This window comes from Bacteroides sp. 51, from assembly GCF_010500965.1.
Classification (GTDB): Bacteria; Bacteroidota; Bacteroidia; order Bacteroidales; family Bacteroidaceae; genus Bacteroides.
The window spans coordinates 1-115,343 of sequence record NZ_QVMI01000019.1 but is presented as its reverse complement, the minus strand read 5'-3'; the positions used below and the strand labels follow the sequence as shown (position 1 = coordinate 115,343).

The window sequence follows — 115,343 nt, the reverse complement described above, 5'->3', positions numbered from 1 at the left end:
CATAATACTTCCGGGCGAATACCATGTGGACCATCGGTCATCCAGTTTTCAGGGATACCCAACCGGGGAACTCCGGGAGAGCTAAACTTGGATTGTGCATGTAGGATAGCTACTTTTTCTTCTACCGTCATTCTTGATAGTGCGTCTTCCACACGTTCGTCGATCGGTTTGTTTTCGTCCAGGTAAACCGGAATCTTGTTTTGGGCATTCAGTGTAAGTGAGCCCGCAATAAGCAGCATGAAAACTGCTTTCATTGTTTTTTGCATAATTGACTGTATTTTTCTTGGTTTTGAGTTTTTCTGATTGGTTATACGTTATTTCAACCATCCACCCCCTTGCCCCCGCCAGCGGGGGATAGGCTGCGCTACACAGCGTCTCCGCAAGGTATCCCCCGCTGGCGGGGGCAGGGGGTGGACGTTGAAGTCAGTATAGAATTAATTCATTTCCATCCCTGTTTTGAAATTAATCGCTAACACAAAACTAAATAATAATAATACACGCTCGAATTCTGCCATGAAAAAGTAGTGGATCTTAGATAATGTGCTCTGAGAACCAGTAGGTTAAACTGGTAATTAGGGGTAAAAAAGTAGTGAAACCGGAAAGATATTAATGCGGTTTTAGTGGAATTGCACCTATTTTCATCACCATTTTTTCGAATTCATCTCTCGAAACAACAGCTTTGTTTCTTCCTTTGGTGCGGTAATTATAAATGGTGCTTAATGAATAACGCAGGAAAGCGGCGATCTTTACGCTGTCTGTAATACCTAGGCGAATAAGAGCAAAAATGCGCAATTCCGTATTCAGTAACTCGCCGGGTTTCAATACGATTTGTTCCTCTTTGATCAGTAAGGCATTGAACTCTTCAACAAAAGTAGGGTAGAGGTTCAGGAAAATATTATCGAAGGTGCGGTATAGTTCTTCAAGTTCATTTTCAATCACCGTGGTGGAGCGTAGCATTTTAAATAACTCATCCAATTGCTTGCCGACAGCTTTTTTATGAAGCGCTTTTCTGTAATCCTCCAGTTTGGTGATATAAGTGGAACAAAGGTCGAAGAAATGGGCAATATATTCTTCTTTAATATGATTAGACTCAGAAAGCTGCGCATTTTTGTCCTGCAACTGATCGTTGGTCAGAGACATATCTTTGTTCAATGCCACCAGTTTATTATTCGTCTCGGAAAGTTCTTCCCTGATACGGGATACTTTCTTCATCTGCTTATAGACGTAGATTACTGCAAGAATAAGGAAGACGGAAAGGATGCTGATCAGCGTCAGATAGATTTGTAGCTGGCTCTTGCGTTTGGCTTCCTTGTCCAGATAGGCCATATTGATGATGGAATAGAATTCGGACATCTGTATGGTGCGGAATTGGACATTGCAGAATACAGCATCTTCAATGGCCGACTGCGAATATTTATAAGCCCGGTTAATATCTCCTTCTTCGTAGAAAATGGAAGCAAGCGACTGGATGGAAGCATTGTCCTTAATGGCATTCTTGATATCCATAATGGAAGATAACGTAAAGTATCGTTTTTCCTCTTCTCTGTTGCCTTTTCTACGGTATACATTGCCCAACAGATAAGTGACCATAGCAAAATTCGGATCATTATTGGCATCTATGCTATGTAGTAGGTTCTGTAAATTCTTTTCGGCTTCGTCCAACTCCCTGGCGTATATTTTTCTTTCGGCAAGATTTATCTGGTATTTTATGGAAAAAGGATCTAATACGGACAATAAAGAATCCCGGTAGAGGGTAATTTGTTTTGAATATAGTTTCCAATTACTCTCCGATGCGTAATGCTCGAAGAACTCCTTGTATGCTTCATAATAACATGGGCGTAATTCGGGACTCAGGTTTTGGCTGCTCATGCTTTTAAGTATGGCTTCCGATTCCCTGAACAGACCGGATGATGAATAAAGCATAGGCAGTTGTAGAAGTGTGGCGTCTATAAGTTCCTTTTGTCCCAGTTCTTTTGCTATTTCCAGGTTCTTTTTGACGTAATATATGGCCGAGTCCGATTTAAATTTGAGGTATTCTTTATATAGATTTTTATTGAATTGGTATTCCTGGATGGGCGAGAGATCGCTTGTGAGCATTCTTTTAATACTTGCAATCCGGATTTCTTTTTGTTGCACATACTCTTGCTTATGTGCGATGACATCGTCCAGCCCCGACAAGGTTTCATTTAAGAGATTATCGGCGGAAACCGGAAGCAGGAAAATTAGAAAAAGAAGTATGAACAAGCAGTTTTTCATATTATAGATGCTAAGCGATGGTTGCTTTTCTACGCAAACTTACATAAAAAGAATGATTTATAAATGAGTCGGATAAAAATAATTAATGAACACAGAGTCACAGAGACACAGAGTTTTTATTCTTTCTCTGTGTCTCTGCGACTCTGTGTTCATCCTATTTATAGAGGAAATATAATATAAAACCAGGTAAGCGCAACGCGTTGCTAATACTGCTTGTAAAACTTTAAATTTTTGCATGCAAAAAACGCGTTTTTTACATGCAATATATTAAAGAAAAGCAAACCCCTTTCAGAAGTAATATGGCAAGGGTTATTTCATATCCATTGGCCGGATATATGACCAATGTGTATGAATGATCTTCCACTCTTTGTTTGGTTGTAGTTTATAAACTTCGGTACAGTTCCATTGATACAATTTCTCTCCTGAGTAGGAATAAAGGTTGAAAGTGAGTACGGCTATATTTTCTGTCAATTGCACAACCGGATCAACCATTTCATATTTGTCAGCAGAGACTTGTCCCTTGATGCCGTCATAAAGTTCTTTTATGGCATTGAAACCGTCTACGCGTTTCTTCAGGTAAGGGTCGAAATACGTATAATCCTGGGCGTAGATTTGAAGGAAACCATCCGGATTCCCTTTGTTCCACTCTTCCAGGGCTGCTTTTTCCATACCGATGATTTTATTGGCAAGCGCATCATTCGGAGTGTTTTTGTTTTGTCCGAACATAGACGAGATAGCCAGAAGTAAGGCTGAGGAGAATAAAAATACCTTTTTCATATACTATTTATATTATGGATTATTGATGTGGCAAATGTATTGTCAATTCTTCAATAACCGATTATATAAATAAAGACGAAAATGTCACTTTTCATGGTTTTGGCTGTCCCGGTATTGAGTAGGAGTCGATCCGGTGTGTTTATGAAAAGAGCGGATAAAATAAGAAGGAGTATTATAATGCAGTTTATCTGCGATTTCTGTAATGGAGAGTGTTGTATAGCTTAGTAACCTTTTGGCTTCCTGCATTACTTTATTCTGGATATATATTTTGGCACTGACTCCCAGTATGTTTTGGGTAATTTCATTCAGATAATTAGCCGTTATACATAGTTTATCTGCATAATATTTCGTGTTTCTTTGGGATATGAATTCTGCATTGACCAGTTGTGTGAATGCATGCGCATGCCGGTTTACAGCTTTATTTTTACTTGCTGGCTGAGGTTCGGATACGGTATCAGCCCGATTGAGAAGCATCAGGACTTCGTAAAGCATAGCTCTGAGGATATGATGGTCTTTTTTTGAGTAGTTGTTTATTTCCGTTTTGATCTCCCGGAATAGTTGATGAATACGTACGCTTAGTTCGGGCGTTGCGTGAAGTACAAAGGAACTTCTTTCAGGATCAAGATAGGGGAGGCGTTGTAGAAAATGCGGGTCATTAAAAAAAGAAAGTAGAAATTCTTCCTCAAAGATAAGGGCGTACCCGTTCAATGTTCGGTCCTCATTCCAACCGCGTACTTCACCGGGAATGGAGCATACGATATTGTTGGGATGCACCGGGTATGAATAATCGTTGATAATGAACTCTCCATTCCCCTCGGTTATCAAGGTGATATCGTAGTAGGTGAGTCTGTGTATCGGATTCCTTCGAATATATTTTTCAATCGAACGAAGTTCGACGACGTCTATAAGTAGTTCGTCGCCGTACTTCGTTTTATGAAAATTGTACTGAGGAATTGCCTTCATTTATTTTCTCTTACCAATTGTCTGAACCAGCACCGGCTGCATGTTTTCGGGTAATTTCAATGCTTCTTTTACATCTTTTGCTTCAAACCAGCCTCTTACCACCGTGGCCAGGTTTTCTGACGCACAGAATAAATAAATGTTCTGGGAAATGAAACCGGCATTAGTTGCTCCCGCACCCTGTTTGGTCTTATCTTCAACAATGGCGATATTTACCGGAGCTGTGCCAACGAAGTCTTGCTTGCCCATTTGTTTACGGAAATCACCTTTTGCTTTTTGTACCAGTTTGTTGGCTTTGGCATCGTACAAATAAGCTCCTGATTTTAGTACAACGTACAAACTCAGTTCTTGCTTGTCATTGGCAGAAGGAGCCGTACGTTTGTCTGCGCGGTTATATCCCCATGCGGCCCACAACAGGTTCGACAAGGTTTGATTGTCAAGGTCGGCTGTACTGAACTCGCGCGAAGAAGAACGTTTGTTTAATGCTTCCATAAGTGGCATACCACCTGTCTTAACCGGTTTAGGAAGCGCAATGTCCTGTGCTGAAATACCTAAAGTCATAAATAGTCCTACAATTAAAAATAGTTTTCTCATACGTTGATTTTTAATGATGATGAATATAACAATACGATTTTAAGTTTGAATATTGATCTTTGAAATATTACATTTGCGTAAATATAATGAATAATTGAATAACTGTTTTTATTTTATCACAAATTATGAAAGACCAAAGAAGATTATTACATAAATGTATGCACGCCGAAATCCCGGTGTTTGTGTTGTGTGGAAGTGATTCCTGTGCTGTGGAATCTCTAAAAGAATATTATAGAATAGCAAAAGAAAAAGGATGTACATCCGAATTCCTGGATGATTTACAGCTGCTGATTAACGATTTTGAGCTTTTTCAGAAAGAAGAACCGGAAAAAGTAGCGTTACCTGACTAATAAAAAGCGTTTTTATGACTATATTCGCAGTCAAGTTATCAAATTGGTACCTTTAATACAATCTTTCGATCATTTTAACTGCTGAAACATGTATCACTACAGAGACTACAGAAAAAAGAAAAAGAAAAAGACCGGGAAAATAATTGCTGCTATTTTTATTTTATTGCTGACATTGGTAATTGTAGTTGTAATTAGAACATTAACTTATCCTTTTGTAAAGTTTGAAACACAAGAAACGACAGAGACTATTGATTATAGCACATCAGATGAAGCCGTTCAGCGTTTAGCAAAAGCCATTCGTATTCCTACAATAAGCGAAGATGTAACTAAAATATCCGATAATCCTTTTGATCAGTTTAAAGCCTACCTGCCGTCAGCCTATCCGGAAGTGTATAAAACTATGGATACATTAAGTATAAACAAGTATGGCCTTCTTTTCCGTTGGAAAGGAAAAGATACTTCCCGCAACCCTATATTATTCCTTGCTCACTATGATGTTGTTCCTGTTGCCGGATATGAAGGTGGTGAAGAACACCTGAGCGCGTGGGATTATCCTCCATTTTCGGGAGAAGTTGCCGAGGGACGTATTTATGGGCGTGGCACTCTTGATGTGAAGAGTATGTTATTGGCCCAGTTGGAGGCTGCGACTACCTTGTTGATTGATAGCTTCCAGCCCGAACAAGACATCTGGTTTGCTTATGGTTTCGATGAAGAAGTCGGTGGCGCTGAAGGAGCTGTTAAGATGGCAGAGTATTTTAAGGAGAAGAACATTACCTTCGATGCGGTTTATGATGAAGGCAGCATGGTTGTTGCTCCGGGTATTGCTGGAATAAATCGTCCGCTGGCTTTGGTTGGCGTTGCCGAAAAGGGATTTTGTACCCTGAATATTACTGTAAAAGGAATGGGTGGACACTCTTCAATGCCTCCTCGTAAAAGTTCATTGGTTCTGGCTGCCGAGATTATTGAAAAACTTAATAACAAGCAATTGCCGGCGGAGATTATCCCTCCTGTGGCCTCTTTCTTAAATCATATAGGTGGGAGCATGGACTTCATTTCGCGCATGACTATTGCCAATCAGTGGTTGCTTGAAAAACCTTTGTTGAGAGCATTGGAGAAAAATCCTGCAACCAATGCATTAGTACGTACCACAACGGCTGTGACGATGGCAAAAGGGAGCGATGCGCCCAATGTGCTTTCTTCTTCTGCCGGGATCACTGTAAACTTCCGTATATTGACCGGTCAATCAGTTGAAATGGTTGTGAATCACGTAAAGGATATTTGTGCTGATTATGATGTAGATATTCAAGTGGGAACAGCCCGCGAACCTTCTAATCTGTCGTCTGAAGATACACGGGCTTTCAGGGCTATCAAGAATTCTATTACCAAACTTTATCCGGAGGCTTCTGTGGCTTCATACATAACATTGACTGCTACTGATGCTCAGAAATACGAAACAGTCAGTGAAAATGTATATCGCCTGATGCCTGTATATATTAATGAATATGAGCAGCGTACCATTCATAACGATAATGAATATATCTCTTTGGAGAATTATGGTAAGATGATCGCTTACTATAAGGATATAATGCAGGCGTTTGAGATGGTGGAATAAAATGTTATTTTAAAAGAACTCCCACCACCCCGCCCTACGGGCACCCCTCCTCGAGAAGGAGGGGAGTCGCATGCGCAGCGCGGCTTGCCGCACTTGGCAGCGGTACCTTGCCGCTAAAACGAATATTGTACAAGCAGGCTGGCTCGGTTGGCTTTATTGGTTTCGCTGTTAAAGTCGGTTCTCCATCCTCTCAGGTATTCTGCTCCTAGTTGTAGGGTTGGCGAGACTTTCCAGAATGTGTTTATGGCCAGGTATTGTCCATAGCGATATGTATCGCTTCCTGTTACAGGATAATTATTTTCGGTATGTACTCTTGCCTGACTGTAGGTTCCGGATGCAAATACGTTCGGTGTGAAGTTATATTGTAGCCCTGCATACCAACCCATCATAGGTAGTATCTGCATTTTTCCTGCTTCTTCCTGATCTGGTACCAGGTCGATGTTCAGTCCACCCAAGTCATTGAAGAAGTGTCCTATACCTTTCCCGTAAGTAATTTGCCCCAGGATTTTTAGTTTTTGAGTCGGATTAAAAGTAGTACTTCCCTGTACACCCCATCCGGTTTCCGTATATGCTTTCTTGTTGATATTGCTACTATACGTCATTGTACGTAAGATTCCTGCCAGTCGGAAATGGCAGCTACCTCCCCAGTTGTATTGTACATATGCCGGAAAGTCTGGTGCGCGTTGCGTATTGATTGCAAAATTTTCTGTTTCGGTAGCATTTACTTCCGGTACCTCAATTCCTACACCAAAGCTAAAGTTCTTGAAACTGCGTGCATATCGGAGTTGGGTTGTCCGGTACAATACCTGTCCGGCTGGTCCTTCAAAATCAACTGTTGCCGGTGCTGCCGCTGCATCAGTAAATGTACCATAGTCATATCCCGCTGTAAATCCAAGTATTGAAACATATGCATGATGCATTTTCAATGAGTTTCCGCTTCCGCGAAAATATCCGTTCACATACACAAGAATGTCACCAAACCTCTTTGTTTTTCCTACCAGCTTAACGTATATACTCGATCCGGTAGCGTCCAGTTGGAATTGATTTTTATTATAGTTTCCTTCTCCCGGACGAGATATCTTAGAGGGGTAGAAGTCTTTGTTGTCTACAATTCCTCCAAAGTCATAATTAAGTTCAGTCCTTACCGTAGCGCCAATGCCCAGACTAAATGTACCTTTACTGTCAGTTAATACAAAACGTGGCGCTTTAGGGTCATGAAACCGCACTTGTCGGGTAATATCGGTAACCTGAACAATCTTGTTTTCATTTTCATCATACACCATAAAGAAAATGCGATTATCATCATCCTTTGATGAATTTGTATCTTGTGAGGCCACTCGGGGAATCCATAGAAATGCTATCCCCACCATGAATGCTAATTTGAATATTCTTCTCATATTGATTGACTTTTATGATAATATTCAAAATAACAAACCATGTAATCGAAATGTTTAACAAGATGAAATAGCTATTAATTAATTTATATAATACGGCTTGTGTTTTTTAAGTTAATATAGTTAATTTGTTAATCGATGCTATAAAAGATTGTATTAGGTTATAGAATTTGCATGGAAATATTCTCTATATTATATTTGCATAGTGTTTTTCATAGTATTAGATTTAAGGTTAACAAAAGATTGGCTGCTTGTGATAAGTGGCCTTTTCTTTAAAAAAAGATTGTTTTCTATATTTAAAGTTGTTTATTTGATTGTTTAATTGATTTAGTTTGTTAATTTCTAATGAGTTCTCTAACATGAAAGTCACGTAATAAGCCTTTATTAAAAAGGTGTATTACGTGACTTTTACTTTTTGTAATATCGGCATGGAACCAACGGTCAGCGCTAGCTAAACCTGACCGCTCCGCCTCGGGACTTAGGCTATTGTGATATTTTTGTCGAGGTATACGTCTTGAATGGTGTTTAGTAATTCAACACCCTCGTTCATCGGTTTCTGGAATGCTTTGCGTCCGCTGATCAATCCCATACCTCCGGCCCTTTTGTTTACTATGGCGGTGATTACTGCATCTCGCAGATCAGATTCTCCTGTAGATTCACCTCCGGAATTGATTAATCCTACCCGTCCCATATAACTATTGGCAACCTGATAACGGCACAGGTCGATCGGGTGGGCGGAACTTAATTCGGTGTACATCCTCTTATCGATCTTGCCAAAGTGCAGAGCCTCGAACCCACCGTTTAATGTAGGTAGCTTTTGTTTCACGATATCCGCTTTGATTGTTGCCCCCAGGTGGTTAGCTTGTCCGGTAAGGTCGGCAGCAGTATGATAATCGGCTTCGCCGGTCTTGAAAGCATTGTTGCGCAGATAACACCATAAAATGGTTACCATGCCCAATTCATGCGCATATTCAAATGCCTTGGCTATCTCTACAATTTGTCGACGGCTTTCTTCTGATCCGAAATAAATCGTAGCTCCTACGGCAACAGCTCCCATATCATACGCTTCTTTGATCGTGCCAAATAATATCTGGTCATAACTGTTTGGGTAGGTTAATAGCTCGTTGTGGTTAATCTTCACAATAAATGGTATGCGGTGGGCATACTTACGGGCTACGGAACCGAGAACCCCATATGTAGAAGCCACAGCATTACATCCGCCTTCGATTGCTAGTTTTACAATATTCTCCGGGTCGAAATATAAAGGGTTAGGTGCAAAAGATGCCCCTGCGGTATGCTCTATGCCCTGGTCTACAGGAAGAATAGAAACATATCCGGTATTTGCCAGGCGTCCATGCGCCAGAATGGTTTGCAGATTTTGCAGAACGCGATTATTACGATCGCTTGAGATCCATATATCTTCTACCGTATTCGATGAAGGTATATGCAGTAATGATTTGTCGATAGTCTTGCTGGTGTGGTTAAGATAGAATTCTTGTTTATCACCCAACAGATCATAAATTTTACCTGAACTCATATTGAATTTATTTTAGAGGGTTATTGATTTATTAATCTTACTGATAAAACAAGCTGATAATGAGATTTGTTTTTGTATTTGTGCTAAGAAAGCTTATTTTTGTGGGTAATAAATTTTATATAAAACCAATATGGAAGAAATCAAAGTAATCGCATTTGATGCTGATGATACGCTATGGGCAAATGAATCTCATTTTCAGGATATAGAAGCGGAGTATTGCCGGTTATTGGCCGATTACCTTCCGCCTGCGGATATATCGGCGGCATTATTCCAGACTGAAATGCAGAATCTGGCTATTTATGGCTTTGGAATAAAGAGTTTTACTCTTTCCATGATTGAGACGGCTTTGATTATTTCTCAAAATGAAATTGATTCGCAGCGTATCGGACAAATTATTGGTTTCGGAAAGAGGTTGTTGAATATGCCTGTTGAACTTCTACCGGATGTGAAAAATGTACTGAACACACTAGATGGAAAATATAAACTGGTTGTGGCAACTAAGGGCGATTTGCTGGATCAGGAAAGAAAATTGAAAAACTCCGGATTACAAAAATACTTCGAGCATGTAGAAATCATGAGCGATAAGCAGAACTCTGATTATGCCCGGTTAATCAAACAGCTAGGATGCGAGCCGGAGGAGTTTATGATGATCGGAAATTCTATCAAATCGGATGTTCTTCCTGTGCTTGAGTTGGGAGGAATGGCAGCGCATATCCCATTTCACGTTACCTGGGCGCATGAAACGGTTGAAGAGCCTATTACGCATCCAAGATTCGTTAAACTGAATAAATTAACCGATATACTCAGCTTCTTAAGCATTGATCCCGAACTCTTATTCGATTAGGCGGCAACGTGCCGTAGCGTTAAGGACGGACACAAGGCCCGCCCCTACATCATGCGGATAGCTAAATGCAAAATCGGAAAAGGCTTGCCGGTGCCATCCAGTTCATCTCTGGATATCAATTCAAATCCCATGTGATAGTAGAATCCCACGGCCTGTTCATTCTGTTCGTTTACATCGACAAAGCGTACTCCGAGGTTTTGGATAGCATGGTTAACCAATGATTTACCGATTCCCAGACCACGCGAAGCAGGATCTATAAATAGCATTTCCAGATGCGAACCATTTACTCCCATAAAAGCAGATATATTTCCGTTCTTATTTTTTGTACATATCAGGTTTACGTGCTGCAAGTATTCATTTCTGATCAGTGGTTTAAAAAAGACTATATCTTCTTCGGATAAGAATGTGTGGGTTGCTCTTACAGACGCTTCCCAAACTGCTATTATTTCGTCAAAGTCTTTTTCCTGGGGGTAATAGTATAGCTCTTCCATATATATTATGTATAAACTTCGTGGTGGCATGTTGTCGCAATTGACTCTTCCATTGGGATAAATGTAAATCCTATGGTTTTACGGATTTTCTCCGAGGAATATGTTTCTTGTTTTAACGCAGAAGATACGATTTCGGGAGTAAGTAAAGGAGTTTTTCCTAACATCCGGGAGAAAGCCCTGTCTAATTTTGCAGCCAGAGTCAATCCTCGTTTTCCGATAGAGATATATGGGCCTCTCTTATTCATTGCGTGGGCAATCCATGTAAATAATTGCTGGTTGGTTAGATTTTCGCTAACCAGGATAAAACGTTGATTGTAGATTTTCTGCTGCACAAGTTCAATAATGGCCCGGCATACATCACGTACATCCACATATCCGCTTTTCTGGCATGTATAGAAAGGCATTCCATTCTTAACCTGACTGAAAAGCTGTAAACTGCCTTTTGAGAAATCACCGGGGCCAAGGATAATACCGGGATTTACAATAACTACAGGAATACCTTTGGCGGATAGCTTCCATACTTCTTGCTCGGCGGCATATTTGCTGTTCGAGTAAATGGATGAAGTATTGTCTGGGTTCCAGGGAGTTTCTTCTGTAATCATTTCCCCATTTTGAGATTGTCCTAATGCACCTATGGAGCTGACAAATGCAAAACAGGAAATATGTTGTTTAAGGGATGCCTGGATCAGATTGCGGGTGCCTTCGATATTGGTTTGCTTTAGTGTCTCGGGTGAGGAACCTCCGAAAGATACAATAGCAGCGCAGTGATATACGGTGGTTATTCCTTGCAATGCTGCCTCTAATGATTGTTCATCCATTAGGTCGCCATATACCCATTCAATCTGCGACATCACTTGGCTAAAGTCCACTTGGTAGTATGAGCATATAAGTTTTAGCTCATCAAAAGAGCTGTTATTCCGCTTTAATGCACGTACCGGTTCATTCTGCTTTAACAGATGAATCAATAAATGTCCGCCTACTAGTCCGCTACCTCCGGTTACTAAAACCATTTTAATGTGTTGTATTACTGTTTTCTTTTAAATATCTTTCAAAGATATCTATTTTACGTCATTGTATGGCTTCGATCTGTTTTTTTTGTTAATCATGAACTATTATTTTATAGTGATTGTTACTTCTTTAAAGAATTATTAATTAATATAGATAGATATGGGACTTATTTTACAAATCATTATTTCAAGCATAGCGGTTTATTTTACTGCTTGGCTTCTTCCGGGAATTTCAGTGAAGAGTTTTGGCTCTGCTATTTTGGTGGCTATTGTACTTGGTGTTCTGAATGCGGTTCTTAAACCTATTCTTCAATTCCTGTCATTTCCGATCACCGTTCTTACTTTAGGTTTGTTTCTTTTGGTCATTAACACCATTATTATTCTGGTAGCGGGGGCCATTGTCGGCAATTTCCATGTCGAGAACTTCTGGTGGGCTTTACTTTTTAGTATCATCATGAGTATTGTGGTCAGCATCCTCGAAACTCTGATCTAGCAAGCAGCGAGGCGCTGCTCCCAGGTTTCTATGCAGGCGGTGAGCCACCGCACGCAGGTTTCTATGCAGGCGGTATATTAATTCCCACGAAACTTGGGTGCGGTACCTTACTGTATCTTGTATATGTCCTTAGAATTAGCGACTTTTGTGGTCAAAAATAGGATCTATGGACATATTGACACATATATTGTCGGGATTTGCAGTGGGTACGGCTTTGGCCGGCCGTTCTACAGGTACCTGGCGAACAAAAACATCTATTATACTTTTCTCCGGACTTGGGGGTGCTTTGCCCGATATTGACGCTATTAGCATGTGGTCTAAGTTTGATATGACTTTTGGCCGTTTGTTTGGGCTGAGCCATTCCGGAAAAGTAATTTACTCGGCTAAGTTCTGGTACTCTCATCATGGTTTCATGCATTCATTGATGGCGGCGCTTATATTCACTCTTGTTTTAGGTTGCCTGTTTTGGTTGTTCTCAAAACGGGAGAGGAATTCTTCTCTGATTGGTGTGTTCTGTAAATACAAATTGTTGCTGATCGGATTTGTTTCAGGATTCGTTATACATCTCTTACAGGATATGATTACTCCTGCAAGTTCATGGGGTGGGGTACGGCTTTTCTTTCCGCATGAGATTTATATCGGAGGTACCGGTGATATTTGGTGGTGGAACAATTACAATCTTTTTCTTGTTGTAGTTGGCGTAATACTCGTAAATATTTGCCTGTTGCTTATTTTTAGAAAAGATAAAGTCCGGGTCCGTAAGTTTACAGCTAGTGTCTTTCTTATTGGTTGTCTTTGTTTTGCTTGGCAGATTATGCGTATTGGTTATAATTTCAATGGAAAGAATTATACTGATTGTGAATTGAAGTCGAAAGAAATACAAAGAGAGATTCTGGGCGAGAAGATATATCGCAAGATGGAGAAATTGGACAATTTCCTTATAATATATTTCTGATGCGGCAGAGTACCGCTGCCAGGTTTTCTTAGTTATGAATAATGAAATAAAGAATATATGAATTCTAAATTGAACCTTGCCTCCCTATATTTGGGTGCCTTGTTTATGGTGTTATTGTCATTTTCTTCCTGTCTTTCCGATGATTCGGATGGTGATGTGGAAAATTATGTTGAAGTAGGAGATGTTATTCCCAGCTTTATAATTACTGAAGCTGATGGAGAACAGTTTGATTCATCAACATTACGGGGAAAAAAGACAGCTTTGCTGTTTTTTCATACAGGTTGCTCGGATTGTGCTCGCGAGTTGCCTATAGTTGAAAAAGCATGGAATGAATTGAAAAACGAATCGGATGTTGTGTTTGTTGCTATCGCCAGAGGGCAGACTGCTGATGAAACGGATGCTTATTGGAAAGAGCATCAATTAACGCTGCCTAAATATCACGATCGTGAGCGTGAAGTGTTTGAGCTTTTTGCCAATAGTTACGTCCCCCGGCTATATTTGATAGACCGGGAGGGGGTGGTTCGATGGATGGGGATTGAGGCTTTTAATCTGACCTCTTCTGAATTGGCCGGGAAAATCAGGATGCTTGATAAGGATGTTTAAACCAGAAGCGGGAACCTACTCCAAGTTCCGATTCAACCCCAATTGTGCCACCTAGCTGTTCAATAATACTTTTACAGATAGATAGTCCAAGACCTGTTCCTTGTGCAAAAGTATTTAGTTTGACGAAGCGCTCAAATACCTGGTCTACTTTTTCCGGATTGATACCGATACCAGTGTCTTGCACATAAACTTCAAGCATATTGTCTTTATCCAGATGGTACCCGATTGTAACCTGACCAGTGGTGGTAAACTTCAATGCATTGTTTACGAAGTTCGTAATTACTTGCGTTAAGCGCTTTTTATCTGTCTGGATAATATATGGAGGAGAGTCATGATCGAATACCACCGGAACAGCTTTTTCTTTCACATCATAAATGCGCTCGATCTCAGAGCACAGTTTTCTAGCATCAATATCTTCAATTTCGAAATCCAGAATACCTGATTCGATCTTAGATAAATCCAGGATGTCGGAGATGAGGTGTAACAGTAGTTTATTGTTCTCTTGTACAATTACATTATATTCTCTGCGTTCTTCTGCATCGTCTACTTCGGCCATTAAGTCCGAGAAACCTACGATTGCGTTCAGTGGTGTGCGGATTTCGTGACTCATGTTTGCGAGGAAAGCAGATTTCAAGCGGTCTAAGTTTTCGGCTTTTTCTTTGGCTACTTTCAGTTGCTCTTCTATATGTTTCTGGTTGGTGATATCAACACTTGTAATAACATGTGCCATTTGGCCGTCGGTCCAACTAAAAGCTGCGCTGAATACACGGAACCAGGATTTGTCGAATGGGCGTTCATAGTCCCATGAGTATACTTTGGTTGGCAACCCGTTTTCATCAATCAGATGTTTCTTCGGGCAAAACTCACATTCTCCGGTTTTATCTGTATAGAGGGCTTGCCAGCATTTTTTGTTTTCGAAGTGTTTTTTACCTCCATATGGGGCGGCCATTGATTCGTTGGCGTATAACATATCGTGCGAATCGAAAGAGTTTACATAGATATCGACTCCCATGTTGTTCATAATGCTCTCCAGGGTCTTGGCAGCACGTTTTCCTCTTTCCTGATATTCTCTGGCGGCGATTTCTTTTGTGATAAGTCCGGCTGTCAGGTATATGGCTTCTACTTCCTTGAGGTTCAGCGACGAGTTGTCTGGGTTATCGGCAAACCCGATAAATCCGATTATTTTTCCTTCCGTATCTTTGAAGTCCCTGATAAACAAGGAATCGGAATTGTAGAATTGTAGAATATCACGTGTTTCTTTATCAATATCTTCACCCAGTCCTGCACAAAAATAGTTGTTGTTTTCCAGATGCAATGACTGATATTTAGTCATCTGTTTGATTTCAAACTTTTCGCGGTGTACGTGCGCTCCCTCGCCTACAGTTTCCTGTAGGTGATAAAAACGAAAACCATCGGTTTGGTAAACGAAACCACGTTTATAGTTGAAGAATTTACAAATGCTAGCTAAAGACTCCAGTACTTTCTGATTAATTGGCTTGTCGCTATTTATTTGTTTAATGAAATCAAGTACAAATGAGTCTAAATTCCCTGTTTTCTCAATAATGTCCATATAAATAATGCAATTTATTGAATGCTAACCCAATAGGCCCCTCTAAATAAATATCGTTATTGTTGCTTTTCGACGCTAATATACGAACTTTGTGTCACAAATTGACTTTTCCGGTCGAAATATTCTGTTATTGATAACTATTTTAACTCAAATCGTGCAATATATTGGTTGAATGGTACAATTTCTGGGGGATAATAATAATACTTTGGCATAAAAAACACACTGTATTTACCAATCTTTCCACATCGCTTCATGAATTTTGCCCTATCTTTGGCTTGTGATTGAAATTTGAGAATTTATATACGTACTATTAAAACATTGTCAATGAAAAAGATTTTGTATTTCGTTTTGTTCATTTGTTTCCTTGCATCCTGTCAGCAGCCCACTGCTCCGAAGGTGGTTTATTCGCAGGAGATGGTAGAGTCGGTTGCCTTAAAAACGTTTTTGAGTAATAAACGGGAACAGCATTTGGCAACGGCACATTGGGATTATGTGCCTGGTTTGGTTGCATTTAGCGTTTTAAAGGCTTGGCAGCAATATCCGGAACGTGCTGAGTATTATGATGTAGTGAAGGCATATGCTGATTTTTGCCTCAATGGTCAGGATACGGTAAAGGTAGGAGAGAGTAATATTGATGACCTGGCTGCCGGGAAGATATTTTTTACGCTCTACGAAACGGAGATGAAAAAAGGAAATGAAGAGGATGCCGCGCGTTATAAGGCTTGTGCTACTTTCCTTAGAAATAAGTTGAAATATCATCATAAACGTATTGATAGTTCAAAACCGGGTGCCGGTGGTTTCTTTCATAAAGCTATATATCCTAATCAGATGTGGTTGGACGGATTGTATATGGGACCGTCTATGTATGCCGAGTGGCAGGCTATGTTTGGCAAGGAATTGGGCGAAGAAGACAACATGCAGTCGTGGACGGATATTGCAATGCAGTTCACTACTATCCATCAGCATACGTATGATAAGAATAAGAAATTGAATTATCATGGTTGGTCGGCCGATCCTGCTGATCCCAATTCATTCTGGGCACGTCAGGAGGGAGAGTATAAAGGTTGCTCTCCTGAGTTCTGGGGGCGCGGCATGGGATGGTATTTTGCAGCTGTGGTTGATGTTCTAGGGTTGATGCCTGATACTCATCCTGATTACACGAAACTGGTATCTATTGCCAATGATGTGGCCGAAGGTTTGGCGTTATATCAGGATCAGGAGAATGGTTCATGGTATCAGCTGTTGCAATATGATAGTCGGGTGAAAAGCGATAATATCGGCGATACGGTTGAAGGTGAGACTTATAATGTTTGCGATAAACCTAATTATATAGAAGCGTCGGCATCGGGTATGTTTACTTATGCTTACCTGAAGGGTATGCGTCTGGGCGTGTTGGACAAGGCTAAATACATGGATGTGGCAAAGAAGGCGTATCAGGGGTTATTGGATAATTTTATCCGTAAGGAGGAAAATGGTGATCTGAGGATTGTTCAATCTTGCGCTTCTGCCGGATTAGGACCTGCCAAAGATCATTCACGAACCGGAACAATCAACTACTACCTCTGCGGGAAAGATGTTACCGTCACCCAGAATGAAGGTAAAGCCATCGGGCCGTTTATTATGGCAAGCCTGGAATTTGAACAGCTGAAATAAACTGTCTTCTTTATAGAGAAAACTAATCAAAAGAAATTTTGTACTTTTGCGGGCAATTTGCAATACGTAAAAGTGCAAAATTTCTTTTTTTATATAAACAGTAGATTTATGACCCCTGAAGTTAGACAAAAACTGATAGATCGTGTACAGATGAATCCGTATGTGAAGCACTTACAGATCACCTTTACTAAAGTAGAAGATGGAGTAGTAGAAGCCCGTATGCCTTTGTTCGATGAACAGCGTCAATATAGCGGGGTGATTCATGGTGGTGTACTTGCGGCGCTGGCCGATACCATTGCCGGTTTTGCCACATATACAGTGACTCCCCCCGAAAAGGATGTGTTGACTGCCGAACTGAAAACTTCTTTCCTGCGTGCCACGTGGGGGAAAGAGTTAATTGCCAAAGGGTATGTCATTAAGCCGGGACGCAATGTGCATTTCAGCGAGTGCGAAATTTATTGCGATGATAAACTCGTTTGTAAAGCATCGGGTACATTCAGTGTGGTACATAAACAAATCTAGTCTGTAGGTATCACAAGGCCCGGTTAACTTTTAAAATTTATGAAAATGCAGGGCTAAATTAATGCCATTTGCGCCCCATTTCTTAATCAATGTTATTATATATTGTATTGAGTTATAATATTTTGATATATTCCGAAAACCCTATACATTTGCAATGTGTTTTTCATAGTATTAGATTTAAGGTTAACAAAGATTGGTTGCTCGTGATGAGTGACCATTTTTTTTTGTAGCAACTCGTCGTGGCAGATATCCCTCTCATAACTTCTTCTTAATTAAATATCCAAATCATAATTATAGAAAACCTTTTCAGGTCAGCTTGCTTAAGCTTAACGCATGGCTTAGCTGCACACTAAGCGTTGCGAGTTTTCACTTGTTTTGTATACTATATGAAGAATAGCGCTGTTTTTCCGGAAGAACAGCGCTATTCTTCCGGAAAAACAGCGCTATTCTTCTTCCTTTGTAAAGCTTGCGTGTAAATAACCAAAAGCTTGCCTGCAAAGTTTTCACCCTTAGCGTGCAAAGAGCACACCGTTCTTCTATCTTAATTCCTTCGAACTTTATACCAGTTTATTTGTTTATAAAGCAAATGACGGAATCCGGTAGTCATTCTAAATCCGGAATAATTCAAAAAAGGTATAAGCAAATGAAAAAGGTATTTTTTGTGTTGACAATGATGACTGGAGTATTTGTGTTTACTTCATGTAACCAAAAAGCAAAAGAAGCTGTAGTAGAAGAAGTTACTGTAGTAACAGCAAACCAAGAAGCTGGAATCGTAAAGAACTCTGTTACAGATAAAAGCGGAACTACAATGTATTTGACATTCAATAACCCCAGAGGCTTGGTCGATATTGTTCTTAAAGGTGATACCATTACTTTGATGCAAGACACCACTGCTTCTGGTATTAAATTTACCAATGCCGAATATGTTTATGAAGAATGGCAGGGCAAAGTTACACTGAAAAAAGACGGTAGTATAGTTTTTGAGAAATAATAAAAAGAAAAAACCGTGGCAGTCCGTCACGGTTTTTTCTTTTGTATCTATACTGAAAGTTAATTTAAAACCTTCTCCAGAAAAGCCTGCAACACCAGTGCATGGTTTTCTACAGCATTTCTTGCCCCATAGAGAAGTGTTACTCTACTCTCATTCCTGATTTTGTCGATAAACTGCTTAACAGAAGGAGAAATTTCCAGCTCATGAGTATACTTCTCTTCAAAGCCATGCCAGTTGCTGTCGGGGTCCTCATGAAACCATTTCCGCAAAGGAATGGACGGCGCAATATCTTTTGCCCAAAGATCATATTTAACTTCATTTTTAGACATTCCCCTTGGCCATATCTTATCAATGAATACCCGATATCCATCGGTTGGCGCAGGTTTATCGTAGATGCGTTTTATATTTACTGTAACCATAATGCAATTTTAATAATATAAATAATCCGGAATTATGTAATAAACAAGCAAGCAACTCATATTGTTTCCATATATGTGAAAGAATATCTTCTTAAAAAAAGTTTTCACAAAACCCTGAAACACACTTCTGGAGCATTTTACTCGGGGTATGCGCCTTTCAAACACTAAAAACAATTAAAAAGTGAAACTTTGTTCACTTTTAGTTGGAGAGTCCGGGTGAAATAATTTACTTTGCATTGTGAAGTATAATAAGGAAGACATATTAAAGGTTGCCTTTAACGAATTTATGGTCAACGGCTACGCCAGTCCAATCATTAGCAGCTTGCAGGAAAAGCTGGGAATGTCGAGAGGGGCTTTGTACCGTCACTATAAAAATAAAGAGGAACTTTTCAGAAAAGTGGTCGACACGTATTTCTTCCATACACTGGAACGGGTAACAGAGAATATCAATCCGAACATGAAAGTGCCCGAGTTGGTACGCTCTTTGCATAAGCGGCAACGGTTAATTGCGAAACTGATCACCACCAAAGGAGGATCACAGTTTACCTTCCTGAATTTCACTAACCTCATAATCCAGGCTGCACGGTATTACCCGGGATTCGACATTCGTTTCAAGAAAAGCCAGATCAATGTGGAAATGCATTGGAGGGTAGCGCTACGTAACAGTAAGGAAGCAGGTGAAATTCGTGAAGATGTAGATATCAGTTTGATGAGCCGTCTCTTTACAAAGATCTATTTCATGGATACCCGCGAAGACTTTCCGATAAGACCCAACGGTAAGCCTAGCGCCCATACCGACGGGCAAGACCAGTTTATACTTTATCTATATGAAATGATGAAAAGATAGGCAAACTTTTTTTTAAACTAAAAGTGAACGGGTGTTCACATAAAAACAATAACTATGTTTATCAATGCTATCGGGCAGTATGTGCCAAAAGACATGATTCCGAACAGCTATTTTACAGATCTGAACGGACTTACAGATGAGTGGATATTCCAACGTACTGGAATCAAATCGCGTGTTCGTGCTTCTTCAAAAGAAACCATAGAATATATGTGTAAGAAAGCGGTGGAAAAGGCAAGACCAAAGCTACCGTATGATATAAGCGAAGTGGGGTTAATCATTTTTGCATCATACACACCATCAGATACGGTAGGCACCGTAGGGCATCAGATACAGCGTGAATACAATATTCCCTCGGCCAAGGTATTTTACATTTCTTCCGCTTGCTCTTCGGGCATCAATGCAATGGAAGCCATCAAATCGTATTTCGATTCCGGATTAGCTTCAAAAGCACTCCTGATTTGTGCCGACCGGAACTCTTCCTATTCGGATGATACGGATTCTATCGCCGGACATTTGTGGGGAGACGCAGCCGTAGCATATTTCTTCTCGAAAGACTCTTACTCTCCCGAAGAAACAGAGATTCTTGCAATCAACACACAAGGGCTTGGACACATTGGGCTGGGACCGGAAGCCGTAAAACTGAATCTTCCGAAAGGCGGGCTTCAAATGCCATTCGGAAAAGACGTGTTTACGTATGCATGCACCTATATTGCAGAAAATACACAGAAGATTCTGAAAGATAATGGATATGACATTCAGGACTTATCTTATTTTATCGGCCATCAGGCCAATATGCGTATCTTGAAGAATGTAGCGCAACGATTGGGATTGCCCGAAAAGAAATCTCTATCCAACATCGAAAGAATGGGGAATACCGGATCGGCAAGTGCACTATTGGTCTTTGCTATGAACTACGACCGTTATGAAGACTCCGACCTGGTATGTATGTCGGTCTTTGGTGGAGGATATTCTGCAGGCGCATGCTTAATGAAAACCGGGCAACGGCAGCGGCAGCGAGGCGCTGCACCCAAGTTTAACTAAAACTTTGGAGGGTGCGTCAGGAGTTAATGATGCACCTTCTAAAATATGATTTCTGCCGAGATCATTGGAGTGAAAGAAGTTGCTTTCGTATAGATATTGGTCAGGTTATTGTTCTCGTTTAGCTGATACCGGTCTTTTACGTTATGGTTATCAAAGAGGTTTAGAAGCGAGCCGCTTATTTGTAGCTTACATTTCTTAAGCTGAAGCCGGTAGGTTAATGCCAGATCGAGCCGTTGGTATGAATCGCTATCTCCATTAATATCATCATAATCATCGTCATCATCATCATTATTGGGATGATCATACATATACCGACCACTTGATAAGTAAGCAAACCCTGTACCGAATATATAGGTACACGTAAGATGGAAGTTCTTGTATGAAGCCATACCACCTAGCTTTATCTCCTGTCCGAACTCATCATAAGGATTTTTAATACCTACAAAAGAATAAGAGCCGAACAGGGTTTGATTACGAAACTCCTTTTTAGCATACAAATCGCCTCCCCATATTTTGTTATTAGAGCGGAAGGGGAGATTCTCCCTGATATACAACCCGTTATGAATTGATTTGTAGTACCCTTCCAGACTGAACAAATACCCGTTTTTACTATAAGCCACACCAGCAATGAGATGCCTTGCTTGCAGATAAGTGCTGTCGGCAAGGCTCCATGCCATTTGATAACTTCCCGGACTGTACTGATAAGGTATCCGGGTGATGAATTGATGATACATGCCCCAGGAGGCAGTAGTCGTCAACTCTTCCGTTATGGCATAGCGGGCAGAAATGCGTGGCTGTATAAATGAACTGCCTCGCGGAAGAAAATCAGCTCTGATCCCTGCATCAATAGAAAGCTTGTCGAACATCAGGTGATCGTTGAAAAACAGTGTAGGAACGTGCAACTCTTTATGCTTGCGATTCAAATGGTTGGTATATTCCTTCCATTCAATTCCAAACTTAAGTTTCTGGAAATGACCGGCATTCTGGTTGTGCTGTAGCTTGACTCCAATTTCCTGAATGCGATTGTCCGTATACACAGCTAGTAGTGTATTGTCATCATTACTCTCTTGCCCATTAACATTGTCAATTTGGGAAACCATACGCGAGTAAGAAGCATGGAGAGTTGTAGAAGAACCATTTTTCCAATACTTCTCATATCCAAGTCCGGCCCCGTATTGCCTGTTCTTTTCTTTGGCCGTAATGTGATACTCCTCATTCTTAACGGTATTGGTAACACTCGATTTGAACCGGTCATCGGCAGCATACAGACTGGCGTAATAATAATCCTTTTGAGAAGCATTTCCTGCAAGTTTCAGGTTCATATCACGGAAAGAATACCAAGGTTCAATAGAAACATTCGAAGGAAGAGGCGAATCATGTTCGTTATCCGGGTTATTTATTTGAGTTACCTCCCTGCTACTGTACATATTGTAGAATGTTTGCCGGTAGGCAGCCGAAAGCACTGCCCGCGAGAAGACCGGAGCAGATATAAATGCATTCGCCGTATAATTGCTGACATTTGCTTTTAATACAGGTTTGGTATGGTCGCCGTCATTACCCGTCAGTTCGGCTATAGCTCCGATGCGGTTTCCTAACGAAGCATCATAACCTCCCTTTAACAGACGGATGTCTTTGACCAGATAGGGATTCACGGAACTAATGTGCTCATTGAAATTCTTCATCCCGAAGAGCGTAAAACCATCAAACTTAATCTGACTTTCTCCGGCGTTACTGCCCCATACAATAATATCTCCCGAAGATTCGCCAGATGCACGAACACCCGGCATCATGCGTAATAACGTAAATACGGAGTTCTCAACCCCGCCGGGCATGTATTGCGCCACCTGATGATTTATACGTACCTCACCCGACTGTTGTCCCGACTGCATAAGCATAGCAGCAGGAGAGGGGTGTACAACAACCTCTTCCAAAGAAACGGCAACAGGAACCAATGCAAGCATGTGCGAACCTACTGTGAGAATTGTATCCAGATCCTCATAACCCATATAGCGTATTTTCACAGCTATAGGTCCTTTCTTATTTCTTGTGATTGTAAACCGTCCCGATTGGTTACATGAAATAAGACCTCTGCTCGTATTCACATAAGCGTATGGCAGGCGCTCATTGTTGGATGCATCTAGAATGGTTCCGCTTATGATATAATTAATTTTAGGAGGAACCGGTAACATCGGGGGAGTTTCGGCCAGTTGTTTTTTTACCGGTAGGATAATGAATACGTTTCCTATTTGCTCTATCGTAAAAGGTTTATCCTGCAATAGGTATGTGAGCGCCTCGTGAGGGGTGGCGAATAATTTGTTTACGGTTACATTGTAGGCAGATAGAGCTTTGTCGTCATATGAAACCTCAATATTAAGTGAACTTAATACAGTATTCAACGGTTTGTCCGAAACAACTAACCGTAGCTCTTGCGAGAAAGCTACGGTACAGTGTATAATTAAGAAAATGATAATTACAACTCTATTCAACTCTCTTTACTTTAAACTCTATTCCAAATGGCTTCCCGATAATTTTAAGAACTTCTTCGGGTGATTTGTTCTTAGAGAAATTCCCGGTGTAAAGATAGTCTAATTTAGATGTTGTTACAACTTCTATATTATATTGTCTTTCAATTTCTTCCACAACTTCGTCTAAAGGAGCCGCAAGGAATACGAAATGGTTGCGTGTCCATTCAATCGCATTTGAACTATTGTTGGTATTCCCTGCCGAAAGAACGTTGTTTTGATATTGTGCTTGCATATTGGGAGTAAGTACAACGGTTTGATGATCTCTTTTAACTTGTACTTTTCCGGTTAAGCAAGTCACGTTCAGATAGTTCTCTTTTCGTGCATATACATTAAAACTGGTCCCTAGTACGGTGACTGTACTCTTACCTGCGTTGACCTGAAATGTACTTCCGGGGGTAACTTCAAAATAGCCCTCGCCGTTTAGTTTGATTTCTCTTGAAATCTTCCACCAATAAGGTTTATAGCTTAAGCGGCTTTCGGCATTCAGCTTAACGGTCGAACCATCGGGCAGGACATATGATATATGTTCTCCCCGGGAAGTAACAACTTCTTTTTTATAGAAATAGGCTGTTGAAGGCAGCAGTATTGCAATGGCTATAAAGGCTGCAACAGCATATAACCACTTTTGTTTACGATGATAAGGAACAGGTTTGGAAACCACAGTTGAGGGAGAGTGTTCATCAAGTCCGGCAAACTGTTCTTCCCATATTTCTTCTTTGGTTTTAGACCAATCAGGTTTTATTTTCAATCTTCTTGTGTCCATATACTCCTCGTATTATGATAATTTTTCTTTTAAAAGCTTTAATGCGGCAGATATTCTTTTCTCCACAGTTTTAACGCTGATATCCAGCCTTTCGGCTATTTCGTAGTATTTAAGTTCATCATTACGACTCATTAAAAAGGTTTCGCGTAATCCTTCCGACATATCCGACAGAGCGGATGCATATCTCTTTTTCAGTTCAGAAAATTGCATATCATCCTGGGGCGATAAACTCTCTTCTTCCGTATACACATCTTTTTCAAAATTAAGTTGGACTGTTTGTTTGCGGTAATGAGAAATGATCATATCATTTGCCATTTTATATAATAATGGTTTAATCCTGAAGGCGTCTAGTTGATCCCGTTTTTCCCATATACGCATAAATACATCTTGTGCAATATCCGATGCCGCTTCCTCATCCGAACACCTATAATATATATAGTTTCGTAACGGATCGAAGTAATCGTCGAATATGTGTTTGAATGATTGTTTATCCACAATTTTCCTGTAATCTTTTAATATATACCGCAATAGAGTAGATTTACCCTACCTGTGATACATTGTTTTTTTCTTTTTATCATCGCATGTTGTAGGGGCAAACAAATTTAAGTTTTTTTTGTTGAATTCCGGTAGGGTATTACCCATCTCATGCGGTAATCATTAATAAACAGAATTTCTAACATATTAATTTGTGTACAAATGAATAAAACCGGAGCGTATGAGTTTTGTGTGATTGTGCCTATTTATAACGAAGAGGACAACATGCACAGGCTTGAAAAAGAGCTTTCAACATATATCCATTCCGCATCAGTAAAAACATGTATACTTTTTGTTGACGATGGTTCGAAGGATCAGAGTAAACTACGTATGCAGGAAATCTGCGACCGGAACGATGGCTTCTTTTATATCAGTTTCACCCGTAATAACGGATTAAGCGCTGCTATAAAAGCAGGAATAGATATGGCTCAGTCTGCCTACGTTGGATATATTGATGCTGATTTACAAACAACTCCGGCCGATTTTGAGTTATTATTACCCCATCGAAAAGATTATGAATTGGTAATGGGAATACGTACAGGTCGTAAAGACAGCTTGGGTAAGAAGCTCTCTTCAAAAATAGCCAATAACTTTCGCCGGATGATGACCCACGATGGAGTAGAAGATACCGGATGCCCGCTGAAAGTAATAAACGCCACGTATGCCAAACGCATACCCATGTTTACCGGGATGCATCGTTTTCTGCCCGCCCTGATTCAGTTGCAACATGGTAAAGTAAAACAGATACCAGTCAGGCATTTTGAACGTGTAGCCGGACAATCCAAGTTCCATTTATGGAATAGATTGATCAGTCCGTTTATGGATTGCTTTGCTTATCGTTGGATGAAGAAACGGTATATTAATTACGCAATAGCTGTAGATAACCTCTAATTAATTCGTATATGTATAATAGGGAGAGAATACTGGATAAGCCTTATATTCATTATGTCGTGATAGTTGTTGTTTGCTGTTTTGCCTTCTTTATAAACAACCAGGTTATACCGGCCGATTTAATGGAGTCGCGCAACCTGGCAACAGCGCAAGAGATGGTACGTACCGGAAACTACCTGATTCCAACCATGAATGGGGAGTTAAGATTGGAGAAACCGCCTTTGCCAACATGGATTGCTGCCGGCATTGAACATATTGCACCAGGGAGTCTTATCGTGCAGCGTTATGCATCGGGCATAATGGCAACCCTTATGGTTGTTTTCTTATATCTTCTGGTTGTAGAGATGACCAGAAATAAAAAAGCGGCATTGTTCTCCGGTCTTGCATTGGCTACTTGTTTCAATGTTATTCTGATGGGGCGAACGGCAACATGGGATATCTATTGCCATAGTTTTATGCTTATGGCTATTTATTATCTGGTGTTGGCTTTAAAGAAAGAAGGAGCACAATGGAAGAACTTTCTGGCAGCGGGGATATTTATGGGACTTTCTTTTTTGAGCAAAGGTCCGGTGTCATTTTATGCTTTACTGCTTTCTTTTATTATAGCTTACGGATTTACTTTCAGACCATCTTTAAAGAAAAAAGTTGCCCCGTTGATCACTATGATCCTGTTGTGCCTGGTCATTTCTTTTTGGTGGAATGTTTATTTACTCCTGTCTCATCCGGAGATGATGTTGTATGTGGCCCATAAAGAATCGTCTTCATGGATTAATTATAATGTCCGTCCCTGGTATTACTATTGGAAGTTTGCTGCCGAAGCAGGAATCTGGGCCTTGTTCTTGATTACTGCCATAGTGAGCCGGCAACGAAGCACTACATTCAAAAACTCCTGGCGGGGTAGTGGCGATATGTATGTTTTTGCCCTGACTTGGTTTCTGTCTTCATTGGTTTTACTTTCCGTTATTCCCGAAAAGAAAACAAGGTATTTATTGCCGATACTGATACCGGGTGCCATACTTATAGGCTTGTACTTTTATCATAGCCTCAGCAATCTGAATAAGCGCATAGATAAAGTTATATTTAAGATCAATGCTACGTTGGTTGCAATTATTTTATTGGCCATTCCTGTAGTTTTATATGTAATGTTCTATCGTAAAGGGGAGATGGGATTGATGTTGTTGATCTTATCTGCCGTGTTGAGTTGGGCATTATGTATCTATATCCTCAGGTCTACTTATGCAAAAGCAATCAGGGTGGAAAGTGTATTCTGGGGCATTGTTTTAAGTATGATGATGATTGAGGCTGTATGCCTGGACCCGATTGGAGATATATTTATCAATGCCGATAGAAACAGTATCAGATTGTTGCGCGAAAATGATAAGGTGCGGGGATTGCCATTCTTCTATAACCAGGATGAAAAGTTGCGTATGGAATTGGTGTATGAGGTTAACCAGACATTGAAACCTATGGATGTAACGAATGACTCACTGATATCTGCCAATAGTCCATTTGTATTTGTCAGTGGAAAACCTGCGGAACAACTTTTTGCAGGTAAGAATGTTGTAATAGAAAATATCGGAGAGTTTGATAATAACTGGCGGAAAACCGGAAGTAAAAGATACAATTGGGATTTGGTTCGCAATGTTGTTATTGTGAAAAAGAATCAGCCTTCAACTGTAAATGACAGATAAGTATGGAAGATAATGTATGGTATTTTGCGTTGGGCTTTTTGGCACAAGGGCTGTTCTCGGCACGGATGCTGGTCCAATGGATTCTGTCGGAGCGGGCTAAAAAAGTCGTTTCGCCCACAATATACTGGCAATTAAGTTTGCTGGCCTCTATTTTGCTTTCTGTTTATGGTTGGCTGCGGGGCGATTTCGTGATTATATTCGGGCAGATGTTTTCTTATTACATTTATATCTGGAATTTAAATAGTAAGAACCATTGGAAGGATATATATCCGGTTCTGCGCTACATTATCGTTTTTATTCCGGTCATAGCATTGGGCTATGTGTTGTTTGATGCTGATGTAAGTAGCAATAGGTTATTTAATCATATTCCATTAGAGTTATTGTTGTTCGGATCATTAGGACAGATCATTTTTACTTGCCGTTTTATTTACCAATGGTGGTATTCCAGATCAAGAGGAGAGTCGGTCTTACCTTTTAATTTTTGGCTGTTAAGCATTATAGGATCATTAATAACCATTGCGTATGGTGCATTCAGACAAGATCCGGTTTTAATTATTGGCCAAAGCGTAGGGTTTATCACTTACTCAAGAAATATCTGGCTCATAATGAGGGAGCAACATGGGAAATCAATAGAAAAACAAACAAGATAATTAAAAGCAGACAAGATGAAATTATTAATAACCGGAGCTGCCGGATTTATAGGATACCATATAGTCAGGGACCTGATTCAACGGGAAGGCATGCAGATTATAGGGCTTGACAACATAAATAATTATTATGATGTAAATCTTAAGTATGATCGTTTGGCAGAGTGTGGTATCAACAGAAATAGTATAATAGATAAAGCCTCGTGTAAGAGTGCAATTTTTCCTAATTATACTTTCTATAAGGCAGATATCGCTGATTCTGAAACGCTGAACCGGATTTTCGGGAAAGAGAAAATAGATGTAGTTATCCATATGGCTGCACAGGCGGGAGTACGCTATTCGATAGAGAATCCTCATGCCTATGTGTTGTCTAACCTGGTTGGATTTGCGAATGTGTTGGAATGTTGCAGGCATCATAAGATCAAGCATTTGGTATATGCCTCCAGTTCTTCGATATACGGACAGAATAATGAGGAACCTTTCCGGGAGAGTGATAATGTAGATTATCCGGTAAGTTTTTATGCGGCTACCAAAAAGAGCAACGAGTTGATGGCACATACGTATAGCCATTTATATCAATTGCCTACAACGGGTGTTCGTTTATTTACCGTTTATGGTCCTTGGGGTAGGCCCGATATGGCTCCTATGTTGTTTGCCGATTCGATAAAAAAAGGGAAAGGTATTCATGTTTTTAATCATGGGAATATGCTGCGTGACTTTACTTATGTAGAGGATATTGTAAAGGGTATTGTTCTGTTATTGGAGCGTATGCCGGACGCGAAAACGGAACATCCATTTTATCAGATTTATAATATCGGCAATTCAGCCCCTGTGAAATTGATGGATTTTATTCAGACGATGGAAGGGGCTATGGGGAAAAAAGCGATATTGGAGATGTTGCCTATGCAGCCTGGCGATGTGACAACAACCTATGCCGATACGACGAAGCTGATGCATGATACAGGATACAAACCAGCTACAAAATTAACAGAGGGTATAGCGAAGTTTGTAGAGTGGTATAATAGTTATTTTAACAGGCCGACTCAATTCTTTGTCTTTTTCGATGAACAAACAGCCATTTAGAATGTTGTTTTATTATAAAACAACCTTTGTGGAGTAAATGTGTGGCTTATGAAAAAGATTATGTGGATGATGTTCCTTATAGGTGTATTGTTGAGTTGTTCCAACTCCAAACAGGGTCATAGTAAGAAAACTGTGGATGAACAAGAGCAGGTAATTGATGCTCATAATGCCAGGAATTCATTAGATTATCAGGGTACATATACCGGAATTATACCGGGAGATGATGGTAAAACTATGAATATCAGTATTGCATTGACCGAGTCTGAGTATGTTCTACGTATTACTCCTCTGAAAGAAAATGAAGAGACAACCATAAAAGAAGGGAAATATACGTGGGATAAGAGTGGTAGCGTTATCACTCTTATTGGTGTAAAAGGTATTCCTTCAAAGTATTTTGTTGCTGAGAACCAACTCAGGCAACTGGATAAGGATGGTAAGCAATATGTTGGTGAGAATGCTGCCAATTATATTCTTCGTATGCACTGGAATTGAGTTTTAAACGGCGTGTGATTATTAAAATAATCTTGCTTATTCTTTTTATTATCATTGAATTGGGGTATTTTTGTTAGAAAGGCTATGTAATACTCTAATATATGGAAATCAATCAATTTATTCAAAATTATAGGGATGCTTTCGGTGAAGCGGCCGATCTTCCTATTGCTTTATGGTATTCCGATACTCCTGTTGCCCAGACAAATAAAATAGGTGGATGTTTCTTTAAGGGAATGGAAGAGGTGCGTAACGGTGCGCCCATCAGCTTGAATGCTGATGTTATAGGCTGTGGTGGTGGTAAATTCTATACCGGATTTACGGAAATGCCCGAGCGGATACCCAATTTCGTTTCGTTAAAAGAGAAGTATAAGCAAACTCCCGAAATGGTGCTTGATTTTATTGAAGGTATGGGTGTACCTCTTGCCGAGAAAGCTTACCTCAATTTTATTCGTCTGGATAAACTGGATAGTTTTGAGCAGGTTGAGGCTATTCTGTTTCTGGCAACTCCTGATATTCTTTCGGGACTTACCACCTGGGCTTTCTTCGATAGCAACAAGGAAGATACGGTAGTCTCTACTTTCGGGTCGGGGTGCAGTGCTGTAGTAACCCAGCCTATATTGGAGAACAGGCGAGGAGGCAAACGCACATTTCTGGGATTCTTCGATCCTTCTGTCCGGCCTTATTTCCAAGCCAATATATTGAGTTACACGATTCCGATGTCGCGGTTCAAAGAAATGTATTACACCATGAAAGATAGCTGCTTGTTCGATACCCATGCGTGGGGTAAGATAAAGGAGCGGATCGGTTTTTAATGTTGAATGGTTACAGAAAGGGGAGGACTACGTCTTTTCCTTAGAATAATCTGTAAATATGTTCAACATAAAAACTGAAAAAATGAAGTATGCAATTTCTTATTTATTTTTGTTTATAATCTTGGTGTCTTCGTGTGGAACGGGCAAGAAGAATAGTACCGTAACCGAACCGGAGGAAGAGAGATACAAACTGGCCGTATGCGATTGGATGATACTGAAACGCCAGAAAATAGGGGCTTTCGAACTGGCTCATGCAATTGGTGCCGATGGTCTTGAACTGGATATGGGCAGTCTGGGAAAGCGCGACTCTTTCGATAATAAGTTGCGTGAACCACATTTCCAGCAACTATTTAAAGAAAAATCAAAAGAATTTGATGTTGAAATCTCTTCGATAGCCATGTCGGGTTTCTATGCCCAATCGATTGTTGACAGAAGCAATTATCTGGATTTAATCCAGGATTGTTTGCAGACCATGAAGGTTATGGGAGTAAAGGTTGCTTTCTTGCCGCTGGGAGTTGAAGGTGACCTGGTGAAGAACCCGGAAAAACGCCCGGAGATGGTTCGTCGACTTAAAACGATTGGCGATCTGGCGGCTGAGGATAATCTTACGATAGGCATTGAAACATCATTGGATGCTAAAGGGGATATTGAGTTGCTAAATGAGATAAACTCGCCCGGAATAAAGATCTATTTTAAGTTCCAGAATCCTTTAGAGGCGGGTCGTGATGTTTATAAAGAACTACGAATTCTGGGTAAGGAACGGATATGCCAGATTCATTGTACAGATACCGACGGAGTAACATTACCTCATAATGAACGCCTGGATATGTATAAAATAAAAGAAGTACTGGACGATATGGACTGGCGTGGTTGGCTGGTTGTGGAACGCTCGCGCGATGCGAATGATATTCGCAACGTAAAAGGGAATTTTAGTGCGAATATTACTTATTTGAAACAGGTGTTTCAGTCGGGTCTTTGATCCCTCTATTTTCTACTCGTTTTGTTTCGCTGTAAAACATTAAATTTTTGCATGCAATAAACGCCTTTTTTGCATGCAAAAATTTAATGTTTATCATACCCCTCTCAGGAGCGCCCTTACCTATATATATATAATAAAAAAGACTATCTTCACAGCGAAGATAGTCTTTTTCTTTTAGTTTTGATTACGAATCAATTATTCCGGCAGACAATAGTAATAGTCACCATTCTGAATTGAAGTATCGGTTGCGTTACCGTTTGCATTTGCATACATCCATCCGGCATTCTGTTTCAACCAATCATTTCCTTTGGCAGGGTCATAGAAGTCATAGTGCAATGGATAGACATAATACCAGCCGCGGAACGAGAACAGATAATCGCGGTCGGCATTACCCGAACCAGAGTCCATTCCGTATTTGAAGCCCATTGTTCCACCAACCGGATCTTCGGTAACCATGCCCACGCTGGCATAGAATGCATCTAGTTTGTCGAAAGCCGCGTTACGATCAGCATCACTCATATTACGGGTAATGGCAGGAACATCTTTTCTGGCCTGATTGCCTTCCAATGGGTCAGCCTCTTCTGCCTGAGCAGTATTTAACTGATATCCCCAAACCTCACCCGTATGCTTGTAACCATTCAATGGGAAAGAATACCCCAGTTTGGTCACTACATTATCTGTTTTGGTATAATTCGGTCTGCCATCATTACCATCGTAAATTCTCCAGCCCTGTCCCCATGCCAGGTTAGGATCATATAATCCATCACCATTAGCTCCGGCAATACCCGGGTCGAATCCGGCTCCGCCATCAAACAGCAACCAACGGCGTAAATCCCAGGGACGTTTACCTTCGTAGGCAAATTCGATACGACGTTCATGTAAACACGCTTCGATAGCAGCATACTTATTAGCAAACGCAGCACCCAGTCCGTAATTGTCGGCAGAAGGTATACCTACTCTTGCGCGAATCTTTTTCAGGTAGTTCATACAGTTACTTACATCACCTTTGGCAGCATAAGCTTCGGCAATATTCAACAGGATTTCCGCATAGCGATATTCCATAATGTCGGTACCTGCATAAGTTTCCGATCCTTTGGCTACATTCGGATTACTCATTTTCCAAACAATCGCTTTACTTTTCTTCATTGCACCACCATCGCCGGTTGTACCGTCGGTGTAGCGATATTGTGAACCATATTTGTAAGCATACAGCCAAATGCGGGTGTTTGCACTACCTGTAGTCCACTCGCATCCCGAGAATGCCAGACTGCGATAGAAACGTGGGTCACGATTACGATAGAACTTCTCGGGGTCGTATCCGTTAACCGGAGTTCCATTCAGGTCTACTGCCCGTTTACCGTTAGCCAACGGGAAAGCATCAATCATCTGCTTTGGAGCCGGGATACCGGCACCGCTTCCGTCTATCACCTGCGGACGAATCAAAGCTTCCCATGAGTTGGAATACTTGGAATCGAAGTTACTGTTTCCATTTTTAGGGATAAGTATAATTGCTTCAGGATTGAATGCTCCGGCAGCATACGTATAGAAAGCCTGGTCCCAGGTATTGATATCATTTACGCTTGTGCCATATCCGGCAGCGTTTGCAGCAGTTTCGGCGGCTAAACCGGCATCGAGCGCTGCTTGCCAACGGGTACTACCGGTGTTGTCCCAGCTTGCATTGAAAATCGGACTGGCAGCATATAGGCGTACACGGCTGATCATGGCTTTGGCGGCCACAGAAGTGAAACGTCCCATATCATTGCTTCCCCATTTGTCGGGCAGTAAAGTAGCTGCCTGTTCGAAGTCGGTACAAATCTTGTCGATGCAATAAGCTATGTCCTGACGGTCAGATTTATCTGTCAGTTCGGGCAGGTCATCCATACCGGTGCTATACCAGGGCACACCACCTAATAAACGAATGGCATCAAAATACAGCCATGCACGCAGGAATATGGCCTGACCTTTGAGCTTATCCCAGAATAAAGGATCTTCTTGTGGATAATCAGGACCATACTGATCAATCTGGGCAATGTAATTATTGATCATATATACGTGTGGATATAACGTATAGCGACCTACGTTATTATAGTTAGTTCCACCGGTGCGTGGGTCGTTCCAGTATACAGGATTTCCCATGTGGTTACCTGCTTTTACCTGTTTTGAGTATTGGCCCGAGTAATAGCCCTGTTTTCCTGTAGAACCAGGATTACCGAATCCGTATTCATCGGAGAAATAACTGAACTGACCACCCATGTTGGGGTTTTGAGCTTGTCTCATTAAAACATCCGCACCACAAAGCGGAGAGTTATATCTTCCGATAAGGTCGGCATACACCCTGGCAAATGCTGCATTTGCCTGATTGGGATCACTAAAGATATCGGCAGGTGCAAATACACTGTAGTCTCGTTTATCCTGCAAGAACTGATCGCTACAGGATGTGTGAGTAACCATAACGGCTACCCCTGCTAATAATATTGTAGCTATTTTATTTTTCATTTTCATTTAATTTATATCGTTTGTGATATATCTGAACTTAGAAAGTCAGGTTTACACCCAATGTCCATGTCCGTAGTGTTGGATATCCGCTCTTCGAGCTATCATACATATTGCGGAACTTCTTTGGGTATGGATTGTAGAAATCCCATAGGTTATTCCCCGTAAGGGTGAACTGCATTTTATCAATATTGATTTTCTGAGTCAGCTCCTTGGGAAGCGCATAAGCCAATGTCATATTGCGCACGTACATGCGGAACGTGCTCACTTTCCAGAAATCAGAGCGTCTGTTCCATGCATTAGATACCGCCATACTCGGATATTTACCGTTTGGATTATCTTCCGGGTCGAACATATCAGTTACATAAGCATATTGTGCCCAGATCATATTGTCATTGCCCGTACCTATAGACTGGTAGGTCGAAGCATCGTTGATTGCACTATATCCGCCCCAAGAGGTTGATATTTGTGCGCCAAATGACAGGTTGCCCCATTGTGCACTTAGCTTGGTATTGATGTTGTGACGACGGTCGTTGGCTAGTTTTATATAATCTTCGCCGTGATCGGCAGATATGACACCATTCGGTCCGGCAATGGTTTGGTTAGCTACATCGATATCTCCGTGAACATCTTCATAAGCTAGCATACCGAGACGCATGTTATCTTTACTGGTAACTCCCAGGTAATTAGGATTTGTACCGGCAGCAGTTGCCAGATCGGTCAGGTATTGCCAGTATTTGTCAATATCGTCTTGTGTACGCAACATACCATCACCTTTGCTTGTGTGTTTCCACGTTCTGAATCCCCATTCGTGGTCAGGACCTTTGTGTCCGGTACGCATGGCTTCATCCATTTCAGCAGGATAATCGAACACCCATTCCTCACCCAATACAAGTTTATTCCAGGAGATCGAATAGTCCATTCCTATTCCATATCTGATGGCTCCCCATGAAGGCAACAGAGATTGATTAATCTTATCAGTCCATTTAACCGAGAACTCCCAACCCCAAGCATCTGATTTACCATAATTGATCATCGGTACTCCTGCTCCGCGGTAAACCGGGTCATTTTCAGCATCGGCTGTTACCTGCATCAACAAATCCTTGGTCTTATCATAGAAGTAATCAACAGAAAGGCTCAGACGGTTATCAAGCAAGTTGACATCAATACCGTAGTTCTGTTTAATGGTGGTATCCCACTTAATGTTACGGTTAAATACTCCATTGTTTTTGAATACTGCACCGAAAGTAGGCTGTCCGTCAAGAGAACCAAAGCCAAGCCCTGATGTAGTGCTAACGTCGAATGCCGGCATCCAAGACCATGCAGCTACATTGTCTTTACCCGTTTTACCTAAACTGGCACGTATTTTAAAATAATCTACGTATTTTGATATCTTGCTGTTCTTGAAGAACTTTTCTTCCGAAGCTACCCAACCCAATGACCCTGTTGGGAATGTACCCCAATAATTCTCAGGAGCAAACTTGGTCGATGCATCCGAACGGATCAGGAATTGTGCCAGGTAACGATTACTGTATTTGTAGTTCACACGTCCGATATAGGATAAAGTTCCACTTTCTGATCGTGTAAATTGGTTGTCAGTACCTCCGGTGCTTATTATTCCGGCAGAACTACTCACGCCATTATATGAATCCCATGGGCCTTTATACAACAGTTCAAGACCATTACCGCTGGCTTCTCCGCGTTCTACCACGGCGGTAGCCGATATATCATGCTCACCAAAAGAACCATCGTAGGTAATCATGAAGTTCATTTGCTCACTCTTACGTGTAGGCTTCTTGTAGTTAACTCTGGGTTGATTATCAATGTTCGAACTCCTACCATATGAGATATAATCATATGTCGTATTCGGATTGATAAGATGATTACCATCTGTATTGGTATTGGTGGCACGTGCCAATGTGTAATAATCACCTACATCATGCAACAGGCTGTTTGTATAGCTTAATGCATAAGTTGCTTTCATTGAAAGCCCTTTTACAAAAGGTACATCATAGATCAATGAGAAGTTTGCATTGTAACCATTTTCTTCTTCTTCTTTTCTAGCCTTAGATGCTTCGTTGGCGAAGAAGTTCCATATCGGATAATTGGTGCTAACATTATTATTGTTACTTGTATTTACCGAATGGGGTCCTAACCATGGCGAAGTATAGAAGTTCTTCATCGTTCCGTTTTCTTGCTCCACGTCTACCGAAATAGGAATATACTTCGGCATGTGGCGAAGAATAGCATAGTCTTGTGATGCAGGTTGATTACCCCATGGTCCGGAAGTAAATTTAGCTTGTTCTTTTGCCGATACTTTTTCATTGTTATATCCGGCAATAGAAGCTGATAGTTTCAATCCGGAAGCAACCTTCATTTCACCACCTGCACGGAATGTCCATTTGTCATAATCCTGCACACTACCCAGGTTTGTTTCTTGCTTCTGATACGTAAGTCCGGCAAAGAAAGTTACTTTGTCGGCACCTCCGCTAACAGTTAGTGAGTGGCGATGTGATAAAGATGAGTCCCATGCTTTATCCAGCCAATTATAGTTTAACCCTTTCATGGCTTCTAATTCAGCATCCGAGTAACTATAATTTGTATAGTCTGTACCGCCATTGGCTTTTACCTGGCGAAACATCCGGTTAGTAAATACTCCGGTTTCATAAGCACTCATGGTTTTCATGTGGCTTACAGCATCCGCAAAATCTAATTTACCCGAGTAAGTGATCTTTGGAGCTCCTACTTGTCCGCGTTTCGTTTTCACCAGGATAACCCCATTAGAAGCACGTGAACCGTAAACAGCTGCCGAAGCGTCTTTCAATACAGTCATGCTCTCAATCTCGGAATGGTCCAGCATATTAAATGTTGTCATATCCGGATTACCCAATGCGTCTACCTGTACAACATCATCAATAACGATCAGCGGTCCGAATTCTACAGCACCTGTAAGCTTTGGAGCCGGAGAACGCACAGTGAATGTACCGGTTGAACCTGGGCGACCATTACTCTGTGATACGTTTAACCCTACAACTTGTCCGGCCAATGCATCTACGATAGATGCACCCGGAAGATCTGCAATCTCATCCATCTTAACAACAGAAGCTGCACCGGTCAGGTCTTTGACGCGTTGTGCTCCATAACCAACGATTACGACTTCTTCCAATAGCTTGGAATCTTCGGCCATAATTACTTTTACTACTCCGTTTGCCGGTACGGTTACCACTTGGGTAGCATAACCAATAAACGAAATTTCAATTTTACCATTAGTTGGAACAGATAGGTTGAATTGACCATCCAGATCAGTAATAGAGCCAACGGTGGTGCCTACTACTTTTACATTTGCACCAATGATTGGTTCTCCGGTTTCATCAACTACCGTACCTTTTACTGCTCTGTTTTGCTGGACAGCCTGAACAGTATTTGCTTCTGGTACGGCCAGAGCATACGTTGATGTACCTACCAGAAAAAAACACAAACAGAAGGCTTTAGCCCATTTCCCAGCTTGCGTTCTTTTCCATAAGAATGAATAATTCTTCATAGATCAAATTTTTAATTAAACAAAATAAATATAGTTTTCTCTTTATGTTGGTTTTGTTTGGAATTTGCATGTGAGATGTTTATTTAGAGTCGTTGATTTGTAATTATAGTTGCAAATAGTGATTAATAAACGTTCGTTTAAAAAACAGAAATAATGACGACTATAAAAAGTAAAGTATTCTATTGCTAATTAGATATAATACATATAAATCATAGAATAGATAAAAATCGCACTTGTGCATTTTGAATCATATAATTGTAAATTATATTTTCAATAAAATAGAAGCGGGTTATTGTGGTTGTTACTTTTATAAAGAGTCGTCGTTTTTTTATATGGAAAGAAAAGGGATATGATGCTTTTTTAGGCTTTTTATGTTTTTTACACCTACAATTCTGTTTTCCTAGGATATAATACTTGCTTTTTTTGCATTATTATTTTTTTTTAATGTTAGGTGATTACAGATAAGAATTCAGTCCGTCTTATAATAAAATACATCCCTGGGGTGTTAGAAGATTAAAATAGATGTAAATGAAATGTATTTCTAATTTGTCTTTGTTAGTTGTTTATAAGTCTAATACTTCTTGTACTTTTTACAAGAAAAATATATTTGTATCCATATTAAGCAAATACCATTATTTATATCGTTTTTTAAACGAACGTTTAGTGAACCATTTAAAAAAGAGGCTAATAATAGGCTCTTTTATTGGTATTTAGACTTAATGTAGAAAATGAAATGTGATTTAGCATGAATTCTTTTGCGATTAAGGATTTTGTTCTAAGCTAACATAAAGAGAAAACTATATTTATTTTGTTTAATTAAAAATTTGATCTATGAAGAAGAATTATTTATTCTTATGGGGGAATACACAAATAGGGAAGGGGATTCTTTCTTTCTGTTTGTGTCTTTTTCTGATAGGTGTGACTTCATGTAAAGAAGGATTCGACGACAATGAACATTTCTCCGGTGGAGTAACAGGAGTAACATTGGAATCGCCGGACCCAAGTGCGGTAACCTTTACCAAACTTGCTGGTACGACGAATGTAAAAATCGAATGGCCTGTCGTGATTGGCGCTGGTGGTTACACCGTTTCATTTTATATTGTTGACGATCCAGACAATCCAGTATTGGTTGGTGAAGAAAATGAATTTGTTGATGGTTGTTCGGCTATTCGTGAGTATCAGGACGATACCAGATACATGGCGCTTATTAAAGCATTAGGAAACGTTGAATTGAACAATAAAGATGCAGTTGCTGCGTCAGAGTTGTCTTGGACAACATTACTTCCCGCTACTCTTATTCCTGATGGTACTGACTTAACAACCTATTTTGCCAACTTTGAAGATACGGGTGAAGAGGTTGCGTATGAGTTAGTGGCCAATGGTAATTATACCATATCGGGTGATGTTGATTTTGATTTGGGTGTAGTTACTCTTCGTGGAGATAAAATAAACCGTCCGACGGTAGTTCTCGGTAAAGATGGTGGTATTATTACACAAGCAGGGTTGCAATTAAAATGGATCAACTTTGATTGTACAGCAGCTACTAAAATTGGTTTTTTAAGTTTAAGCGAGAATCCTTCGTCAACCATTTCTACAGCATCATTAGGCTATAAAGCGGATGGTGCAAATCAAGATGGTTTTGTGATTAATGATCCAGTAACTATTCAGGAATGTAATTTCAAGAATCTGAATAATAGCCTTTTGTATGGAAATAAAAAGAATTGGAGTATACGTTATTTTACTATAATGGATTGTATCGTTCAAATGAATAACTCAAGTTCTAATTCAACTATTCATCTTCAAGGAGCAAGTAATGGTTTAATTAAAAATCTGACAATTACGAATAATACATTCTATAATTTGGTTACAAATGATGCGGCTTATTTCATACGCTATAGTAATGCAAGTAATGCTCAGCCACAAAAAATATTTGGAAATAGCGACAAGTCGGCTATTTTTACTATTGAATACAATACTTTCAGTCGTGTGATGTCTAATAAAGATTTTGGTAACAATCTGCCAAATGCAAATACGATTTCTACAAATATTAGTTATAATATTCTCTATGATGTGTATCGCTTGTATCAGGCTGTGCAAACAAATACTGTAAGAACTACAATCGGTAATACTATATTTAGTGTTTCGGCTAGTCCGACAGGTAATGATACCAGCCGTACAGATAGTAACGGGAATCCTCTTGCTACATATGAAGATCCTGAATTTGTTGGTCCTTTCGATGTTGAGTTTGATTTGACTAAAGAAAATGGTGGAGTAAACTTCACTCCTCGTGGCTCTGTGGCTGTAGGTAATAAAGCAGGTGACCCACGTTGGTACGAATAATCAGATGAATAATTTTAATGCTATAACAATGAAATATAATAATATATTTAAATTTAGTTTGAGCATCCTTCTGGCTTTCATGATGTCGTTATCGGCATACGCCCAGGAAAGTCAAACTTTCAGTGGTATTGTCCTGGACGAGGCGTCAGAACCTATAATTGGTGCAAGCGTAAAGGTGGTTGGAACGTCAACCGGTATTATTACCGACCTTGATGGACGCTTCTCGTTGTTGGTACCTAAAGGAGCAACGGTAGAAATATCTTTCGTGGGCTATGCACCGCAAAAGATTACAGATCTTAAGCAAACGAAAATCGTATTGAAAGAAGATGCGATGTTGCTTGACGAAGTAGTGGTAGTAGGTTACGGTACACAGAAAAAGGCGCATCTTACCGGTGCGATTTCTACTGTACCAATGGATGATATTCAGGATCTTGCTACCGGTAACCTATCTTCAGCACTGAGCGGTATGGTTAATGGTTTGAGCGTTAGTGGTGGTCAATCCCGTCCGGGTGAGAATGCGCGTATCTATATTCGTGATACAAGTTCACTTGCCGAAGTGGGAAGTACAGCACAAGAACCGCTTTATGTAATTGACGGATATATCTATCCGAACGATGTTAAAGTAGGTAATGTAACGGAAAATCTGGGCTCTACAGCATTCAACAACCTCGATGCATCGTCCATCGAAAGTATTTCGGTATTGAAAGATGCTGCTGCTGCTGTTTATGGTGCACGTGCTGCGAACGGTGTTATCTTGGTAACAACGAAAAAAGGAAAGATTGGTGCTCCACAAGTGTCGTATAGTGGTTCGTTTGGTTTTACTGACGAGGTTTCACGTCCTAAAATGTTGAATGCATATGACTACGGTCGTTTATACAATGCGATAACTGCTGCCGACCCAACAAATACATCGCTCAATCTTACTACCGGCCTCTTCCAGGCCGATGAGTTGCAAGCGATGAAAGGTTTGAATTACGACCTGCTTGATAAGTATTGGGAAACTGGTATTACACAGAAGCATAGTGTTAATTTGGGTGGTGCAACAGAAAGAGCCAATTATTATGCCGGTGTTTCTTATTTTGACCAGGAAGGTAACTTAGGTAAACTGGATTATAACCGTTGGAACTACCGTGCAGGTGTTGATGTGAAGATCAGCAAATGGTTTAAAGTGAACTTGGGTGTGTCTGGTGACTACGGCAAGAAAAACAAACCGAATGTAAAAGTGGGTGGTACAAGCAATGAGAAGGATTACAATCTGCTGCTTACCCGTCCGTACTATATGCCCGAAGAGGTAAATGGTTATGCTATTCCGGCTTATGGTGTCAGCAATACACAGAAAAACGCAAATCAGAATTATTCCTATGCAGTGTTGCAAGACAATGGTGACTATAGTCGTAATATGACTTCTAATATGAATATCAACGGTAGTGTTGAATATGACTTTGGTTGGAGTAAGTATTTGAAAGGATTGAACCTGAAACTGTCGTACTCGAAGAGTATCAATAACGATAAGAGCAATCAGTATGCTTCGGATTATACGCTTTATCAAATGGAAAACCGCACCGGTAGTGGAGCACACCTCTATACACCGGTTGCCGGACAAGATTATGATCCGTTTATTCAAGAAAGCAATTTTATTCCAATGCAGCTGTCGAATGGTTCTCCATCTTACCTGTCGCGTAGTATGTACCGTACCGATAACTATCAGGTTAACTTCACGGCATCTTATGCACGTACCTTTGGTTTGCACAACGTGAGTGCCATGTTCGCTATCGAAAAGTCGGAAGCAGAAATGGAGTATCTTATCGGACAGGTTACACATCCAACAGAACTTACTTCCGGGCAGTCGAACATGGTAGGTGCTGATTCTGAGCAAACGACTACGTTTACCCGTAGTGAATCGGGTACATTGTCTTACATTGGTCGTGTTAATTACTCGTACCATGACAGATATTTATTGGAATTCTTGTTGCGTTCAGACTCTTCTACAAAATTTGCTCCTCAGAATTATTGGGGAACCTTCCCCTCTGTTTCTGCCGGTTGGGTTATTTCGCAAGAAGAGTGGATGAAGAAAGCAACGTGGGTTGATTACCTGAAAGTGCGCGGATCATTCGGTCTTACTGGTCGTGATAATACAACAGCTTGGCAGTGGTTGCAGACGTATAGTACATCAAAGGGTAAGGGTCCCGTGTTTGGAATAGATACCGATGCTACCAGTCAGATTACAATGAATAACAATAATGCAGCACTTAACCGTGATGTACATTGGGACAAGTCGTACAAAGCAAACTTTGGTGTTGATTTCAATACGTTGAACAATCGCTTGTCGTTTAATCTTGATGCATACTATGTATGGAATCGCGAGATGTTGATGCAGTTATCACAAGCTGTATCGACGGTTGTAGGTACAGAATCGGCATATGTGAACTTAGGGGAGATGGATAGTTATGGTGTTGAACTCTCAGCAACATGGAGAGATAAAATAGGTAAAGACTTTAAATACAAAATAGGTATCAATACCGGATACTCTGACAACAAAGTGCTTAATATGGACTGGAATACAAATCAGGATTATCGCCAGATCAGAGAAGGTAATCGCTCGGATATAGGTACCTGGGGTATGCAGTGTATTGGTATGTTCCGTTCGTTCCAGGATATTGAAGAGTATTTCGCAAAATACAATATTACTTCATATATGGGGATGAATAAAGACCAGGTACGTCCGGGTATGTTGATTTACAAGGACGTGCGCGGATCAACAAAACAGGCCGATGGCACATATGGCGGGCCCGATGGTGTTGTAAGTCAAACTGACGATCAGGTACGCCTGTCGAACCGTTCAAATCCTTATGGTTTTACTACCAATATGAGTGCAGAGTGGAAAGGTATTTCGCTTACAGCACAACTTAGCGCAAACTGGGGCGGTTACAGTATGGTCCCTTCTGCAGCATTGAAAACGGGCGATGGTATTGAGTTTACCAATATGCCTTCGTTCTGGAATCCTGATGATATGTTTGTTTATGAAGATATCTACGATGGTTCGGGCAATTTGTTGATGAATGCCAACCGTAATGCTAAATATCCGAACTTAAATTATGCGAGCGTCAATAGTGCAACTTCGACTTTCTGGAGGGTAAGCGGTACACGTGTACGTTTGAGCCGTTTGACACTGGCATATGCCATACCAAAGAAATACACCAACCTTATTGGTATTCAAAGCTGTCGTTTCAATCTTACAGGGCAGAATCTGTTGAGTCTCTATAATCCGTATCCTGACAACTTCATGGATCCGATGTGCAGCTACGGTAGCTACCCTACGCTGAGAACATTCACCCTTGGTGTAAATGTAACATTCTAAAGAAAGTAAACAATGAAAAAGAATATCAAATTATTCAGCCTTGCCTTAGTGGCAAGCGTGGCTTTTGCCTCTTGCAGCGATAGCTTTCTGGAGGAAAAGAAAAACTACGACAGCACGAATGTTGAAGTTTATAACTACTACTCCGGAGCAGACGGGCGCATAAGAAGTCTCTACGCGAAGACATTGCCCGACACTAATGCCGATGCGGCTTGGAATAACCCTTGTACTGGTCGTCCGGATGTGCAATCACAATCAACTGAAGAGTATACCGGATTCAGTCTGTTTGTAGATCCTACAAAGGAACTTACTGCTTTATCGGGAGGCGATGATAATAGGGTACCTAGCTATTTTCACTATCAGATGAAAAATGCAGTAAATGTGTATGGGCGTATCCGTGATATCAATGATGTTATTCATGGAATTAATGGCGGAACACTATCTAAAGAAGAGAAAGATGAACTGTTGGGACAGGCTTATTTTCTTCGTGCATGGTGTTATTACAACATTGTAAAATGGTACGGTGGTATACCTATTGTAACTGAAATATTGGAGCCGGTAGAAACGACAGCCGTTCCACGTTCTTCAACAAAAGCTTGTATTGAGTTTATGTGTGACGATTTGGATCAGGCAGCAGAAATGTTGGCGGCAACCGGTGCTTGGACAGGTAACGATTGGGGACGTGTAACTTCTGGTACGGCACTTGCATTGAAGGGCAGAGTGTTGTTGCTTTGGGCAAGTCCGATTTTCAATAGAGCGAATGATGTAAAACGTTGGGAGTCTGCATATGAAACAATAAAAGCTTCGATATCGGTACTTAATGCATGTGGGTATGACTTATTTACCCAGGGTAATAGTGTGAACGCTTCTGACTTTGCAGCTATGTTCTCTACTATTTATCCTAACTCGGAAGCCGTGTTTGTTTCACTATGTAACACATCTACAGGTGATGACGAGAAGAAAAATAACCCATGGGAAAGTAATATCCGTCCGAGAAACTCCCTGGGTCAAGGGTCTTACGAGGCTACTGATATGATAGTGGATATGTTCCCGATGGTGGATGGTAAACGTCCGGCAACGAGTGCTACATACACGAATCTGGAAGCTTCTAGCCATACATATGATGTAGATTTTCCGTTTACGAATCGTGACCCACGTTTCTATCGTACCTTTGCATTCCCTGGTGTTCGCTGGGCATATGATGGAGATCCAACGAAAGCTAATGCAAATAATCCGTCGTATAACGGAGGAAAAGATTATGAGCTGTGGAATTATGTTTGGTACACAGATAAGAATGAAAATGATGATCCGGAAGGAACTTCTTATGCTGCGGATAATCTACTCACTAACAAAAGAACTATCTATGTGCGCAAACGTTCGGACGACTACGATGTAATGAGTAGTAAACTGTATAAATATGAACCGGGCGAAGCAACTAAAGCGTTTGCTTTGTCGGCTGCTCCTTACATGGAAATCCGTTATGCTGAGGTATTGTTGAACTACGCTGAAGCAGCTTGCGGTGCCGGACATCTTTCAGAAGCAGTTCAGCAATTGCAAAAGATCCGTGCTCGTGCTGGTTATACTGCTAGTAACAATTACGGTTTGCAGGCTAACCTGACCGCTGACGCGGCAGCATGTATGTCGGCAATCATCTATGAACGTCAGATTGAGTTGGCTTACGAAGGTAAACGTTTCGATGACCTGCGCCGCTGGATGTTGTATGATGGTGGAACCGGAACCGTACAAGGTGCCCCGAGCACTTGGAGCCTGACCGGATGGGGTGGAAATACCTGTACCTATTTAGGATTCAAACCACTGAACGGACAACGTCGCGATAAAATAGAATACCGTCTGGCAGATAAATACGACGTAGGTGGTACTACTTTTGGTTCCGATCCGCTTGAAAAGGCTGGAGTAGAGCGCCCGGCAGCGATAGACTATCGGAAAGATGATCTGAATACTCAGCTTGAGACGCTGAAAGAGTTCTACACGGACAATTTTGTACGCAAGAGAAAAATCGGTGATGCTCGTACTAAGGATAAAGTTGACTTGTATATAAACTTCCGTCCGAAATATTATCTGATTGGTTTTAATGATAGTGCGATGGGTAACTATAAGGAAGGAGAACAAACCATTGGATGGGAAGACACTAATAACGGTGGTGCTCTTGGTACATTCGACCCATTGGCTGAATAATCATTTTGTTATATAAATCTCTATTGAGGTTTTCTACTTACTCTCTGCGATTGCACATATGCAGTCGTAGAGAGTTTCTTTTATCATATTCCCTTGCATATAGAAATACCGTTTTCCGTTAATCTTTCATAAAACATCTCTTGGTATAGATATAAATTGTCCATTTCACACTTATTATGATTACAAACCAATTCCTCCTTCGTCTAAGAAATATTATATTTGAAACCAAATAGTTAATTATGAGAAAGAAAGTATTTCTAGGAGTTTTAGCCATTACTTTGACTATTCCTTTTTCTGTGCTAAAGGCGCAGTACCCCAAAGAGCCGCCCGAAGTAAAGGCAGCAGTAAAAGCAAAGATGGACGAAGAATATCGTCGTTCCGAAGAAGCATGGCAAAAAGCCTTGCCGATTATTGAGCAGGAGGCTAAAGAAGGCCGTCCATATATCCCCTGGGCAGCACGTCCCACAGATCTGCCCCAAGCCAAGATACCCGCTTTCCCCGGTGCAGAGGGTGGGGGTATGTACAGCATTGGCGGTCGTGGCGGTAAAGTGGTTACCGTAACCAACCTGAACGACCGTGGTCCCGGTTCTTTCCGTGAAGCCTGCGAAACCGGGGGTGCCCGTATCGTTGTATTCAACGTAGCCGGTATCATTAAACTCGAAACCCCGATCATTGTACGCGCTCCATATATCACTATTGCCGGACAAACAGCTCCGGGCGATGGCGTTTGTATTGCCGGCGAATCCTTCTGGGTAAATACACACGACGTTGTAGTGCGCCATATGCGTTTCCGCCGCGGCGAAACCAACGTAGGGCGTCGCGACGACTCATTCGGTGGAAATCCTGTGGGAAATATTATGATCGACCACTGTTCTACAAGCTGGGGATTGGATGAAAACATCTCTTTCTACCGCCACATGTTCGATCCGGGCGATGGAAACAAAGAACAGAAACTCCCTACCGTAAACGTAACCATTCAAAACACCATATCTTCTCAGGCACTGGATACATACAACCATGCTTTCGGAAGTACGCTTGGTGGCGAAAACTGTTCGTTTATGCGCAACCTTTGGGCCAGCAATGGCGGACGTAACCCGTCTATCGGCTGGAATGGCGTATTTAACTTCGTGAACAACGTACTGTACAACTGGGTACACCGTTCGGTAGATGGAGGAGATTATACCGCACTATACAACATTATAAACAACTACTACAAACCCGGTCCGTTAACGAACACGAATGCTCCCATCGGCCACCGTTTGGTAAAACCCGAATCGGGCCGTAGCAAACTCGGTTACAAAGTATATGGCCGCGTGTACTGTAATGGCAATATTGTTGAAGGCAATGACGTGGTTACGAAAGATAACTGGGCCGGTGGCGTACAGGTTGAAGGTCTTCCAAACACAGGTCAGTACACCGATAATATGAAGTGGAATGAACCCTTCCCGATGCCTCATCTTACTGTAATGAACGCCAAAGAAGCCTATAAATATGTAATAAAGAACGTAGGAGCTACCCTCCCTAAACGCGACATCGTTGACGAACGTGTACTGAAAGAAGTAGAAACCGGCAAACCTTATTACGTAGAGGGACTTGATCCTAACTCTTTCTACCAATTCCAACATCGTCGTCTGCCGGCCGATTCTTATAAGAAAGGTATCATTACCGATATCTCACAAGTAGGTGGTTACCCCGAATACAACGGAACACCTTATGTAGATACCGACGGCGATGGTATGCCCGATGCATGGGAAAAAGCAAACGGCTTGAATCCTAACGATCCTTCGGATGCCAATAAAGATTGTACCGGCGATGGATATACAAACATCGAAAAGTACATCAACGGTATCAGCACCAAGAAGAAAACCGATTGGACGGACTTGAAGAACAACCACGATACGCTTGCCAAGAAAGGTGGATTGATGTAACAATCTACTTGCACGAGTTTCAATACACCCGGGTCTTTTCATCAAGTACACCCGGGTGTATTGGGGCGGAAGACCCGGGTCTTTTGTAGTAAAACACCCGGGTCTTTTCACACCAGAGAAATCAGTATTTGCAGAGAATTCCATTTGAATTCATCCTCGGAACTTATAGAAAAGAAGTCGCCTTGCGGTTGCCTGTGTGATTTGTGACACTAGCGTGTGACTTTGAGCCGGAAATCTCATTGCGTATTATGTTGATAATGAGGATACTTTCCCCATGTGTGTGAGATATGATACTCTTTTCTCTCCAAAAACACCTTGTATAGGTGCATATATAAATAAAGAACAAACATTCTATGATGAAAAAATTAAGTTTACTATTCCTCCTGCTTTCAATCAGCTTTCTTGCTGCCGATGCGGTTGAACTGAATAAAGACGGTCGCGATCCTGCGTATGTTGAATCTATCATTGGACGTTCTCAGAAGATCGTCGACAAGCTGGGCGTTAAAAACCCGAAAGATGCCGAAAACGTGCGTAACATTATAGCCAATCGCTATTTTGAACTAAATGACATTTACGAAATACGCGATGCCAAAGCAAAGCAGGCTAAAGAAACCTTGCAGGGCGATGCAAAGAACGATGCATTAAAAACTGCCGAAAATGAAAAAGACGCAGCCTTGTACCGTTCGCATTTTGCTTTCCCCGCTGCTCTGTCTCTCTATCTTGACGAGAAACAAATAGAGGCCGTAAAAGATGGTATGACGTATGGTGTTGTTGGCGTAACCTATACGGCGACACTTGAAATGATCCCTTCATTGACAAAAGAAGAAAAAGCACTGATCTACGCCTGGTTGGTAGAAGCCCGCGAATTTGCAATGGATGCCGAAAACTCAAATAAGAAACACGAAGCATTCGGCAAATACAAAGGCCGCATCAACAATTACCTTTCTAAAAGAGGTTACGACCTGACTAAAGAAAGAGAAGAGTGGTACAAAAGGATCGAAGCGAAAAAGAAAAAATAGTTAATACTCAGTAGCTAGAAGTTAGAAGCTAGCTTCTAGCTACTGAGTACAACCTCCACCTTCCCCCGTCTGTCTATTATGTATTAATATAACTAGATATGAAGAAAACAATAAATCTACTGGGGATTCTTTTTTTGCTTATTCTAATGTCGTGTGATACAGCCAAAAAGGAATATTACGTGTTTACATCCTTCCATGAGCCTGCCGATGCCGGGCTTCGCCTTCTATACAGTGAAGATGGTATGCATTGGGATAGCATTCCGGGCATATGGTTAAAACCCGAAATAGGAAAACATAAAGTAATGAGAGATCCTTCGATGGTGCGCAAACCCGACGGAACCTATCACCTGGTTTGGACCTCTAGCTGGAATGGCGACCTGGGCTTTGGCTACGCCAACACCAAAGACCTCATCCACTGGTCCGAGCAACAATTCATCCCCGTCATGCAAAACGAACCCACCACGATCAACACCTGGGCACCCGAAATTTATTATGACGATGAAAAAGATGAATTTATCGTAGTATGGGCGTCCTGCATTCCCGGTCGCTTCGAGAGGGGGGTAGAAGATGAAAACAATAACCACAGATTATATTATATAACCACAAAAGACTTTAAAACAATCTCGGAAACAAAACTCTTCTACGATCCGGGATTTAGCGTGATAGACGCCGTAATCGTTAAACGCGACAAGAATGATTATGTGCTGGTTCACAAAGACAATACCCGTCCCAACCGCAACTTGAAAGTCGCATTCTCCGACTCTCCAACCGGACCATACTCTGCGGCATCCGATGCGTTTACCGATACTTTTATCGAAGGTCCTGCCGTTGTAAAACTGGGCGATGAATACTGGATTTACTTCGATGCATACCGCGAAAAGATATACGGTGCTGTGAAAACAAAGGATTTTATTACCTTTACAGATGCTACCCAAAACATATCTATTCCTAAACTACATAAACATGGAACGATCTTTAAAGCTCCGGCTTCTGTAGTTGATAAATTATTGAAAAAATAACATAGACAATGAAAAGACATTTATTACTCTGCCTTGTTGCTGTAGCTACTCTAAGCTTGAGTACTACTTTTGCACAAGACAGAATACACTATACAGGTACCGAACTATCCAACCCCCGCTATCATGACGGACAACTGTCGCCCGTTGTAGGTGTACACAATATACAAACCATGCGGGCAAACCGCCAACATCCCGACGCTTCCAACGGTGGCGGATGGACCTACAACCACCAATCCATGTTGGCCTATTGGAACGGCACATTCTATATGCAATACCTTTCCGATGTAGCCGACGAGCATGTTCCGCCATCCCAAACCCTGTTAATGACCTCCAAAGACGGATATACCTGGACCAACCCGGATATCATCTTCCCACCTTATAAAGTCCCCGATGGTTTCACCAAACCCGGACGCGACGACAAAGCAAAAGACCTGATCGCCATCATGCACCAACGCGTGGGCTTTTATGTTTCCAAATCCGGACGCCTCTATACCATGGCCGCCTACGGCGTTGCGTATGACAAGAAGGACTCCCCGAATGATGGAAACGGTATTGGTCGTGTAATCCGCGAGATTAAAACAGACGGTACTTACGGTCCCATTCATTTCATCTACTTCAACCACGGCATGAATCCGAAAGATGCCATTTATCCTTATTATACCCAAAGCAAAGACAAAGAGTTGATCAAGGCTTGCCGGGAAATCATGGCCAATCCCCTTTACATGATGCAATGGGTAGAAGAAGCCGACCGCAACGATCCGCTGATTCCCCTGCATAAAGATTATAAAGCATTCTGCTACTATACCCTGCCCGATGGCAGAAAAGCTTCGCTGTGGAAACACGCTCTGACCTCAATCAGTGCCGATGACGGACGCACATGGGAAGAGCCTGTACTGCGTGCCAAAGGATTCGTTAACAGCAACGCTAAAATCTGGGGACAACGCCTGAGTGACGGGAACTACGCTACAGTTTACAACCCCTCCGAATTTCGTTGGCCGTTGGCTATTTCCCTCAGTAACGACGGACTGGAATACACCACGCTTAACCTGATACATGGCGAAATCACCTCCATGCGTTATGGCGGTAACTACAAATCTTACGGTCCGCAATATGTACGCGGTATTCAGGAAGGCAATGGAACCCCTCCGGACAATAATATGTGGCTCACGTATAGCGTAAATAAAGAAGACATGTGGGTAGCCCGTGTTCCCGTTCCTGTTCGGTTGAACGCCTCGGCACATGCCAATGATGATTTCTCTTCCTACAGGTCACTGGCCGATATGATCGATTGGAATATTTACTCTCCGCTCTGGGCACCTGTTTCATTAGACAACGTAAATGGAAAGCAGTGGCTTACCCTGCGCGATAAAGATCCTTTTGATTATGCTAAAGTAGAACGTAAAATACCTGCCAGCCGCGACCTGACCGTATCTTTCGACATCGTAGCCGGGCAAAATGATAAAGGCACCCTGCAAATCGAATTTGTAGACGAAAACAGCATCGCCTGTTCGCGCCTGGAATTCGCTGCCGATGGTACGCTTCGCGCTAAATACGGCTATCGCGATTCAAAGATGATGGATTACGAACCAGGTAAAACCTACCACGTAGAAGCCGTTATCTCCCTGGAAAACCGTAACATCACCGTGTTTGTAGATGGCAAACGAGTGGGACTGCGTATGCTTTACGCACCGGTTCACTCCATCGAACGTGTCTTGCTTCGTACCGGCGCACCACGCGATTTCCCTACACCCGAAACTCCTACCGATCCTGACTATGATCTGGAAAGAGCCGGAGATCAGGACCCTGAAAGCTGGTACCGTATCACAAACTTCAACACCTCTTCGGCCGATAAAGATGCTACTGCCGCCGTATTGAAATATGCCGATTTCAGTCACTATGCCGATTACTTCAACGGTATGGAAGACGAAAACATCGTGCAGGCCATTCCCAATTCGGAATCGTCCGCCTGGATGGAGCAGAATATCCCATTATTCGAATGTCCGCAGAAGAACTTCGAAGAGATGTATTACTACCGTTGGTGGAGCTTGCGTAAGCATATTAAAGAAACTCCGGTGGGATATGGTATGACCGAGTTTCTGGTGAATCGCTCTTATGCAGATAAATACAATCTGATTGCATGTGCCATTGGCCATCATATCTACGAGAGTCGTTGGTTGCGCAATCGCGATTATCTGGATCAGATTATTCGTACCTGGTATCGTGGCAACGAAGGAAAACCAATGGCGAAGATGATGAACTTCAGCTCATGGAATATCGACGCCATGTTGAACCGATATATGGTAGATGGTAACAAAGATTTCCTATTTGATATGAAGAACGATCTGGAAGAGGAATACAAACGCTGGGAGAGTACTCACCGTTTACCCAATGGACTCTATTGGCAAGGCGATGTACAAGATGGTATGGAAGAGTCCATCAGTGGCGGTCGTCGCAAGAAATATGCCCGCCCTACGATAAACAGTTATATGTATGGCAATGCAAAAGCTTTATATAACATCGGACTTTTATCCGGCGATGAAAGAATGGCTATGGTTTACAGTATGAAAGCCGATACGTTAAAACAAATCATACAAGAGCAATTGTGGAATGCTCCCCGCGATTTCTTTGAAACCAGACGTACCGATTCTTTGGCAAATGCCCGTGAAGCTATCGGATATATTCCTTGGTATTTCAACTTGCCCGATACCCACAAATACGATGCAGCCTGGAAGCAAATCACAGACGAAGGTGGTTTCTCGGCACCCTATGGTTTAACCACTGCCGAACGCCGTCACCCCGAATTCCGTACCCGTGGAGTAGGGAAGTGTGAATGGGATGGAGCGATCTGGCCTTTTGCTTCTTCACAAACATTGACTGCAATGGCTAACTTTATGAACCTGTACCCTCAGACCGTATTGACCGACAGTGTTTATTTCCGCCAAATGGAATTATACGTTGAGTCGCAATACCACCGCGGTCGTCCCTACATCGGTGAATATCTGGACGAAGTTACCGGATATTGGCTGAAAGGTGATCAAGAACGTTCACGTTACTATAATCATTCCACATTCAATGATTTAATAATCACTGGTTTAGTTGGTCTTCGTCCTCGTTTCGATAATACCCTTGAAGTAAATCCGTTGATTCCCGAAGATAAATGGGATTGGTTCTGTCTGGATAATGTTTCTTATCATGGACATAATATTACTATTCTGTGGGATAAGGATGGTACACGTTATCACCGTGGTAAAGGTTTACGTATCTTTGTTGATGGCAAGGAAGTGGGACATGCTAATACGTTGACTCGTATTGTTTGCGAGAAACGGATTGGAAAGGAGTGATTTACTGTAGGGGCGGTTCGCGAACCGCCCAATGCCCAGAATACACAGTAAACCATTTTCGGGCGGTTCGCGAACCGCCCCTACAGTAAATCATTATCATAACCCTACAATTATGAATAAAACCATTACTATACTCCTTCTAGCCTGTTTATCCCTCCAATTACAAGCCGGAGGCATTAAAATAGACCACCTCACTACCGAGATGCAAGACGGCTTAGCTCTCGTAGAGGCAAATCCGCGTTTAAGCTGGACCATGCAATCCGAGGAAAATGGAACCTACCAGACAGCTTACGAAGTAGAAATGTATGAGCTACATACGAAACGTGCCGTATGGAACTCCGGAAAAGTCACCTCTTCTCAAAATCATTTGATCTCCACCCAGGAAGCTAAGATACTTGCTCACTCCAGCCACTATACCTATGCCTGGCGTGTACGGGTCTGGGATGAAAAAGACACCCCTTCTGAATGGAGCAAAGACGCTCGTTTTCGTTTTGTAACATCCTGGGAGTTTAACGAAGAAAAGTGGATTGGAGCTATAACCCACAAAGATGCAAATATTCCCGAAGGACGGAAATTTCATGGCACGGACTTGAAGAAACCCGAAGTCAAAGCCCTTTGGGAGGCTGTTGATACACTTTCCGGAAAGAGTATCAATCTTCGTAAGTCTTTTAAAGCTTCCAAAGAAATAGCCGAGGCCACCGCTTACATTTGCGGCTTGGGAAACTATGAGTTGTCCCTGAATGGGAAAAAAGTAGGAGATGGAGAATTCACTCCATTATGGAGCGATTTTGATAAAACGGTTTATTATAATGTGTATGATGTAACAGACCATCTGCGAAAAGGAGAGAATGCAATAGGTGTTATTCTTGGAAATGGATTCTATAACGTACAAGGTGGTCGGTATGTTAAACTGAAAATCAGTTTTGGTCCTCCAACACTTCAATTCAAGCTACAGATTAATTATACGGATGGAACTAGCGAAGTGGTAAACTCTGACTCCGACTGGAAGTATACATTAAGTCCGATAACTTTTAACTGTATGTATGGTGGCGAAAGCTACGATGCCCGACTTGAACAAAAAGGATGGGACAGCCCCGGCTTTAATGATGCCGGATGGTTACCTGTAGTTATTCAGGAAGGTCCGAAAGGCGTATTGCGCCCGCAACAAGCCCCGCCGGTTAAGATTATGGAGCGTTATGATATTCAGAAAATCACCAAATTAACTCCCGAACAGATTACTTCTGCTACCGTATCGACTAAAAGAACTGTTGATCCTTCTGCTTTCGTTCTGGATATGGGGCAGAATCTTGCCGGCTTCCCGGAGATTACCGTACGTGGAAAGAAAGGGCAAAAAGTAACGTTGCTTGTAGGCGAAGCCCTGACAGATGAAGGTGCCGTAAACCAGCGCCAGACCGGACGTCAGCATTTTTATGAATATACCTTGAAAGGAGATGGAGAAGAAACCTGGCATCCGCGCTTTACTTATTATGGTTTCCGTTATATACAAGTAGAAGGGGCTGTGTTGCAAGGTGAGAAGAATCCGTCGAGACTTCCGGTGTTGAAAAAGATTAACTCTTGCTTTATTTACAATTCAGCGCCTAAAGTTTCAACCTTCGAAACTTCTAACGCACTATTTAATGCTACTCATCGGCTGATAGAAAAAGCCGTACGAAGCAATATGCAGGCTGTATTTACCGATTGCCCACACCGGGAGAAACTTGGCTGGTTGGAGCAAACGCATTTAAACGGTCCCGGTTTGCTCTATAATTATAATCTGAAGAGCTTTATCCCTAAAATAATGCAGGATATGGCTGATGCCCAGATGCCTAATGGTGCTATGCCGAGTATTGCCCCACAATATGTTGTTTTCCATGAACCAAGTCTGATTGACTTTGCTGAGTCTCCGGAGTGGGGATGTGCACTGATTGTTCTTCCTGCCATGTATGAAGAATTCTATGGAGACGATTCGCTGATAAAGAAATACTATCAACAGATGCGTGCATATGTAGATTATCTGACTCTTCGGTCGGATAACCATATTGTATCTTTTGGCTTAGGCGATTGGTATGATTATGGTGATTTCAAAGCCGGATTTTCCCGGAATACACCTGTTCCGCTTGTAGCTACAGCTCACTATTATATGAGTGTAAAGTTTCTTATCCGGGCAGCGCATAAGGTGAACAATGAGTTTGATGTGAGGTATTATAGTCAGTTACTTCCGAAAATCATAAAAGCTTTTAACCATAAGTTTCTGGATTATGAGAAAGGAATATATGGAACGGGTAGTCAATGTAGCCAGGCGCTACCTCTTTTCCTGCGGATGACGCAAACTGAAGGAAGTTTCGGAATATATGATTGGGATACGCGTTTGCATATTCGGGCATTTCAGAACTTAATTAAAGATATTGAGAAACATGGTTATCGCCTGACTACCGGTGATGTAGGTAATCGCTATCTTATACAGACATTAGCGCAGTCTGGTTTTAACGAGTTAGTATATAAAATGTTCAATCATGACGAAACTCCCGGCTATGGTTTCCAACTAAAGTTTGGTGCTACAACGTTGACCGAGCAGTGGGACCCCCGACAAGGTTCGTCGTGGAATCATTTCATGATGGGACAAATAGATGAATGGTTCTTTAATTCGTTAGCCGGAATATCTTCGGGAAAAGGTGAAAAAGGAGGATTTAAGGAGATAGATATTTGTCCGAAACCAGTAGGTGATTTGACTTATGTAAAGGCATCTACCATAACTCCTAACGGAGAGGTGCGGGTGGACTGGGAACTTTCGGGAAGTACATTCACACTTCATGTACATGTACCGGTAAACAGTACGGCGAATATCTATCTTCCCGGAAGAGCGATTTATGAAAGCCATAAACCGGAGGTAGTAGGCAGTGGCAACCATACGTTTACCTGCCAGATCAATATAGACGAAATCTATAAATATTAATAAACCAGTACGAATGAAACTTATTTTCTCTACTTTGTTTTTCTGTCTTTGCTCAGTAGTTACCTTACATGCCGAACGCATTGATATGCGCCAGGCTGGTGCTAAACCGGATGGGAAAACGTTAAATACAAAACTGATCAATTCTACGATCGAGAAATTACATAAAGCTGGGGGCGGAACTTTGTTCTTTCCCGCAGGTACTTATCTCACAGGTGCTATCCGTTTGCAAAGTAACATTACATTAGACCTTGAAGCGGGAGCGACTTTACTTTTCTCCGACAATTTCGATCACTACCTGCCTTTTGTAGATATGCGATATGAAGGAGTGATGATGAAAAGCTTCTCTCCTTTGATCTATGCTGTAGATTGCGAAAATATAACCATTAAAGGAGAAGGTACACTCGATGGACAAGGGAAAGCCTGGTGGATGGAGTTCTTCCGCGTTCTTGTCGATTTGAAAGATAACGGAATGCGTGACCTGAATAAATATCAACCCATGTGGGATAAAGCTAATGATACCAAAGCATTGTATGCCGATACTAACGAAGATTATATCGGAACATTGCAGCGACGCTTTTTCCGTCCGCCTTTTATACAACCGGTTCGTTGTAAGAATGTGCGTATAGAGGGAGTGAAAATTGTAAACTCACCATTTTGGACCGTTAATCCGGAATTCTGTGATAATGTAACGGTGAAAGGAGTTACAATCCACAATGTTCCATCGCCGAATACGGATGGCATCAATCCGGAATCTTGTAGTAACGTACATATCAGTGATTGTCATATCTCTGTAGGTGATGATTGTATCACGATCAAGTCGGGTCGCGACCTTCAAGGTCGTCGTATGGCTGTTCCTTGCGAGAATATTACGATCACAAATTGTACCATGCTTTCCGGTCATGGTGGGGTGGTTATAGGTAGCGAAATGAGTGGCAGTGTGCGTAAAGTAACCATTAGCAATTGCGTGTTTGATGGTACTAAGCGCGGCATTCGTTTAAAATCAACCCGCGGACGGGGTGGGATAGTCGAAGCTATCCGCGTAAGCAATATTGTGATGAGCAATATTAAGGAAGAAGCGATTATTCTTGATCTGAGATACAGTAAGATGCCTCAGGAAGAAGTAAGCGAGCGTACTCCGATATTCCGTAATATTCATATTTCCGGCTTAACGGGAGTAAATGTAGAGACTCCGATCTTTATTCGCGGGCTGGAAGAAGCACCCATCACTGATATTACATTACGTGATATCAATATTGAAAGCAAGCAGAAACCTACCTTTGAAAACTGTGAGCGGGTAAAACTTACGGATGTAATTGTGAATGGTAAAGAAGTGATATTAGAATAACAAGTAAACCATGAAAAAATATATATTCCTTTCCGCCCTATTAGTCTGTAGTTCATTCCTATTGAACGCTCAGACACTAACTTCCGAAAATCAGTTTGCACGTCCCTTAAGTAATGTTTTAAATGACATTCAAACTCGTTTCAATGTTCGTTTAAAATATGATATTGATACGGTTGGCAAAGTATTGCCTTATGCTGATTTCCGTATTCGTCCTTATTCCGTAGAGGAATCATTGACCAATGTTTTGGGATATTTTGATTACAAATATGTAAAACAGGGTGATGGCTCTTATAAATTAAAGTCATTTGAATATCCTCGTCGTATAGATGCCGATGGTGAGAAAATGCTGGCTTATCTTAATACTCTTTACAGTGATAAGGAGACTTGGGAGTCCCGTTCTGCTTGTTTGCGCAAAGAAGTGCGCCAGCGTTTGGGCATTGATACTATCTTAAAACAACGTGTTTCGAGTAAACCGATTCTTTCAAAAATACGTAAGTTTGATGGTTACACGGTACAAAACATCGCCTTAGAAACACTTCCCGGTTTGTATGTTTGTGGTTCTATTTATACTCCTTCAAAGAAAGGTAAACATGCATTGATTATTTGTCCGAATGGGCACTTTGGCGATGGCCGTTATCGTAAAGATCAGCAGCAGCGGATGGCCACTCTTGCCCGTATGGGTGCTGTTTGTGTAGATTATGATCTCTTCGGTTGGGGAGAGTCGGCATTACAAGTAGGTGCTGCTTCGCACCGTTCCAGTGTGGCACACGTGATGCAGGCGGTTAACGGGCTATCTTTATTGGATTATATGCTTACCCGTAAGGATATAGATGCCACCCGTATTGGTGCTAACGGTGGATCGGGTGGCGGTTCGCAGGTGGTTTTGCTCACTGCGTTGGACGAACGTTTTACGGCTGCTGCTCCTGTTGTAAGCCTGGCTTCCCATTTTGATGGTGGTTGTCCTTGCGAAAGTGGTATGCCTGTTACCCTGGCTTGTGGTGGTACAAATAATGCTGAGTTGATGGCTATGTTTGCTCCCCGTCCTTTGTTGGTCGTTTCGGATGGTAAAGACTGGACGGCAAGTGTACCGACCCTCGAATATCCTTATCTGCAACGTATCTATGGATTCTATAATGCTACGAATAAGGTAAGCAATGTACATCTTCCGACAGAGGGACATGATTTTGGTCCCAATAAGCGAAACGCTGTGTATGATTTCTTTGCTACGGCTTTTGGATTGGATAAGAAAATGGAAGATGAGAGCAAAGTAACCATTGAGCCACAATCTGCTTTATTATGTTTTGGAGCTAATGGCGAATTGCTACCGGAAAATGCTGTGCGTTCTTTCGATGTGGTAGCTGCTTACTTTGATAAGAAACTCTACTCACAGTTGAAATCTGACCTTGGACTTGAAAAGAAAGCGGCAGAATGGGTAGCAAGTTTGAATCTTGATAATGAAAAAGATGCTGGTTTTGTTCGTACGCTAATTTATAATCACTTGCGGCAGGTACGCGATTGGCATAATGAGCATCCTTATACAACTGTTCCCGAAGGAATTAATCCGTTTACCGGTAATAAACTTAGTAAGCTCGACCGGGAAATGATTGCCGATTCGGCTATGCCTAAAGAAGTGCACGAGAAATTGATGAATGGTTTACGCAGGGTGTTGACCGAAGAGCAAGTAGAGCAAATCCTTGATAAATATACAGTGGGCAAAGTGGCTTTTACCCTGAAAGGATATTATGCTATTGTTCCTGATTTAACTGCGGAAGAAGAAGCTACTATTTTAGGGCATTTAAAGCAAGCACGTGAACAAGCGATTGATTATAAAAACATGAAGCAGATCTCGGCTATATTTGAGATTTATAAAACAAAATGTGAACAGTATCTGAATAATAATGGCCGTAATTGGAGGCAGTTATTTAAAGATTATGTAAATAAGAGAAATGCGGAGAAGGCCGCGGGGAAGAAATAGTTTTTATGTTCCACCACCTTTTATATTCCACCACCCCGCCCTTCGGGCACCCCTCCTCTAAAAAAGGAGGGGAGTTCCATGCGGCATCGTGAATCTGGCTACGGCGCCTCGCCGGTTCCCCTCCTTTTTGAGGAGGGGTGCCCGAAGGGCGGGGTGGTGGAATTTTGGAATAAGTAGTTTAAAACTTATACTTCACCCCAAACTCTACTGTAAACGGGCGGATGTAAGTTCCTGAAAGGACAGCACCTTCCATATCTTTAACCTCATCACCAGTTAACAAGTCGGCTCCTGAAATTGTACCTTGTGCACCTCGTTGGTTGAACAAGTTTACCACAGATGCACTAAGTTCCAGGTTTTTACCCAGGTTATAATTAGCACCAGCGAATGTTTCCCAACGACCTTTGAAGGTCAGTGAATTGGTTAGGTTGGCATATTCTTTACTAAAATACCGTGCGCTGGCCCATATTCTCAGGTCTTTCCATTGATAACTTGGGTCGATTTCTAATAATATTTTGGATACCCCTGTTACGGTATTGTCATTAAAGTTGTAGCTGACAGGTGTTTCACCATTTCCAAAGTCCACAGTACCTGCATAGTTTTTATACTTAGGAGCTTGTATAGTAAACAGGAAGTGCAGATTGAAATTCTTAAAAGGATTGGTAACGATATCCGTTGTCCATCCAATGGTTTCAATGTCATACGATACGGTAGGGCGAGCTACTGTTCCTGCTGCACTGGTAAAGTTTACGGTTGAGCGATATTCATCCCGTTTAATATAAGTCGCTTTCGATACCACATTAAATAACGGATGATTGAAGAACACTCCGAAACCAGCTCCTGGAATTTTAGATTTTTTCAGGTTAGGCTCATTGCCCGCCGAGTAATTCTCAAGATGTCCGGCTTGTTCATTGTAAGTCACTTCACCAAGCAAACCAAAACGGCTGGTCATTTTATATACTGCGCTAGCCATGAATGCTTTATTGAACCAATCTTTATCAATATCTGTTTTCTCCCTTGATAAATAGGGAAGGGTGCTACCTTCGTTTTTCTTATTATCAATATAATTACCTCTCAAGCTCTGATACTCAAAACGGGCTCCGAGGTTCAATGTCAATACATTAGCAATATCCCATTTATCAGTTATGAATAAAGCCGTTTTATTCTCGGTACCATCATGATATTCATTCATCCCATATACTTCGCTACCCGGTATACGTTGTGGGTTGGCTTCTACGGTTTGCGAATAGATAGCCCCTTCAGTTGTGAACTTATCAACATCATAGATCCATTGGTTTAAACCCACTTTCCAATCGTGGTTACCCGATTTCTTTCCCACTTCAAATAAAGAAGTTAATGATTTGATGGGTGTTTTTCTTGATGCCAACGCCATTACACCTTGTACATTTCCTGTTTTTTCATTTCCGTTTGCATCCGTATAAGTCTGCTCCATGATACCGGTCATGATTGGAAGATATAGGCCCGACTTGGCAGAATGCAACCGGATGATATAATTGAAATATAATCCACTGTCGAATGTATTCTTACCAATGAAATCCAGTGTGTGCGATTTAGAACCATAGTCTTTAAGCGCGTCCCGTTCTGCAATCTGGCCGGTTTCGGCATCTTCTACTGTAAACTTCTGACCGGAGAGGTAGCTATCGCGACCAATCTTGAAACCGTCTAACTCGGATACCGATCCATCCAGATGATAGATGTAAGGAGCATATTGTGACATGGTCATAGACTTGGTATCTGCATACTTGTAAAACGCTGTGATAGACCCTTTACCTGTACTGAATTTATAATCCTGCGTCAGGGCTATTTTGTATAACTGCATCTGGTCGTTGTAATACCGGTCAATATCATTTTTGCTCACCTTGTATGTTCCCGGATCATAGTTTACATAAGCACCTACAGAGTATTTTAATCCTTTGTTATTTAGCGGACCGCTAACATTGGCTGTTCCGTTCAATAGTCCGAAGTGATTAGAGTTGATACCGATGTTCCCTTGAAATTTATCGGTACCCATATTATCATATGTACCCACAGAGAAACCAACATCACCAATATTGATTGCGGTTTGTCCCAGGTCGAGGAGCTTAACTCCATTCGTCATGCCATCCATTCGCCACGACTTGAAGGGCATTTCCGGCCAAAAGAAATAAATTACAGGCAGATCATTTTCCAATACCGTGGTACCTCCCACACTGGCAGGTAATCCGATATTTACATTACGTGGACCGGCGTTAGCCGATGCTGCATTGAGCATTACATTACGATCTGCCTCTTTTACTTTGGTGGTATCTGCTTTAGCTGTTTGTTGGGCATATATATTTCCACTTCCTAATAAAGCGGCGATTGCTACTAGAATACTTATTCTTTTTGTTTTCATAAAATCGTTTTTCAGGTTATTTATTTAATCCATATTTCGCAGTACGTGCATCTTTGATTACGCCGGACCAGTTCAATCCATAGCCGAAATCATACACGTTACCTTCCGTATCTTTATGGCATTGCATATCGAATGGTAAGTCTTCTTTTTGCTTTTCAACTTCCATCATATTAGCCGGCATCTGCATAGGCAGTAATCCGGATGGTTCATATGCTCCTGAAATAACATCAAGAACAGCTTGTTCGGTGACAGAGAAACGGATAATAATTCCATCTACCTTATCTTCAAATTCATTGAATATCATTCCTTTGGATAGGTTTGCTACGACGATAACAGGCTTTCCGTTCATCATTTCCTTCGTTGCCAGTACCGTATTCAAATCCGTAGTATTGGAAGCCGTAATTGTTTTTCCTTTGTAAGACCGGTTGGTTATTGTAGGATCAACAACCGGGTCGCCTGCTGCTATACTATGATCGCGGGCATATTCTGCTGTATATGTTCCATACTGCAATGAGATAGGCACATAACCATTTCCCCCTTCTTTACGGTCATTCTTATCGTAACCGCCTCCGTCATTGTTGGTGAAAGGTCCCGAAATGAATACGATGGCAAAATCTGCTTTGGAAGGGTCTTCGGTTACATTGTAGTACTTCTTCACCATGTCAAGGTTGGCTGGCATATCCAATCGGGGTTGTGACCAGTTTCCCCACCAATCTTTTACTGAAGGAGAGTAAATCTTAGGGATATACACTGTTTTTCTTTCTTTGATAGGCAATATGTTTTCCTTATTCTTCAACATCACGATGGACTTTAACTGTGCGGTGTAACCTTCTTGCATAAACTCCGGGTTACCTACAATTTGAGCAGTCTCATTCGGATCAAGATATGGATTTTCAAATAATCCCAAACGGAATATATTTCTTAGCAAACGTACAGCAGATGCTTCAAAACGCGCTCTCATAAATTTCTTTCCATGTTCTTTGCTCCCCATCTCATAAGCTTCTACAATAGGACCTTTTTCATTGTTACCACCAAATTGGTCCATTCCTGCCATAAGGGCAATGTAATGTCTTTTGGCGATGGTTTTATCTTCTACTCCCCAGGGCTTTCCGGCAAAATCTCCCGGTGTTACTCCTTCGTTACCTGTAATCATCCAGTCGGTACAAACCACACCATCATAATTGTATTTCTCTCTGAGTAAGTCGGTTATGATATATTTGCTGAAGCCATTTGCCAGGTTGGTACCATCTTCGGCTTGGTTATAGGAAATTGTATAGTAAGGCATTACGGCAGAAGCCATACCGGTTTTACCATCTAGTTTGAATGCGCCTTCTGTGAAGGGCTTCAAATGCGTTTCAAAGTTGTTTCCCGGGTATACGGCAAATTTCCCGAATGCCCAGTGCCCGTCACGGCCTGCTTCACCTGTAGCTCCTCCCGGCCAGTGCTTCGCCATGGCATTTACGCTTTTGTATCCCCATCCGTCGGCAATTTCATCTTTCCCGGTCGATGTCTGGAAACCATCAATATATGCACGGGCCATATCGGTAGACAAGGCAGGGCTTTCGCCGAAAGTCATACTCGAACGATACCAGCGTGGATCGGTGGCAATATCAATTTGTGGTGACAATGCAGTTCCAATACCTAAAGCACGGTATTCTGTGGCAGCTATCTGGCCGAATCGTTTTATGAGTTCCGGTTCAAATGTGGCAGCCATTCCCAGTCCATCCGGCCATACGGATATCTCACCACCAGCTCCTGCATTGAATTCGGCAACAGTTGAACCTGTTACTTGTCCGGAGTGGCGAGGGTCCGAACTATTGTTTGCCGGTATCCCGAATCCCAGTCCTTCTACATAGGCTTGCATGGTGTTGTTCCATTTTGCTGCAATTTCAGAACTCTTTACTCCAACCAGCAATACGTGGCGAAGATTATCATCTTTCAGGAATACTTTTTGATTGTCGGATAAATCCCATGGATTTGCACCGCTTTGAGAAAAAGGTTTCCCCCCATATGTATCCGCTGCAAATCCAACTTCATTGGCTGGAATAGCCTGGTGACCACTATAAAGCATCAATCCTGCAATTTGCTCTATATTTAGGCGTTGAGCTAAATCTTTTGCACGTTCATCTACAGGCAGGCGCCAGTCTTCGTATGCATCCAGTTTTCCATTCTTATTTAAATCCTTGAATTTTAATCCGTCCTTTGTGATGATCTTGACGCCCGAAGAGGGAGAATAGCCCAATGTTGCGCCATTCTGGTTTTCTACTGTTACGTACTGGTTCGCCTCTTGTGCTTTTCCAGTAGTTAATGCTAGTAATACAGATACTGAAAGTAATAGTTTTTTCATTTTATTACTATTTGGTTATTAAATAAAGGTATATGCTTGTTTAAACAATTCAAGCGTATAGTGACGTATTTAAGCGTCAATATGACGCAAATATAAGAAGAGTTTTTGAATTGCAAATATTAAATGCGTTAATTTACGCATTAATGCGTTTTTATTGGAGTCTAACTAATTGATAGATAGTTGATTATATTGGTTATGTTTAAAAACATGATTTAAAAAGTGGTCGTTTTTCTTGTGATTTGCGTTAAGTTTCCTATTTTTATAAAAAATATAGTAGTATGAGCACGGACAACAGTTATAATAAGAAAGTACTTTCGATTGATGCAAGCCAGATGCTTCCTGGTGTTTCTATAGATTGTGTAATATTTGGTTTCCATGAAGGAGTACTGAAAATACTATTAAATAAATTTGATACTCACAATCAATGGATGCTGCCTGGCGGATTTGTTGGGATACGCGAGGATGTTGATGCGGCGGCATATCGTATTCTGAAAGAAAGAACCGGTTTACATAAAACTAATTTGATACAATTCCATTTGTTTGGTGATTGTAATCGAACAAATATTGAAGAGAACCGGCGAATGCTTGCCGAAAATAACTTTGAGGGCGATTCTGCTCATTGGTTTGCACAGCGTTTTGTGAGTGCAGGCTATTATGCTTTTGTAGATTTCTCTAAGGTAAAGATCAAAGACAAACCTGAAGACAGGACCCACTGGCATATGCTCAATGAGATTCCTGATCTTTATTCCGATCATAATAAAATTATAAAGAAGGCGATTGATGTTATTCGCCTTCATCTGGGATATATCCCTATTGGTTTTCATTTACTCCCGGATAAATTTACGATGTCCGAATTGCGTGTTATCTATGAGACTATTCTGGGTGAAACACTCGACAGACGGAATTTCCAGCGCAAAATGTTGGCTTCCGAGTTGGTGGTTCCGTTGGATGAAGTGAGTAAAAAATGGGGAGTAAAGAGTGCCGCTTTGTTTACTTTCAATAAAGAAAGATACGAAAAACTTCTAAAGAGTGGTTCTCCATTGCTTGGTTCTTCTAAAATATAAGAAGCCCTTAGTGCTATAATCAGAGTTCCATAAAGATATATGTTTATACCTCTTAATCATCATTGATATATCATAGTATATTATTGTTGTTATCTCCTAGAGATATGATTACCAACATGTACATGATGGTAGCCTTATCTCTAGGAGATAATGAAATATATTAAGGAGATAGCCTTTGAATTGACTCTGTATAGGGCTTTGCACTTTTCTTTCGTTTTTTACATGCAAAAAACGAAAGAAAAGCATGCAAAAAACGAAAGTTTTGCATGGGGTTGTTAGCTGGGGTACATATATTGGGAGATAACTGATTACAGAATGTGTATTTTAGCGTCATCTTATATAATGTGAAGGTGCACAAATTCAAATTCAATATCATAATGATTAGAAGACTTTTCTTATCTATTTGCTTATTACTGTTGGCAGGTATGGCCCATTCGGGTGAAAAAGAAGTGTATAAACTGTGGTACGATCGTCCGGCGCAGGTCTGGACAGAGGCTCTGCCTTTGGGTAACGGGCGCTTAGGAGCTATGGTTTATGGTAATCCGGCAGTGGAGCAGATCCAACTGAATGAAGAAACAATCTGGGCTGGTAGCCCGAATAACAATCCTAATCCGGATGCGTTAGAGTATATCCCTAAAGTACGTGAACTCGTTTTTCAAGGTAAATACCTTGAAGCCCAAACGCTTGCTACGGCGAAAGTTATGTCGCAGACAAATTCGGGAATGCCTTACCAGACTTTTGGAGATTTGCGTATCTCGTTTCCCGGACATGTGCGTTATGAGAATTATTATCGTGAACTGAGTCTGGATTCGGCGCGTGCTGTGGTGACTTACCGTGTGGACGGAGTAAATTATCGCCGGGAAACAATCACTTCTTTTTCCGATCAGGTAGTAACTGTTCGTCTTACGGCCGACAGACCGGGGAAAATAACCTGTAACGCTCTTCTTACTACTCCACATCAGGATGCATTGATTGAAACTGAGGGTAACTGTATAAGTCTTTCCGGCGTAACTTCTACCCATGAACGTCAGAGTGGAAAGGTGAAATTCCAAGGACGTTTATCATCCAAAACCGAAGGCGGAAAAGTAATTTATAAAGATGGAGTTATCTCATTGGAAAATGTGGATGAAGCTGTTTTTTATGTCTCTATAGCTACTGCTTTTAATAATTATAAAGATATTAGCGGCGATCAGATCGCTCGCGCCCGTGGTTATCTGGAAAATGCAATGACTAAAGATTATCAGGAATCTAAAGCAAAACATATTACTTTTTTCAGGAACTATATGGACCGGGTATCTATTTGTCTGGGCGAAAATAAGTATGACGATGTGACCACCGATATGCGTGTGCAGAATTTTAAAGAAACAAACGATGCGCATCTGGTGGCTATGTATTTCCAGTTCGGACGTTATCTCCTGATTTGTTCTTCTCAGCCCGAAGGGCAACCAGCCAACCTGCAAGGTATATGGAATGACAAGATGTTTCCATCCTGGGATAGCAAATATACTTGCAACATCAATGTTGAGATGAATTATTGGCCTGCTGAGGTTGCCAATCTGAGCGAATTGCACGAACCTTTATTACGTATGACTCGCGAGGTGAGTGAAACGGGCCGGGAAATTGCAAAAGTGATGTACGGCGCTAACGGTTGGGTATTGCATCACAATACAGACATCTGGCGTATTACCGGTCCGGTAGACAGAGCACCATCGGGTATGTGGCCTTCGGGAGGTGCCTGGTTATGCCGTCACCTTTGGGAACGTTACTTGTATACCGGGGATATTGAATTCCTGAAGTCTGCTTATCCGATAATGAAAGAGGCGGGTATTTTCTTTGATGAAATTATGGTTTATGAACCTGCACATAATTGGTTGGTAGTTTGTCCGAGTAATTCTCCTGAGAATACCCACTCGGGCGGCGAGGCGCCGCGGCCAAGTTACCATGCGGGTAGTGGGGGTAAATCGACTACAGCTGCTGGGTGTACCATGGATAATCAGTTGATCTTTGATCTCTGGAATTCAATCATTACTACTGCCCGTTTGCTTGATGTAGATCATGAATTAGCCGATCGTTTAGAGAAACGGCTTACCGAGATGGCTCCGATGCAAGTTGGGCACTGGGGGCAATTACAGGAATGGATGTTCGACTGGGATAGCCCAAATGATGTGCATCGCCATGTGTCACACCTTTACGGACTTTTCCCTAGTAATCAAATCTCTCCTTTCCGTACACCGGAACTATTTGATGCTGCCCGCACTTCGTTAATTGCCCGTGGCGATCCGTCAACCGGATGGAGCATGGGCTGGAAGGTTTGCCTTTGGGCGCGTTTACTCGATGGTGATCATGCTTATAAACTGATAACCGATCAACTCACCTTGGTGCGTAATGAAAAGAAAAAAGGAGGTACTTATCCTAATTTGTTTGACGCTCATCCACCTTTCCAGATTGATGGGAATTTTGGCTGTGCTGCCGGGGTAGTGGAGATGTTGATGCAAAGTCACGATGGTTTTATTTACCTGCTTCCTGCACTACCTAATTTATGGCAAGAAGGAGAAATTAAAGGTATTGTTGCCCGCGGTGGTTTTGAACTGGATTTAAGCTGGAAAAATGGTAAAGTAGAGAAATTGGTTGTTCATTCCCGGCATGGTGGCAATTGCCGTTTACGCTCGCAAAACCCATTGTCAGGGAAAGGACTAAAGAGTGCGCGTGGTGAAAATCCCAACGAGTTGTATGCTGTTCCTATTGTGCCACAACCATTGGTAAATGAACAAGCAAAATTAAATAAAGTAGAACTTGCTAAAACATATTTGTACGACTTGGCTACACAGGCTGGTAAATCGTATACAATTATTGGACGGTAAGTTTGTTTAAAATGGATTGAAAAGGAGTGATTTACTGTAGGGGCGGTTCGCGAACCGCCCAATGCCCAGAATACACAGGAAACCATTTTCGGGCGGTTCGCGAACCGCCCCTACAGCTAATCATTTACATCATAACCAATCAAAACTGAATATAAATAATTAAATACCCAATGAAGAGAATAACTAATTACTTATCTTTCTTTTTCTTACTAACCATAACCCTATCCGGTTGTGCAGAAAAGAAAACCGATAACGAACTTTGGAGTGAACGTATGGCTCGTTCCGAGATGAAACGTTTCCCTGAGCCCTGGATGATTGAGAAAGCCACTAAACCCCGTTGGGGATATACCCACGGCTTGGTAGTTAAGGCAATGCTCGAAGAATGGAAGCATACCGGAAATAAAGATTACTATGATTACGCCAAGATCTATGCCGATAGCCTGATCGACGCAAACGGTAAGATTTGTATGAACTACCTATCTTTTAATATAGATAATATCAACGCAGGTAAAATCCTTTTTGATTTTTACGAGCAAACCAGTGATAATCGCTATAAGGTTGCTATGGATACCCTGCGTAAACAAATGGTTGAACAACCCCGCACCAAGGAAGGCGGTTATTGGCACAAACTGAAATACACTCATCAAATGTGGTTGGACGGCATCTTTATGGCTTCTCCTTATTTGGCAGAATATGGTACTGTATTTGGTGATACCACCGTATACGCCGATGTGATTAATCAAATCACTTTGATTGCCCGCCATACCTGTGATCCTGAGACGGGCTTGTACTATCATGGTTGGGATGAAAGTAAAGAACAAAAATGGGCCGATCCCGTAACCGGATGTTCGCCTAACTTCTGGAGCCGTAGTTTAGGTTGGTATGCCGCAGCTTTGGTTGATGTTTTAGACTATCTGCCAAAGGAAACAACCGGAAGAGAGGCTGTTCTATCTATTATAGAGAACCTGGCCACATCACTGGCGAAGTATCAGGATGCAGAAAGCGGTACCTGGTATCAAGTAACTATCGAAGGCAATCGCGAAGGAAATTACCTTGAGTCTTCCGCAACTGCCTTGTTTGTGTATTTTTATGCTAAAGCAATAAATCAAGGCTATATCGGACATGAATATGAGCCGGTTGTGCGTAAGGCTTTCGATGGTATGATCAAAGAGTTTATTCGTGAGGAGCCTGATGGTACATATACTATTACAAACTGTTGTGCGGTAGCCGGACTTGGTGGTGATTCACGCTATCGTGATGGTAGTTTTGAATACTATATCAGTGAGCCTGTTATTGATAACGATCCTAAGTCTGTCGGTTCGTTTATCCTTGCGGCGATTGAATACGAGAAGATGACAGCCTCACCCCAACCCTCTCCAAAAGAGAGGGAGTAGGCTGTGGGTAAAGTAATGCACTAAATTAATAAAATAATACTCATATGAAACAAAGATTGATTATACTGACTATCTTATTCTCCCTTTCCTTTGGAGAGGGCTGGGGTGAGGCTATGCGGCTTTCTGCCCAGAACTATATCCCCTGGGCGCATGGTAAATTGAAAGTATCCGAAGAAGGACGTTATCTTAAACATGAAGACGGAACCCCATTCTTTTGGTTAGGTGAAACCGGTTGGTTGCTTCCACAACGCCTCGACCGGGATGAAGCCGAGTTCTACCTGGAGCAATGCAGACGCGCCGGGTACAACGTTGTACAGATTCAGACGTTGAACAATGTACCTTCCATGAATACCTATGGACAGGCTTCGCACATTGACGGATACAACTTCAAAGACATCAATCGAAAAGGTGTGTATGGATATTGGGACCACATGGATTACATTATCAAAACCGCTGCCCGTAAAGGTATCTATATCGGTATGGTATGTATCTGGGGTAGCCCTGTAGCCCGTGGCGATATGGATGTGAAACAAGCGCAGGCTTATGGTAAGTTCCTGGCCGAACGTTACAAAGACGAACCTAACATCATTTGGTTTATCGGTGGTGATGTTCGTGGCGATGTAAAAACCGAAGTTTGGGAAGCATTGGCAACGAGCATCCGTGCTATTGACCAGAATCATGTGATGACTTTCCACCCGCGTGGAAGAACCACATCGGCTACCTGGTTCAATAATGCCGACTGGTTGGACTTCAATATGTTCCAGAGTGGACACCGCCGTTACGGTCAGCGGAAAGGTGATGGCGATTACCCGATCGAAGAAAATACTGAAGAAGATAACTGGCGTTTTGTTGAGCGTAGTCTGGCTGCAAAACCGATGAAACCTGTTCTTGACGGCGAACCTATCTACGAAGATATTCCTCAGGGATTGCATGATCCGAACGAGACTCGCTGGAACGATGCCGACGTTCGTCGTTATGCATATTGGTCGGTATTTGCCGGTTCTTTTGGGCATACCTACGGTCATAATTCGATTATGCAGTTTATCCGTCCGGGTGTTGGAGCAGCTTACGGTGCAACGACTCCCTGGTATGATGCATTGAAAGATCCGGGTTTCAACCAGATGAATTACATCAAAAATCTGATGTTGACTTTCCCATACTTTGAACGTATCCCGGATCAGAGTGTGATTGCCGGTACAAATGGCGAACGTTATGATCGTGCTATTGCTACCCGTGGCAATGATTACCTGATGGTATACAATTACACCGGACGTCCGATGCAGGTTGACCTTAGCAAAATCAGCGGCAACAAAAAGAACGTATGGTGGTTTAGTGCAAAAGATGGTAAACTGACTTATGTAGGCGAGTTTGATAGCAAAGTTACTACGTTCCAGCACGATAGTGGATATGTCAGCGGCAACGATCAGGTACTTATTGCTGTTGATGCGTCTAAAAATTACTTGTCCAAAGATTGGATGGAATTGCCTACAGCCTCACCCCAGCCCTCTCCAAAGGAGAGGGAGTAGGAAGTAACTCTGATCACAGCTATAATAATTAAATGCATATAGAATGAGATTACGTATCATCTTCTTTTTTTCTCTTCTTTTTTTTACTTTAAGTGCGCAGCCATCCCCCTCTCCTTTGGAGAGGGCTGGGGTGAGGCTAGAATTCTTACGTGTTGAACAATTAACACAGCCTATAGGTATAGACACCGAAACTCCCCGTTTGAGTTGGCGTCTGACTTCCGGTCAGCAAAATGTTATGCAGACGGCCTATCACATTCTTGTCGCTTCATCTCCCGAATTATTGGCAAAGAATGAAGGCGATCTTTGGGATTCCGGAAAGGTTAACTCCGATGCTTCACATCTGATACCTTATGCCGGAACTCCGATGCAGAGTAACCTGCGTTGTTACTGGAAAGTAAAAAGTTATACGACTAAAGGGGAGACTGCTTGGAGTGAACCTGCCGAATGGATTATGGGATTGCTTGGCGAAACCCATTGGAGAGGACAATGGATTGGTATGGACGCTCCGGCACCCTGGGACAGCGAAACGCAATGGAGCCGTCTGAGTGCCCGGTATCTTCGTACGGAATTCAAACTGGCAAAAGAAATCAAACAGGCTACGGTTCATATCTCCGGCTTGGGAATGTATGAGCTCTTTATTAATGGCAATCGGGTGGGAGAGCAGGTTCTGGCTCCCGCACCGACCGATTATCGTAAAACTGTTTTGTATAACACCTTTGATGTAACTTCTTTGTTGAGTACAGAAAACGCTATCGGTGTAACGTTAGGTACAGGGCGCTTTTATACGATGCGTCAGAACTATAAACCATATAAGATACCAACCTTTGGCTATCCTAAAATGCGGTTGAACCTTATTGTAGAGTATACCGATGGCACCAAAGAAACTATCGCTAGCGATACCGGGTGGAAGCTTACAGCCGATGGCCCGATCCGTAGTAATAACGAATACGATGGCGAAGAATACGATGCACGTAAAGAACTTGGCGATTGGGCCAAAGTGGGTTACGATGATTCATCATGGAAACCTGCGCAGCGTGTAGCTATTCCGTATGGTACTTTACGGGCGGCTATGTCGCCTAATATGAAAGTTGTAGACACCGTTAAACCTATTACCATAAAGAAACTGGGCAATAAGTATATTCTCGATATGGGACAGAACATGGCTGGTTGGATACGTATGAAGGTAAAAGGTGCTGCCGGCGATAGCATTCGCCTTCGTTTTGCCGAAACGCTAAAAGAAGATGGTGAACTATTTGTCCGTAACCTTCGTGATGCCCGCGTAACCGATATATACGTTGTTCGGGGTAATGAGAAGAAAGATGCCGAATGGGCGCCCCGTTTTGTGTATCACGGATTCCGTTATGTAGAAATCATTGGATATAAGAATCCTACATTGAATGATTTTATTGGCGAGGTAGTGAGTGATGAAATGGCTATTACCGGTTCATTCGAATCATCCAACGCCATCCTGAACCGGGTGTATAAGAATGCTTATTGGGGTATTCTTAGCAATTATAAAGGTATGCCGGTAGACTGTCCTCAGCGTAACGAACGCCAGCCCTGGTTGGGCGACCACGCCATGGGAGCACGGGGCGAAAGTTTCATGTTCGATTGCGGTAACTTGTATGCCAAATGGATGGATGATATTCGCGATGCCCAGCGTGAAGATGGTTGCATCCCCGATGTGGTTCCGGCCTTTTGGAATTATTACTCCGATAACATGACCTGGCCTGCCACTCTACTCATTAATTGTGATATGCTTTATACTCAATATGGTAATATATCGCCTATCATTAAGAATTATCCGGTTATGAAGCGTTGGTTGGAGCATATGATGAAAGAATATATGACTAAAGACTACATCATGACCAAAGATAAATATGGCGATTGGTGTGTGCCTCCCGAATCACTGGAGTTAATCCATAGCCGTGATCCTCAACGTCGTACAGACGGTACATTGATTGCAACGGCATACACTTGCAAAATGCTGGATTATATGATCCGCTTTGCTCGTTTGCAAGGGTTAACTGATGATGTTGCACAATATGAGTCTTTGCACGCCAAAGTAAAAGATGCATTTAATCAACGTTTCCTGAAAGTTAAAGAAGGCACTTCGCTTGTTCCGGGACATATGTTGTTCCCCGATAGTATTTTCTACGATAACAATACGGTGACTGCCAATATTCTGCCATTGGCATTCGGCCTTGTTCCCGAAAAGTATAAAGCCGAGGTAGAGAAAAATGTGATCCATACTATTATTACTACGAACAAAGGGCACATCAGCACCGGAGTGATTGGCACCCAGTGGCTTATGCATCAACTCAGTGAGATGGGACGTGCCGACATAGCTTATCTGCTGGCAACGAATAAAACGTATCCGAGTTGGGGGTATATGGCAGAGCAAGGGGCTACTACTATCTGGGAATTATGGAATGGTAATACGGCCAACCCCGAAATGAATAGCGCTAACCATGTGATGATTCTGGGTGATCTTATTTCCTGGTGTTATGAGCATCTGGGGGGCATCCGTAGCAGTTCCGATAAAGTGGGCTTCAAGCATATTGTTTTCCGTCCCGATTTTGAGGTGCAGGAATTAAGCAAAATCAATACTTCTTATATAACTCCTTACGGAAAGGTGGCGAGCGAATGGAGTAAAACGCCTACTCACCTCAGTTGGACGGTGACTGTTCCGGCTAACTGTACGGGTGAAGTGCATTTACCCAATGGCAGGATAGAACAAATCGGATCGGGTACTTATCAATATGACGTTATTATTCCGACACGGGATAAAGCGATTCTGAGTGATGAATTCCTTTATGAACAAGCTGCTTTTCCTGAATGTCATGGTGCAACGATAGCCGAAACTCCTGAGGGTGATCTTGTTGCTGCATTCTTTGGCGGTACCAAAGAACGTAACCCCGACTGTGTAATCTGGGTGTGCCGCAAACCAAAAGGTAGCGACATATGGACCACCGGCGAGGCGCCGGAGCCAGGTTTAGCTAACGCTGACCGTTGGTTCCATGCGGACGGCAAATCTGGCCACCTTACCTCGGAGACTTGGATACCTTCATCGGAATGGGCACCTGACAGTGAGATGCATAAACATAAGAAAGCTTATTGGAATCCGGTATTATTCCAATTACCCGAAGGAGAGCTGCTGCTCTTCTATAAAATAGGGACTAGAGTGGCTGATTGGACAGGACATCTCATTCGCAGTAAAGACGGTGGAAAGACCTGGAGTAAGTCAGAGCAACTTCCTGATGGATTCCTCGGACCGGTGAAGAATAAGCCGGAATATATTAACGGTAGGCTCATCTGCCCGTCTAGTACCGAGGGGGAAGGTGGATGGAAGATTCATTTCGAAATATCCGACGACCGGGGGAAGACTTGGCGTAAAGTTGGTCCAATCTCTGCTGAGGAGGGGGGCGAGTCGCCCCGGACAGATATTCCTACGGATCATAAAATCTATGTTATCCAGCCCAGTATCCTAAAACATAAAGATGGACGTTTGCAAGTGCTGGGGCGTACGCGCAACGGTTATTTGGCTACGAGTTGGAGCAGCGACAATGGCGATACCTGGAGTAAGGTTACATTGACCAATGTCCCTAATAATAACTCCGGAACGGATGCCGTGACTTTGCAGGATGGGCGTCACTTATTGGTATATAACAATTTCCGTACATTGCCGGGAACTCCTAAAGGTCCTCGTACACCGCTGAATGTAGCTTTGTCTGATGATGGAGTAAACTGGAAAGAAGTTCTGGTACTTGAAGACAGTCCGATAAGTCAATACTCTTATCCTTCGGTGATACAAGGGAAAGACGGAACAATACATGTTGTGTATACATGGAGAAGACAACGGATTAAATATGCTAAAATCTCTCCAACAGTAGAGTAGAAATAGGAAGGTGTGTCATAAGTGGATTACCGACTTAGGACACACCTTGATTCTCTTTTCAGAAGAACTACTTTGGTTGTTCTGCTTCCTTATCCTGACTATCTTTATTTCCTCCAACAATATCTGCTATGGCTTCTGTCTTTTCCACATAAAGCGTTTGAGATGGGAATGCAAAGTTCAATCCGGCTTTGTTGAATGAAGTCAAAATCTCCAGATTAATATTTGAGTTTACCTTTCCGATATCTCCTTTCTTTTCGATAAAGTAAATGAAAGTAATAACCAGTGCAGAGTCCAGGAAATCAGAGAAGTTGGCCACTATGTCCTTAGGCGAAACATATTGTACTCTGTTAGGCATATCCCTCAATATATTCAGGGCTTCGTTCATTTTCTCGGGAGTTGTGTCATACGTTAACCCTAGTTTCAGGACTACCCGTCTCATCGGTTCGGAAGATATGTTCTCTACGGATGCATCCGACACTTTGTAGTTGGGGAAGGTAACGATACGTTTGTCGTATGTTCTCATTTTCGTACTGCGTACACCCACATCAATAATCGTGCCTTCAAAACCATCTACTTTGATGGTATCTCCTATGCCGAAAGGCTTGTCGGTCAGGATGGTGAATGCTCCGAATATATTCTTTATCGTATCCTGGGCGGCCAAGGCAAATGCGATACCACCAATACCCAGTGTTCCGAGTAGTGCGCTGATGTTTACCCCAACATTGCTTAGCGCCATGACTATACCGATAATCCAGACCACGACGAGAATGGTACGTCTTACTACAGGCATCATTCGGGTGGTTACTTTATGGCTCGAACCGTTTACCCAATACGTATCAATCATACCGTTGAGCAATCGTGCAAATAACCAGGTGATATTTAATACAATCAGTATCTTGTATGCAGCATCAACAGCACTGACGAAACCATCGGGATAAACCAGGCGATGAATGGCAATCCACAAACCGAGCAATACGATGGCAAACACGATGGGAGGTTCGATGGAGCCGATAATGATATCGTCCAGCTTGTTCCTTGTCTTTTTAGTGTAAGGTATCAGTACCTTTTTATTCAAGTACGAGATTAGTTTTGCTAAGATTACTGTAACTACGATGATAATACCTGAAATACCCCAGTTCTCGACGGTATTTCCCCAAAATTCATATTCTAACATAACTATAATATTTTATATATTCTGCTAATATAAACAGCCGGGAGATGTTTTTTGTTCTTTTCCGGAAAAAAGTTGTTGTTCGATGTTACGTTTTCTATTCAACATCCGGGATACGATGGTGTTGATTATGCAGAATACAGAATTGAAGGAAACACACTTTATGAACAAAGCGGTGGCTTGAAGTTTGTGTATGAGTATAAGTTTACAAAAAACACGCTTATCATAGAACTTATAGAATCTGATGGTCTTTTCTGTGGAACCGGATTAATGCATCTCGGAATATATAAGAAGGTGAAGTAGTCATAAAGTCGCAAGTGTGGGCAAAAGCAGATCAAAAAGATAGTATTTGTTCTATTCTGATTACATGCAAGTTTTCTAAAAACCGTCAATGAGATGTTAAAATCAGGTTTTAGGCTTGCTTCTACAGTGTATTATTGATATTTGGAAGTGCCCCAGCGCAATAATTTCTACACTTGAGCCGCGTACTGCTGGCAGCGCGCGGCTCAAGTATCGACAGTCAAGCGCTCAAGTATCAACAGTCAAGCGCTCAAGTGTCGACAGCCAAGCGCTCAAGTGTTCAGCGTGTTTCATTTTATAGATTTCCATCCTCTGGTTGGTCTGTTTTAAGCGCAATAATTAAAGTGTGTATTTGCTGCACTTGTTTTAACTTGTGCGGCCATTCGTAATTTGTTTTATTATATTTTGGATATTTAGGTAGTTTATCCCAGAAAATCGAATCTTTTTGATTTTTGCTAACGCAATTCTTTTGCCATTCTTCCTTACCTTTCTGCCCCAAGCCCGGAATATGCAATTACCACTCCATTCTATTATCAAAATGTCATTTCTGTCATAACAATACAAAAGTGCGTACCCGTCTATAACTCCTTTTTCCTGAGTACACCCCGTCCTTTTTTTCGTCCTTTCATTATTAATAATATCATGATTCATAATGAAAGCGCTTAAAATTACCATCCTATCTTCAATTATCGCAATGGGTGTATCTGCCCAGAACAATGGCCTGACCGATATGAGCCAAAGCAAATACGCACAAATGGCAAACACAGAGTTAGGCTCGGTTCGCTGGACAAATGGTTTCTGGGGAGATCGTTTCAATGTCTTTAAAGACAACACCATCCTGAGCATGTGGAAAACCTGGAACACCCCGGAACTATCACACGGCTTCCGGAACTTTGAAATTGCTGCCGGCGTTTGCCCGGGCGAACACTGGGGACCTCCGTTCCATGACGGCGATGTCTACAAATGGCTCGAAGGCGTGGCATCGGTATACGCCATAACCAAAGACCCGAAGCTGGATGAGTTGATGGACCATGTAATCGACCACATCGCCAAAGCACAACGCGAAGATGGCTATATCCATACCCCCGTAGTGATTGAAGAACGCAATAAAGGCATTGACACACATAAGAAATCACAAACCCTGATCGGTACCAAAGTAGGAGAGGAGGACGAAAAAGGCGCCTTTGCCAATCGTCTGAACTTTGAAACCTATAACCTGGGACACCTGATGATGGCAGGTATCGTGCATCATCGGGCAACCGGTAAAAACACGTTGCTTGATGTAGCCGTGAAAGCAACAGACTTCCTTTGTCACTTTTACGAAACCGCTTCGGCCGAACTGGCGCGCAACGCCATCTGTCCGTCACATTATATGGGCGTAGTAGAAATGTACCGCACCACTCGCAATCTCCGTTACCTGGAACTATCCAAGAACCTGATCGACATTCGCGGCATGGTAGAAAACGGAACAGACGATAATCAGGACCGTGTACCCTTCCGCGACCAGACAAAAGCAATGGGGCATGCCGTACGTGCAAACTATCTATACGCCGGAGTGGCTGATGTATATGCCGAAACCGGAGAAAAACTGTTGATGGAAAACCTGGAAAGCATCTGGAAAGATATCGTTACCCGTAAAATGTACATCACCGGCGCCTGCGGAGCGTTGTACGATGGAACCTCTCCGGACGGAACATGCTATGAACCGGATAGCATACAGAAAGTACACCAAAGCTACGGTCGCCCCTACCAACTGCCGAACAGTACAGCCCACAACGAAACCTGTGCCAATATCGGAAATATGCTATTCAACTGGCGCATGTTCCAAACCAGTCGCGATGCTAAATATATAGACATCGTAGAGAACTGCTTTTATAACAGCATCCTGAGTGGAATCAGTCTGGATGGAAAAAAATACTTCTATACCAATCCGCTACGTATCAGCCATGACTTGCCTTACACACTACGTTGGCCCAAAGAACGTATGGAATATATCAGTTGCTTCTGCTGCCCGCCGAACACAGTACGTACCTTGTGCGAAGCGCAGAATTATGCTTACTCCATCAACGAAGAAGGCATCTGGTGCAATATGTATGGCGGAAGCGAACTGGAAACCAAGTTGACCAGCGGAGATAAAGTAAAACTCGTACAAGTATCGGACTATCCCTGGGATGGCAACGTACAACTGACTGTTGAAACAGCGCCAAAGAAGAAAGCATTCTCCATCTTTATGCGTATCCCCGAATGGTGCCGGAAGGCTACAATTACTGTAAATGGTGAAGCTTGGAGCGGCACCTTGCTGCCGGATATGTATGTAGAATTAAACCGCGTTTGGAAAAAAGGAGATAAAGTGGAACTCATTATGCCAATGGAACCCGTATTAATGGAGTCTCACCCATTGGTAGAAGAAACCCGTAACCAGATAGCCGTAAAGCGTGGTCCATTAGTATATTGTCTGGAAAGCATAGACATTGAAGGTGGAAAACGCATAGATGATGTACTGATTCCTACAGATATTAAACTGACTCCAAAGAAAATTACGATCGAAGGAAGCCCTATCGTAGCACTGGAAGGCGTAGCACAACTGGCCGCCGGCGACTCTTGGGAAGACACACTTTATCGCCCGGTAGGACAAGTCAACCAGAACGTAAATATCCGTCTCATCCCATACTACGCCTGGGGAAACAGAGGAAAAACAGAAATGACAGTTTGGATGGCGGCGAGTCGTAAGTGATAAAAGCATGGAAAATAAAAAAGGAAGTTTAAAAAGTACAATTGTCGTATCGCTGACAAACTATTTGGATGCAGGTGCAATTGTAGCCGGAGCAAGCGGATTAACGCTTTGGCAAAGTTACCTCGGACTTACCGAAGGAAACCTCGGTTGGCTCAATGCCATTAGTGCAAACTGTTTTGGTGCGGCTATCGGTGCAATCATCGGTGGTTTCCTTGCCGATAAATATGGTAGAAAAACCATTTATACCTACAATATGCTGGTGTATATGCTGGGTATTGCCATTATAATGCTTGCCGTGAATTTCCCAATGCTACTACTCGGATTCCTGATTACAGGTATATCGGTCGGTGCCGGTGTTCCTGCTTCATGGACATATATATCCGAGAACTCGGAAGTAGGCAACCGCGGACGAAACATCGGTATCTCCCAGTTTGCCTGGGGAGTTGGCCCGGCTATCATTCTGATTCTGGGCATGCTGCTTGCTCCCGGAAAAGGAGGTGAATCAGCAGGAGTATTATTCGGATGGGTTCAAGATGCGGCAGCTTTCTTCTTAGGTAGCAATGCAAGTGTTGAAGCTGTCAATGTATTCAGTAGCCGCATTATATTCGGCTCCTTGTTTATCGTAGCATTTGTTGCATGGTTATTGCAGCGGCGGCTCGACGAGTCAAAAGATTGGGAAGCAGCCAAACTGGCGCAAAGCAAAGAAAAGCAGCCCAGTGTTTTTGCATCGTTCGGATCGCTCTTTACCAACAAAGTCAATGTGCGCACCATTCTTTTCCTTGCAGGTATTTACCTCACATGGAACTTTGTGGCAAGTGTAATGGGATTCTTCCAACCCCATATTTATGAAACCGCTGGCGGACTATCAAACGGACAAGCCAATATGTTGTCTGCCATACAATGGCTGATTATCGTTGCGGTAACTTACTTCGGCTTTGCCATGCTGGTTGATAAGGTAAATCAGCGGTGGCTCTATTTCTTTGGTGTAGGAATCGGCATCGTAGCATGGTTAATCCTTGTTTTTGTAGGCATAAAGGATCATTTCGCTTTATGGATTTTCACCATCCTTTGGGGAATTCAGGGAGGGATTAGTGTTCAGGCATTCTATGCGCTTTGGGCATCCGAATTATTCCCCGCTAAATATCGTGCTGCTGCACAGGGTGTTATGTTCTTTATCGTAAGAGGTGCTTCGGCACTGTGGGGACTGGTATTTGTCAATATCTACGGAAGAGACGGCGAAGGGTTCTACCTTGCAGCCTACATCATGATCGGACTACTGCTTGTTGCCTTATTAATCGGTACCATCTGGACCCCTCAAACCCGTGGCAAAACATTGGAACAAATAACTAAAGAAAGATACGGAGATGAAATTTGAGAATACGAACCCTCCCGCATGGAACCAACGGTCAGCGTTAGCTAAACCTGGGTGCGGTGCCTCACCGCTGTGGATATGGTATCCGGGCGATTATGAAATATGGTTGGGCAATGAAATGAACAACCGTCGTACCGAACGTGGGGCGTTCTTCCCCCCGTTCTGGAAAACAGACAGTCATTATGTAGTGGTAGAGTTCAGCAAGAAACTGAATCTTACTGTTCCTGAAGAAATAGAGATTACCGTAGAAGGACGATATAATGTAAAACTGGATGGCAAGTTACAATTTGGCTCACCCCAGACATTTGTGCTACCGGCAGGCGAGCACCACCTGAACATCAAAGTTTACAATCAGACTACTCCTCCAGCATTGTTTATAAAAGGTAAAACTGTTAACACCAATGCTAGTTGGAAGGTTACTTTCGAAGATAAAGAATGGATTGACGAAAGCGGTAAAGCGAGCGACACCTCTGCTACGGTATATATGGATGCCGGACATTGGAACTTCAATACAGCGGAGCAAAAACCATCGCAGTTTAAACTAGCCACTCAACCGGAGGAACCGGTGAAACTAACAACCGTTGACAACGGGGTATTAGTCGATTTCGGAAAGGAAACCTTTGGATTCATCCGTTTTCATGGCTTGAAAGGAACCGGAGACATCAAACTCTATTACGGAGAAAGCCCCGAAGAGGCCATGGATACCGAATATTGTGAAACACTGGATCAACTTCATATCAATCAGAATAAAGTAACAGACTTAGCTCTTAACGAGACTACAGATACCAATGGCGACTATACTTTAACCAATAGCAAAGCCTTTCGCTATGTATATGTGCAAACTTCACCTGAAGTAAGTTATAACAGCGTAAGTATGCTATATGAATACTTGCCTGTAGAATACCGTGGATCATTCCGTTGTAACGACGATGAACTGAACCGGATATGGGACATCGGCGCATACACCATGCACCTAACCACCCGCGAGTTCTTCATCGACGGAATCAAGCGCGACCGTTGGGTGTGGAGCGGTGATGCCATTCAAAGCTACCTGATGAACTACTATCTGTTCTTCGATAGTGAATCCGTTAAGCGTACCATATGGCTGCTTCGCGGCAAAGACCCCGTAACCAGCCATTCCAATACCATCATGGACTATACATTCTACTGGTTCATGAGCATCTATGACTATTATATGTATTCGGGCGATAAGCACTTCGTATCCCAGATCTATCCACGTATGCAAACCATGATGGATTATGTGTTGGGACGTACCAATAAAAACGGTATGGTGGAAGGCATGACGGGCGACTGGGTATTCGTAGACTGGGCAGACGGTTACCTGGATAAGAAAGGGGAACTTTCCTTTGAACAGGTTCTTTTCTGCAAAAGTCTTGAAACCATGGCATTGTGCGCTAACCTGGTAGAAGATACCGAAGGAGCACAACAATATACAAAATTGTCGGATAGCTTACGTGAGAAAATACAACCCGCTTTCTGGGACGACAACAAACAAGCGTTAGTACATAATCGTATAAACGGAGTCAAAAGCGATGCAGTAACCCGTTATTCCAATATGTTCTCCGTATTCTTCGATTATCTGAATGATACGCAGAAAGAAGCCATTAAAGATTCCGTATTACTGAATGACAATATCTTGAAAATCACCACTCCATATATGCGCTTCTATGAACTGGAAGCCCTTTGCGCACTTGGCAAACAAGAAGAGGTGATGAAGGAAATGAAAGCCTATTGGGGCGGAATGCTGGCGTTGGATGCTACTTCATTCTGGGAAAAATATAACCCGGAAGAGTCGGGCATTCAACATCTGGCTATGTATGGCCGTCCGTATGGAAAGAGCCTGTGCCATGCCTGGGGAGCCAGCCCGATTTACCTGTTGGGTAAGTATTATCTGGGTGTACGTCCGGTAAAAGAAGGATATAAAGAATTTGCCATTCATCCTGTATTAGGTGGATTGGAGTGGATGGAAGGTAATGTACCTACGCCTAACGGTAATATCTATGTATATATGGACAAGGAAAAGATAAAGATACAAGCAGGCGAGGGTAGCGGGTATGTGACATTTACCAGCCACAATGATCCTCAAACTAATATTGGCCGGGTGGAAGCCTTGGGCAATAATGAATACCGCCTTTGGGTAGATACTAAAGATGAAGTAATAATAAATAAGTAGCTGGAAGCTAGTAGTAAGGTCATACTTTTACGTTGCAATATCACTTCATTACCTTACTTCTAGCTTCTGACTTCTAACTCCTGAATAATATGAACAGATTAATCGCTAATGCCCCACTAAAGGGTATCATTCCCCCATTAGTTACTCCATTGCTGGATAACGATACACTAGATATTAAAGGTCTTGAAAACCTGATCGAACGCCTTATTGCAGGCGGTGTTCACGGATTGTTTATTCTGGGCACTACCGGAGAAGCTCAGAGCATCAGCTATTGCCTTCGTCGGCAGATGATTGAAGAAACAAGTCGGATTAACAATAAACGGCTTCCATTACTGGTGTGTATATCAGATACCAGTATAACAGAAAGTATCAAACTAGCTAATATTGCTGCCGATTGTGGAGCTGATGCCGTGGTGTCGGCACCTCCTTATTATTACGCTCCCAGTCAGGTGGAACTAGCTGAGTTTTATCTTGATCTGGCCGATCGGTTGCCTTTGCCGCTTTTCTTATACAATATGCCAAGCCATACCAAAGTAAACTTTGCACCGGAAACCATTCGCCAGATTGCGGAGAATAAAAATGTGATCGGTTTCAAAGATAGTTCGGCTAACGCGGTATATTTTCAAAGCGTGATGACTGCCATGAAAGACAGACCGGATTTTTCTATGCTGGTAGGTCCGGAAGAAATTACCGGAGAGATTGTACTTATGGGTGGACATGGAGGCATAAACGGTGGTGCTAATATGTTCCCGGAATTATATGTAAGTTTGTATAATGCTGCCGAAGCCGGTAATCTGCAAGAAGTCCGCCGTCTGCAAAAGACTATTATGCAGATATCGACAACTATTTATACGGTAGGGAAATATGGAAGCAGCTATTTGAAAGGTGTAAAGTGTGCCCTGGGGCTGTTGGGCGTTTGCAACGATCATCTGGCTGCTCCTTTCCATAAGTTTAAAGAACCGGAAAGAGGGAAGATCCAACTGGCGTTGGATCAGTTGAAAATTGAAAGTTGAAAGTTGAAAGTTACCATGCGGCATAAAAGTTGAGAGTTATCATGCCGCATGGTAACTTTCAACTTTCAACTTTCAATTTTCAACTCTTAACTCCAACACTATGCCGCATGGCAACTTTCAATTTTCAACTTTCAATTTTCAACTCTTATGACCATACTCGACATTATTGTTTTTATTGTATTTACCGGAGGAGTTGTTCTCTTTGGTTGCTCTTTCTTCCAAAAGAAGCGTACCAGTGACCAGATGACTGCCGCCGGACGTTCTCTTCCCGGCTGGGTAGTTGGGATGAGTATCTTTGCTACTTATGTAAGCAGTATCAGTTACCTGGCCTATCCGGGTAAAGCCTATATGAGCGACTGGAATGCTTTTGTATTCGGTCTTTCCATACCTATTGCTTCATATTTTGCAGCTAAATATTTTGTTCCTTTTTATCGAAGTCAGGGCAGTGTATCGGCCTACTCTTTTCTTGAAAAGCGCTTTGGCCCTTGGGCACGCGTGTATGCATCTACCTGTTATTTGCTGACACAGATTGCCCGCATGGGTTCCATTCTCTATTTGCTTGCACTACCCATGAATGCCTTATTAGGATGGGATATAAAGACAATCATTGTCTGCACATCCATTGCCATTACCTTCTATTCGATGATGGGAGGTATTAAAGCCGTGATCTGGACCGAGGCTATTCAGGGTTTCATCCTGATTGGTGGTGCAGTGGTTTGCTTCCTTGTCATCATATTCGGAATGCCCGAGGGACCTAAACAGTTCTGGGATATAGCCGTTGCCGACAATAAATTCTCGCTAGGTAGCTTCGGGTCCAGCCTAACAGAATCTACCTTCTGGGTTTGCCTGGTTTACGGTATTTTCATTAATCTGCAAAATTATGGCATCGACCAAAACTATGTGCAGCGCTATCTGACTGCAAAGGATGAAAAGAGCGCGAAGTTTTCCGCGCTGTTCGGCGGGTATTTATTCATACCCGTTTCGGCCGTTTTCTTCCTGATCGGTACAGGTTTGTATACATTCTATAAAGTGCAACCCGATCTTCTGCCGACTGGCACGGATGGCGATTTTGTATTCCCTTACTTTATTGTGCACCAGTTGCCTACAGGGTTAACCGGTTTATTGATCGCTTCTATTTTTGCAGCAGGCATGAGTACCATAGCAACCAGTATCACAAGTTCGGCAACCGTTCTTTTGACGGACTACTATCAGCGTTTCTTTAAAAAGTCGGCAACAGATAGTCAATCGGTACGTATGATTTACTTATCTAATGCAGCTATTGGTATTATCGGCATCTTTGTGGCTATTGCTTTCTTACAGGTCGAGAGTGCACTGGATGCTTGGTGGGCATTGTCATCTATCTTTAGCGGAGGAATGTTAGGGTTATTCCTATTGGGCTATTTAAGTAAAAAAGCACGGAACATAGATGCGATTATCGGAACTATTGCAGGTGTAATTGTTGTAATGTGGATGAGTTTGTCGCCGATATTCTTTACCGATGGTTTCCTGAGTGAGTTCCGCAGTCCGTTCCATGCCAACCTGACGATTGTGTTTGGTACTATTGTCATCTTCCTTGTCGGATTCCTGATGACAAAAGTATGCTGCAAGCGAGGCGCCCGATAATGATTTTCTATTTATAACCTGGGCGGTTTGCAAACCGCCCCTACATCTATATTATGAAGAAAAACTACGTATTTTGCTTACTTGCATTCCTATTCGCCCTGCCTGCACTAGCCGGTGAAATATGGGTAAGCCCTTCGGGAAAAGATTCAAATCCGGGAACAGAAGAAGCCCCATTCCTTACTATTACACAAGCGTTGAAACAAGCACGGGAGTGGCGGCGCTTATCCGATCCTTCCGTACAGAAAGGAATATGTATCATTCTGGAAGATGGAGTTTATCAGCAAGAGCGCACTATCTTTATTCGCCCTGAAGATAGCGGTATCGATGAAAGTCCCACACGGATTATCGCAGCACGCGGCGCGAAGCCCGTGATTAGCGGAGGGATCAACATTACCAACTGGAAGAGGCTTAGCCCCAGCGCCGCTCCGGCAGGTTTACCTGCGGCAGCAAAAGGTAAAGTTTGGGTGGCAGATTCCCCTATAGTAGGTAATCGGTTATTAGAATTCCGCCAGCTTTGGATTAATGGCAATAAGGCTGTCCGCGCTTCACAATTCGAACCCGGAAAGATGGAGCGTATGATTGACTTCGTGCCCGATAAAGAAGAAATCTGGATTCCCACACCCGACATAGCCTTCGTTGCTTCCTGCATGGAAACCTCGCCGGGGCGCGTCGCCCCCACGCAGATGGAAATGGTTGTTCACCAGCGTTGGGCAACGGCTATTCTGCGGGTGAAGGACTTTGACGTACAAGGGGAGAAAACCCGTGTTACCTTTCACCAACCAGAGAGTCAGTTGGAATTTGCTCATCCCTGGCCGCAACCGGTAATTGGAGGCGAGAAGGGGAATTCGGCTTTTTATCTCTGCAATGCCATCGAGTTGCTGGATACTCCGGGTGAGTGGTACAGAGATTATCCTACCGGTAAAGTTTACTACTGGCCGCGTGAGGGTGAAGATATGGAGAAGGCTTCGGCCATTGTTCCAGTTTTGGAACAATTGGTGTGGATAGATGGAACACTGGAACGTCCGGTATCTCATATCCATTTTGAAAACATTAGTTTTGAGCATACAGGGTGTATGCGTCCGTCATATCAGGGACATGTTACGTTACAGGGAGGTATGTATCTGATTGATGCATATAAACTACAAATCCCCGGATTACCCGAGAAAGCCTCACTTGAAAACCAGGCGTGGATTGCCCGCCCGGAGGCTGCGATCCGGATTAGAGGGGCATATGATGTTGATTTTACCGGGTGTACTTTTCAACATCTGGCATCAACCGGATTGGACTACGAATGGGCGGCAAGATATTCTACAGTAAAGGATTGTCACTTTACGGATATCGGCGGAACGGCACTCATGCTAGGTGCTTTCCCAAGCGGTGGATTTGAAACGCATGTACCTTACACTCCGCAAAATCCACAGGAATTGTGCTCACACATTCGTATATCAAATAATCTGATTACAGAAGTAACCAATGAAGACTGGGGCTGTGTGGGCATCGGTGCCGGATATGTTAGTGATGTAACCATTGAACAGAATGAAGTGAGTCATGTCAACTACTCCGGTATCTGTGTAGGATGGGGATGGACGAAGTCATATAGCGGCATGAAAAACAACCATATACAGGGAAACTATGTTCACCACTTTGCACGCCAGCTTTACGATGCGGGAGCCATATATACCCTCTCATCACAACCGGGTTCATCGATAATGGATAATCGTCTAGAGGCATTGATAGATGCACCTTATGCCACGAACGACCGTGCCTTCTATATCTATCTGGATGAAGCTACGTCTTACTATCGAATAGAAAACAACTGGTGCCCTGAAGAACGTTTCGATTCCAATACTCCCGGCCCGGGGAATAATTGGAAGAATAATGGGCCGAAGGCGCAGCATCATGAACCCAATTGATCCACATTCTTATCATTTTCATGTAGGGGCAGACACAAGGCCTGTCCCTACACCATGCTGATATATAGAATATGGGAAGTGCCAACCAGTAAATAGTCCTGCATTACTGATTACAAAAGGCTATATTCATCCGTCTCTTTTTACATGAAACAAACAAATTATCATTTATTTGATTTTCTCGACTTTGATGTCGACCTGAAGAGCGATGAAGCTCTTTGGAAGTCCTGTCGACCAACAGATATACAAGAGAAAAACGGAGATATATACATAACCGTACCCTTCCAGAAGCAAGTGCTGGCCAATGATATGGAGGCAGATACTACGGTGGAGCGTCAAAGTTCAACGCTTATAATTCGTCAGTACACACATAAAATCATGCGCGTATTTGTCGGGTTCGGACAGTATGAACTAACAGATCAATCGGAAATGCTTCAATTCAGTCCGGATGTAAAAAAGATCCCGCTGAAAGTAGTAAAGACTGATGGCGAATGGTTGATTATTGATGCAGATGGTATTCGTCGCGCATGGGTAAACCTGAAAGAACCTGTGCTGGATCATTGGAGTGACCTGCTGCCTGCACCGCAGGAAACACTCGACATCACTTTCTGGCCGGATGGCGAACGTGAGATACACATTAGTGCATATGACCATTTCTCTCCTCCGCGCTATGATGCTTTGCCACTTGCTTATGTGGTGAAAGAAGGGCAAAAGGAGAGGGCGACGATTTCCTTTACCGCTCAACCGGATGAAGTGTTTGCGGGAACTGGCGAACGCTTTTCCAAGATGGATTTGAGTGGGCATACATTCCAGTTAAAGAATCAGGATGGACAAGGGGTGAATAACCGTCGGGCATACAAGAATATTCCATTCTTCTTGTCCAGTCGTATGTACGGTATATTTTATCATACCAGTGCGCATAGCAAGTTATCTTTAGCAGACCACTCTACACGCTCGGTTCAATTCCTTAGCGACCAACCCTTGCTGGATGTCTTTCTGATTAGTGGCGAAACCCCCGAAGAAATATTAAAGGGCTACCGTAGCTTAACCGGATTCCCATCTATGCCCCCGCTGTGGAGTTTCGGAGTTTGGATGAGTCGTATGACTTATTTCAGTGCAGATGAAGTTACAGAGATCTGCGACCGTCTTCGTGCAGAGCACTATCCTTGTGATGTTATCCATTTAGATACCGGCTGGTTTAAAACTGATTGGCTCTGCGAATGGAAGTTCAACGATGAACGTTTCCCCGATCCGAAGAAATTTATCCATCAACTCAAAGATAATGGTTATCGCGTTTCCCTTTGGCAACTGCCTTATGTAGCCGAAGCGGCTGAACAAATAGACGAAGCTAAAGCCAATAACTATATCGGTCCATTGACAAAAGTGCAGGCCACAGACGGCTCTAACTTCTCTGCCCTGGATTATGCGGGTACCATCGATTTCACTTATCCCAAAGCCGTAGACTGGTATAAAGGTTTGCTCAAAAAGCTTCTGGATATGGGCGTTGTGTGCATCAAGGCCGATTTTGGGGAGAATATTCACATGGATGCCAAATATCATGGTATGTCTCCTGCATTATTGAATAATTTATATGCTTTGCTTTATCAGAAAGCTGCGTATGACATAACTAAAGAAGTTACCGGTGATGGTATCATCTGGGCACGTGCCGGTTGGGCAGGTTGCCAGCGTTACCCATTGCATTGGGGTGGTGATTCAGCATCTACCTGGGATGGTATGGCGGGATCACTGAAAGGAGGCCTGCACTTCGGCCTATCCGGATTTGCTTTCTGGAGCCATGATGTACCCGGATTCCATAGTTTGCCGAACTTTATGAACTCACCTGTTCCCGATGATCTATATGTACGTTGGACGCAATTCGGGGTCTTTACCTCGCATATACGTTATCACGGAACATCGAAGCGTGAACCCTGGCACTATCCGGCTATAGCGCCCATTGTGAAGAAATGGTGGAAACTTCGTTATGCCTTACTGCCTTACATTGTAGAACAAAGCGAGAAAGCAACTCGTACAGGACATACCTTGGTCCGGGCATTAATTTTCCACCATGCCGACGATAAACTCTGCTGGCACATTGACGATGAATATTACTTCGGAGATGATTTCCTTGTTGCTCCTGTAATGAACAGCGAGAATCGCCGCGATATTTATCTGCCCGAAGGCAAATGGGTAAACTTCTTCGATGGCACAGTATATGAAGGTGCCCGGTGGTTGAAAAACGTACATGTTCCATTGGAGGAAATGCCGGTGTATGTACGTTATGGAGCAGAAATCCCTTTCTATCCCGAAGCGGTGGAATGTACAGACGAAATGGATCTCTCCAAAGCTGTCTCCATTACAATAGACGAAACTTTTAAAGGTATCTTTAATAAGATAATAATATGAAAAAATTGGAAGTGGTACCTTGCCGCAGTGGCCGTTGGAAAGAAAACTGGGAAGAAAGCAGTCAACGATACCTCGATTGGTGGAACCAGAAAGGTGTGCTCATCAACATGTGGGAACACTTGCAGCAAGGTGTGGAACCTCACGTAAATATAGGTAAACCTATTCCTGCACAAAATCTGAATCAGCGTTGGTTTGATCCCGAGTGGCGTGCTGATGATTTGAATTATTATATGGCGCATAGTTCATTTCTGGCAGATATCCCTCCTGTAGCTAATACGCAGCTAGGACCAGGCTCTTTGGCAGCCATATTGGGAGGTGTGCTGGAAGGTGGAGAGGATACCATCTGGATACACCCCAATCCAAATCCGCAGCAAGATATTGTGTTCGACCCTGAAAACGCAGCCTGGAAACTACATAAAGATTTGCTCCGTGCTTGCAAGCAACGTACCAACGGCAACTACTACGTCGGCATGCCCGACCTCATGGAAGGATTGGACATTCTTGCCGCTCTTCACGGAACAGATACCGTGTTGATGGATACGGTTATGAATCCGGAACTCCTTGAGCACCAGCTAAAGCAAATTAACGAAATCTACTTCCGCGTATTCGATGAACTTTATGACATCATTCGTGAAGGTGATGAAATGGCTTTCTGTTATTTTTCGATCTGGGGACCAGGTAAAGTAAGCAAGCTGCAAAGTGATATTTCCATTATGATTAGCGAGGATGATTTCCGGCGTTTTGCTCAACCTTATTTACGCGAGCAATGCCAGAAGATTGACTATACCCTTTATCATTTGGATGGGGTGGGAGCTATCCGGCACGTGGACGCTCTGTTGGAAATAGAAGAACTCAATGCCATTCAGTGGACACCCGGAGTAGGAGAGCCGCAAGGTGGTGATCCTAAGTGGTACGATCTTTACCGTAAAATATTGGCGGGCGGAAAATCTATTATGCCTTGTTGGGTTACGTTGGATGAACTTCGCCCCTTATTAGACAATGTTGGTAACAACGGTTTGAATATCCTGATGGATTTCAAAAATGAGAAAGAAATAGAACAAGCAATGCGTATACTGGAGGAATATTAATCAGAAGCTAGAAGTAAGGAGTAAGAAGCTAGGTCAATGGAGCGATGCCGCAAGGGAAAGGACAATATCTAGCTACTAACTACTAGCTTCTAGTTCCTAAAAGCAATAAATAATGGAACTAAATCAACTCTACGACGCCATATTGGCTGGAAAAATGGAACAGGCCATTGAAATAACCCGTGAAGCTATTTATCAGGGCGTTGCCCCTCAGGAAATTATTAACGAATACATGATCAAAGCCATGGGCGAGATTGGTCAACGTTTTCAAGATGGAAAAGCGTTTGTACCACAACTACTTATGTCTGCCCGTGCTATGAAGGGGGCATTGGAGCTATTAAAGCCTTTATTGCAAGGTGCTGCTTCGGTGACCATTGGTAAAGTCGTGATCGGTACCGTTAAAGGCGACCTACACGATATCGGCAAGAACCTCGTTGCCTCCATGTTCGAAGGGTGTGGCTTTGAGGTCATTAATATCGGCATTGATGTACCCGCCGAAAAGTTTGTTGAAGCTGTAAAAGAGCATAATGCGGATATTCTTTGCATCAGCGCTCTGCTCACTACTACTATGACTTATATGGAAGTGGTTATCGAAGCATTGAAAGCTGCCGGTATCCGCGAACAGGTAAAGGTTATGGTAGGTGGCGCTCCTGTAAACGAGTCATTTGCCGTGCAAATCGGTGCTGATGGTTACAGCGATAATGCAAACTCGGCAGTAGCCAAAGCTAAAGAGCTGATTGGAGTTTAATTCAGTAATCAGAAGCTAGAAGTTAGTAGTTACTACTAGCTACTTAAAAATAATATTATGGAAGTACACTACCTGGAAACACTGGATTGGGGTATCCTTATCCTATATTTTGTCATACTGTTTGGAATCGGAATCTGGGCAAGCACCACCCGTAAAAAGGGAAGTAGCTTGTTCCTTGCCGAACGCTCATTGAAATGGCCAACCATTGGGTTCTCCATGTGGGGAACCAACGTCGGACCATCTATGCTCATCGCTTCTGCCAGTGCAGGATTTACAACAGGTATCGTTTCGGGTAACTTTGCGTGGTATGCCTTTGTTTTTATTTTCTTGCTGGCCTTCGTATTTGCTCCCCGTTATCTGGGGGCTAAGGTTGTCACTTTGCCCGAATTTATGGGCAAGCGTTTTGGGCAGTCCACCCGTAATATCCTTGCCTGGTACACCATTGTTACGATCCTGATTTCCTGGTTGGCGCTGACGCTTTTTGCGGGAGGCGTCCTGATCAAACAGATCTTCGATATTCCTATGTGGCAATCGGCAGTGATCCTGTTGCTCATCTCTGTATTCTTTACAGTGCTTGGTGGATTGAAGGCAGTGGCATATACCAATGTTTTCCAGATGCTTTTGCTGATTTTTGTTTCACTGACACTTACTATTGTCGGATTGAATAAGGTAGGGGGCGTTGCTGCACTGTATGATGCCGTACCTCATGATTACTGGAACCTGTTCCAGTCTAATGATGACCCTGATTTTCCCTGGCTTCCTATTCTTTTGGGATATCCGGTAATGGGAGTCTGGTTCTGGTGTACAGACCAATCTATGGTACAGCCTGTGTTGGCTGCCAAGAATCTGGAACAGGGCCAGTTGGGGGCTAACTTTACCGGTTGGTTAAAGATTCTGGACGTGCCTCTTTATATAATTCCAGGTATACTTTGTCTGGCTTTGTATCCTTCTTTACAGAATCCGGACGAAGCTTATATGACTATGGTTACCAACTTGTTTCCCAATGGTATGGTAGGTTTGGTGTTGGCTGTGCTGACTGCTGCTTTGGTTAGTACTATTGGTTCGGCATTGAATGCGTTGAGTACGGTCTTTACTATGGATATCTATGTGAAACGTATTAAACCTGACGCACAGCAAGGTGATATTATTAAAACGGGGCGTATCGTAACGGTGGTCGGAGCTATTATTTCCATCCTTATTACGATTGCTATTGATAGTATTAAAGGGCTTAACCTGTTTAATGTATTCCAATCGGTATTAGGATTTATTGCTCCTCCAATGGCTGCTGTATTTTTGTTTGGTGTATTCTGGAAGAAAGCTACCGCCCGAGCAGCTAATATGGCCCTGACCTTTGGTACCGCATTCAGCCTTATTGTAGGTATACTTTATCTGTGGGTTTTGCCGGCGGATAAGTATGATTTCTGGCCGCACTTTATGATGCTTTCATTCCTTCTTTTTGTGGTGATTTCTATCGCTATGATAGTGGTTAGCGCGTTAGATACGAGTAATCAAACTCAAAATACGCTTGATTTTGGAACGCTTGCAGTACCTACCAGGCGTGTGACCATTTTATGGATCATGCTTATTATCGTGATGGTTGGGTTGTATTTGTTCTTCAATGGGCATGTGTAAAAAAGAAGCTGTCTCAAAAATAATACATTAACTACAAATGTGGAATTTTGAGACAGCTTCTTTTATCTTATTGTTGATATCTGATTTGCTATTCGTTTTTAAAGCGCGTAACATATTCTTTTGCAGTAAAGACAGGGATTTTGGACGTTTTAAAATCTTTTTTATTGCGGGTAATAATGTAATTCAAACTACTTTGTTGAGCACTGTGATACTGAATTGCATCTTCAAAATCGGTGAAGTCGGAAACAAGTGCTAAGTCTATTACTTTATCATCAAGGGGTAGTGTCTTTGCTAATATCTTGAATTTACCAAGTATTTTACGTGCATCGTTTGGCGAATAATGTTTACTTAATATATAATGTGTATTGGCCAAAGTTAAGGCTGAAACAAATAACTTAATTTTTCCTCTATCAGAAAGCGTAAACAGTTCTTGGGCTTCTACATAAAAGTCTTCTCTTTTGGCTAATAAGTCAAGAACAATGTTTGTGTCTACTAAAACTTTATCCATTACATGTATTTTTGTTGTAAATGATCTCTGTATTCATTGCGTTCATCTTTTGTATCAGGAATAATACCTGTCAGACTTTCTACCAACGCACTAACTTCTTTTTTTTCTTTGGGCTTTTCCACCAAAGAATTAAGATAATTCTCTATGAGATTGGACAAACTTACACGGTGTTTCCTGGCATATCTTTTAGCTTCTTCTACAATGCCTTTGTCTACATTTAATGTTAGTTTAGTATTCATGTTGATTCCTTTCTTTTCTATATCATAATGTTACGTGCAAATATAAGAAAAATATACGTATTTGAATCTTCTATATACCTAATTTAATCTTTTTCTTATAACACCGTTCGAAAGTGCACACCCCACAACTGTATTCCATCCTCCGCACCTGAGCGCCAATCCCAATAATCCCACTAACGGATTTAATAGGAATCATCAGGCTGGATTCTGTAAGTTGTATGCCGCAAGGCGACGGGGTAGGGAAAAGTGAGAAAAGTTTTTGCTGTTCGGAAACATGCCAGTCACAATATCCGGGACTGAAACGGTTGGTGTGTTTTAGACCTTGCGGAGCAATATTTGAGGTTAACACATTTTCCATGTAATCGGCCACTTTTTCAGCAAAGCAGCTACCTAGGGAATCGGCGATATATTGTAATACCATATCGTCGCATTGCTTAACCTTCTCCATCCACTGTTCAAATTCCTGTCCGGCGGTAGCTGCGAAAAGGACAAAAGCTTCCGAATGAACCAATTGTTTGGCAATAATAGAACCTATATTAAGGGTGTTTTGCGCGATTTGTAGCGTGTTCTTATCTAATGAACCATTTGTTGTAAAATACATGAAACGACCTATGGCAAAGGAAGCCACATGTTCAATGACTTCCTCTACAATCTCCCGGATATCTTCTCCCGGAGTCTCCGTGCCATAGCCCATGGCTTCGTATACTTCTTCGGGAGTGATGGATAATTCGTTAAACGGTATGTTATGCTCTTGAATCATTATATGTTTTCAGTGCCTCAAAGAAAGCATCTATATTTTCGGCCGGAACCTCAGGGGGGGTATCGCAACCGCTTGAAAGTACGAAGTTTGGATAAGGTTCCATGTCGGCCAGCAATTGCAGAGCATCTCTTTTTATGCTTTCGGCAGAACCTTGTTTGAATACAGCGACTGGGTCCAGATTGCCCAGTCCCAATGCATCGGCAGGAATTTCTTTCATGGCGACCGTCATGTCAATATTATTACCGAAATGATAGCCGGCAGCTCCGGTATAAACCATGGCCGGAGTACATTGCCCCATATTACCGCAGTTATGCAGAATAACAGCGAAGGTATCATCCTGCACGGCATCTATAATTTCTTTAACGAAAATAGAAGAGAATTGCTGGCAATCTTCATTGGAAAGAAGTCCCGCTGCGGGTTCTGCAATGACCACTCCGGCTACGCCGGTTTCTTTTAGCGCACGGCAATAAGAAAGAATAAAATCGGTACATTTCTGTAATAGCAGGTTGGCGGCATCGGGGTTAATATAAATCAGCATCATGATTTCCGACATATCGTATAAACGTCCGGCAAGGGAGTAAGGGCCGATACAACCGGCTAGTACCGGACGGTCTGTAATGGTTTCGGCAGCCAAACGGTTGGCTTTGAGGTATTCGCCAACGCGACCTTTGTCCAGTTCCGGAACTTGCAATGCTTCAATACCAGCTTCGTCTGTAATCAATCGGCCAACAACGCTGGGTACTTCATGTTTAGGAAAAATAATTTCTGCACCGAAAGCTTCGGCTTCTACAGTTAAGTCCATGATAACGGTGGCAGCGGCCGACGGATAACGCTGGTTGAGCGTTTGGATGGCCCGGAAATGAACCTCGCCGTCGGTTACGGCATCGCGTACCGAATTGCCGTTCATTTCAATGCCAGGGTGTGTCATGATAGGGATAGCCACCCGTTTCTTGTCTGCAATTATTTCCTGAATAAAGGAACGCATATTTATTTTACCCATATGTCTTTTTATATTTATTGGTACTTGATGAATAAACACTTTAGTGTTTAAGACGAAGAAGTATGAAAATGTACTCACCGAGAGGGGAGAACTGTAAGTTTTAAGAGTTTCTGAAAATGTCTAATTGATGCGTATTTGTTTGATTTGTGTGTTCTATTTCTTCCGTTTTTAATTTTATATGCGCTTTTTGATAATGTGTCTGTGCCGGATTCTTTCCGCTCAAAGTATAGGATGTGCCTCAGAGGGCATATGGCGACTATTTATGGGTTATCTAAAAGAAGATTTTTAGCTTAAAAAGGGAAGAAAAAGCATATTTTCTATGCTAATAGGCAGTTTCTTTGATAGAAAACTGGAGTGTCCCGACAACTTTTTCTTATTTTCTTGTTTAACAAGGTGACTGGCTCACTTAACACGTCAACTTTCTACATGAATAAAAATCATAGGCCACACTAAACACCACTACCTGCATTGTTATACCTCGAAGTTGATGTGTTAACGTAGACAGTTGATGCGTTTAACAAGGAGGATAAAAAGTGTTGATTTCATTTTTTCAGTGCATAAAAGATTGAATAACTTAGAAGAAGTGTAAATTCAGGAGGCTACTTTCTCTATTTTAATCGTTTTTCTATTAATCTTTAAATAATCATATTATCGGTGTAACTGTTTGGTTTGTGAAATATTGTTTTGGCGAGTTTGCTTTTTCTTTCTGTTTTTAATCTAATGCATAATTGTATTGCCATTTTGCATTTCCGTGATTGAAAATGACAGGCATTTTTCAATCACGAACAATGGTGCATCGTTTTCATCTGATTTGGGTGTAATTAACAAAATGTCAGTTGGAAAGAATGGAGGAGAGAGGGAGGGGATTGAGGATAATCATTATATGTTATAGCGTCTATCTTTTTAATATTTACTATTTTTGGAAACAATCTTAATATATCCACAAATGAAAACAATAGAAACTGAACGCTTGATTCTTCGTCCGATCATAGAAAGTGATGCAGAAGCCATCTTTGAGTATTCCCGGAACAAAAACGTGGGCGACAATGCCGGATGGAAATCGCATGACAACATAGAAGAAACACACGAAATTATGAAGCTCATTTTTCTGAATCAGGAATCTGTTTTTGGTATAGAACTGAAAGAAACAGGCCAACTATTTGGTTCAATAGGCTTAATACCCGATCCCAAAAGAGAAAATAATAAAGCAAGAATGCTTGGATACGCTATCGGAGAAGAACACTGGGGAAAAGGCTTTGCAACCGAGGCCGTACGTGCCATACTACGTTTTGGCTTCGAAGAAATGAAACTTGATCTGATCTCGGCATACTGTTACCCTTTCAATGAAAGATCGAAAAATGTATTAAAAAAATGTGGCTTCCATTATGAAGGAAAACTTAGTTTAGTCGAAAAACGGTATGATGGAGTGGTTCTGGATAATGAATGTTATGCCATTATACCGCATGAATGACATACACACAAAAAAATACAAGTGTTTAAATCCCGGATAATACTATCTAATAATTAGAGATGGATTTGGGTACAAATATCGTATCCGGACGTCTTGAAATTATAAAAATAGTATCTCAATATGATAAAGTCAAAGTTAGTAGTCCTAACCCTTCTGCTGGCCCTTCTGTGTGCTTGTGGAAAGACGAATGTGAATGTAGAAGTAAGTCCAGAGGCTTCCAAACGTGTTCAGTTCGCCGCTAAACAATTAAAAGAATCACTGGTTAAGGCCGGATATAGCGTAAATAACGGAGAAGGAAAAACCATTCGGTTGGAACTTTCCAAAGATACAACCTTGCGTGCCGAAGGATTTAGTGTGATTACAGAAGGCGATATAACCACAATTAGCGGTCGCGATGGTAGCGGAGTAATCTACGGTAGCCGTGAGCTGATTGACCATATAAACGATAAGAAAAATCTGGACTTTCCGGCATCTTTCTCCGATGCCCCCGAAATGGTTCTGCGTGGTGCTTGTATCGGACTGCAAAAAACAGAATATCTGCCCGGACACACCGTATACGAATATCCGTATACCCCCGGAAACTTTCCTTGGTTTTACGATAAAGAACAGTGGATACAGTACCTCGATATGCTGGTGGAAAACCGCATGAATTCATTATATCTCTGGAATGGCCACCCGTTTGCTTCATTGGTAAAACTCGAAGATTATCCTTTTGCCATAGAAGTAGATGAAGAAACCTTTAAGAAAAACGAAGAAATATTCAGTTTCCTGACCGAAGAAGCCGACAAGCGCGGCATATTCGTTATCCAGATGTTTTATAATATTCTGGTGTCCAAACCATTTGCCGATCATTATGGCATCAAAACACAAGATCGTAACCGTCCGATAACCCCATTACTAAGCGATTATACCCGTAAATCAGTAGCCGCTTTCATCGAGAAGTACCCCAATGTCGGACTACTCGTATGTCTGGGCGAAGCAATGGACACCTACGAAGATGATGTGGAATGGTTTACGAAGACCATTATTCCCGGTGTAAAAGACGGACTGGCTAAACTTGGACGTACAGACGAACCGCCTATCTTGCTCCGTGCACACGATACGAACTGTAAAATGGTGATGGATGCTGCATTGCCAATCTATAAGAACCTGTACACCATGCACAAATACAACGGCGAATCCTTGACCACATACGAACCCCGTGGACCGTGGGCAAAGATACATACCGATCTGAGTTCTCTGGGAAGTATCCATATCAGTAATGTACATGTATTGGCCAACCTGGAACCTTTCCGTTGGGGATCTCCCGACTTCGTACAGAAAACCGTAAAAGCGATGCATAACGTACATGGAGCGAATGCCCTGCACCTGTATCCGCAAACTTCCTACTGGGATTGGCCCTATACAGCCGATAAATTACCGAACGGAGAACGCGAAAAGCAAATTTACCGCGATTGGATCTGGTACAAAACCTGGGGACGATACGCATGGAACAGCCAGCACAACCGTCAGGGAGAAATTAAATACTGGTGCCGGCAATTGGGCGATTTTTATGGTATGCCATCAGAAACTGCTGCAAATATTTTAGAGGCTTATGAGCAAAGTGGCGAAATCGCTCCAAAACTACTCCGTCGTTTCGGAATTACGGAAGGCAATCGGCAGACCTTGTTATTGGGCATGTTTATGAGCCAGCTGGTGAACCCATACAAATACACCATCTATCCGGGATTTTATGAAAGCTGTGGACCGGAAGGCGAGAAGCTGATTGAATATGTAGAAAAGGAATGGAAGAAAGAACCACACGTCGGCGAACTTCCATTAGATATTGTCAGTCAGGCCATAGAACATGGTGACAAAGCAGTTGAAGCCATAGAAAAAGCAGCCGGAAAGGCTGGAGCAAATAAAGACGAGTTTGAACGTTTGCGCAACGACATGCATTGCTATCGCGAATTTGCCTACGCCTTCAACCTGAAAGTAAAGGCAGCTAAACTCGTGCTGGATTATCAATGGGGCAAAGACCTGAAGAGCCTGGAAGATGCCATACCATTGATGGAGCAAAGCCTTGAACATTACCGCAAGTTGGTGGAGCTTACCAAAGATCACTACTATTATGCTAATAGTATGCAGACATCCCAACGTCGTATTCCGATTGGTGGAGATGGCGGCAAGAACAAGACCTGGGAAGAAATGCTGGTACATTACGAAAAGGAACTGGAAAACTTCAAAGGAAACCTGGCAGTACTGAAAGAAAGAGCCGATGGCGCAGGTGTGAAAGAAGAAATATTTCTTCCTCTTCCACCGGCCAAAGTGAAAATCCTGAATAACCTGGTTCCTGTGAAACTAACCAAAGGCACCGTATTATTCTCCAACCTTCCCAATAAAGTAGAAGCACTAGCCACAGAACTTGAAGGGCTGACAGCTTATCGCTTCAATGGTGATGAGCAGCGCGAGCAGGCCACAACCATAGAATTCGAAACCGAAAACCCCGTGAGTTTATTGGTAGGTTATTTCCGCGATGACCATAGAAAATATGCTAAGAAACCAACACTTGAAACCGATGCTTCTGCCAATGAATACGGACAAGCTGAGCCGAAACTTACCCACGCTATTCGTATCACAGGATTACCATTGGCAGATGTTCATGCATATAGTTTCCCGGCCGGAAAACATACATTACTGTTACCTAAAGGCTATGCATTAGTACTCGGCTTTACTGATGCGGATATTAAAAACCGCAATGCCGGACTAGCTGGAGTAGAAGAAACAATGGATTGGATGTTTTTTTAAATAAATTTGGATGACACACTTATATACAACAATGAACCGGATACTTACTCTTTTCCTTTTCTCTTTCATCATGCTCACAGCCACCGCGCAACGTGAAGTCTCGCAGGAACGCATGGCAGAAATATACGAGCAAGTCAAGACCCCATACAAATACGGCATGGTGCTGGCTCCTGAAACCAACTACTCCAAAATGGATTGTCCCACCGTTTTTCGCCATAACGATAAATGGTACATGACCTTCGTTGTATATAACGGTCGCTTCGGAACCGATGGCCGCGGTTACGAAACCTGGCTGGCAGAAAGCGACAACCTACTGGAATGGACAACCAAAGGCCGTTTACTTGCTTACCGTGACAACGCATGGGACAAAAGCCAACGCGGAGGTTTTCCCGCTCTTCCCGATATGGAGTGGGGAGGAAGCTACGAACTTCAACCCTGGAAAGGCAAATACTGGATGACCTATATTGGTGGTCCCAATCCGGGTTATGAAACCGGACCGCTTAGCATTGGCCTAGCCTGGACAAAAGGACAAAATCTGGGGCAGGCTATAGAGTGGGAAGCAATGGATAAACCTATCATGTCATCCACCGACAAAGACGCACAGTGGTTTGAGAATATCACAGAATATAAAAGTACAGTCTATTGGGATAAAGCTGAAACCTTCGGTTATCCTTTCGTTATGTTTTATAATGCCGGTGGCCGTCACCCCGAAACCAACCTGAAAGGTGAAAGGGTAGGGATTGCTCTTTCCAAAGACATGAAGAAATGGAAACGGTATGAAGGCAACCCTGTATTTACACACGAAACAGAAGGAACAATTACAGGAGATGCACACATACAGAAATTCGGTGATGTATATGTTATGTTTTATTTCTCTGCTTTTGATCCTACCCGCCGTTATAAAGCATTCAACACATTTGCATGTAGCTATGACCTGATCAACTGGACAGACTGGCAGGGCGAAGACCTCATCATCCCATCTAAAGATTATGATAACCTGTTCGCACACAAGAGTTACGTGATAAATTATGAAGGAGTAGTTTATCACTTTTATTGTGCAACCAATAAATATGACCAACGGGGCATTGCCGTGGCAACCAGTAAACCGATGGGACGTTCTGCCGTACGTTTCCCGGCACCTCAGATAAAGAATCGCAGGGCAGTTGTTGATATAAAGGAGTGGGAAACCAAACTGATAAAGGCAGAAAGGCCAAACAACCTCACCCAGGCGCTCTCCAAAGGAGAGGGGGAAGGCGGTGCATCTGATTATGGGTGGCAGAAAGTTACCATTCCACACAACTGGGATGATTACTACGGATACCGTCAGCTAACACATGGTAACTTGCATGGAACAGCGTTATACCGCACAACTTTTATTGCACCTAAATCATGCGAAGGCAGTGCAAGCATTGGAACTCAACCTGTATATTCCCTGCGTTTCTCAGGCGTGGGAACTTATGCCACCGTAACGCTAAACGGAAAAGATTATGGTCGCCATCCGGTGGGGCGTACTACGTTGACTTTGGATGTAACAGATGCCATAAAACCTGGTCAGGACAATGTCCTTGAGGTCAAAGCCGAACATCCGGAAATGATTTCCGATATGCCTTGGGTTTGCGGCGGCTGTTCTTCCGAATGGGGGTTCAGTGAAGGTTCGCAACCCTTGGGTATCTTCCGTCCGGTCGAACTGGAAGTTTCGGATAATATCCGCATCGAACCATTTGGTATACACGTTTGGAATGATGATAAGGCAGAGAATGTATTTATAGATACGGAAATTAAAAATTATAGTAATACTGCTCAAACCGTTGAACTCGTCAATAAATTAAGTACAGACGAAGGACGTCAGGTATTTCGCTTGGTAGAACAGGTAACGCTTGCTCCGGGTGAGACAAAGGTTGTCCGTCAAAGCTCTCCTGTACAAAATCCGGTACGTTGGGATGTAGAAAATCCATATCTCTATAATCTGGCAACCATGATTAAGCGGAATACCAAAACAACGGATGAGATAACTACTCCTTTCGGTATTCGCACCATTAGCTGGCCGGTAAAACGGAACGATGGCGATGGCCGTTTTTATCTGAATGACAAACCCGTATTTATTAATGGTGTATGTGAGTATGAACATCAGTTCGGACAAAGCCATGCTTTTAGTCGTGAACAGGTTGCTGCCCGTGTAAAGCAGATACGTGCTGCCGGATTCAATGGTTTCCGCGATGCGCACCAACCTCACCATCTCGATTATCAGAAGTATTGGGATGAAGAGGGGGTACTGTTCTGGACGCAGCTTTCGGCACATGTATGGTATGATACTCCGGAATTCCGTGAGAACTTTAAGAAGCTGCTTCGCCAGTGGGTGAAGGAACGCCGTAACTCGCCATCTGTAGTGATCTGGGGATTACAAAATGAAAGTACACTGCCTCGTGCATTTGCCGAAGAGTGCAGCGAAATTATTCGCGAAATGGACCCGACAGCCCGCAATATGCGTATCATTACTACTTGTAACGGTGGCGAGGGTACAGACTGGAATGTGGTACAGAACTGGAGTGGAACGTATGGTGGTAATCCATTCAACTACAATCAGGAATTATCGCGTAAAGACCAGCTATTAAATGGCGAATACGGTGCATGGCGCAGCATTGACCTGCACACAGAACCGGGAGAATTCCAACAAAACGGTGTATGGAGCGAAGACCGTATGTGTCAGCTTATGGAGATGAAAATTCGTTTGGCAGAACAGGTGCGCGATAGTGTGTGCGGACAATTTCAGTGGATTTATAGCAGCCACGATAATCCCGGACGCCGCCAACCGGACGAAGCTTACCGTACGATAGATAAGGTAGGTCCATTCAACTATAAAGGACTAACCACACCGTGGGAAGAGCCGCTGGATGTTTATTACATGTATCGTTCCAATTATGTAAGTGCAGCTAAAGATCCCATGGTATATATTGTTTCGCATACCTGGGCGGACCGTTTCAAGACGGGACGCCGTCGGGCTACAATAGATGTGTATAGTAACTGCGACTCAGTTTTACTTTACAACTCTGCCGGGGATATGGAAAATCTGGGTAAGCCCTCTCATCGCCCGCATGGAAACCTGGCAGCGGCACCTCTCCGCTGGGAAAACCGTGATATTCGTTATAATATATTACGTGCTGTAGGATATTATAAAGGAAAACCCGTAGCAGAAGATTTAATTGTACTGAATGGCCTGGAACGTGCGCCTCATTTTGATGCATTATATGCAGATGCCCGTCCGCTATTGAAAGGGGAAGAAGGATACAACTACCTATATCGTGTGAACTGCGGTGGGGATACCTATACCGACGAATACGGCCAACAATGGTTGCAGGATGATACTTCCATTTCCCACTCGTGGGCAGAAGATTTTGAAGGATTAAACCCAGTTCTGGCAAGTCAACGTGTAACCAACGACCCTATTCGTGGCACTCGCGATTGGGAGCTATTCCAATACTTCCGTTTCGGTCGCCATAAACTGGAATACCGTTTCCCTGTAGCCGATGGTCGTTACCGGATAGAACTCTATTTCGTCGAACCATGGCACGGAACAGGTGGCAGTGCCTCCACTGATTGCGAAGGTCTACGCATCTTTGATGTAGCCGTTAACGGTGAAACTGTAATCAATGATTTGGATGTCTGGGCAGAAGCCGGACACGATGGCGCTCTCAAAAAAGTAGTCTATGCCGACGTAAAAGGTGGAATGCTAACAATCAACTTTCCTGAAGTAAAAGCGGGACAGGCATTGATCTCGGCTATTGCTATAGCAGCTCATGGCGCAGCCTATCCCCCTCTGGAGGGGGCAGGGGGAGGAATTTCGCAGCGGCACGTTACCGCATGGAAATCTTTTAACGAAGAAGTCATGGAAAAGACCCCCAAAGAACTTCTACCCGAAGACAAAAATGCCCGTGTCAGTGTAACCTATGAAGCAGAAGAAGCACAGCTTAAAGGTAAATACACCCAAAAAGAACATCGCAAACAAACCGGAATCTTCTTTACTAAAGGAGAAAAAAACAGCATAGAATGGAATATCTCCACCGGTTTAGCCCAGGAATACGCACTGCGATTCAAATACATGAATACAAGCGGAAAACCCATCACTGTTCGTTTGCAGTTCATAGATAAAGTCGGTACGGTACTGAAAGATGATCAGATCACCTTTCCCGAAGCCCCAGAGAAATGGCGTTTGATGAGCACCACTACAGGTACATATATCAATGCCGGTTATTACAAAGTAATACTCTCAGCATCAGATATGAACGGTTTAGCTTTTGACGGATTGGATGTTCAGTGATTTCAATAGCCGTTGTTAACGCTATTCTTTGAAAAACTGTAGTTGAAATAGCTGAAAGAGAAGATCACCATCTTATATCTTAATTCCTTCTTTCATTACATTAATGTAAAAAGGAGTACGAAAAGGTTGATTGAACCATTGCTTGTATGTTCTCATTATAGGATTTATTTCTAATCCTGTTTCCATTTCCAAATCAAGTATCGGGTCTAATATTGCACTTTTTTCATCATAAGAAAGTTTGTCACTTCCATTGTCGATAAGTATAAGTAAATCTATGTCTGACTCTTCAGTAGCATCACCACGAGCCTGTGAGCCGAAAAGAATAATCTCGGCGTTAGGAACTACAGAATGGATGATATTTCTGATTCTTGTCAGTATAGTTTTGGATATCATAACCAAATTACAAATTGTGAATATTTCTTTCTATTACTTCTAAAAACTCTTTCGCTCTTGTTCGATAGTCTGTGACTGTTTCTTGGTCGAAATATACAAAATCATCATAGTCACCCTCATTACGGCTATTAAAAAGCTGTGAATAGAATATGGAATACTTTTTTTCAATACGTCCGGTCATAATGAAATGTTCACCAAAACGAGATTTAGCTCCATGATGTGTTCCTGTGTTAATCTTGTATTTAATCAGCAAAGCACTAAGAGCATAATAACAAGCATAATAAAGACGGTTGACTGCGGAATGAAACTCCTCGGCATTTATCATGACATCAGCGGCATGCAGTGTCTCATGCGAGCGCTTTAGCCGATAATTGATAATATCTTTTCTTTCTTCTTCTGTAAAGCTGTCTTTCATATTCTGCGTTTTTTCAATGATATAATATGCTGTTCTTATAGCATAATACAATATCCTAATAGTATTATTTGCTCTATATAATAATACAAAGATAATAAATTCGTTTATAATTCTCACTTCTCAACTCTCAATTCTCCATTCGATAAGTACATTTTGTATCTTTGTTCGTCTATTTAGAAATCCAATAACTATATGAAAAATCTACTCTCATTAATTTGCCTGTTATTTTCCACTATTGTGTCTGTTAACGCCCAACCATTTTTGAGAGATTGGGAAAACCATCATATATTACAAATTAATCGCGAGCCTGCCCGCGCCGCTTTTATTCCTTTTGCACTGCGGCCGGGCGATCGCGTGATTAGCTTGGATGGAACATGGCGCTTCCGTTGGACGGCCACTCCGGAAGAACGCACCCCGGATTTCTACCGTACGGATTTCGATGATTCTGCCTGGGTAAATTTTCCTGTACCCGCCAACTGGGAGGTGAACGGATATGGTACGCCGATTTATGTATCTGCCGGATATCCATTCAAGATCAATCCTCCGTTTGTGACGGATGAGCCAAAGTCTACGTATACTACTTTCAAGGAACGTAATCCGGTAGGACAGTATCGTTGTACATTTGCATTGCCTGCAACGTGGGAGCAAAAGGGACAGACCTTTGTACGTTTTGAGGGGGTAATGAGCGCTTTCTACGTCTGGGTCAACGGACAAAGGGTAGGGTATAGTCAGGGAAGTATGGAGGCTAGTGAATTTAATATTACTCCATACATTCAGAAAGGCGAGAATCAGATTGCCATTGAAGTGTATCGCTATAGTGACGGATCTTATCTTGAGGATCAGGACTTCTGGCGTTTCGGAGGTATACACCGCAGCATCTCATTGATTCATACACCGGATGTACATATCCGTGACTTTATAGTGCGTACTATTCCTGATGCGGATTACAAAGATTTCACATTGCAGATAGATCCACAATTAAGTGTGTATGGCAACGAACGGGGCGAAGGGTATCAAGTGCGTGCCCGGTTATATGACAACAAGGGCATTGAAAACGTATGGAAAACTGGAACCGGCACCTTGCCGGCTTCGCCAACCTTGCTGCCCCCATGGGAACCTGGCTCCGGCGCCTCGCCGGCGGCGAATATGAATGAATGGTATCCGCAGCGGGGACCACGTAAGATGGGACGTATTACGACAAAGGTCAATGCCCCACGTCAGTGGACGGCTGAAACTCCTGAACTCTACACATTGCATCTCAGTCTTGAAGATAGTACAGGTGTTGTTGTAGAGCAGATTATCCAGCGTATAGGTTTCCGTTCAGTAGAGATTAAAGATGGTCGGGTATTAATCAATGGTAAACCTGTTCGTTTCCGTGGGGTAAACCGTCACGAACATGACCCACGTACAGCTCGTGTGGTGGGTGAAGAGCGCATGATACAAGATATCCTGTTAATGAAACAAGCCAATATAAACGCCGTGCGCACCAGCCATTATCCCAATGTATCGCGTTGGTATGAACTATGCGATAGCCTTGGACTCTATGTAATGGACGAAGCAAATATAGAAGAGCATGGTTTACGTGGTACCTTAGCGAGCACTCCCGATTGGCACGCTGCTTTTATGGACCGTGCAGTCCGTATGGCGGAACGGGATAAGAATTATCCATCTATTGTAATGTGGAGTATGGGAAATGAAAGTGGTTATGGTCCTAACTTTGCGGCAATTTCTGCCTGGTTAAAAGATTTTGATCCTACCCGCCCGATTCACTATGAGGGTGCGCAAGGTGTGAATGGCGAACCAGATCCTTATACAGTAGATGTAATCAGTCGTTTTTATACCCGTGTACAACAAGAATACTTAAACCCTGGTATTGCTGATGGCGCAGATGAAGAACGTGCCGAGAATGCCCGTTGGGAACGACTGTTGAGTATTGCACAGCGTACCAATGACAACCGTCCGGTAATGACTAGCGAGTATGCCCATGCTATGGGAAATGCAATGGGTAACTTTAAAGAATATTGGGATGAAATTTATAGCAACCCTCGCATGTTGGGAGGCTTTATCTGGGACTGGGCAGACCAGGGTATTTATAAGAAACTGGATGATGGTCGTACCATGGTGGCCTATGGTGGCGATTTTGGCGATGTTCCTAACCTGAAAGCTTTCTGTTTTAATGGTATAGTAATGTCAGATCGTGAGATCACACCTAAATATCTTGAAGTAAAGAAAGTATATGCTCCTATTGCTTTTAAGCTGGAAGGTAACCAACTGAAAGTAATCAACCGTAATCATCATACCGGTATGGCACAATATCGCTGTCATTATAATCTGACCATCAATGGTGACCGTTTGCGTACAGGTGAATTGTCTTTACCTGAGATAGCTTGCGGAGATAGTGCTATGATCTCTTTACCGTTTTGGGGAGGTTATCCGCAAGGTACGGATGTGCGTTTGCGTGTGAATATCGTTTTGCGTGATGATTGCCTCTGGGCGAAACGTGGTCATGAAGTGTACTCAGAACAGTTTGTGTTGCAGGAAGGTAGCCTGCCGCAAGAAGTGGAGCGGTATAAGATTAAATTGGAGGTGGGAACGTCCCGTAGCGAGGTTTTGATTCCGGATAGTAGTTTAGTTGTACCTCTTGGAGAAGAGGTTCTTACCGTAAAGAATAGACTGTTTTCCGCCGTATGGAGTTTGCAACAAGGTGATCTGCTTTCGCTTAATTATGAAGAAACAGAGATGCTGGCTGGGCCGGATGATATTCCGGCTCAACCTTGGGCACAGGTTTTCCGTGCTCCAACAGATAATGATAAGAGTTTCGGTAATTGGTTAGCTAAAGACTGGAAACTGCATGAAATGGATAAACCAATTGTTACTACCCGTTCCGTAGAATACAATCAGCTAGCTGATGGCACCGTTCAGGTTCGTGTACTTAAAACAAACGGATACAAACATGGTCAGGTAGATGTAAACTATGTCTATACGGTACTGGAAACAGGTGAAATTGACCTGGAAGTAACTTTCACGCCACAGGGAGAACTTCCCGAACTCCCACGTTTGGGTATTGCATTCTGTCTACCGGCTGCATATGATAACTTTACCTGGTATGGTCGTGGGCCGCAGGAGAATTATCCCGACCGGAAAACCTCTGCCGATATGGGTCGTTGGAGCGGAAAAGTCAGTGATCAATATACACATTATCCCCGTCCGCAGGATAGTGGAAACAAAGAAGATGTGCATTACCTGACACTGACGGATTCAAAAGGGAAAGGATTGCGTGTGGATGCTATCGGTGAACCATTCTCAGCTTCTGCATTACACTATACTGCCCAGGATATTTATGCGGTATCGCATGATTATATGCTAAAAGCCCGTCGCGAAGTAATTTTGAGCCTGGATGCTGTCGTGTTAGGATTAGGTAATAGTAGTTGTGGCCCGGGTGTATTGAAGAAATATGCAATCGAAAAGAAGCCACATACATTACGAATTAGAATTGGTAAGAAGTAAAAAGCCGCTGCAAGAACTCTCCTCCTTTTCAGAGGAGGAGTACCCCGAAGGGGGGAGGTGGTGGGAGCCCATATACCTCCCCTCCACAAGACTAAAACCCTGGGTCTACTACTTCTCCACCACCTTCGTCGTCTCCACCGGCATTGCCTCCTGAATCTTCTACTACCCCTGTCTTGATATCGTAGAACTTGATTCGATCCCCTGCTCTGGTCGATGTCAGACTAGGTTTTACACTTGTTGCTGCGCGGAAATTGATTTTTACGGTTTTGATGTTTTTTACTCCGCATTCTTTTTCCGTTTCCTCGCCCGATGTGCGTGCTCCCAGGCTAAAAGTCCCGAAGTCGGCAATCCGGACTGATTGTCCCGAGTAGAGCAAAGTACGCATGCATTCGGTAAAGTTGGTTAGTACACTCTTGATATCTCCCAATGAAAGCGAACTGGCCTCTTTCATCAGATAAGCAATATCGTTCAAATCGGCACTGTTGCCCTGTGTCACCAATCTTGGGTGATACTTTGCTGTTGCTTGCGGATCGCGTGGGTCCTTTCTCAGCATTTTCTTGTAAGGTACTGGCATAAGAAATAATTTTGAATTAATAATTTTGAATTAGGGTCTTGATCAGTGTTAATTCATGTTTCAAACCCGATGCAAATATGATTATTATCTCCAATACCGGGATTCGTTTCTGATGATTTACGATGGTTTTTGAGAGGATAAAATAAGATATAAAGGAATTGAAATATAATTGATAAATTGTTATATTTTATGTATTTATTCATTTGATTATCAGAGCCATTTTTAGTAAATTTATACCATAAATAAATACTAAAATAGACCATAAAATGAACGAAGAATCTTTTAAAATCCGTGCGTATAGCAAAGCAGAATTAGCTGCATTGTACAATCCTCAAGAGTGCCTGACTGTGGCCCTGCAAACTCTATCGCGTTGGATACGTACAAATCCTGCCTTAATGGAGGAGTTGAATAATGCCAATTATAATAAATATCGCCGGGGATTCACTCCCAGAGAAGTAGCGATGATTGTCCGGCATTTGGGGGAGCCTTAGAGAGAGTTTTTACTATTCTCTATTTTTTACATATATTACGTTGACTTATGCAAATAAGTCAACGTAATAATCAAATAAGTGGTTGATTTATTTCTGTTTTCCAACCTATTCTATTCTTTTGGCATTATTTTCCACTTCATCCATCGTGAGTACAATCACCCCATACTCCGTGATGCCATGTTCATTCACTCGTTTCATGAACCCATCCCGTTCCAGTACCTGTATCAGGAGTTGTTGTGATTGCGCATTGACTTGTGTGCGTCCTGCTCCGCCTAAGTAGGAGAGTATGGCTGCGGCTGGTTTCCACTTCACCATGTAATCGGTCGGGGTGGCGGGACGGTAATACACATACAGATTTTCCTCTAATGGGTCCTTCATACGATGCTGTTCGTTCCGCTGATTAATGATATTTATTTCTTCACCTTCAAACCAATGCTGGAAGCCATTTTCGATGAGGTACATCACTTGGGCATATAGCCCTTCGTAGTTGATCTTTGTTCGATAATTTATTTCCGTAGCCTGTACTACCATGAAACGGCGAGATCCGCTAATGTCACTTAGAAACCGGGTATTGTTGGTGCTTCCAATGAAGGATGCCCTGCGTGGATAGGTTCGCTCTTGAATATCGTAGGGTTTTCTCAGGACGACACTGCTTTGGGAGGTGATGCGCTTCAGTTCGGCTATGTCGGCTGGCTTAGCTCCTTCGAATTCTTCCATGTCGATAAGTATGCGGTTGGATAGTCGTAACATATTGTCGTTTTTTGCCGGGTCTATCATACCGTTGCAGTAGTACTCGCGTAATTGGGGTGGCAGGAGGTTGCGTATCCAGCTACTCTTGCCTTTGCCTTGCTGACCGTAGAGCAGCAGGACTTGCTGGTTGATGTCTTGTGTTCCCATAGCACAACGCACCATACCCACTAACCAGCGGCGGAACACTTTATGCCAGTAAGACCGATCGGTGGTTTGTACGGTGTCGGCTAGTAGAGCAATATGGTCTGTTATTCCATCCCAGGGGAGGAGCGCGTTGAAATAATCGAGAAAAGGGTCGAACGGTGTTGCATAGTCCGAATCAATAATGGTTTTCAGGTTGCCGAAGGTGTAGGATATACCCGATTCGCTGAGTCGCAGGAATATGGTATTCAGGTCTTTGATTGCCATCGTTCGATACTCTTTGACCGGGGCATCGGGTGATATCTCCTTGAATTCCAGTCGTTCGAGTAAGGTGTTACGGCGGAAACGGTACCGTTCGCCGAGAAATGTTTTAACCTCTTCAATAACCGGTTTGCGGTTTTCTTTCTCTAGTTCTGCTTTTTCGGTTTTGCTGATATAGGTATATCCATTGCTGATGGGTGTATCCGTATCCCATTTTCCATTATCGCCAAATCGATGTGCTGCCAGTAGTTTGACTTCGGCTTCATCCAATCCGCGTTTGAAACATTTGTTTCCCAGGGCGAAAAGAAACGGGTTGTGAGTTCCTTCTTCGTAGCGTATCGTGCGACGTACGGAAGCTACGCATTTGTTGAACTCCAGTTGGGTGATGGGGCTGATGTCGGTGGTGCTTTGTCCGGTTGCCGTAATTGTATCAGTGGTAGGTGCTACTTTCTCCGATGTCGTTTTCCGCTTTCGCTTGGGTGCCGATTCCGGTGCAATGATTTTTGCAGTAAGCGGTCGGACTCCGGCTAATCGTTCGGGTGAGAAGAATGCCAACGGGTCGTATGACGCAAAGACTCCACGCGAGATGTCTTTCCCGCTGGTATCTACTTCTACCTGGAGTATGTCTTCGTAATGCCGACGGGTGAGTTCATAAACTTTTTCGTGGTACTCTTCCAGCTGTTCGTAAGTTATGGTTTCGGCAGAGAGGATTTTTTTTCGTAGCTTTTCGACGGATGCGCTGACCAGATGCGCAATGATCTTGTAGCCGTGTTGTTTGGCGGTGAGGAAACTGCCTATGGTGGCGGCATCCTGTTCGATAATCGGGCGTAGCGTAGCGACTTGCTCATCAGTCAGTCCGTCAATGTCGATAGTGATCAGGTCATTGTATCCGGCAATGCTCTCCGGAAGTCTGTTTTTCTGGTAGTGGGCTGTGATGGTGAAAAAGGGGAGTTGCCGTTTTACATTTCCGGCCTCCTTGGTTTTTCCGGCTTGTACGAGCCAGCCGATTTTTTGAATGAGGTGCTCGTAGGTAGAGCCACTAATGAGATTAAAAAACTCTGCGAGGGTTATATTCCCCGACACTTTACTGAAACCACTGTATGTGGTTACTGGTTGTTGATTCATAGCTTTGTTTTTTGTTTGTTTTGGATTCGGGTTATTCCGAATTGTTGGCAAAGGTGAGGTATAAAGATGGGATATAAAAATAGTCCGCTTTTGCTTCTGAGCGGACTATCTGTCTAAGATTTTGATTATTAGTTATTTGCCTTTTTCTCTTCCTCGCTAAGTAGGGTGTTATGTATCTCAGTTACAATAGATTGCAGCTTTATACTCTGATCTGGTCTTTTGAGATTTCGGAAGTCGAAGAAAAAATCGAGCATCTGTGCCAGCTTTTGCACGCTCTTCTGATTCTTCTCCTTTCTCTTTAGTTGCAATAGATCAATAAAGAATTTCATAACATTCACTCTATCAGCATGTATCACGATTCTTTCGTTCGTGGCTTCTATGAGGTTTAACACTCGCGTTGCTTCATCGTCCTCCCGATAAACGATAACTACATACGACTCTCCTTTTGCATAAACGACGGTGCCGTTCTTAGATTTTTTTGATTCATAATTCTAATTTAAAATATTTAAACGGCTCAAAATTAAGATTTATTAAGTGATTTTCTCGCATACGCGCGTATATGTTTCCTTTTTTTCTTTTTTGTGTTACATGTATTGTGTGTAGGGTAGGGAGCTACCCTCTATTAGTGTAACACAAAAAGGCTGATTAAAAAGAGATTACGAGCGTATGCGCACGTGGGCGCGTGTGTATATGCGCGTGTATTATATTATGCAGATGATGGAAATGATGTAAATTGTTTTGGAATTAAATACAGGTGGGGAATAAACGTTCGTTTGATGGGCAGGTTTTAAGCATGGGTCAGACCCTCTGATGAAATAGAAAACACTTAGTAAAGAAGACTCATTTATTATTTCATTAAGGCATTGATTATAAGCACTTGTATAGCTTTTTTTAGTACCGTTTTAAAATTACGTATTCGTTTCTTTGCTCAATCAAACAAAATAAAATACCTTTGTGCCATCAAACGAACGTTTGTTGCTCAATAAAGTGGATATAGTACTTTGCTTTCTTCAGAGCTTCCAAATGTTTTGATACATAGAACTTGGGCGTAGCACCTCGCTGCCTGCCGATATTTGTTCTTCCTGCGATAGGGGAATTTTATATTGGTATTTGAACGTATAGGATTCAATATCATTGATTTACGTTTTAACCGGGAAAGGATTTTCTTTATTCCGGTGTCCCCAAGGAATATCCTTTTCGCAAACAGATTGTATATCGGCAAACACACGTATAATATGAGCCAAGAGAATAATTCTCAATTAAAATGGTATGCTTTGCGTATCACTTATAGTCGGGAGTTAGCATTAAAGAACCATTTGGATCAGGAACATATCGAAAACTTTGTTCCTATGCGTTATGAGTACGTGGTAAGGAACGGTCAGCGCATTCGCAAATTAGTTCCCGCCGTGCACAATCTGGTGTTTATTCGTTCTACCCGTCGGAAGATTGACGAAATAAAAGAGAGAAATGCAGTAGCACTTCCATTGCGTTACATTATGGATCGCGAAACCCGTCAACCCATTACTATTCCTGAAGTTCAGATGCAGTATTTCATAGCCGTTGCCGGCAATTACGACCAGCACGTTGTTTATTTACCTTCTGTTGATAGTGGAGCACAAAAAGGCGATCGTGTCCGCATCACTGGTGGTATTTTCGAAGGGGTAGAGGGTATATTTCTTCGTGTAAAGGGCGATCGTCGCGTTGTTGTTTCCATACAGGGTGTGATGGCTGTGGCTACGGCTTTCGTTCATCCCTCTCTGATTGAATGCATTGAAAATCAATTATAAGAAAATCAAATATTCAACTCTCATTCTGAATGTTACAATCTAAAATCAACGAGCTTTACCAAACAGCTCATGAACTTTTGTATCTCGGTGTAAATGGCGAGCCCATTTACGTAGATCGTTTTAGTCAACTTAATATTGAGGTTTACCAACAAGTCGAGGCTTTGATTTTCAAGTACGGTAGTACTGCCGAGGAAGAAGCATCGCTTTGTGTTGCTTTGCTAGCTGGATATAAAGCCACTCTTTGCAACCATGGAGATAAAGACGAGAAGATACAGTCCATACTGGATCGTAGTTGGGAAGTGTTGGAGCAGCTGCCAGCAAATTTATTAAAATGTAGGCTGTTAGTGGCATGTTATGCTGAAGTGTTTGATGAGGAATTGGCGCTGGAGGCGCATAGGATAATTGATAGCTGGGGATATAAAAAGTTACCAGAAGAGGAGCGAGAAGTAATAGAGGATTTGAGGAATTTGGAGGAGAATCCGTATCCATGGAGTGAGGTAGAGGAGTGACAAAAAGGGTAATTTTATAAAAGAAGTACCAGCAAATGGGAAAGGATATTTATACAGGAAGAACTCATCGTATAGCAAAAAATACTTTAATGCTTTACATTCGTATGGTTCTGGTTATGTTGGTCTCTTTGTATACTTCACGTATAATATTAGAAGTCTTAGGGGTAGAAGATTTTGGCATTTATAATGTTGTCGGTGGAGTTGTTTCCTTTTTAGCTTTTTTTATTTCTAGTTTGTCAAATGCAACTCAACGTTATTTAAATATTGGTTTAGGGAAAAATGACTTAATGGAGACTCGAAATGTTTTTAAACAAAGTGTTGTTCTCTATTTTATATTTTCAGTTGCTGTCCTTCTTATTGGAGAATCTGTTGGGCTTTGGTTTGTCTTGAATAAATTGACAATACCAACAGATAGAATTGTAGCAGTTCAATGGGTCTTTCACTTTTCAATGATTAATATATTTGTTGCTATTAATCAAGTGTCCTTTATTAGTGCTATTGTAGCACGTGAACAAATGTCTGTTTACGCTTATCTTGGATTGTTTGAAGCTATTGCGAAATTATTGATTGTTTTTTTATTACTTACTGTTACTACTATTGACCGTTTGATCCTATATTCAGCACTCTTATCTGCTATTTCAATTATAATTTTTTTGTTCTATATTTTCTACTGTGTTAGAAGGTTTGAAGAATGCAGAATTGGTGTTTATTGGAATAAAGCCCTTGTAAATGAATTGTTTCATTTCATAGGGTATAACTTGTTTGGCTGTTTTTCGTGGTCTATTGGAATACAAGGGATAAATGTTATTCTGAACATCTTTTTTGGACCGATGGCCAATGCAGCTCGTGCGATAGCAATGCAGGTCAATGCTGCAATAACTCGATTAACCGAAAACTTATTTGTTGCAATAAAACCTCAAATAATAAAAGCTTATACAACTGAAGATACAGGCTTTATGAATCGATTACTAGAAAAAAGTTCTGTGTATTCATATATTTTAATGCTTTTTCTCACTATTCCATTACTATCTAATACAGAGTATGTTTTGACTTTGTGGTTAAAAAACGTACCTAAATACACAGTTGTATTTACCCAATTAATAATGCTTGAATCTATATTTGGTGTTTTTGGCAATCCACTATGGCTGGTAGCAAATGCAACCGGAAAAATAAGAAATATACAGGTTTACGGTAGGTTTATAACTTTATCTTCCTTACCTATATCTTATGTTTTATTGAAATGTTTTCCAGAACCAATTATCCCCATAGTTGTACAGGTAATAATGCAGTTGTTGTATGTTGCATATAGTTTATATGATATTCATAATCAAGTAGCATATAGCTATCAGAAATATTTTAAGAATGTTTTATTGCCAGTTCTTAAAATCACATTATTTGTCGTAACTGTAAATGTTATTCCTTATTTTTTTTTAGAAGAGGGCTTTACTCGATTAATATCCATGATTATTATAACAATATTGAGCTTAGTTCTATTTATATATTTATTCCTTCTAGAATCAAGTGAAAAATATATTATAATTAAATTATTTCACTACTGTCCACTAAAAAGTGGACGATTAAAAATTAAATAAATTTGGTTCACTTGAACCGCTTCGTTCTTTGATATTTTTGAAATTAGTTTTGTTAAAGAGGTCGCTCAAACAAGTTTTATCTGTAAGTGATATGCTTAGAATTTGGAGAACTTCAGTAAGCGTCCAAAAATGACGTCTTGATGTTTATTTCTGTTTTTCTTAGTTTCGCGCTGTATAATTCTAATATTTTATTTTATGTACAGCGACAGTGAT

At 42.3% G+C, this 115,343-nt stretch carries 76 protein-coding genes and 6 pseudogenes (1 of these 82 running past the window's edge); 53 read left to right on the top strand and 29 right to left on the bottom strand.

Going from position 1 to position 115,343, the window contains the following annotated elements; genetic code table 11:
* The 5 genes from D0T87_RS15045 to D0T87_RS15025 form a co-directional block, all read right to left on the bottom strand.
* On the bottom strand, positions 1-254 hold the 5' portion of the coding sequence (locus D0T87_RS15045) for a glycoside hydrolase family 3 C-terminal domain-containing protein (protein ID WP_203558697.1). Its footprint begins 1,978 nt before the window's first position; 254 of the gene's 2,232 nt are visible here — the first part of the coding sequence; it begins with the start codon at positions 252-254; its stop codon lies off the left edge, out of view.
* A 352-nt stretch (positions 255-606) separates the two neighbouring features.
* Entirely contained in the window at positions 607-2,256 is a 1,650-nt protein-coding gene (locus tag D0T87_RS15040; protein ID WP_163175962.1) for a DUF6377 domain-containing protein, read from the bottom strand.
* Between the two features lie 309 nt (positions 2,257-2,565).
* Positions 2,566-3,033 carry a nuclear transport factor 2 family protein gene (locus D0T87_RS15035; RefSeq protein WP_239063686.1) on the bottom strand — a complete coding sequence of 156 codons (468 nt, stop codon included), beginning with the start codon at positions 3,031-3,033 and terminating at the stop codon, positions 2,566-2,568.
* Positions 3,034-3,117: 84 nt separating this feature from the next.
* The gene (locus D0T87_RS15030; RefSeq protein ID WP_163175961.1) at positions 3,118-3,996 is read right to left on the bottom strand and encodes an AraC family transcriptional regulator; all 879 of its coding nucleotides are present in this window, start codon (positions 3,994-3,996) and stop codon (positions 3,118-3,120) included.
* Entirely contained in the window at positions 3,997-4,587 is a 591-nt protein-coding gene (locus D0T87_RS15025; protein WP_163175960.1) for a SagB/ThcOx family dehydrogenase, read from the bottom strand. It abuts the gene before it with no gap.
* A gap of 125 nt (positions 4,588-4,712) precedes the next feature.
* Here D0T87_RS15025 and D0T87_RS15020 point away from each other — a divergent pair, with 125 nt between their 5' ends.
* Positions 4,713-4,937, top strand: coding sequence for a hypothetical protein (locus tag D0T87_RS15020; protein ID WP_163175959.1), 225 nt, complete (start codon positions 4,713-4,715; stop codon positions 4,935-4,937).
* An 88-nt stretch (positions 4,938-5,025) separates the two neighbouring features.
* Positions 5,026-6,549, top strand: coding sequence for a M20/M25/M40 family metallo-hydrolase (locus tag D0T87_RS15015; RefSeq protein WP_163175958.1), 1,524 nt, complete (start codon positions 5,026-5,028; stop codon positions 6,547-6,549).
* 113 nt (positions 6,550-6,662) lie between these two features.
* Here the strand turns inward: D0T87_RS15015 and D0T87_RS15010 are convergent, their stop codons facing one another.
* Both D0T87_RS15010 and D0T87_RS15005 read right to left on the bottom strand, forming a co-directional pair.
* Complete coding sequence (locus D0T87_RS15010; protein ID WP_163175957.1) at positions 6,663-7,946, bottom strand: DcaP family trimeric outer membrane transporter; 1,284 nt, start codon at positions 7,944-7,946, stop codon at positions 6,663-6,665.
* Positions 7,947-8,421: 475 nt separating this feature from the next.
* Positions 8,422-9,480: a class I fructose-bisphosphate aldolase gene (locus D0T87_RS15005; protein WP_163175956.1), complete on the bottom strand. Its 1,059-nt coding sequence runs from the start codon at positions 9,478-9,480 to the stop codon at positions 8,422-8,424.
* A gap of 130 nt (positions 9,481-9,610) precedes the next feature.
* On the opposite strand from D0T87_RS15005, the gene D0T87_RS15000 reads away from it, so the two are divergent.
* The gene (locus tag D0T87_RS15000) at positions 9,611-10,324 is read left to right on the top strand and encodes an HAD family hydrolase (RefSeq protein WP_163175955.1); all 714 of its coding nucleotides are present in this window, start codon (positions 9,611-9,613) and stop codon (positions 10,322-10,324) included.
* A gap of 44 nt (positions 10,325-10,368) precedes the next feature.
* On the opposite strand, the gene D0T87_RS14995 is transcribed toward D0T87_RS15000, so the two are convergent.
* Both D0T87_RS14995 and D0T87_RS14990 read right to left on the bottom strand, forming a co-directional pair.
* A complete protein-coding gene (locus D0T87_RS14995; RefSeq protein ID WP_163175954.1) occupies positions 10,369-10,815 on the bottom strand; it encodes an acetyltransferase in 447 nt (148 codons plus the stop codon).
* 5 nt (positions 10,816-10,820) lie between these two features.
* Positions 10,821-11,825, bottom strand: a complete 1,005-nt coding sequence (locus tag D0T87_RS14990; protein WP_163175953.1) for an NAD-dependent epimerase/dehydratase family protein — start codon at positions 11,823-11,825, stop codon at positions 10,821-10,823.
* Positions 11,826-11,982: 157 nt separating this feature from the next.
* On the opposite strand from D0T87_RS14990, the gene D0T87_RS14985 reads away from it, so the two are divergent.
* From D0T87_RS14985 to D0T87_RS14975, 3 genes are all read left to right on the top strand, one after another.
* Positions 11,983-12,315: a phage holin family protein gene (locus tag D0T87_RS14985; protein ID WP_163175952.1), complete on the top strand. Its 333-nt coding sequence runs from the start codon at positions 11,983-11,985 to the stop codon at positions 12,313-12,315.
* Between the two features lie 166 nt (positions 12,316-12,481).
* Positions 12,482-13,270, top strand: coding sequence for a metal-dependent hydrolase (locus tag D0T87_RS14980; protein WP_163175951.1), 789 nt, complete (start codon positions 12,482-12,484; stop codon positions 13,268-13,270).
* A gap of 57 nt (positions 13,271-13,327) precedes the next feature.
* A complete protein-coding gene (locus tag D0T87_RS14975; protein WP_163175950.1) occupies positions 13,328-13,873 on the top strand; it encodes a TlpA disulfide reductase family protein in 546 nt (181 codons plus the stop codon).
* On the opposite strand, the gene D0T87_RS14970 is transcribed toward D0T87_RS14975, so the two are convergent.
* Positions 13,848-15,437 carry an ATP-binding protein gene (locus tag D0T87_RS14970; RefSeq protein WP_370526859.1) on the bottom strand — a complete coding sequence of 530 codons (1,590 nt, stop codon included), beginning with the start codon at positions 15,435-15,437 and terminating at the stop codon, positions 13,848-13,850. The genes D0T87_RS14975 and D0T87_RS14970 overlap by 26 nt on opposite strands.
* Before the next feature lie 330 nt (positions 15,438-15,767).
* Here D0T87_RS14970 and D0T87_RS14965 point away from each other — a divergent pair, with 330 nt between their 5' ends.
* From D0T87_RS14965 to D0T87_RS14955, 3 genes are all read left to right on the top strand, one after another.
* Positions 15,768-17,096: a glycoside hydrolase family 105 protein gene (locus D0T87_RS14965; RefSeq protein ID WP_239063677.1), complete on the top strand. Its 1,329-nt coding sequence runs from the start codon at positions 15,768-15,770 to the stop codon at positions 17,094-17,096.
* Between the two features lie 108 nt (positions 17,097-17,204).
* Positions 17,205-17,618: a PaaI family thioesterase gene (locus tag D0T87_RS14960; RefSeq protein WP_163175948.1), complete on the top strand. Its 414-nt coding sequence runs from the start codon at positions 17,205-17,207 to the stop codon at positions 17,616-17,618.
* Positions 17,619-18,261: 643 nt separating this feature from the next.
* Positions 18,262-18,609: a lysozyme inhibitor gene (locus tag D0T87_RS14955; RefSeq protein ID WP_163175947.1), complete on the top strand. Its 348-nt coding sequence runs from the start codon at positions 18,262-18,264 to the stop codon at positions 18,607-18,609.
* 59 nt (positions 18,610-18,668) lie between these two features.
* On the opposite strand, the gene D0T87_RS14950 is transcribed toward D0T87_RS14955, so the two are convergent.
* Positions 18,669-19,028 (bottom strand): DUF488 domain-containing protein, encoded by a 360-nt coding sequence (locus tag D0T87_RS14950; RefSeq protein WP_163175946.1) that lies wholly within the window; start codon positions 19,026-19,028, stop codon positions 18,669-18,671.
* Between the two features lie 238 nt (positions 19,029-19,266).
* Between D0T87_RS14950 and D0T87_RS14945 the strand changes: the two genes are divergently transcribed.
* Entirely contained in the window at positions 19,267-19,875 is a 609-nt protein-coding gene (locus D0T87_RS14945) for a TetR/AcrR family transcriptional regulator (protein WP_163175945.1), read from the top strand.
* 54 nt (positions 19,876-19,929) lie between these two features.
* The gene (locus D0T87_RS14940) at positions 19,930-20,916 is read left to right on the top strand and encodes a 3-oxoacyl-ACP synthase III family protein (protein WP_163175944.1); all 987 of its coding nucleotides are present in this window, start codon (positions 19,930-19,932) and stop codon (positions 20,914-20,916) included.
* 38 nt (positions 20,917-20,954) lie between these two features.
* On the opposite strand, the gene D0T87_RS14935 is transcribed toward D0T87_RS14940, so the two are convergent.
* From D0T87_RS14935 to D0T87_RS14925, 3 genes are read right to left on the bottom strand one after another with little or no spacing between them, the layout of a single operon-like run.
* A complete protein-coding gene (locus D0T87_RS14935; RefSeq protein ID WP_163175943.1) occupies positions 20,955-23,402 on the bottom strand; it encodes a TonB-dependent receptor in 2,448 nt (815 codons plus the stop codon).
* Positions 23,395-24,204, bottom strand: coding sequence for a FecR family protein (locus D0T87_RS14930; protein WP_163175942.1), 810 nt, complete (start codon positions 24,202-24,204; stop codon positions 23,395-23,397). Before D0T87_RS14930 ends, D0T87_RS14935 begins: the two co-directional genes overlap by 8 nt.
* A 12-nt stretch (positions 24,205-24,216) precedes the next feature.
* The gene (locus D0T87_RS14925) at positions 24,217-24,699 is read right to left on the bottom strand and encodes an RNA polymerase sigma-70 factor (protein ID WP_370526855.1); all 483 of its coding nucleotides are present in this window, start codon (positions 24,697-24,699) and stop codon (positions 24,217-24,219) included.
* Between the two features lie 201 nt (positions 24,700-24,900).
* Between D0T87_RS14925 and D0T87_RS14920 the strand changes: the two genes are divergently transcribed.
* The 7 genes from D0T87_RS14920 to D0T87_RS14890 all read left to right on the top strand — a co-directional run bounded on the left by D0T87_RS14920 (position 24,901) and on the right by D0T87_RS14890 (position 31,333).
* A complete protein-coding gene (locus D0T87_RS14920) occupies positions 24,901-25,629 on the top strand; it encodes a glycosyltransferase (RefSeq protein ID WP_163175941.1) in 729 nt (242 codons plus the stop codon).
* Between the two features lie 11 nt (positions 25,630-25,640).
* Complete coding sequence (locus D0T87_RS14915; RefSeq protein WP_163175940.1) at positions 25,641-27,320, top strand: glycosyltransferase family 39 protein; 1,680 nt, start codon at positions 25,641-25,643, stop codon at positions 27,318-27,320.
* 2 nt (positions 27,321-27,322) lie between these two features.
* Entirely contained in the window at positions 27,323-27,970 is a 648-nt protein-coding gene (locus D0T87_RS14910; protein WP_163175939.1) for a lipid-A-disaccharide synthase N-terminal domain-containing protein, read from the top strand.
* A gap of 15 nt (positions 27,971-27,985) precedes the next feature.
* The gene (locus tag D0T87_RS14905; RefSeq protein WP_163175938.1) at positions 27,986-29,050 is read left to right on the top strand and encodes an NAD-dependent epimerase/dehydratase family protein; all 1,065 of its coding nucleotides are present in this window, start codon (positions 27,986-27,988) and stop codon (positions 29,048-29,050) included.
* Between the two features lie 48 nt (positions 29,051-29,098).
* Positions 29,099-29,542, top strand: a complete 444-nt coding sequence (locus D0T87_RS14900) for a copper resistance protein NlpE (protein ID WP_163175937.1) — start codon at positions 29,099-29,101, stop codon at positions 29,540-29,542.
* Positions 29,543-29,643: 101 nt separating this feature from the next.
* On the top strand, positions 29,644-30,354 hold the full coding sequence (locus D0T87_RS14895) for a DUF169 domain-containing protein (protein ID WP_163175936.1): 711 nt from the start codon (positions 29,644-29,646) through the stop codon (positions 30,352-30,354).
* 58 nt (positions 30,355-30,412) lie between these two features.
* A complete protein-coding gene (locus tag D0T87_RS14890) occupies positions 30,413-31,333 on the top strand; it encodes a sugar phosphate isomerase/epimerase family protein (protein WP_370526854.1) in 921 nt (306 codons plus the stop codon).
* Positions 31,334-31,528: 195 nt separating this feature from the next.
* On the opposite strand, the gene D0T87_RS14885 is transcribed toward D0T87_RS14890, so the two are convergent.
* Together D0T87_RS14885 and D0T87_RS14880 are read right to left on the bottom strand one after the other, a co-directional pair.
* Entirely contained in the window at positions 31,529-33,829 is a 2,301-nt protein-coding gene (locus D0T87_RS14885) for a RagB/SusD family nutrient uptake outer membrane protein (protein ID WP_163175934.1), read from the bottom strand.
* Between the two features lie 37 nt (positions 33,830-33,866).
* Positions 33,867-37,367, bottom strand: a complete 3,501-nt coding sequence (locus D0T87_RS14880) for a SusC/RagA family TonB-linked outer membrane protein (RefSeq protein WP_163175933.1) — start codon at positions 37,365-37,367, stop codon at positions 33,867-33,869.
* A gap of 831 nt (positions 37,368-38,198) precedes the next feature.
* On the opposite strand from D0T87_RS14880, the gene D0T87_RS14875 reads away from it, so the two are divergent.
* The 10 genes from D0T87_RS14875 to D0T87_RS14830 all read left to right on the top strand — a co-directional run bounded on the left by D0T87_RS14875 (position 38,199) and on the right by D0T87_RS14830 (position 58,838).
* On the top strand, positions 38,199-39,707 hold the full coding sequence (locus tag D0T87_RS14875) for a DUF4992 family lipoprotein (protein ID WP_163175932.1): 1,509 nt from the start codon (positions 38,199-38,201) through the stop codon (positions 39,705-39,707).
* 28 nt (positions 39,708-39,735) lie between these two features.
* The gene (locus D0T87_RS14870) at positions 39,736-43,065 is read left to right on the top strand and encodes a TonB-dependent receptor (RefSeq protein ID WP_163175931.1); all 3,330 of its coding nucleotides are present in this window, start codon (positions 39,736-39,738) and stop codon (positions 43,063-43,065) included.
* Between the two features lie 12 nt (positions 43,066-43,077).
* Positions 43,078-45,258, top strand: coding sequence for a RagB/SusD family nutrient uptake outer membrane protein (locus D0T87_RS14865; RefSeq protein ID WP_163175930.1), 2,181 nt, complete (start codon positions 43,078-43,080; stop codon positions 45,256-45,258).
* A 239-nt stretch (positions 45,259-45,497) separates the two neighbouring features.
* The gene (locus D0T87_RS14860) at positions 45,498-47,186 is read left to right on the top strand and encodes a polysaccharide lyase (RefSeq protein WP_163175929.1); all 1,689 of its coding nucleotides are present in this window, start codon (positions 45,498-45,500) and stop codon (positions 47,184-47,186) included.
* Positions 47,187-47,542: 356 nt separating this feature from the next.
* The gene (locus tag D0T87_RS14855) at positions 47,543-48,205 is read left to right on the top strand and encodes a DUF3826 domain-containing protein (protein WP_163176011.1); all 663 of its coding nucleotides are present in this window, start codon (positions 47,543-47,545) and stop codon (positions 48,203-48,205) included.
* Between the two features lie 98 nt (positions 48,206-48,303).
* A complete protein-coding gene (locus D0T87_RS14850) occupies positions 48,304-49,224 on the top strand; it encodes a glycoside hydrolase family 43 protein (protein ID WP_163175928.1) in 921 nt (306 codons plus the stop codon).
* Positions 49,225-49,232: 8 nt separating this feature from the next.
* A complete protein-coding gene (locus D0T87_RS14845; RefSeq protein ID WP_163175927.1) occupies positions 49,233-52,565 on the top strand; it encodes a glycosyl hydrolase family 65 protein in 3,333 nt (1,110 codons plus the stop codon).
* 112 nt (positions 52,566-52,677) lie between these two features.
* Positions 52,678-55,518, top strand: a complete 2,841-nt coding sequence (locus tag D0T87_RS14840; protein WP_203558695.1) for an alpha-L-rhamnosidase — start codon at positions 52,678-52,680, stop codon at positions 55,516-55,518.
* A 13-nt stretch (positions 55,519-55,531) separates the two neighbouring features.
* Positions 55,532-56,863: a glycoside hydrolase family 28 protein gene (locus D0T87_RS14835; RefSeq protein WP_163175926.1), complete on the top strand. Its 1,332-nt coding sequence runs from the start codon at positions 55,532-55,534 to the stop codon at positions 56,861-56,863.
* Positions 56,864-56,873: 10 nt separating this feature from the next.
* Complete coding sequence (locus D0T87_RS14830; RefSeq protein ID WP_163175925.1) at positions 56,874-58,838, top strand: DUF3826 domain-containing protein; 1,965 nt, start codon at positions 56,874-56,876, stop codon at positions 58,836-58,838.
* 178 nt (positions 58,839-59,016) lie between these two features.
* On the opposite strand, the gene D0T87_RS14825 is transcribed toward D0T87_RS14830, so the two are convergent.
* The gene (locus D0T87_RS14825) at positions 59,017-61,230 is read right to left on the bottom strand and encodes a TonB-dependent receptor (protein ID WP_163175924.1); all 2,214 of its coding nucleotides are present in this window, start codon (positions 61,228-61,230) and stop codon (positions 59,017-59,019) included.
* A gap of 16 nt (positions 61,231-61,246) precedes the next feature.
* Entirely contained in the window at positions 61,247-63,577 is a 2,331-nt protein-coding gene (locus D0T87_RS14820) for a glycoside hydrolase family 3 N-terminal domain-containing protein (RefSeq protein WP_163175923.1), read from the bottom strand.
* 278 nt (positions 63,578-63,855) lie between these two features.
* Here D0T87_RS14820 and D0T87_RS14815 point away from each other — a divergent pair, with 278 nt between their 5' ends.
* The 5 genes from D0T87_RS14815 to D0T87_RS14795 all read left to right on the top strand — a co-directional run bounded on the left by D0T87_RS14815 (position 63,856) and on the right by D0T87_RS14795 (position 74,320).
* Positions 63,856-64,641, top strand: a complete 786-nt coding sequence (locus D0T87_RS14815) for an NUDIX domain-containing protein (protein WP_163175922.1) — start codon at positions 63,856-63,858, stop codon at positions 64,639-64,641.
* 425 nt (positions 64,642-65,066) lie between these two features.
* Positions 65,067-67,502: a glycoside hydrolase N-terminal domain-containing protein gene (locus tag D0T87_RS14810; RefSeq protein WP_239063692.1), complete on the top strand. Its 2,436-nt coding sequence runs from the start codon at positions 65,067-65,069 to the stop codon at positions 67,500-67,502.
* Between the two features lie 170 nt (positions 67,503-67,672).
* Positions 67,673-68,896 (top strand): glycoside hydrolase family 105 protein, encoded by a 1,224-nt coding sequence (locus tag D0T87_RS14805; RefSeq protein ID WP_163175920.1) that lies wholly within the window; start codon positions 67,673-67,675, stop codon positions 68,894-68,896.
* A gap of 113 nt (positions 68,897-69,009) precedes the next feature.
* On the top strand, positions 69,010-70,422 hold the full coding sequence (locus D0T87_RS14800) for a glycoside hydrolase family 140 protein (RefSeq protein ID WP_370526858.1): 1,413 nt from the start codon (positions 69,010-69,012) through the stop codon (positions 70,420-70,422).
* Positions 70,423-70,465: 43 nt separating this feature from the next.
* Positions 70,466-74,320 (top strand): family 78 glycoside hydrolase catalytic domain, encoded by a 3,855-nt coding sequence (locus D0T87_RS14795; RefSeq protein ID WP_163175918.1) that lies wholly within the window; start codon positions 70,466-70,468, stop codon positions 74,318-74,320.
* Between the two features lie 67 nt (positions 74,321-74,387).
* Here the strand turns inward: D0T87_RS14795 and D0T87_RS14790 are convergent, their stop codons facing one another.
* Positions 74,388-75,494, bottom strand: coding sequence for a mechanosensitive ion channel family protein (locus D0T87_RS14790; protein WP_163175917.1), 1,107 nt, complete (start codon positions 75,492-75,494; stop codon positions 74,388-74,390).
* A gap of 949 nt (positions 75,495-76,443) precedes the next feature.
* On the opposite strand from D0T87_RS14790, the gene D0T87_RS14785 reads away from it, so the two are divergent.
* The 10 genes and pseudogenes from D0T87_RS14785 (at position 76,444) to D0T87_RS14740 (ending at position 92,505) form a co-directional block, all read left to right on the top strand.
* The gene (locus D0T87_RS14785; RefSeq protein ID WP_163175916.1) at positions 76,444-78,525 is read left to right on the top strand and encodes a glycoside hydrolase family 127 protein; all 2,082 of its coding nucleotides are present in this window, start codon (positions 76,444-76,446) and stop codon (positions 78,523-78,525) included.
* Between the two features lie 7 nt (positions 78,526-78,532).
* Entirely contained in the window at positions 78,533-79,900 is a 1,368-nt protein-coding gene (locus D0T87_RS14780) for an MFS transporter (protein ID WP_163175915.1), read from the top strand.
* A complete protein-coding gene (locus tag D0T87_RS14775) occupies positions 79,890-82,091 on the top strand; it encodes an alpha-L-rhamnosidase C-terminal domain-containing protein (RefSeq protein WP_163175914.1) in 2,202 nt (733 codons plus the stop codon). The genes D0T87_RS14780 and D0T87_RS14775 overlap by 11 nt, the downstream gene beginning before the upstream one ends.
* 89 nt (positions 82,092-82,180) lie before the next feature.
* On the top strand, positions 82,181-83,104 hold the full coding sequence (locus tag D0T87_RS14770) for a dihydrodipicolinate synthase family protein (protein WP_163175913.1): 924 nt from the start codon (positions 82,181-82,183) through the stop codon (positions 83,102-83,104).
* Positions 83,105-83,251: 147 nt separating this feature from the next.
* Positions 83,252-84,727, top strand: a complete 1,476-nt coding sequence (locus D0T87_RS14765) for a sodium:solute symporter (RefSeq protein ID WP_163175912.1) — start codon at positions 83,252-83,254, stop codon at positions 84,725-84,727.
* Between the two features lie 53 nt (positions 84,728-84,780).
* Complete coding sequence (locus tag D0T87_RS14760; protein WP_163175911.1) at positions 84,781-86,640, top strand: right-handed parallel beta-helix repeat-containing protein; 1,860 nt, start codon at positions 84,781-84,783, stop codon at positions 86,638-86,640.
* Between the two features lie 144 nt (positions 86,641-86,784).
* A complete protein-coding gene (locus D0T87_RS14755) occupies positions 86,785-89,040 on the top strand; it encodes an alpha-xylosidase (protein ID WP_163175910.1) in 2,256 nt (751 codons plus the stop codon).
* Positions 89,037-90,127 (top strand): annotated as a pseudogene (locus D0T87_RS25120) (cobalamin-binding protein); the annotation flags it as partial. The gene D0T87_RS14755 and the pseudogene D0T87_RS25120, both read left to right, overlap by 4 nt.
* Before the next feature lie 125 nt (positions 90,128-90,252).
* Positions 90,253-90,873: pseudogene (locus D0T87_RS25115) on the top strand (corrinoid protein); the annotation flags it as partial.
* Positions 90,874-90,930: 57 nt separating this feature from the next.
* Positions 90,931-92,505 (top strand): sodium:solute symporter, encoded by a 1,575-nt coding sequence (locus D0T87_RS14740; RefSeq protein ID WP_163175908.1) that lies wholly within the window; start codon positions 90,931-90,933, stop codon positions 92,503-92,505.
* Positions 92,506-92,593: 88 nt separating this feature from the next.
* Here D0T87_RS14740 and D0T87_RS14735 read toward each other — a convergent pair whose 3' ends face one another.
* The 4 genes from D0T87_RS14735 to D0T87_RS14720 form a co-directional block, all read right to left on the bottom strand.
* Positions 92,594-93,013: a PIN domain-containing protein gene (locus D0T87_RS14735; protein WP_163175907.1), complete on the bottom strand. Its 420-nt coding sequence runs from the start codon at positions 93,011-93,013 to the stop codon at positions 92,594-92,596.
* Entirely contained in the window at positions 93,013-93,252 is a 240-nt protein-coding gene (locus D0T87_RS14730; protein WP_163175906.1) for a DUF6364 family protein, read from the bottom strand. The genes D0T87_RS14735 and D0T87_RS14730 overlap by 1 nt, the downstream gene beginning before the upstream one ends.
* A 70-nt stretch (positions 93,253-93,322) precedes the next feature.
* On the bottom strand, positions 93,323-94,009 hold the full coding sequence (locus tag D0T87_RS14725) for a vitamin B12 dependent-methionine synthase activation domain-containing protein (protein ID WP_370526857.1): 687 nt from the start codon (positions 94,007-94,009) through the stop codon (positions 93,323-93,325).
* Positions 93,996-95,012, bottom strand: coding sequence for a uroporphyrinogen decarboxylase family protein (locus D0T87_RS14720; RefSeq protein WP_163175905.1), 1,017 nt, complete (start codon positions 95,010-95,012; stop codon positions 93,996-93,998). The genes D0T87_RS14725 and D0T87_RS14720 overlap by 14 nt, the downstream gene beginning before the upstream one ends.
* Positions 95,013-95,958: 946 nt before the next feature.
* Here D0T87_RS14720 and D0T87_RS14715 point away from each other — a divergent pair.
* The 5 genes and pseudogenes from D0T87_RS14715 to D0T87_RS25100 all read left to right on the top strand — a co-directional run.
* Complete coding sequence (locus tag D0T87_RS14715) at positions 95,959-96,483, top strand: GNAT family N-acetyltransferase (RefSeq protein ID WP_163175904.1); 525 nt, start codon at positions 95,959-95,961, stop codon at positions 96,481-96,483.
* A gap of 120 nt (positions 96,484-96,603) precedes the next feature.
* Positions 96,604-99,270, top strand: coding sequence for a glycoside hydrolase family 20 zincin-like fold domain-containing protein (locus tag D0T87_RS14710; protein WP_163175903.1), 2,667 nt, complete (start codon positions 96,604-96,606; stop codon positions 99,268-99,270).
* 31 nt (positions 99,271-99,301) lie between these two features.
* A pseudogene (locus tag D0T87_RS25110) lies at positions 99,302-100,433 on the top strand (beta-galactosidase); the annotation flags it as partial.
* Positions 100,434-100,552: 119 nt separating this feature from the next.
* Positions 100,553-103,064 (top strand): annotated as a pseudogene (locus tag D0T87_RS25105) (malectin domain-containing carbohydrate-binding protein); the annotation flags it as partial.
* An 80-nt stretch (positions 103,065-103,144) separates the two neighbouring features.
* Positions 103,145-103,585: pseudogene (locus tag D0T87_RS25100) on the top strand (beta-galactosidase); the annotation flags it as partial.
* A gap of 72 nt (positions 103,586-103,657) precedes the next feature.
* On the opposite strand, the gene D0T87_RS14700 reads toward D0T87_RS25100, so the two are convergent.
* Both D0T87_RS14700 and D0T87_RS14695 read right to left on the bottom strand, forming a co-directional pair.
* The gene (locus tag D0T87_RS14700) at positions 103,658-103,978 is read right to left on the bottom strand and encodes a nucleotidyltransferase domain-containing protein (RefSeq protein WP_163175902.1); all 321 of its coding nucleotides are present in this window, start codon (positions 103,976-103,978) and stop codon (positions 103,658-103,660) included.
* 7 nt (positions 103,979-103,985) lie between these two features.
* Positions 103,986-104,393: a HEPN domain-containing protein gene (locus D0T87_RS14695; protein WP_163175901.1), complete on the bottom strand. Its 408-nt coding sequence runs from the start codon at positions 104,391-104,393 to the stop codon at positions 103,986-103,988.
* A 192-nt stretch (positions 104,394-104,585) separates the two neighbouring features.
* Here D0T87_RS14695 and D0T87_RS14690 point away from each other — a divergent pair, with 192 nt between their 5' ends.
* Positions 104,586-107,900, top strand: coding sequence for a glycoside hydrolase family 2 TIM barrel-domain containing protein (locus D0T87_RS14690; protein ID WP_163175900.1), 3,315 nt, complete (start codon positions 104,586-104,588; stop codon positions 107,898-107,900).
* A 91-nt stretch (positions 107,901-107,991) separates the two neighbouring features.
* Here D0T87_RS14690 and D0T87_RS14685 read toward each other — a convergent pair whose 3' ends face one another.
* Entirely contained in the window at positions 107,992-108,474 is a 483-nt protein-coding gene (locus D0T87_RS14685) for an HU family DNA-binding protein (RefSeq protein WP_163175899.1), read from the bottom strand.
* Between the two features lie 266 nt (positions 108,475-108,740).
* Between D0T87_RS14685 and D0T87_RS14680 the strand changes: the two genes are divergently transcribed.
* Positions 108,741-108,965, top strand: coding sequence for a DUF4248 domain-containing protein (locus tag D0T87_RS14680; RefSeq protein ID WP_163175898.1), 225 nt, complete (start codon positions 108,741-108,743; stop codon positions 108,963-108,965).
* A gap of 105 nt (positions 108,966-109,070) precedes the next feature.
* Here the strand turns inward: D0T87_RS14680 and D0T87_RS14675 are convergent, their stop codons facing one another.
* Positions 109,071-111,242: a VapE domain-containing protein gene (locus D0T87_RS14675; RefSeq protein WP_163175897.1), complete on the bottom strand. Its 2,172-nt coding sequence runs from the start codon at positions 111,240-111,242 to the stop codon at positions 109,071-109,073.
* 128 nt (positions 111,243-111,370) lie between these two features.
* Positions 111,371-111,571, bottom strand: a complete 201-nt coding sequence (locus D0T87_RS14670; RefSeq protein ID WP_163175896.1) for a hypothetical protein — start codon at positions 111,569-111,571, stop codon at positions 111,371-111,373.
* A 906-nt stretch (positions 111,572-112,477) separates the two neighbouring features.
* Between D0T87_RS14670 and D0T87_RS14665 the strand changes: the two genes are divergently transcribed.
* From D0T87_RS14665 to D0T87_RS14655, 3 genes are read left to right on the top strand one after another with little or no spacing between them, the layout of a single operon-like run.
* The gene (locus D0T87_RS14665; protein ID WP_163175895.1) at positions 112,478-113,029 is read left to right on the top strand and encodes a UpxY family transcription antiterminator; all 552 of its coding nucleotides are present in this window, start codon (positions 112,478-112,480) and stop codon (positions 113,027-113,029) included.
* A 29-nt stretch (positions 113,030-113,058) separates the two neighbouring features.
* The gene (locus tag D0T87_RS14660; RefSeq protein ID WP_163175894.1) at positions 113,059-113,538 is read left to right on the top strand and encodes a UpxZ family transcription anti-terminator antagonist; all 480 of its coding nucleotides are present in this window, start codon (positions 113,059-113,061) and stop codon (positions 113,536-113,538) included.
* 35 nt (positions 113,539-113,573) lie between these two features.
* Positions 113,574-115,130, top strand: a complete 1,557-nt coding sequence (locus tag D0T87_RS14655; protein ID WP_163175893.1) for a hypothetical protein — start codon at positions 113,574-113,576, stop codon at positions 115,128-115,130.
* Here D0T87_RS14655 and D0T87_RS14650 read toward each other — a convergent pair.
* A pseudogene (locus tag D0T87_RS14650) lies at positions 115,116-115,244 on the bottom strand (IS4 family transposase); the annotation flags it as partial. The gene D0T87_RS14655 and the pseudogene D0T87_RS14650 overlap by 15 nt on opposite strands.
* Positions 115,245-115,343: the final 99 nt, after the last annotated feature.

Bases quoted from the DNA above. Each gene is read 5' to 3' on its own strand.
- D0T87_RS15030 (WP_163175961.1), bottom strand. From the start codon at position 3,996: ATGAAGGCAATTCCTCAGTACAATTTTCATAAAACGAAGTACGGCGAC.
- D0T87_RS14845 (WP_163175927.1), top strand. From the start codon at position 49,233: ATGAAAAGACATTTATTACTCTGCCTTGTTGCTGTAGCTACTCTAAGC.
- D0T87_RS14900 (WP_163175937.1), top strand. From the start codon at position 29,099: ATGAAAAAGATTATGTGGATGATGTTCCTTATAGGTGTATTGTTGAGT.
- D0T87_RS15015 (WP_163175958.1), top strand. From the start codon at position 5,026: ATGTATCACTACAGAGACTACAGAAAAAAGAAAAAGAAAAAGACCGGG.
- D0T87_RS14990 (WP_163175953.1), bottom strand. From the start codon at position 11,825: ATGGTTTTAGTAACCGGAGGTAGCGGACTAGTAGGCGGACATTTATTG.
- D0T87_RS14975 (WP_163175950.1), top strand. From the start codon at position 13,328: ATGAATTCTAAATTGAACCTTGCCTCCCTATATTTGGGTGCCTTGTTT.
- D0T87_RS14905 (WP_163175938.1), top strand. From the start codon at position 27,986: ATGAAATTATTAATAACCGGAGCTGCCGGATTTATAGGATACCATATA.
- D0T87_RS14780 (WP_163175915.1), top strand. From the start codon at position 78,533: ATGGAAAATAAAAAAGGAAGTTTAAAAAGTACAATTGTCGTATCGCTG.
- D0T87_RS14830 (WP_163175925.1), top strand. From the start codon at position 56,874: ATGAAAAAATATATATTCCTTTCCGCCCTATTAGTCTGTAGTTCATTC.
- D0T87_RS14965 (WP_239063677.1), top strand. From the start codon at position 15,768: ATGAAAAAGATTTTGTATTTCGTTTTGTTCATTTGTTTCCTTGCATCC.
- D0T87_RS14785 (WP_163175916.1), top strand. From the start codon at position 76,444: ATGAAAGCGCTTAAAATTACCATCCTATCTTCAATTATCGCAATGGGT.
- D0T87_RS14710 (WP_163175903.1), top strand. From the start codon at position 96,604: ATGATAAAGTCAAAGTTAGTAGTCCTAACCCTTCTGCTGGCCCTTCTG.
- D0T87_RS15010 (WP_163175957.1), bottom strand. From the start codon at position 7,946: ATGAGAAGAATATTCAAATTAGCATTCATGGTGGGGATAGCATTTCTA.
- D0T87_RS14660 (WP_163175894.1), top strand. From the start codon at position 113,059: ATGTTACAATCTAAAATCAACGAGCTTTACCAAACAGCTCATGAACTT.
- D0T87_RS14675 (WP_163175897.1), bottom strand. From the start codon at position 111,242: ATGAATCAACAACCAGTAACCACATACAGTGGTTTCAGTAAAGTGTCG.
- D0T87_RS14770 (WP_163175913.1), top strand. From the start codon at position 82,181: ATGAACAGATTAATCGCTAATGCCCCACTAAAGGGTATCATTCCCCCA.
- D0T87_RS14855 (WP_163176011.1), top strand. From the start codon at position 47,543: ATGAAAAAATTAAGTTTACTATTCCTCCTGCTTTCAATCAGCTTTCTT.
- D0T87_RS14700 (WP_163175902.1), bottom strand. From the start codon at position 103,978: ATGATATCCAAAACTATACTGACAAGAATCAGAAATATCATCCATTCT.
- D0T87_RS14735 (WP_163175907.1), bottom strand. From the start codon at position 93,013: ATGGATAAAGTTTTAGTAGACACAAACATTGTTCTTGACTTATTAGCC.
- D0T87_RS14695 (WP_163175901.1), bottom strand. From the start codon at position 104,393: ATGAAAGACAGCTTTACAGAAGAAGAAAGAAAAGATATTATCAATTAT.
- D0T87_RS15000 (WP_163175955.1), top strand. From the start codon at position 9,611: ATGGAAGAAATCAAAGTAATCGCATTTGATGCTGATGATACGCTATGG.
- D0T87_RS14930 (WP_163175942.1), bottom strand. From the start codon at position 24,204: ATGGACACAAGAAGATTGAAAATAAAACCTGATTGGTCTAAAACCAAA.
- D0T87_RS15025 (WP_163175960.1), bottom strand. From the start codon at position 4,587: ATGAGAAAACTATTTTTAATTGTAGGACTATTTATGACTTTAGGTATT.
- D0T87_RS14870 (WP_163175931.1), top strand. From the start codon at position 39,736: ATGAAATATAATAATATATTTAAATTTAGTTTGAGCATCCTTCTGGCT.
- D0T87_RS14820 (WP_163175923.1), bottom strand. From the start codon at position 63,577: ATGAAAAAACTATTACTTTCAGTATCTGTATTACTAGCATTAACTACT.
- D0T87_RS14800 (WP_370526858.1), top strand. From the start codon at position 69,010: ATGCGGCTTTCTGCCCAGAACTATATCCCCTGGGCGCATGGTAAATTG.
- D0T87_RS14720 (WP_163175905.1), bottom strand. From the start codon at position 95,012: ATGGGTAAAATAAATATGCGTTCCTTTATTCAGGAAATAATTGCAGAC.
- D0T87_RS14715 (WP_163175904.1), top strand. From the start codon at position 95,959: ATGAAAACAATAGAAACTGAACGCTTGATTCTTCGTCCGATCATAGAA.
- D0T87_RS14755 (WP_163175910.1), top strand. From the start codon at position 86,785: ATGAAACAAACAAATTATCATTTATTTGATTTTCTCGACTTTGATGTC.
- D0T87_RS14885 (WP_163175934.1), bottom strand. From the start codon at position 33,829: ATGAAAAATAAAATAGCTACAATATTATTAGCAGGGGTAGCCGTTATG.
- D0T87_RS14805 (WP_163175920.1), top strand. From the start codon at position 67,673: ATGAAGAGAATAACTAATTACTTATCTTTCTTTTTCTTACTAACCATA.
- D0T87_RS14910 (WP_163175939.1), top strand. From the start codon at position 27,323: ATGGAAGATAATGTATGGTATTTTGCGTTGGGCTTTTTGGCACAAGGG.
- D0T87_RS14815 (WP_163175922.1), top strand. From the start codon at position 63,856: ATGAGCACGGACAACAGTTATAATAAGAAAGTACTTTCGATTGATGCA.
- D0T87_RS15020 (WP_163175959.1), top strand. From the start codon at position 4,713: ATGAAAGACCAAAGAAGATTATTACATAAATGTATGCACGCCGAAATC.
- D0T87_RS14960 (WP_163175948.1), top strand. From the start codon at position 17,205: ATGACCCCTGAAGTTAGACAAAAACTGATAGATCGTGTACAGATGAAT.
- D0T87_RS14920 (WP_163175941.1), top strand. From the start codon at position 24,901: ATGAATAAAACCGGAGCGTATGAGTTTTGTGTGATTGTGCCTATTTAT.
- D0T87_RS14825 (WP_163175924.1), bottom strand. From the start codon at position 61,230: ATGAAAACAAAAAGAATAAGTATTCTAGTAGCAATCGCCGCTTTATTA.
- D0T87_RS14685 (WP_163175899.1), bottom strand. From the start codon at position 108,474: ATGCCAGTACCTTACAAGAAAATGCTGAGAAAGGACCCACGCGATCCG.
- D0T87_RS14775 (WP_163175914.1), top strand. From the start codon at position 79,890: ATGAAATTTGAGAATACGAACCCTCCCGCATGGAACCAACGGTCAGCG.
- D0T87_RS14655 (WP_163175893.1), top strand. From the start codon at position 113,574: ATGGGAAAGGATATTTATACAGGAAGAACTCATCGTATAGCAAAAAAT.
- D0T87_RS14950 (WP_163175946.1), bottom strand. From the start codon at position 19,028: ATGGTTACAGTAAATATAAAACGCATCTACGATAAACCTGCGCCAACC.
- D0T87_RS14915 (WP_163175940.1), top strand. From the start codon at position 25,641: ATGTATAATAGGGAGAGAATACTGGATAAGCCTTATATTCATTATGTC.
- D0T87_RS14850 (WP_163175928.1), top strand. From the start codon at position 48,304: ATGAAGAAAACAATAAATCTACTGGGGATTCTTTTTTTGCTTATTCTA.
- D0T87_RS15035 (WP_239063686.1), bottom strand. From the start codon at position 3,033: ATGAAAAAGGTATTTTTATTCTCCTCAGCCTTACTTCTGGCTATCTCG.
- D0T87_RS14940 (WP_163175944.1), top strand. From the start codon at position 19,930: ATGTTTATCAATGCTATCGGGCAGTATGTGCCAAAAGACATGATTCCG.
- D0T87_RS14690 (WP_163175900.1), top strand. From the start codon at position 104,586: ATGAAAAATCTACTCTCATTAATTTGCCTGTTATTTTCCACTATTGTG.
- D0T87_RS14980 (WP_163175951.1), top strand. From the start codon at position 12,482: ATGGACATATTGACACATATATTGTCGGGATTTGCAGTGGGTACGGCT.
- D0T87_RS14890 (WP_370526854.1), top strand. From the start codon at position 30,413: ATGTTCAACATAAAAACTGAAAAAATGAAGTATGCAATTTCTTATTTA.
- D0T87_RS14860 (WP_163175929.1), top strand. From the start codon at position 45,498: ATGAGAAAGAAAGTATTTCTAGGAGTTTTAGCCATTACTTTGACTATT.
- D0T87_RS14795 (WP_163175918.1), top strand. From the start codon at position 70,466: ATGAGATTACGTATCATCTTCTTTTTTTCTCTTCTTTTTTTTACTTTA.
- D0T87_RS14835 (WP_163175926.1), top strand. From the start codon at position 55,532: ATGAAACTTATTTTCTCTACTTTGTTTTTCTGTCTTTGCTCAGTAGTT.
- D0T87_RS14840 (WP_203558695.1), top strand. From the start codon at position 52,678: ATGAATAAAACCATTACTATACTCCTTCTAGCCTGTTTATCCCTCCAA.
- D0T87_RS14665 (WP_163175895.1), top strand. From the start codon at position 112,478: ATGAGCCAAGAGAATAATTCTCAATTAAAATGGTATGCTTTGCGTATC.
- D0T87_RS14880 (WP_163175933.1), bottom strand. From the start codon at position 37,367: ATGAAGAATTATTCATTCTTATGGAAAAGAACGCAAGCTGGGAAATGG.
- D0T87_RS14790 (WP_163175917.1), bottom strand. From the start codon at position 75,494: ATGTTAGAATATGAATTTTGGGGAAATACCGTCGAGAACTGGGGTATT.
- D0T87_RS14670 (WP_163175896.1), bottom strand. From the start codon at position 111,571: ATGAAATTCTTTATTGATCTATTGCAACTAAAGAGAAAGGAGAAGAAT.
- D0T87_RS14760 (WP_163175911.1), top strand. From the start codon at position 84,781: ATGAAGAAAAACTACGTATTTTGCTTACTTGCATTCCTATTCGCCCTG.
- D0T87_RS14955 (WP_163175947.1), top strand. From the start codon at position 18,262: ATGAAAAAGGTATTTTTTGTGTTGACAATGATGACTGGAGTATTTGTG.
- D0T87_RS14810 (WP_239063692.1), top strand. From the start codon at position 65,067: ATGGCCCATTCGGGTGAAAAAGAAGTGTATAAACTGTGGTACGATCGT.
- D0T87_RS14985 (WP_163175952.1), top strand. From the start codon at position 11,983: ATGGGACTTATTTTACAAATCATTATTTCAAGCATAGCGGTTTATTTT.
- D0T87_RS14995 (WP_163175954.1), bottom strand. From the start codon at position 10,815: ATGGAAGAGCTATACTATTACCCCCAGGAAAAAGACTTTGACGAAATA.
- D0T87_RS14895 (WP_163175936.1), top strand. From the start codon at position 29,644: ATGGAAATCAATCAATTTATTCAAAATTATAGGGATGCTTTCGGTGAA.
- D0T87_RS15040 (WP_163175962.1), bottom strand. From the start codon at position 2,256: ATGAAAAACTGCTTGTTCATACTTCTTTTTCTAATTTTCCTGCTTCCG.
- D0T87_RS14730 (WP_163175906.1), bottom strand. From the start codon at position 93,252: ATGAATACTAAACTAACATTAAATGTAGACAAAGGCATTGTAGAAGAA.
- D0T87_RS14765 (WP_163175912.1), top strand. From the start codon at position 83,252: ATGACCATACTCGACATTATTGTTTTTATTGTATTTACCGGAGGAGTT.
- D0T87_RS14875 (WP_163175932.1), top strand. From the start codon at position 38,199: ATGAAGAAGAATTATTTATTCTTATGGGGGAATACACAAATAGGGAAG.
- D0T87_RS14680 (WP_163175898.1), top strand. From the start codon at position 108,741: ATGAACGAAGAATCTTTTAAAATCCGTGCGTATAGCAAAGCAGAATTA.
- D0T87_RS14740 (WP_163175908.1), top strand. From the start codon at position 90,931: ATGGAAGTACACTACCTGGAAACACTGGATTGGGGTATCCTTATCCTA.
- D0T87_RS14865 (WP_163175930.1), top strand. From the start codon at position 43,078: ATGAAAAAGAATATCAAATTATTCAGCCTTGCCTTAGTGGCAAGCGTG.
- D0T87_RS15005 (WP_163175956.1), bottom strand. From the start codon at position 9,480: ATGAGTTCAGGTAAAATTTATGATCTGTTGGGTGATAAACAAGAATTC.